General features: G+C 70.1%; 74 protein-coding genes and 7 pseudogenes (1 of these 81 running past the window's edge). 39 read left to right on the top strand and 42 right to left on the bottom strand.

Features of this window, described 5'->3' with window-relative positions:
• From IEJ02_RS14985 to IEJ02_RS14970, 4 genes are all read right to left on the bottom strand, one after another.
• A protein-coding gene (locus IEJ02_RS14985; RefSeq protein ID WP_191065324.1) for an Ldh family oxidoreductase crosses the window boundary here: on the bottom strand, positions 1–945 show its 5' portion. 141 nt of this gene lie to the left of the window's left edge; 945 of the gene's 1,086 nt are visible here — the first part of the coding sequence; it begins with the start codon at positions 943–945; its stop codon lies beyond the left edge, outside the window.
• Positions 946–1,058: 113 nt separating this feature from the next.
• Entirely contained in the window at positions 1,059–1,784 is a 726-nt protein-coding gene (locus tag IEJ02_RS14980) for a GntR family transcriptional regulator (protein ID WP_191065323.1), read from the bottom strand.
• A gap of 174 nt (positions 1,785–1,958) precedes the next feature.
• Complete coding sequence (locus IEJ02_RS14975) at positions 1,959–2,135, bottom strand: hypothetical protein (protein WP_191065322.1); 177 nt, start codon at positions 2,133–2,135, stop codon at positions 1,959–1,961.
• A 99-nt stretch (positions 2,136–2,234) separates the two neighbouring features.
• Positions 2,235–3,248 carry a LacI family DNA-binding transcriptional regulator gene (locus IEJ02_RS14970; RefSeq protein ID WP_191065321.1) on the bottom strand — a complete coding sequence of 338 codons (1,014 nt, stop codon included), beginning with the start codon at positions 3,246–3,248 and terminating at the stop codon, positions 2,235–2,237.
• 425 nt (positions 3,249–3,673) lie between these two features.
• On the opposite strand from IEJ02_RS14970, the gene IEJ02_RS14965 reads away from it, so the two are divergent.
• The 6 genes and pseudogenes from IEJ02_RS14965 to IEJ02_RS14940 all read left to right on the top strand — a co-directional run bounded on the left by IEJ02_RS14965 (position 3,674) and on the right by IEJ02_RS14940 (position 14,924).
• The gene (locus IEJ02_RS14965; RefSeq protein WP_191065320.1) at positions 3,674–4,639 is read left to right on the top strand and encodes a glycoside hydrolase family 6 protein; all 966 of its coding nucleotides are present in this window, start codon (positions 3,674–3,676) and stop codon (positions 4,637–4,639) included.
• 609 nt (positions 4,640–5,248) lie between these two features.
• Positions 5,249–6,151 (top strand): annotated as a pseudogene (locus IEJ02_RS14960) (non-reducing end alpha-L-arabinofuranosidase family hydrolase); the annotation flags it as partial.
• 1,171 nt (positions 6,152–7,322) lie between these two features.
• Positions 7,323–8,756, top strand: coding sequence for an arabinofuranosidase catalytic domain-containing protein (locus IEJ02_RS14955; protein ID WP_191065319.1), 1,434 nt, complete (start codon positions 7,323–7,325; stop codon positions 8,754–8,756).
• Positions 8,757–8,835: 79 nt separating this feature from the next.
• On the top strand, positions 8,836–10,326 hold the full coding sequence (locus IEJ02_RS14950; protein WP_223863839.1) for a hypothetical protein: 1,491 nt from the start codon (positions 8,836–8,838) through the stop codon (positions 10,324–10,326).
• A 145-nt stretch (positions 10,327–10,471) separates the two neighbouring features.
• Positions 10,472–12,877 carry a ricin-type beta-trefoil lectin domain protein gene (locus tag IEJ02_RS14945; RefSeq protein ID WP_191065318.1) on the top strand — a complete coding sequence of 802 codons (2,406 nt, stop codon included), beginning with the start codon at positions 10,472–10,474 and terminating at the stop codon, positions 12,875–12,877.
• Positions 12,878–12,941: 64 nt separating this feature from the next.
• Positions 12,942–14,924 carry an alpha-L-fucosidase gene (locus tag IEJ02_RS14940; RefSeq protein WP_191065317.1) on the top strand — a complete coding sequence of 661 codons (1,983 nt, stop codon included), beginning with the start codon at positions 12,942–12,944 and terminating at the stop codon, positions 14,922–14,924.
• 72 nt (positions 14,925–14,996) lie between these two features.
• Here the strand turns inward: IEJ02_RS14940 and IEJ02_RS14935 are convergent, their stop codons facing one another.
• Entirely contained in the window at positions 14,997–18,611 is a 3,615-nt protein-coding gene (locus IEJ02_RS14935; RefSeq protein ID WP_191065316.1) for a LamG-like jellyroll fold domain-containing protein, read from the bottom strand.
• Between the two features lie 508 nt (positions 18,612–19,119).
• Between IEJ02_RS14935 and IEJ02_RS14930 the strand changes: the two genes are divergently transcribed.
• The 8 genes from IEJ02_RS14930 (at position 19,120) to IEJ02_RS14895 (ending at position 29,089) form a co-directional block, all read left to right on the top strand.
• On the top strand, positions 19,120–20,178 hold the full coding sequence (locus IEJ02_RS14930; protein ID WP_191065315.1) for a LacI family DNA-binding transcriptional regulator: 1,059 nt from the start codon (positions 19,120–19,122) through the stop codon (positions 20,176–20,178).
• A gap of 131 nt (positions 20,179–20,309) precedes the next feature.
• Positions 20,310–21,557 carry a sugar ABC transporter substrate-binding protein gene (locus tag IEJ02_RS14925; protein WP_191065314.1) on the top strand — a complete coding sequence of 416 codons (1,248 nt, stop codon included), beginning with the start codon at positions 20,310–20,312 and terminating at the stop codon, positions 21,555–21,557.
• A gap of 20 nt (positions 21,558–21,577) precedes the next feature.
• Positions 21,578–22,555 (top strand): carbohydrate ABC transporter permease, encoded by a 978-nt coding sequence (locus tag IEJ02_RS14920; RefSeq protein WP_191065313.1) that lies wholly within the window; start codon positions 21,578–21,580, stop codon positions 22,553–22,555.
• Positions 22,552–23,400 (top strand): carbohydrate ABC transporter permease, encoded by an 849-nt coding sequence (locus IEJ02_RS14915; RefSeq protein WP_191065312.1) that lies wholly within the window; start codon positions 22,552–22,554, stop codon positions 23,398–23,400. Before IEJ02_RS14920 ends, IEJ02_RS14915 begins: the two co-directional genes overlap by 4 nt.
• A gap of 49 nt (positions 23,401–23,449) precedes the next feature.
• Positions 23,450–25,207, top strand: a complete 1,758-nt coding sequence (locus IEJ02_RS14910) for an amylo-alpha-1,6-glucosidase (RefSeq protein WP_191065311.1) — start codon at positions 23,450–23,452, stop codon at positions 25,205–25,207.
• Positions 25,208–25,393: 186 nt separating this feature from the next.
• Positions 25,394–26,314 carry a dihydrodipicolinate synthase family protein gene (locus IEJ02_RS14905; protein ID WP_191065310.1) on the top strand — a complete coding sequence of 307 codons (921 nt, stop codon included), beginning with the start codon at positions 25,394–25,396 and terminating at the stop codon, positions 26,312–26,314.
• A 197-nt stretch (positions 26,315–26,511) separates the two neighbouring features.
• Entirely contained in the window at positions 26,512–27,894 is a 1,383-nt protein-coding gene (locus IEJ02_RS14900; RefSeq protein ID WP_191065309.1) for an MFS transporter, read from the top strand.
• Between the two features lie 151 nt (positions 27,895–28,045).
• Complete coding sequence (locus IEJ02_RS14895; RefSeq protein ID WP_191065308.1) at positions 28,046–29,089, top strand: LacI family DNA-binding transcriptional regulator; 1,044 nt, start codon at positions 28,046–28,048, stop codon at positions 29,087–29,089.
• A gap of 208 nt (positions 29,090–29,297) precedes the next feature.
• On the opposite strand, the gene IEJ02_RS14890 is transcribed toward IEJ02_RS14895, so the two are convergent.
• Positions 29,298–30,227 carry an extracellular catalytic domain type 1 short-chain-length polyhydroxyalkanoate depolymerase gene (locus IEJ02_RS14890; RefSeq protein ID WP_191065307.1) on the bottom strand — a complete coding sequence of 310 codons (930 nt, stop codon included), beginning with the start codon at positions 30,225–30,227 and terminating at the stop codon, positions 29,298–29,300.
• Between the two features lie 463 nt (positions 30,228–30,690).
• Here IEJ02_RS14890 and IEJ02_RS14885 point away from each other — a divergent pair, with 463 nt between their 5' ends.
• Positions 30,691–33,411 carry a family 78 glycoside hydrolase catalytic domain gene (locus IEJ02_RS14885; RefSeq protein ID WP_498067034.1) on the top strand — a complete coding sequence of 907 codons (2,721 nt, stop codon included), beginning with the start codon at positions 30,691–30,693 and terminating at the stop codon, positions 33,409–33,411.
• A 113-nt stretch (positions 33,412–33,524) separates the two neighbouring features.
• Here the strand turns inward: IEJ02_RS14885 and IEJ02_RS14880 are convergent, their stop codons facing one another.
• Positions 33,525–34,445: an alpha/beta hydrolase family protein gene (locus tag IEJ02_RS14880; RefSeq protein ID WP_137975940.1), complete on the bottom strand. Its 921-nt coding sequence runs from the start codon at positions 34,443–34,445 to the stop codon at positions 33,525–33,527.
• 611 nt (positions 34,446–35,056) lie between these two features.
• On the opposite strand from IEJ02_RS14880, the gene IEJ02_RS14875 reads away from it, so the two are divergent.
• From IEJ02_RS14875 to IEJ02_RS14865, 3 genes are all read left to right on the top strand, one after another.
• Positions 35,057–36,172, top strand: coding sequence for an arabinofuranosidase catalytic domain-containing protein (locus IEJ02_RS14875; RefSeq protein WP_223863838.1), 1,116 nt, complete (start codon positions 35,057–35,059; stop codon positions 36,170–36,172).
• A gap of 71 nt (positions 36,173–36,243) precedes the next feature.
• On the top strand, positions 36,244–37,890 hold the full coding sequence (locus IEJ02_RS14870; protein ID WP_191065306.1) for a glycoside hydrolase family 27 protein: 1,647 nt from the start codon (positions 36,244–36,246) through the stop codon (positions 37,888–37,890).
• A 133-nt stretch (positions 37,891–38,023) separates the two neighbouring features.
• Positions 38,024–39,463 (top strand): glycoside hydrolase family 43 protein, encoded by a 1,440-nt coding sequence (locus IEJ02_RS14865; protein ID WP_191065305.1) that lies wholly within the window; start codon positions 38,024–38,026, stop codon positions 39,461–39,463.
• A 104-nt stretch (positions 39,464–39,567) separates the two neighbouring features.
• Here IEJ02_RS14865 and IEJ02_RS14860 read toward each other — a convergent pair whose 3' ends face one another.
• Positions 39,568–40,254 (bottom strand): FadR/GntR family transcriptional regulator, encoded by a 687-nt coding sequence (locus IEJ02_RS14860; RefSeq protein ID WP_137980476.1) that lies wholly within the window; start codon positions 40,252–40,254, stop codon positions 39,568–39,570.
• Between the two features lie 538 nt (positions 40,255–40,792).
• Here IEJ02_RS14860 and IEJ02_RS14855 point away from each other — a divergent pair.
• The 5 genes from IEJ02_RS14855 to IEJ02_RS14835 all read left to right on the top strand — a co-directional run bounded on the left by IEJ02_RS14855 (position 40,793) and on the right by IEJ02_RS14835 (position 48,053).
• Positions 40,793–42,088, top strand: a complete 1,296-nt coding sequence (locus IEJ02_RS14855; RefSeq protein WP_370467049.1) for an ABC transporter substrate-binding protein — start codon at positions 40,793–40,795, stop codon at positions 42,086–42,088.
• Positions 42,085–43,002, top strand: a complete 918-nt coding sequence (locus IEJ02_RS14850; RefSeq protein WP_191065303.1) for a carbohydrate ABC transporter permease — start codon at positions 42,085–42,087, stop codon at positions 43,000–43,002. Before IEJ02_RS14855 ends, IEJ02_RS14850 begins: the two co-directional genes overlap by 4 nt.
• A complete protein-coding gene (locus IEJ02_RS14845) occupies positions 42,992–43,939 on the top strand; it encodes a carbohydrate ABC transporter permease (protein WP_191065302.1) in 948 nt (315 codons plus the stop codon). Before IEJ02_RS14850 ends, IEJ02_RS14845 begins: the two co-directional genes overlap by 11 nt.
• Before the next feature lie 50 nt (positions 43,940–43,989).
• Entirely contained in the window at positions 43,990–45,921 is a 1,932-nt protein-coding gene (locus IEJ02_RS14840) for a DUF8034 domain-containing protein (RefSeq protein WP_191065301.1), read from the top strand.
• A gap of 83 nt (positions 45,922–46,004) precedes the next feature.
• Positions 46,005–48,053, top strand: a complete 2,049-nt coding sequence (locus IEJ02_RS14835; RefSeq protein WP_223863837.1) for a right-handed parallel beta-helix repeat-containing protein — start codon at positions 46,005–46,007, stop codon at positions 48,051–48,053.
• Positions 48,054–48,073: 20 nt separating this feature from the next.
• Here IEJ02_RS14835 and IEJ02_RS48540 read toward each other — a convergent pair.
• Positions 48,074–48,154, bottom strand: a pseudogene (locus IEJ02_RS48540) (GntR family transcriptional regulator); the annotation flags it as partial.
• 59 nt (positions 48,155–48,213) lie between these two features.
• Positions 48,214–49,491 (bottom strand): phytase, encoded by a 1,278-nt coding sequence (locus tag IEJ02_RS14830; RefSeq protein ID WP_223863836.1) that lies wholly within the window; start codon positions 49,489–49,491, stop codon positions 48,214–48,216.
• 442 nt (positions 49,492–49,933) lie between these two features.
• Between IEJ02_RS14830 and IEJ02_RS14825 the strand changes: the two genes are divergently transcribed.
• The gene (locus IEJ02_RS14825; protein ID WP_191065298.1) at positions 49,934–50,350 is read left to right on the top strand and encodes a hypothetical protein; all 417 of its coding nucleotides are present in this window, start codon (positions 49,934–49,936) and stop codon (positions 50,348–50,350) included.
• A 606-nt stretch (positions 50,351–50,956) separates the two neighbouring features.
• Here IEJ02_RS14825 and IEJ02_RS14820 read toward each other — a convergent pair.
• From IEJ02_RS14820 to IEJ02_RS48530, 6 genes are all read right to left on the bottom strand, one after another.
• Positions 50,957–51,697, bottom strand: a complete 741-nt coding sequence (locus tag IEJ02_RS14820) for a class I SAM-dependent methyltransferase (RefSeq protein WP_191065297.1) — start codon at positions 51,695–51,697, stop codon at positions 50,957–50,959.
• A 467-nt stretch (positions 51,698–52,164) separates the two neighbouring features.
• The gene (locus IEJ02_RS14815) at positions 52,165–52,326 is read right to left on the bottom strand and encodes a hypothetical protein (protein WP_191065296.1); all 162 of its coding nucleotides are present in this window, start codon (positions 52,324–52,326) and stop codon (positions 52,165–52,167) included.
• Between the two features lie 93 nt (positions 52,327–52,419).
• Positions 52,420–52,770: an antibiotic biosynthesis monooxygenase family protein gene (locus tag IEJ02_RS14810; protein WP_191065295.1), complete on the bottom strand. Its 351-nt coding sequence runs from the start codon at positions 52,768–52,770 to the stop codon at positions 52,420–52,422.
• 343 nt (positions 52,771–53,113) lie between these two features.
• Positions 53,114–54,091: a zinc-dependent alcohol dehydrogenase gene (locus tag IEJ02_RS14805; RefSeq protein ID WP_223863834.1), complete on the bottom strand. Its 978-nt coding sequence runs from the start codon at positions 54,089–54,091 to the stop codon at positions 53,114–53,116.
• A gap of 126 nt (positions 54,092–54,217) precedes the next feature.
• Positions 54,218–54,739, bottom strand: coding sequence for a hypothetical protein (locus IEJ02_RS48535; RefSeq protein WP_223863833.1), 522 nt, complete (start codon positions 54,737–54,739; stop codon positions 54,218–54,220).
• A gap of 81 nt (positions 54,740–54,820) precedes the next feature.
• Complete coding sequence (locus IEJ02_RS48530) at positions 54,821–55,213, bottom strand: hypothetical protein (protein ID WP_223863832.1); 393 nt, start codon at positions 55,211–55,213, stop codon at positions 54,821–54,823.
• Positions 55,214–55,317: 104 nt separating this feature from the next.
• Between IEJ02_RS48530 and IEJ02_RS14795 the strand changes: the two genes are divergently transcribed.
• Positions 55,318–55,557 carry an aldo/keto reductase gene (locus tag IEJ02_RS14795; protein WP_370467043.1) on the top strand — a complete coding sequence of 80 codons (240 nt, stop codon included), beginning with the start codon at positions 55,318–55,320 and terminating at the stop codon, positions 55,555–55,557.
• A gap of 464 nt (positions 55,558–56,021) precedes the next feature.
• Here the strand turns inward: IEJ02_RS14795 and IEJ02_RS14790 are convergent, their stop codons facing one another.
• Together IEJ02_RS14790 and IEJ02_RS14785 are read right to left on the bottom strand one after the other, a co-directional pair.
• Complete coding sequence (locus IEJ02_RS14790) at positions 56,022–56,477, bottom strand: MarR family winged helix-turn-helix transcriptional regulator (protein WP_191065294.1); 456 nt, start codon at positions 56,475–56,477, stop codon at positions 56,022–56,024.
• Positions 56,478–56,598: 121 nt separating this feature from the next.
• A pseudogene (locus tag IEJ02_RS14785) lies at positions 56,599–57,514 on the bottom strand (LysR family transcriptional regulator).
• A 187-nt stretch (positions 57,515–57,701) separates the two neighbouring features.
• Here IEJ02_RS14785 and IEJ02_RS14780 point away from each other — a divergent pair.
• From IEJ02_RS14780 to IEJ02_RS14770, 3 genes and pseudogenes are all read left to right on the top strand, one after another.
• Complete coding sequence (locus tag IEJ02_RS14780; RefSeq protein WP_191065293.1) at positions 57,702–58,598, top strand: SDR family oxidoreductase; 897 nt, start codon at positions 57,702–57,704, stop codon at positions 58,596–58,598.
• Between the two features lie 37 nt (positions 58,599–58,635).
• Entirely contained in the window at positions 58,636–59,553 is a 918-nt protein-coding gene (locus IEJ02_RS14775; RefSeq protein ID WP_191065292.1) for a TIGR03620 family F420-dependent LLM class oxidoreductase, read from the top strand.
• A gap of 390 nt (positions 59,554–59,943) precedes the next feature.
• Positions 59,944–60,513 (top strand): annotated as a pseudogene (locus IEJ02_RS14770) (amidohydrolase family protein); the annotation flags it as partial.
• Positions 60,514–61,351: 838 nt separating this feature from the next.
• Here the strand turns inward: IEJ02_RS14770 and IEJ02_RS14765 are convergent.
• Entirely contained in the window at positions 61,352–61,576 is a 225-nt protein-coding gene (locus IEJ02_RS14765) for a hypothetical protein (RefSeq protein ID WP_191065291.1), read from the bottom strand.
• A gap of 255 nt (positions 61,577–61,831) precedes the next feature.
• Here IEJ02_RS14765 and IEJ02_RS14760 point away from each other — a divergent pair, with 255 nt between their 5' ends.
• The 3 genes and pseudogenes from IEJ02_RS14760 to IEJ02_RS14750 form a co-directional block, all read left to right on the top strand.
• Positions 61,832–62,683, top strand: a complete 852-nt coding sequence (locus IEJ02_RS14760; protein ID WP_191065290.1) for an isocitrate lyase/PEP mutase family protein — start codon at positions 61,832–61,834, stop codon at positions 62,681–62,683.
• A gap of 124 nt (positions 62,684–62,807) precedes the next feature.
• A complete protein-coding gene (locus tag IEJ02_RS14755) occupies positions 62,808–63,872 on the top strand; it encodes a bile acid:sodium symporter family protein (protein ID WP_191065289.1) in 1,065 nt (354 codons plus the stop codon).
• A gap of 80 nt (positions 63,873–63,952) precedes the next feature.
• Positions 63,953–64,057, top strand: a pseudogene (locus IEJ02_RS14750) (transposase family protein); the annotation flags it as partial.
• Between the two features lie 519 nt (positions 64,058–64,576).
• On the opposite strand, the gene IEJ02_RS14745 reads toward IEJ02_RS14750, so the two are convergent.
• The 3 genes and pseudogenes from IEJ02_RS14745 to IEJ02_RS14735 all read right to left on the bottom strand — a co-directional run.
• A complete protein-coding gene (locus IEJ02_RS14745; RefSeq protein ID WP_191065288.1) occupies positions 64,577–65,680 on the bottom strand; it encodes a glycoside hydrolase family 53 protein in 1,104 nt (367 codons plus the stop codon).
• A 38-nt stretch (positions 65,681–65,718) separates the two neighbouring features.
• Positions 65,719–68,124, bottom strand: coding sequence for a glycoside hydrolase family 44 protein (locus tag IEJ02_RS14740; RefSeq protein ID WP_191065287.1), 2,406 nt, complete (start codon positions 68,122–68,124; stop codon positions 65,719–65,721).
• A gap of 220 nt (positions 68,125–68,344) precedes the next feature.
• A pseudogene (locus IEJ02_RS14735) lies at positions 68,345–68,508 on the bottom strand (IS5 family transposase); the annotation flags it as partial.
• Positions 68,509–68,715: 207 nt separating this feature from the next.
• Between IEJ02_RS14735 and IEJ02_RS14725 the strand changes: the two are divergent.
• Positions 68,716–69,054, top strand: a pseudogene (locus IEJ02_RS14725) (hypothetical protein); the annotation flags it as partial.
• A gap of 29 nt (positions 69,055–69,083) precedes the next feature.
• Here the strand turns inward: IEJ02_RS14725 and IEJ02_RS14720 are convergent.
• Positions 69,084–69,713, bottom strand: a complete 630-nt coding sequence (locus IEJ02_RS14720; protein ID WP_191065286.1) for a TetR/AcrR family transcriptional regulator — start codon at positions 69,711–69,713, stop codon at positions 69,084–69,086.
• A 70-nt stretch (positions 69,714–69,783) separates the two neighbouring features.
• Between IEJ02_RS14720 and IEJ02_RS14715 the strand changes: the two genes are divergently transcribed.
• Positions 69,784–70,656: a ketopantoate reductase family protein gene (locus IEJ02_RS14715; RefSeq protein WP_191065285.1), complete on the top strand. Its 873-nt coding sequence runs from the start codon at positions 69,784–69,786 to the stop codon at positions 70,654–70,656.
• An 809-nt stretch (positions 70,657–71,465) separates the two neighbouring features.
• On the opposite strand, the gene IEJ02_RS14710 is transcribed toward IEJ02_RS14715, so the two are convergent.
• The 6 genes from IEJ02_RS14710 to IEJ02_RS49875 all read right to left on the bottom strand — a co-directional run bounded on the left by IEJ02_RS14710 (position 71,466) and on the right by IEJ02_RS49875 (position 75,000).
• The gene (locus IEJ02_RS14710) at positions 71,466–72,725 is read right to left on the bottom strand and encodes a 4-hydroxybenzoate 3-monooxygenase (protein ID WP_317985799.1); all 1,260 of its coding nucleotides are present in this window, start codon (positions 72,723–72,725) and stop codon (positions 71,466–71,468) included.
• A gap of 10 nt (positions 72,726–72,735) precedes the next feature.
• The gene (locus tag IEJ02_RS50765; RefSeq protein WP_223863859.1) at positions 72,736–73,104 is read right to left on the bottom strand and encodes an NAD(P)-binding domain-containing protein; all 369 of its coding nucleotides are present in this window, start codon (positions 73,102–73,104) and stop codon (positions 72,736–72,738) included.
• A 258-nt stretch (positions 73,105–73,362) separates the two neighbouring features.
• On the bottom strand, positions 73,363–74,196 hold the full coding sequence (locus IEJ02_RS14700) for a PIG-L family deacetylase (RefSeq protein WP_191065284.1): 834 nt from the start codon (positions 74,194–74,196) through the stop codon (positions 73,363–73,365).
• Positions 74,197–74,325: 129 nt separating this feature from the next.
• Positions 74,326–74,745 (bottom strand): NADPH-dependent F420 reductase, encoded by a 420-nt coding sequence (locus tag IEJ02_RS14695; RefSeq protein WP_317985798.1) that lies wholly within the window; start codon positions 74,743–74,745, stop codon positions 74,326–74,328.
• The gene (locus IEJ02_RS50385) at positions 74,711–74,881 is read right to left on the bottom strand and encodes an NAD(P)-binding domain-containing protein (RefSeq protein ID WP_317985797.1); all 171 of its coding nucleotides are present in this window, start codon (positions 74,879–74,881) and stop codon (positions 74,711–74,713) included. Before IEJ02_RS50385 ends, IEJ02_RS14695 begins: the two co-directional genes overlap by 35 nt.
• Complete coding sequence (locus tag IEJ02_RS49875) at positions 74,878–75,000, bottom strand: hypothetical protein (RefSeq protein WP_263407944.1); 123 nt, start codon at positions 74,998–75,000, stop codon at positions 74,878–74,880. Before IEJ02_RS49875 ends, IEJ02_RS50385 begins: the two co-directional genes overlap by 4 nt.
• A 12-nt stretch (positions 75,001–75,012) precedes the next feature.
• Here IEJ02_RS49875 and IEJ02_RS14690 point away from each other — a divergent pair, with 12 nt between their 5' ends.
• The gene (locus IEJ02_RS14690) at positions 75,013–75,702 is read left to right on the top strand and encodes a TetR/AcrR family transcriptional regulator (RefSeq protein ID WP_223863829.1); all 690 of its coding nucleotides are present in this window, start codon (positions 75,013–75,015) and stop codon (positions 75,700–75,702) included.
• A 248-nt stretch (positions 75,703–75,950) separates the two neighbouring features.
• Here the strand turns inward: IEJ02_RS14690 and IEJ02_RS14685 are convergent, their stop codons facing one another.
• The 10 genes from IEJ02_RS14685 to IEJ02_RS14640 form a co-directional block, all read right to left on the bottom strand.
• Positions 75,951–78,041 (bottom strand): beta-galactosidase, encoded by a 2,091-nt coding sequence (locus IEJ02_RS14685; protein ID WP_191065283.1) that lies wholly within the window; start codon positions 78,039–78,041, stop codon positions 75,951–75,953.
• A 57-nt stretch (positions 78,042–78,098) separates the two neighbouring features.
• Entirely contained in the window at positions 78,099–78,956 is an 858-nt protein-coding gene (locus IEJ02_RS14680) for a carbohydrate ABC transporter permease (RefSeq protein WP_191065282.1), read from the bottom strand.
• Positions 78,953–79,909 carry a carbohydrate ABC transporter permease gene (locus IEJ02_RS14675; protein ID WP_191065281.1) on the bottom strand — a complete coding sequence of 319 codons (957 nt, stop codon included), beginning with the start codon at positions 79,907–79,909 and terminating at the stop codon, positions 78,953–78,955. Before IEJ02_RS14675 ends, IEJ02_RS14680 begins: the two co-directional genes overlap by 4 nt.
• Before the next feature lie 10 nt (positions 79,910–79,919).
• Complete coding sequence (locus tag IEJ02_RS14670) at positions 79,920–81,227, bottom strand: ABC transporter substrate-binding protein (protein ID WP_275559467.1); 1,308 nt, start codon at positions 81,225–81,227, stop codon at positions 79,920–79,922.
• A gap of 293 nt (positions 81,228–81,520) precedes the next feature.
• A complete protein-coding gene (locus tag IEJ02_RS14665) occupies positions 81,521–82,519 on the bottom strand; it encodes a LacI family DNA-binding transcriptional regulator (protein WP_191065422.1) in 999 nt (332 codons plus the stop codon).
• Between the two features lie 197 nt (positions 82,520–82,716).
• Positions 82,717–83,139, bottom strand: coding sequence for a hypothetical protein (locus IEJ02_RS51065; protein ID WP_370467041.1), 423 nt, complete (start codon positions 83,137–83,139; stop codon positions 82,717–82,719).
• 291 nt (positions 83,140–83,430) lie between these two features.
• On the bottom strand, positions 83,431–84,198 hold the full coding sequence (locus tag IEJ02_RS14655; RefSeq protein WP_223863828.1) for a hypothetical protein: 768 nt from the start codon (positions 84,196–84,198) through the stop codon (positions 83,431–83,433).
• On the bottom strand, positions 84,195–86,072 hold the full coding sequence (locus tag IEJ02_RS14650) for a class I adenylate-forming enzyme family protein (protein WP_191065279.1): 1,878 nt from the start codon (positions 86,070–86,072) through the stop codon (positions 84,195–84,197). Before IEJ02_RS14650 ends, IEJ02_RS14655 begins: the two co-directional genes overlap by 4 nt.
• Positions 86,069–97,510, bottom strand: a complete 11,442-nt coding sequence (locus IEJ02_RS14645) for a non-ribosomal peptide synthetase (RefSeq protein ID WP_191065278.1) — start codon at positions 97,508–97,510, stop codon at positions 86,069–86,071. The genes IEJ02_RS14650 and IEJ02_RS14645 overlap by 4 nt, the downstream gene beginning before the upstream one ends.
• A 621-nt stretch (positions 97,511–98,131) precedes the next feature.
• On the bottom strand, positions 98,132–98,959 hold the full coding sequence (locus IEJ02_RS14640; RefSeq protein ID WP_191065277.1) for an alpha/beta fold hydrolase: 828 nt from the start codon (positions 98,957–98,959) through the stop codon (positions 98,132–98,134).
• Between the two features lie 71 nt (positions 98,960–99,030).
• Between IEJ02_RS14640 and IEJ02_RS14635 the strand changes: the two genes are divergently transcribed.
• Both IEJ02_RS14635 and IEJ02_RS14630 read left to right on the top strand, forming a co-directional pair.
• A complete protein-coding gene (locus tag IEJ02_RS14635; RefSeq protein WP_191065276.1) occupies positions 99,031–99,981 on the top strand; it encodes a GlxA family transcriptional regulator in 951 nt (316 codons plus the stop codon).
• 125 nt (positions 99,982–100,106) lie between these two features.
• A complete protein-coding gene (locus tag IEJ02_RS14630) occupies positions 100,107–101,948 on the top strand; it encodes a leucine-rich repeat domain-containing protein (RefSeq protein WP_191065275.1) in 1,842 nt (613 codons plus the stop codon).
• Positions 101,949–102,156: 208 nt separating this feature from the next.
• On the opposite strand, the gene IEJ02_RS14625 is transcribed toward IEJ02_RS14630, so the two are convergent.
• Positions 102,157–105,792 (bottom strand): NACHT domain-containing protein, encoded by a 3,636-nt coding sequence (locus IEJ02_RS14625; protein ID WP_191065274.1) that lies wholly within the window; start codon positions 105,790–105,792, stop codon positions 102,157–102,159.
• Between the two features lie 416 nt (positions 105,793–106,208).
• Here IEJ02_RS14625 and IEJ02_RS14620 point away from each other — a divergent pair, with 416 nt between their 5' ends.
• Both IEJ02_RS14620 and IEJ02_RS14615 read left to right on the top strand, forming a co-directional pair.
• Complete coding sequence (locus tag IEJ02_RS14620) at positions 106,209–106,409, top strand: hypothetical protein (protein WP_191065273.1); 201 nt, start codon at positions 106,209–106,211, stop codon at positions 106,407–106,409.
• A 380-nt stretch (positions 106,410–106,789) separates the two neighbouring features.
• Positions 106,790–109,165, top strand: coding sequence for an AAA family ATPase (locus IEJ02_RS14615; RefSeq protein ID WP_317985796.1), 2,376 nt, complete (start codon positions 106,790–106,792; stop codon positions 109,163–109,165).
• Positions 109,166–109,451: 286 nt separating this feature from the next.
• Here the strand turns inward: IEJ02_RS14615 and IEJ02_RS14610 are convergent, their stop codons facing one another.
• Positions 109,452–111,014 carry an MFS transporter gene (locus IEJ02_RS14610; RefSeq protein WP_191065271.1) on the bottom strand — a complete coding sequence of 521 codons (1,563 nt, stop codon included), beginning with the start codon at positions 111,012–111,014 and terminating at the stop codon, positions 109,452–109,454.
• 177 nt (positions 111,015–111,191) lie between these two features.
• Between IEJ02_RS14610 and IEJ02_RS14605 the strand changes: the two genes are divergently transcribed.
• Positions 111,192–111,917 carry a TetR/AcrR family transcriptional regulator gene (locus IEJ02_RS14605; protein WP_223863827.1) on the top strand — a complete coding sequence of 242 codons (726 nt, stop codon included), beginning with the start codon at positions 111,192–111,194 and terminating at the stop codon, positions 111,915–111,917.
• A 70-nt stretch (positions 111,918–111,987) separates the two neighbouring features.
• On the opposite strand, the gene IEJ02_RS14600 is transcribed toward IEJ02_RS14605, so the two are convergent.
• Positions 111,988–115,332: a type I polyketide synthase gene (locus IEJ02_RS14600; RefSeq protein ID WP_223863855.1), complete on the bottom strand. Its 3,345-nt coding sequence runs from the start codon at positions 115,330–115,332 to the stop codon at positions 111,988–111,990.
• Positions 115,333–115,343: the final 11 nt, after the last annotated feature.

The raw sequence follows: 115,343 nt of genomic DNA, 5'->3' as shown, positions 1-115,343 counted from the left end.
TGTGCGGATCTCCAGCTCGCCGGGGACCAAGATCTCGCTCGTGCCCGGCGCTGTCGGGGTGGACTTCGTCTCTGCGACGAGGGCCTCCATCCGCTGCTCGAACTCGGCCGGATCGGCCATGGAGCGGATGTCGATGCACATCAGCAGGTGTCCCGCGCCGCTGCGCCCGGTGGACCGGTAGGGGCCGACGACCTGGGAACCGAAGCCGCTGCCGGTCAGCACGCCGGCCAGCACGTCGAACATGAAGGAGATGGCGTAGCCCTTGTGGCCGGCCATCGGCAGGATCAGGCCTTCTATGGCGCGGCGCGGGTCGGTGGTCGCCACCCCGTCGGCGTCCGCGGCCCAGCCCTCGGGTATGGAGGTGCCGCGCTCCTTGGCAGCATAGATTTTGCCGCGAGCCACGGCGGTGTTGGCGATGTCCATCACCACGGTGCCGTATCGGCCGCTGGGGGCGGCGATCGACCAGGGATTGGTACCGATCCGCTTCTCCTTGCCGCCCCACGGGGCCATCGCCGGGCTGGCGTTGGTGGCCAGCAGGGCGACGCAGCCGAGTTCGGCGGCCTTGCGGGTGAAGTAGGCGGCGGTTCCGAAGTGGCCCGAGTTGCGGACCGCTACGGCGCTGATCCCGTGCTCGCGGGCCCGCTCCACACCCTCGTGGACGGCATGGCTGGTGAGGACCTGCCCCAAGCCGTCGCACCCGTCGATGACCACCACAGCGCCGGTGTCGCTGACCACTTCCGGGGAGGCGACGGCCGCCGTGGCGCCACTGCTGATCCGGTCGAGATACCAGGGCAGGCGCAGCATCCCATGGGACGGGTGGCCCCACAGCTCGGCCGTCACCAGTGTGTCGGCGAGCAGCCGGGCATCGGCCGCGGGCACTCCGTGAAACTCGGTGGCGGCGGTAGCGAACCGGAGCAAGTCCGCTGCTGAGACGGTACGCGGCATCTGGCAGCCTCACTTCGCGTGGCATGTATTCACTACTGTATACATCACGGGGCGAAACACAGCACCCCTGCGGGTACTGTCAGCTTTTCGCGCGGCTGGGTGCCGAGGGCGGCCTAGCCAAGCGCGTCGAGGTGCACCTCGGCTCCGAACTCGGCGTACCGGCCGGTCAGGCTGTCGATCAGTGCCTGCAGCGTCTGCGCGAGGTGGTGGCGGCATGCGGCCGACGCCGCGGGTCCGTCCCCGTTGACGATCGCCTCGACCATGGCTCGGTGCTCGTCCAGCGAGATCAGCATCCGCTGTGGCCCGCTGTGCGACAGGTGCCGCAGGCGCACGGTCTGACTGCGCAGGTCACGGATGGTGCGGGCCAGGTAGGCGTTGCGGCAGGCAGCGATGAGTTCCTGATCGAAGATCTCGGTCAGGGCATAGAAGTCCTGGAAGGACTGGGCCTGTTGCGCCTCATCCCTGGCACGGAAGGACCGCTCGAAGTCGTCCAACCGCGTCAACAGCCGGACAAAGGGCTCTCGTACGGACTCACGGGCCTGCCCCAGGGCCGCCACCTGCGAAGCCGCTTCCGGCTCGAGCAGCATGCGGAACTCGAACAGGGAATGGACACCGCCGAGAGAGATAGCCGCCACGCGGGCCACCTCGCCCGGCACAAAGTCGACGAGACCCTCGCGAGCCAGACTCCGGATGGCCTCCCGCACCGGAGTGCGCGAGGCACCCAGCTCCTCCCCCAGCTGGATCTCACTCAGCTTGGCTCCCGGCCTGAGCCGCAGAGACTCGATGTCCTGCTTGAGCCGCTCGTAGACAGCTTCGCTCTTGCCAGTTGCCCGAGCCATTTCGCTCCTCGTCGCCAGGGCCGTACCTCGAACTGTATACAGCCTATCGTCGGGGACCAGGCATCTGCAGACGCCGAACGGACAGGCCAATCTCCGCCCGGACACCGGCCACGTCCCCACCGTGTGCGGGCCGGGGCAGGGCTCGGCTCGCACACGGTGCTTTCGGCTCACCGCTCAGGTGACGGAGAAGTCCTGGAAGCCGGCGATCCCGCGGGTGCCGGTCCAGCCGTTGGCGGCCGTCATGAACACCCCACGGTGGTCACAGCCGCGCTCACGGTGGCTCCGGGGGTCCCGGTCTTCGTTTCCCTGGGCGTACGCCTGGATCGGCGGCCGAGCGCTCGAAACATCCACCTCAAGGCAGCCCTGTCGGTGGCCTTTGCCGTGGGACCGGCCGGAGGCGCCGGTGTGGGCGCCGACTGTGGCAATCCGTGCGGGTATCGCACAGGCCCGTCAGGCGCTGGCGCGGGTGACCAGGTGGGCGGGCAGGATCAGCGGGGTGGGGTCCTGTCCGCTGATGAGTGCGACGAGCATGCGCGCCATCTCCCGGCCGAGAGCCGCTATGGGCTGATGGACGGTGGTGAGGGGCGGATCGGCGATCTGGGCGACGGCCAGGTCGTCGAAGCCGACCACTGCGACGTCGGCGGGGATCAGTCGGCCGGCCTCGCGCAGCGCACGCAGCGCTCCCGCGCCCATGTTGTCATTGGCGGCGAACACCCCGTCCACGTCGGGGTGGTTCGCCAGCAGTGCGGCCATGGCGGCGGCTCCGCTGGGCTCGGTGAAGTCCCCCTCCTGCGGCGGGAACGGACCGAGGCCGGCCGCCAGCATGGCGTCCCGGTAGCCGCGGTACCGGGCGCGTCCCACCTCGGTGTCCAGACGCCCGCAGATCGCGGCTACGCGAGTCCGGCCGCGCGAGATCAGGTACTCGGTCGCCTCGCGCGCTCCACCGACGTTGTCGACGTCCACGTACCACCGGGGAGTTGTACCGACGGGGCGTCCGCCGAACACGACGGGCATCTCCGCCTCCTCGACCATGCGCACCAGCGGATCGTCCTCGCGCAGCGCCATCAGCATGGCGCCGTCGGCACCCTTGGACCGAAGGAGCTCCCCCACCCGCTTGCGGCTCCGGTCGGAAGCGGCCAGGCACAGCATCAGATGGAGGTCGGCCTCCTCCAGAGCGGCCGACGCTCCCACGATCACCTGGGCGAAGAACGGATCCGCGAAGATCGACGGGTCCTCTCCCGAGACGACCAGGGCGGCCGCTCCGGTCTGACGGGTGGCCAGAGCGCGGGCGGTCGGATTGGGTACGTAACCGAGTTGCCGGACGGCCCGCTCGACCGCCTCGCGTTTGGCTCGGCTGACGTGCGGTGCGTTGTTGATCGCACGGGAGGCCACGGAGCGGGAGACGCCGGCGAGTTCGGTGACCTCGTCGAGCGTCGGCTGCCGACGCGGCGCGTCTTCCGCCATGAGCCATGAGCCCTTCCCTCTCGATCGGACGGGATGCGTCTCCCTCCGGCTCATGCCGCTGCCACCCGCCCGGTGGCGACGGAGGACGAGTACGGAGCCCTCAGGGACCGGAAGTTTGGGAGCGCTTCCAATTGAGGGACTGTAGAGCCTTGTCCTCGCCCTGTGAAGGGCGAGTTGTACGTCGACCCTTGACAGCTTGACCAGCCAGCAACACGATACCGACCACACCCCAAGTGCTCTCAGCACCTCTGGGAGCGCTTCCATTGGGAGCGCTCCCAATCCTCGCTGCCGACCTTCGGCCCTGTCGTCCCTGCCGGAGAGTCGCCGGCACAAGGGGGCGTCGTACCACCGCACTTCCTCAGCGCGTCGCTCGCTCGTGATCGAGAGCGTGCGACACATCCCTGCCAGGAAACCGAGGTACAGTCATGCGCCACAGACTCCGCGGCCTGATGGCAGCGCTCTTCGCTCTGCCGCTGGCGCTCGCCATCGCACCGTCCGCCCACGCGGCCGACCCGACCACCATGACCAACGGGTTCTATGTGGACCCCGACTCCAGCGCGAAGAGGTGGGTCGCCGCCAACCCCGGCGACGGCCGGGCGCCCGCGATCAACGCCTCCATCGCCAATACCCCGATGGCCCGCTGGTTCGGCTCCTGGAGCGGCACCATCGGCACCGCCACCGGCGCGTACGTGGGCGCCGCGGACCAGGGGGACAAACTGCCCATCCTTGTCGCCTACAACATATACAACCGCGACTACTGCGGCGGGCACTCCGCGGGCGGGGCCGCTTCGCCGTCCGCCTACGCGACCTGGATCGCCCAGTTCGCCGGCGGGATCGCCAACCGCCCGGCTGTCGTCATCCTCGAACCGGACTCTCTCGGGGACTACGGCTGCATGACCCAGGCTCAGATCGACGAACGCGAGGGCATGCTCACCGGCGCCCTCGCCCAGTTCAGCCGCCAGGCCCCCAACACCTGGGTCTACCTCGACGCCGGCAACCCGGGCTGGGCGGACCCGGCGACCATGGCCCGGCGCCTCCACGAAGCCGGCCTCCGACAGGCCCACGGCTTCTCCCTCAACGTCTCCAACTACTTCACCACGACCGAGAACACCGCCTACGGCAACGCCGTCAACAGTGAACTCAACGCCCGCTACGGCTACACCAAGCCGTTCGTCGTGGACACCAGCCGCAACGGCAACGGCTCCAACGGCCAGTGGTGCAACCCCTCAGGCCGCCGTATCGGCACGCCCACCCAGCTGGGCGGAGGCGCCGAGATGCTCTTGTGGATCAAGACCCCGGGCGAGTCCGACGGCAACTGCGGCGTCGGAGCCGGCTCCTCGGCCGGACAGTTCCTCCCCGAGGCCGCCTACAAGATGGTCTACGGCTACTGATCCAGGACTGCCGTGGCCTGGTTCATCCCTGCCCCGCGACCGGGCCACGGGCACCGTCCGCAACACCCCGGCCACGAAGTCCCACGCGGACCCTGTCCCGCGCGCCGCCATCCATAAAGCCCTGCGCGATATTCCGGCGTTGCCCGCGAATCTTACGAGAGGTATTGACGCCGCTCACCGGTCCCCTACCATCCAGGTTGCTCGATACTTCGACCCTTGTTCGAAATCCCGAACAAGGTAGCTGCTCCACTCGCACAGCAGGACACTTCGGGCCACGCCCGCCGGAACGGCCGAGCCGCAAGGAGTCGCCTCATGCGCATGCCATGGTTGCATCAACCCTCCCGTCGTCGCGCGCCAGCTGCCGCCACCGGCCACGAGCTCATGAGCGCGGCCCGTTCCGGGCAGCCGCATCCGGCTGCGCACGAACCCGTCCGGACAGCCCCTGACGGGGCCGGCCGGAACCGCTTACTCAAGAATCAAGAGGTCCTCATGCGCGGAGGAAGTTTCAACCGCAAACGTCTGTCTGTGATGCTCGGCGCCTCGGCTGCGGCCCTGGCCTCGTTGGCGGCCACGCTCGTCGCCAACCCGGCTCAGGCGGCCACCAGCGCGTGTTCTCTTCCGTCGACATACCGGTGGACGTCGACGGGTGTGTTGGCGCAGCCGGCGAACGGGTGGGTCTCACTGAAGGACTTCACCAGCGTGGTGTACAACGGCAAGCACCTGGTCTACGCGTCGAACGTGTCGGGGTCGTCTTACGGCTCGATGAGGTTCAGTCCCTTCACGAACTGGTCGGACATGGCGTCGGCCGGCCAGACCGGGATGAGCCAGGCCGCGGTGGCGCCCACGCTGTTCTACTTCGCGCCCAAGAACATCTGGGTGCTGGCGTACCAGTGGGGTGCGTGGCCCTTCATCTACCGCACGTCGAGCGACCCCACCAACCCCAACGGCTGGTCCTCGCCGCAGCCGCTGTTCACCGGCAGCATCTCCGGCTCCGGCACCGGCCCGATCGACCAGACCCTGATCGGTGACGGGCAGAACATGTACCTGTTCTTCGCCGGTGACAACGGCAAGATCTACCGAGCGAGCATGCCGATCGGGAACTTCCCCGGCAGCTTCGGCTCGTCGTACACGACCATCATGAGCGACTCGACGAACAACCTGTTCGAGGGGGTGCAGGTCTACAAGGTTCAGGACCAGAACCAGTACCTCATGATCGTGGAGGCGATGGGTGCGAGGGGGCGCTACTTCCGCTCGTTCACGGCCTCCAGCCTGAGCGGTTCGTGGACCCCGCAGGCCAGCAGCGAAAGCAACCCCTTCGCGGGCAAGGCCAACAGCGGTGCCACCTGGACCAACGACATCAGCCACGGTGACCTGGTCCGCAACAACCCCGACCAGACCATGACGATCGACCCCTGCAACCTGCAGTTCCTCTACCAGGGCAAGTCCCCCTCCGCCGGCGGCCCCTACGACCAACTGCCCTGGCGCCCGGGTGTCCTTACCCTGCAGCGCTGACCTCGCGCTTTCATCGGGTGGGCTGTCCGAGGCTTGATCACAAACGTGAGAAGTGCTTCTGACCTGCAACGATAGGGCTTGTCGAGAGTCCTGTTGGTTGCGGGGAAAGAAGCACTTCTCCGGTGACCGAGCATGTCGGGTCATACCCGCGTGTCCGTGTCGAGGGCGACGGCCGTGGAGTGGCGCACGCCCTCGACGTGCTCGCCTGGATGCCCCTGCTCGACCTGACGGGCACCACCCGCCGGTGGACACCCCGCCGCCTGCGCGGATACCGCCTCGGGCGGTGGTCCGACCCGCGACGGGCCGGACAGCCGAAATGGCCCCCGGAGAATCCGACGGACCGTCACGAAGGCCGTGGCCAGGTGTTGTTCCGAGGCGCGTCGTAGATGGCCGTGACGCGGGTGCCGCTTCGGTCGGGACCCGCTGGTATGTCAGTCCGGACACGCTCGGTGGGCAGCGCACTCGTGTCGCTGCGCTGCCGCAGCCTCAGCACTCGGTACATGCTCGCGCCTCGTGGGCGCACGAACTGCACATCGCATTCAGAGCGCTCCAGGACCGGGAAGCCTATAGCGGACACGCAGAACGGGTCCGCCAGGCAGCCACACTCTTCGACCCGGAAGTGCTCCAGCGGCTGCTCCGAGCCGGCAGGACAACCGCGGCAGCGCCCGCGCGCGCCAGGACCGAACGTGCTGCAACCCTTGCCCGACTCGACGAGATCTTCGGACCCGGACGACCGAGTTCGACCCGGCCGGGACCGGTCCGCAGGACCGGGGTGGGTGAGGTGGTCGGCGCCAATCGTGCGCACCGGCCCATGCATCGTGCCGGCGACCGGAGCGAACACACACGCTCGACACGGCGGCCGTCGCCGTCCGCGGGTTTCGGCATACCGCCACCGCGGGCTGACCAGCGCAAAGGAAACATGGGATGGATCCGGTTCCGATTGAGGCAGACATGCCTATTGACAGTGTGAAGGACCGGTGGAATCACTATGGGACATGGGATGTCTGAGAGTTCCCTGTGGATGCTCCCGAGTGTTTCCTCCCGGACGGACACGGCACTCTCCGTCCCCTTCCTCACATATTCAAGGAGCAGAATGCAGCTTTCATCTGTTGCGCTCCGGAGCCCCGTGGCTCGTGGACCACGCTTACCGGCGGCCGCCGCCGTATGCGTGATGGCATCGCTGTCCATGTTGCCGGCGACCGCGCCGACATGGTCGGCATCGATGCGGTCGGTTACGGCCCCCCTGGTGAGCTCGGCGTCGGGGCGGTGTCTGGACGTCAAGGGCAACGTCGGCACGCCGGGAACGGCGTTGGACATCTGGGACTGCAACGACCAGGCGAATCAGGCGTTCGAGTTCACGTCGGCGGGTGAGCTGAGGACGATGAACGGCACCCGGTGCGTGGACGCCCACGACAGCCAGGCGGCTCCGGGAACTCCGCTGACCATTTGGTCGTGCGACGGGCGGTCGACCCAGATGTGGCGGCAGAACTCCGACGGGTCCATCACCGGTGCCCAGTCCGGCTTATGCCTGGACGTCAGCGGGGCGGGCACCAGCAACGGCACCGCGGTCATCCTGTGGACCTGCAATGGCCAAAGCAACCAGAAGTGGAGCACACCGACACCTCCGCCCGGGTCCGGCGGGTCCGGCCCGTGCGACATCTACTCCGATGGCGGTACGCCGTGCGTGGCCGCGCACAGCACGGTGCGGGCGCTCTACGGTTCGTACAGCGGCAGCCTCTACCAGGTCAGGCGCTCCTCGGACAACGCGACCAGGGACATCGGCGTGCTGGCGCCCGGCGGCTTCGCCGACGCCGCTGCGCAGGACTCGTTCTGCGCGGGTACCTCGTGCGTGATCACGGCGGTCCACGACCAGTCCGGACACGGCAACGACCTGTGGTACCAGGGATCGGCCCAGGTCCCGGGGTCGAGTCAGAGCAGCCCCGCGAAAGCGACCTCCGAGTCGCTGACCGCCGGGGGCACCAAGGCGTACTCGCTGTACATCAACCCCGGGAACAGCTACTGGCGGGACGGTCACCTGACGGGCGTGCCGACCGGTGCCGCACCCGAAGGGGCGTACATGGTGACCAGCGGCACCCACGTCAACAGCGGTTGCTGCTTCGACTACGGCAACAGTGAGACGGACAGGAAGGCCGACGCCGCCGGGGCGATGGACGCGATCAACTTCGGCACCGAGTGCTGGTTCGGCGGCTGCTCGGGAAGCGGTCCCTGGGTGCAGGCCGATCTCGAATGGGGTCTGTACTCCGGAGGCAGCCAGTCCTGGAACACCAACCAGCGGGCCTTCTCCAACAAGTTCGTCACCGCGATGCTCAAGAACAACGGAACGTCGAGATTCGCCCTCAAGGGCGGCAACGCGCAATCCGGTGGCCTGACCACCTTGTGGAACGGCGGGCTTCCCAGCGGTTACAGCCCCATGAAGAAACAAGGGGCCATCGTCCTGGGAAGCGGCGGCGACTGCTGCAAGCCCGGCGGCGGGGCCAACCTGAGCGCCGGCACCTTCTACGAAGGAGCCATCGTCGCCGGCTACCCCTCCGATGCGACCGACAACGCGGTACAGACCAACGTCACGGCGGCCGGCTACCGCTGAGCTTTTCCTATCCGCGGGAGGCGGCCCCCGTCCAGCACACGCGCCGCAACGCAGCGGCGCCCCACCGCAGGAGGATCGGATGAGGACGAGAGCGAGACCCGGCCGTCTGGCACTGGTGGCCGGCATCGTCCTGGCACTCGTGCTGCCGCTGCTGGCGACGGACACGAGCCAGGCCGCCTCGGCCACGTCGCTGAGCGTGAACCTGGCGTCGGCGCGCGGGCCGTCGACCGGCGTGGGGGAAGGGTTCCTCTACGGCTTCAGCGAAGACGGCAGCCGGCCGGCGGACCAGTTCATCCAGCCGCTGGGGATCAACGCCTTCCGCGGCGGCGGATGGTTCTCCGGCGGCTGGATCAGGGACGGGTACCAGTACGGCTCGGCCACCCGGGCCGACATCGACTCGATCGTCGCGCAGGCGAAACGGCTCACCCGGCCGCCCTACCACGCGCAGTACCAGGTGCTCGTCAGCGACATCTACGGCGCGAACGGCGGCCAGCCGTCGAACACGAGGTACCCGTGCGACAACGGCGACTGCTCGAACTGGGTCGGCTTCATCGATTCCACCGTGGGAGCGCTACAGGCTTCGGGGCTCACCTTCTCCTACGACATCTGGAACGAGCCCGACATCTCCGCGTTCTGGACCCGGGGCGTCAACAGCGCCCAGTACTTCCAGATGTGGGACACCGCTTACCGGGAGATCCGGCGCATCGCCCCCGGGGCGCGGATCGTCGGCCCGTCATTCGCGTTCACCCCGGAGCGCAACCCGGGTCAATGGCGGACCTGGCTCGCGCACGTGAAGGCGGCCGGGACGGTGCCGGACATGATCGCCAACCACAACGAGGGCGATGTCGACGACCCGGTCACCGTCGCGCGGGCCCTGAACGGCGCCCTGACCGCGGCGGGCATCGGCCCGCTGCCGCTGTCCTCCAACGAGTACCAGCCGGCCGACCGGCAGACCGCCGGGGTGACGGCCTGGTACCTGGCGCGGTTCGCGCAGTCCGGGTACACCAACGCGATGCGCGGCAACTGGGTGTGCTGCGTCACCCCGAACCTGACCGGAGTCCTCACCCAGAGCGGGGGCAGCTGGCAGCCGACCGGCAACTGGTGGGCGCTTCGGGACTACGCCGATATGACCGGCACCCTCGTGGACACCTCCGGCCAGGTCGGTTCGACGGCGATCTCGGCCTCCGTGGACTCCTCCGCCAAGCGAGCGGTGGCGGTCATCGGCGACTCGAACGGATACACCGGCGCCGCGTCCGTGACGTTCAACGGGCTGGCGTCCCTGCCCTGGCTCGCGAACGACGGCGGCGTGCACATCACCGTGCACCGCATTCCCGACCGGGCACCGCTCGGTGCCCCGCAGATCGTGTACGACCAGAACGTGAGCGCCTCGGGCGGCTCGATCACCGTGCCGTTCACGTTCCAGGAATCGCACGACGCGTTCGCCGTCTACCTGACACCCGACTCGTCCAGCGGCGGCGGCTTCCCGAACGGCTGCCACCAACTCGTGGTCGCCGGCGACAACGTGTGCACGGACGTGTCCGGCACGAACCAAGACCTCATCCTCCGCTGACCGCGGTTGAACGGACGCCGACCCGCGAGGGACCGCCGGCAACCGCGGAGCCGCCACGGGCAGCACGAGCACAGCACAGTCACCACGTCCCCATGGCCGGACCCGGCGGCCACGGGACGCCTCCGACCTGCGAAAGGAACCCACCGTGTCAGCATTCAGACGGCTGTTCCGGCGTCTGCGCGCCTCGACGGCCGTGCTCACGGGCCTCGTCCTGGCCGCCGGCGGCCTCGTCGGCACGGCTGCCGTGCCGGCCCAGGCAGCCACCTCCATCACGATCAACGGCGCGTCCGGCGGCCGCACCTTCGACGGCGTCGGCGCGATCAGCGGCGGGGGCGGCAACAGCAGACTGCTGATCGACTATCCGGAGCCCGAACGCGGCCAGATCCTCGACTACCTTTTCCGGCCCGGCTACGGTGCCTCCCTGCAGATCCTCAAAGCGGAGGTCGGCGGGGACACCAACTCCACCTCGGGGGCCGAGCCGAGTCACCAGCACACCCGGTCCGACCTGAACTGCGACCGGGGCTATGAATGGTGGCTGATGGAGCAGGCCAAAGCGCGCAACCCGGACATCAAGCTGTACGGGCTCGCCTGGGGCGCGCCGGGCTGGATCGGTGGCGGGAACTTCTGGTCCACCGACATGATCAACTACCTCCTCTCGTGGCTGGGCTGCGCCAAGCAGCACGGGTTGAGCATCGACTACCTCGGCGGGTGGAACGAGCGAGGCTACAACGTCTCCTGGTACGAGCAGTTACGCACCGCGCTCAACAGCAACGGCTACGGCAACACCAAGATCGTCGCGGCGGACTCCGACTGGGCCGTGGCGAACGACGTCAACTCCAACCCCGCGTTCGCCGCCGCGGTGGACATCATCGGCACGCACTACCCCTGCGGCTACCGATCGTCCCAGTCCAACTGCTCGGTGCCGTCGGCCGCCACATCGTCCGGCAAGCCGCTGTGGGCCAGCGAGAACGGCTCGGACGACTACAACGCGGGAGCCGCGGCCGTGGCCCGCGGCATCAACCGCGGATACATCGACGGCCGGATGACCACGTATCTCAACTGGCCGGTAGTCGCCGCGATCACACCCAACCTGCCGTACCCCACCATGGGGCTCGCCCTGGCCGCACAGCCGTGGTCCGGGCACTACAGGATCGGCAAGAACGCCTGGGTGATGGCACAGACCAGCCAGTTCACCAGCCCGGGGTGGAAGTACCTCGACGCCTCCAGCGGCTACATCGGCGGCAGCCGGAACAACGGCAGCTACGTCTCGCTGAAGTCCAAGAACAACTCCGACTACTCCACGGTCATCGAGACGATGGACGCCGGCGGCGCCCAGACGCTGAACTTCACCGTCACCGGAGGGCTGTCCGCCGGAACCGTCCACGTCTGGTCGACCGACGTCAACTCCAACAACCCGGCCGACTACCTCGTGCACGCCACCGACATCACGCCGTCCGGCAGCGGTTTCAGCCTGACCGTGCAGCCCGGTCGCGTCTACACCCTGACCACCACGACCGGTCAGGGCAAGGGCACCGCCACCGGCCCTGCCCAGGGCACGATGAGTCTGCCGTACAGCGACTCCTTCGACGGCTACGCCACCGGCGCCGAGGCGAAGTACCTCATGGACTGGCAGGGCGCCTTCGAGGAGGTGGGCTGCGGCGGCGGCCGCGGCGGCAAGTGCGTGCGCCAGATGAGCCCGCAGAAACCGATCACCTGGGACGCGCTGTCCGATCCGCACGCCTTGCTCGGTGACGTGGGCTGGAGCAACTACACCGTCTCGTCCGACGTGATGCTCGAACAGCCGGGATACACCGAGCTGATCGGCCGCGCAGGCGCACAGGACTACAACAGCACCGGGGGGCTCAACGCCTACCACCTGCGGGTGAGCGACACCGGGGCCTGGTCGATCCTGGACTCCAACACGGGCGGCAATGTCTCCACCCTGGCCCGCGGCACGACCGCGGCGCTGGGCACCAACCGGTGGCACACCCTGGCCCTCACCTTCTCCGGCACCACCATCACCGCCGTCATCGACGGTTCCACGGTCGGTTCCGTGAACGACCGCACCTGGGCCGGCGGGCAGATCGGCTACGCCACCAGCCAGGGCGAGACGGCGCAGTTCGACAACCTGTCCATCACCCCCGGCGGCGGCGGAAACGGCGGCACGACCGGCCCGATCGTCGGGGTCGGCTCCGGGCGCTGCGTGGACGTACCGAACCAGTCGCAGACGGACGGCACCCAGGTGGAGCTGTGGGACTGCAACGGCGGCAGCAACCAGCAGTGGACGAACACCTCGGACGGTGAGCTGCGGGTGTACGGCAGCGACTGCCTGGACGCGGCGGGCCAGGGCACCACCCCCGGTACCAAGGTGGACATCTGGGACTGCGACGGCGGCAGCAACCAGACGTGGACGCTCCACGCCGACGGCACGATCACCGGCGTCCAGTCCGGCCTGTGCCTGGATGCCACCGGCGCGGGAACGGCCAACGGCACCTTGCTGCAGCTGTGGACCTGCAACGGCGGCAGCAACCAGAAGTGGACGCGCGACTGATCCGGTGACCGGCCGACGATCACCGGCCACCGCACCTGCTCCGTCAATTTCCCGAGAGGCCCCCATGTCTTCCTCTTCCCTGCCACTCAGCCGGCGCCGACTGCTGGCGGCGGCCGGCGCGGCCACGGCCTTCGGCCTGCTGCGGTTCGCCCCCGAGGCCGCCGCGACCGACGGCCCCGGAAGCTACACCGCGAGCTGGTCCTCCGTGGACCAGCACCCCCCGGCGCCGGCCTGGTTCCAGGACGCCAAGTTCGGCATCTACTACCACTGGGGCGTCTTCAGCGTTCCCGCGTTCGGGAACGAGTGGTATCCGCGCAACATGTACATCGGCGGCTCGGCCGAGAACAGACACCACATCGCCACCTACGGCGACCCCTCGGCCTGGCCGTACAACAACTTCATCGACGGCGCCCGCGACAAGGCCGGCAACTACGTGCAGTTCGCCCCCAAACCGGTCTCCCAGGGCGGCAAGTGGGATCCGGACGCCTGGGCGCAGCTGTTCAAGGCCGCGGGCGCCAGGTTCGCCGGGCCGGTCGCCGAGCACCACGACGGCTTCTCCATGTGGAACAGCCGCTCCAACCCGTGGAACTCGGTCCAGCACGGTCCCAGACTCGACCTGGTGGGTCTGCAGGCGCAGGCCATCCGGGGGCAGGGGCTGAAGTTCATGGCTTCGCTGCACCACGCCTACCACTTCAACGGCTACTACGACCACGTGCCGTCCCAGTCGGACCCGATACTCCGCGTCCTCTACGCCCAGCAGGGCTCGGCCGCGGAGAACAAGCTCTGGTACGACAAGCTGGTCGAGATCATCGACGGCTACCAGCCGGATCTGGTCTGGCAGGACTTCGACCTCAACCTGGTGCAGGAGTCCTACCGGCTCGAGTTCCTCGCGCACTACTACAACCAGGCGGTCTCGTGGAACAAGGACGTGGTCGCGACCTACAAGGACGGCCTCAACAACAAGGGTGAGGTCTTCGACTTCGAGCGCGGCGGCCCGGCGGGGCTGCTCACCCCCTACTGGCTGACCGACGACAGCATCTCCTCCTCCAGCTGGTGCTACACGGAGGGCATCGGCTACTACTCCACGCAGGCACTGCTGCACTCGCTGATCGACCGGGTCAGCAAGGGCGGCAGCATGCTGCTGAACATCGCCCCGATGTCCGACGGCACCATCCCCTCCGGGCAGCGGTCCATCCTGCTCGCCATGGGCGACTGGCTCGGCCGCTTCGGAGAGGCGGTCTACTCCACCCGCTCCTGGACCAGTTACGGCGAGGGCCCCACCAAGATGGGCGGAGGCTCGTTCAGCGGACCGGTGGCCGGCAAACCGCAGGACGTCCGGTTCACCCGCAGCCGGGACAACAAGGTCCTCTACGCCACCGCGCTGGGCTGGCAGGGCGGCACCATGACCATCACGACACTGAACTCGAACCAGATCAACCTCAGCAGCCTGACCGGCGCCAAACTGCTGAGCAACACCGCTGGCGCCTACATCGACCTGCCCGCTCCGGTCCAGGACGCCTCCGGCCTGCACCTCACCATGCCCTCGTCCAACCCACCGTTCAGTGCCCTGGCGTACACGGTCAAGCTCACCTTCTCCGGTGAGATCCCCGTCCTGGGCGCGCCGGGCGGCTCGACGACCTGGGTGAAGATCGCCAACGTGACAAGCGGACTGGTGCTCGACAGCGGGGGCGACGTCGCCTCCGGATCCAACCTCAAGCAGTGGAACTACGACGGGAGCACCAATCTGCAGTGGCAGCTGATCGACCTCGGCAACGGCTACTACCGCATCATGAATCGCACCAACGGTATGGCCGCCGACAGCTGGGGCAACTCCGCCAACGGCGCTCCCGCCCGCCAGGAGGTCTGGAACGGCGGCAACAACCAGCAGTGGTCGCTGGGCAGCCTCGGCGGCGACCGCTACCAGATCATCAATCGGGGCACCGGCACCGCCCTTGACGGCAGTGGCAGCACCACGGCCGGCTCGACCGCGGTGATGTGGACTCCGAACTCCAGCACCAACAACGAATGGACCATCACCGGCGTCTGAGCCGTCCCACAGGCAGTGCGGCCCGCTCCGCTCGCAGAGCCCGAGCCGCACTGCCGCCTTGTGCTGACTACTTCACCGCACCTCCCGCGCGTACGGCGCGACGGTGATCCGGTCGATCAGCGGGGCGTAGCGGGAGCGGAGCAGCACTCCGGGGAAGGTGTCCGAGGCGTAGGTGGTGCCGTCGAAGTTCGGCAGTTCCTCGGAGCGGAAGGTGATCGGGTTCTGCCCCTTCCTGAGGCGGACGGGGACGGTCAGCTCCCAGAAGTTGTCCTGGTGGAAGGTGTGGGGGAAGCTGACGCGCCGCATCTCGACGCCGCCCACGGTGATGTCGGCGTGGCGTGCGAGCGGGTCCGGGTTGTAGTGGGTGGCTTCGGACTGCTCGGGATTGGAGTAACGGATGCGCAGCGCGTACAGACCGGCCTTGTCCGCGGCGACCGTGAACGTCGCCGTGTTGCCGTTGTCCGGATCGCCGCCTATCCCGGTGATCGCTGTGCCGTCGGTGGCCAGGGGCAGTGAGGTCAGCGTGGCCGAGCCCGCGAGCTTGGCGTCCCGCGCCTCGTACGTACGCGCCTTGAGCCTGCCGGCGCCGGGTGTGACGGTAAGGCGGTCGACGAGGGTGGTGGACGAACCGCCGGTCACCGTCACCTTGTTGACGCCCCCCGAGAGGGAGACGGCCACGCTGTCTGTGCCCTTGCCCAGGCGCAGGACCTCGTACCCGTTGACGGAGAGCCGTGCGTCCGCGCCGCCGAGAGTGTCGACCCTGAGGGTGGCCTCGCGGTCTGCGGGCGAGTAGACCCAGAAGGTGGCGGTCTGGTCCTTGGCGAGCCGGACCGCCCCCGAGCCGGTGGCAGGGATTTTGGCCCTGGGCGGGTTGTACACGGGCTGTGCCCCGCCGGCCGTCCAGGCCAGCTCGCCCTCGTACACCTGGGTGGCGGCCGAAGTCCCGGGGAGGGAGAGGGTGAGGCGGTCGACGATGGCGTCGCCCTTGGTGGCGCGCGTACCGTCGGCGCTCTTCGCGGCAAGTGTGAGGGTGTGCTTGCCCTTGGTGAGGTGGACCTTGGTGTCGGTGTGGTCCCAGACCACCCACTTGTAGCCGAGCGGGAGGTACAGTTCCCGCTCACCGTCGGCCTTTCCGTCCACGCGCAGGAAGACGTTGGTGGGGCCCTGTTCCCTCACCTTGTCGAAGGTGTTGAGGGAGTTGGCGAAGACCGCCAGGTCGTAAGTGCCGTCCTCGGGGACGTCCACGGTGAAATCGAGCGTGACGTCCGAGCCGGTGCGCAGGCCGCCGACGTCGTAGCCGCCGGAGGTGTAGAACTTCGACACGTCGCGCGGCGAACCCTCCGGGCCGTTCGTGGAGTAGCCGGACCCGGTGTGAGCGGCGTCCTCCGCCTCGTACGACGCCTGCCAGCGCACGGGCGGGGACTGCCTGCCCTTCGCCTTCCCGGCCGGGCTGAGGACGATCTCGTACGCCGAGGACTCCTTCAGCTTCGGCAGCTCGCCGCCACCGAAATCGACCAGGACCGTGCCGTCGTCACCGACCTTCAGGTCCCGTTCGCCGAGGAGCCTCGGGCCGGGGGAATCGCCTACCTGACCGCTCCACTCGATCTCCCGCACCCAGGCGTGCACACGGTCCCCGAAGACCTTCTTCGGGACACCCGCGAAGGAGATGTGGCCCTCGCCGGTGGACCCGCCGAAGAGCAGCCGGGCCTGCCGCTTGTTCTCATCCAGCGTGGCGACGCCCTGCATGGTGTAGTTCTCGCCGGGGAAGGGCGGGCTCACCTTCACGGTGTGTCCGCTCATCGAGGCGTACGAGTGCAGCAGCCACCACTGACCGTTTCCCCGGTTGGACTGAACCGCGGAGTCGGAGAGGTTGCCGTCGATGTTCCAGTACGCGATATCGGCGTCCACCTTGGACTCCTCGATCGCGGACACCCACTGGATCATCTGGCCGGGGACGGAGGTGTGGTAGTTGAAGGCGTACTCGTTGATGTTGACCGGGAGCTGAGTGCCCTCCTTGCCGGTGTCCTGGAACAGCTCCTTCTCCCACGTCCGGTACCTGGCGACGCTCTCGCGCACCGCCTCGGGGTGGCTGAGTTCGTGCCAGGTGACCACGTCGGGGAGGGTGCCGGCGGTCAGAGTATGGGTGAGGAAGCCCTTCACCTGGTCGTACAGGACGCTGGTGTTGGGGCCGGCGACGCGGACACCGGGCATCTTGCCCTTGATGAGCTTGTAGACGTCGTCCCAGGCGGCGAAGAAGTCGTCCGGGTCGCTCAGCCAGCTGACCTTGTTGTAGCTCCACTCGCCGGTGCCGAACATGTTTCCCTCCGGCTCGTTGAACGGCACGAAGACGATGTGGTCCTGGTACTCCTTCGGCAGTTTCAGCGCCTGGTCGACCTGGTCGGCGAGCTTCTCCTCGTAGAGCTCGAGCTTCTGCCCGGGGGTGTCGCCCGGCCACTCGTAGGGGAAGCCGCGGTGGATGTCGGTCATGTAGATGTACACGTCGCCGCCGGTGGAGTCGGCCAGCGGTCGGACCACCTCCAGCGCGTCGGCACCGGGGTGCTGCGGGCCGTCCTGCGCCTTCGTGGAGACGGTGCGCAGGCCCATGCCCTCGATGAGGTTGCTGGTGGGGACGTCCGGTCCGTACACGCCGTAGAGGGTGCCGGAGGCTCCGCCGTGGAACGTGCCGGTGTCCGAGCCGAGGTCGACATCGAGCTGTCCCTCACGGACCACCGTGACGGTCGCCTCCACGGCGCGCCCGGCTGCCGTTCCCGCCACCGTGAACGTGCCCGGCCTGGCGTACTTCTCGGGCCGTACGGCGTCCCAGGCGATCGGCGTGCCGCGGTCGTAGCCGTCGGAGAAGGAGGAGCGGACGACCGCGGGGAGGGTCGGGGCCGTCCCGGTCGCCGTACGGACGTCGAAGCCAGTCCGCGAGAGCCGCTGGAACACGGGCACCTTGCCGACCGTACCGGCCACCTGATGCGCGCTGAGCGCCGCGTGCCACACGGTGAAGTCGTCGATGGCGCCCTTGAACAGCGGATACGGGGAGAAGGACCTGCCGATGTAACCGGCGGCCGTGGCGGAATCGTCCAGGAGGTCGCCGGCCCTGACCGTCGTCTCGGCGGAAGAGACCGCCACGCCGTCGAGGTAGGTGGTGACCCGGCCCGCGGAGGCGTCGAGGGTGACGGTCACGGTCCGCCACTCGTCCGCGGGAAGCATCGCGTAACCGCGGACCTGTGTCTCCGCGCCTGTGCCCCCTGTGGTCACGGAGGTCTGCAACCGCCCACTGTCGCTGTGGGGGGTGGTGCAGAGGTGCTTGGTGGTGTTGGTGCCCAGGTCGAAGATCCGCTGCCAGGACACCTTGTCACCGCTCCACTTCACACGAGCGGAGATCGTCAAACCGGTCGCACCGTCCAGCACTTCGCGGGGCAGGCGCACGTACGCACCGTTCGAGGTGGGTGCCCCGCCGGGCAGGGCCAGCGCCCTGCCGCCGTCCGTGCCCCCGACCGACTGCGCGGTGGAGCCGTTCACCAGGGTCGCCGTCAGGCCGTTGCCGGAGCTGTCGGTGATCTTTCCGGACGCGAAGTCGCTGTCATCGAAGGTGTAGTGAGCGGCGGGCCGGGGCGTGCCGACCGCTTGCGCGGGGGCGGCTGGTGCGGCCAGCAGGCCGACGCCGAGGGCCAGCGCCATGGCAGCCGGGGTCCGGCGCCGCGCTGATCTGTCAGCGGATGGCATGGACTGCGTCCTCATTCCTTGAGTAACAGGTTCCGTCGCTCCACCTCGGCCAGCCGCTCGTCCACGTGCCGTCTCCGGTGAGGGATCCGGGACGGCGGGTGTCGAACCGGTTCGTTCATACGCGCCACACGAGGTTCGGGACCTTTCGAGTGGCGGAGATGACGGCCCCGCGCTTCAGGTCGGGTTCACTGTTGCTGGAAGGATCGCTTCATCGAACTGGTTCGGCGAAGCTAGCACCGGGGCACCCCGCCAGCAATCCCTCCAGCACAAGGATTTCCCGGTCCGCTGGCGGCTCGCGGCAGCGTGGCCAAGGGTGTTGACAGGCGTTGAGATGGTTCCTACGTTCACTTCACGCGAACCGGTTCGACGACCGGCCGTCGCGCCTCGTTCCCTGACACAACCTCACGACCGGCGGGCCCGTCCTCCCCGCGGGATGCCGAACCGGTTCGAGCTAGGAGTCGCCGTGAACATCGGTGAGATCGCCCGGCTGGCCGGTGTCTCGCGGAGCACCGTGTCCTACGCGCTGAGCGGCAAGCGCCCGGTCTCGGACGACACACGCCGGAAGATCCAGCAGGTTGTCGATGAGCTGGGCTACCGGCCCAGCGCCAGCGCCCGCGCCCTGGCCAACGGGCGGACCAGGACCCTCGGCCTGGTCTTCCCGCCGGCCGGGAACCACTACACGGGGATGCAGCTGGACTTCATCGGCAGCGTGGTGGAGGCCGCCGCCGCTCACGACTACGACGTCCTGCTGTCGCCCAGTGGCGTGGACAGCGACCGTTCCTTCCAGCGATTGCTGGGGGAACGGCGGGTCGACGGCGCGATCCTGATGGAGATCAGGCTGGCGGACGACCGGGTGGACCATCTGGCCGCCCTTGGCTTCCCCTCCGTCACCATCGGCCGTACCGCTCGTCCCGAAGGCGGGTGGTGGGTGGGCCTGGATCACACCGCGCTGGCGAAGGCGTGCGTCCAGCATCTGGCGGATCTCGGCCACCACCGGGTCGCCCTCGTCAACCGCCCCGAGCAGCTGCTGCGGGCCGGCTACGAGTCCGCGCACCGTGGCCTTGAAGGTTTCACGAAGGCCGCCGCCGAACGCGGGCTGACGGTGCGGACGTACGCTTGCGGGGACGACGCCGCCTCGGGTCAGAGCTGTGTGCAACGGATCCTGCACGACGACCCCGCCACCACGGCCCTGGTCACGCTGAACGAGGCAGCGCTGGGCGGCCTCTACCGGGGACTGGCCCAGGCCGGCCGGCATGTGCCGCGCGATTTCTCCGTCACCGGGGTCGTGGCCGGTCGCTGGGCGGAGACGGTGACCCCCCAGCTCACCGCGGCGGACGTACCGGCGGCCGAGATGGGCCGGCTCGCCGTCGACCTGCTGGTGGAGCGGCTCGACCATCCCGACGCGGCACCCCGGCAGCATCTCCTCGCGCCGCCGATTTCGCTGCGGGCCAGCACCGGGCCCGCGGGAGCCCCGCCAGGGGCCGCGCCCACCGCGGACGCCGTGCCCCGTACGGCGTTCTGATCACACACACGGGACCCCCGTCCTCCTTCCTCGCCCGCCCGAACTCCCGAACCGCGCGTCAGCCCCGTCCGGTGTGCCCCCGGCCACCCGTTGCCCTCGACACCCGCATGCCAGAAACAAAGGAACCCGCGATGAACAGCTTCTCCGGACAGCGCCGTCTGACCGTCGCAGTCCTGACCGCTCTGGCTCTCGCCACCAGTGCCACCGCCTGCGGCTCCGGCCTGGGCGGCACCGGGACAAAGGCGGCGGACAGCGGCACCTACACCGTCTGGGACCCGTACCCCCAATTCGCCGGGGACTCGGCGTGGACGAAGCTGCTGAACGAGTGCGGCGGCAAGGCCGGTGTGAAGATCAAGCGGACCGCTTTCGACACCAGCGACCTGTCGAACAAGGTGCTCCTGGCGGCCCAGCAGGACAACTCTCCGGACGTGCTCATCGTGGACAATCCCGTGGTGCCGACCTTGGCGGAGGCCGGTGTTCTCACCACCACCGACGACAACAAGCTGGACACTTCCGAGGTCGACCCCAATCTGCTCGGGGCCGGCCGGTCGGGCGGAAAGACCTACGGAACACCGATCGGGGTCAACACCCTCGCCCTCTACTACAACAAGGACGTCCTCGAGATCGCAGGCGTGGACATCGCCTCGGTCAGGGACTGGACGTCACTGACGGCGGCACTTGCGAAGGTGAAGAAGGCCGGGAAGAAGGGCATCACCTTCTCCGCGATCGGCACCGAGGAGGGAAGCTTCCAGTTCCTGCCCTGGTTCTGGGGTTCGGGCGCGAAGCTGACCCGACTCGACTCTCCCCAGGGCGTGTCGGCACTGTCCCTGTGGACCGACTGGCTGAAGCAGGGCCACGCCCCCAACTCGGTGATCAACAACACCCAGACCACCAGCTGGCAAGAGTTCGCGAGCGGCGACTACGCGTTCGCCGAGAACGGCACCTGGCAGCTGGCCAACGCGGAGGAGACCGGCTTCGACTACGGCGTCCTGCCCGTCCCCGGCGCCGATGGTGGCACCGCCACGGCGCCGACCGGCGGCGAATTCGTCACCGTCCCCGTCCAGAGCGACACCGGCCGCTACACCACAACGCGGAAGCTGGTCTCCTGCCTGACCGGCGCCGCAAACCTCTACACCACCGACACCACCCTGGCCTACCTGGCACCCACCAGCGAGGTGCGGGACAAGCAGATGGCGGCCGACGCCAAGTTCAAGCCCTGGGCGGAGGCGGTCAAGGCGGCCAAGGGCCGCACCAGTGGTGATCTCGGCACCAAGTACCCCAAGATCTCCGAGCAGATGTGGAAGGCGATCCAGTCCGCCCTCAGCGGATCCAAGTCCCCGAAGGACGCGCTCACCGCCGCGCAGCGCGCGGCCAACTAACCGTATTCCAGGGGTTGTTGATGAGCCATACGACACACCTGCCGGACCGTCGGGCCGTGCCCGACCGGGACGAGGCGGCCGGCGCCGCACCGGACCGTACGACACCACGCCGCCGCGCCCCCTCACGGCACTGGACCGCCTGGGCCTTTCTCGCCCCGGCGACCCTCTACCTCCTCCTCTTCTACGCCTATCCGCTCTACCGCAACCTCGACCTGAGCCTGCGCGACTACACCGTCCGTTCCTTCGTCCGGGGCGACGCGCCCTTCACCGGCCTCGCCAACTACCAGACCGTGTTCGACGACCCGACGTTCGCGCCGGCGCTCGCCCACACCACGGTGTTCGCCGCTGCCTGCCTGCTCTTCCAGTACGCCATCGGCCTGGCCCTCGCGGTCTTCTTCAACGAGCACTTCCGGCTCTCCGCAACCCTGCGCGCCCTGTTCCTCGTGCCGTGGCTACTGCCCCTGATCGTGTCGGCCTCCACCTGGTCGTGGATGCTCAACAGCGACTCGGGCATCGTCAACGCCGCCCTGAACGCGGTCGGCATCGACTCCGTGAACTGGCTGACCTCCCCGTCCTGGTCACTCACCTCGGTGATCATCGCGAACATCTGGATCGGCGTCCCGTTCAACCTCGTCGTGCTCTACAGCGGGCTGCAGTCGATCCCCTCCAGCCTGTACGAGGCCGCCGCCCTCGACGGCGCCGGCGCCTGGCGACGCTTCCGGAGCATCACCCTCCCGCTGCTGCGCCCGGTGTCCGCCATCACCCTCCTGCTGGGCCTGATCTACACGCTCAAGGTTTTCGACATCATCTGGATCATGACCAAGGGTGGCCCGGCGGACTCGTCCACCACCTTCGCCACCTGGTCCTACCGGCTCGGGTTCGGCAACCTGCTGCCCGCCTTCGGTCCCGGTGCGGCCGTCGGTAACCTGCTCGTCGTTGCCGCGCTCGGGTTCGGCCTGATGCATCTGAGGGTCCAGCGAAAGCGGTACGCCTCATGAAAGCCATCACGACCCCATCCCGCCCGCGCCGGACACGCGCCACGTGGTGGAAGACGGCCACGGGCCTCCTGCTCACCGGCGTCATGCTCTTCCCGGTCTACTGGATGCTGAACGTGTCCTTCACCCGGAACCAGGACATGCGCAAAGGGCATCCGGACCTGTTCCCCGCGCACGGCACGCTGAGGGGCTACCGGGCCGTCCTGGAGCAGCAGCTTCCCTACCTCGGCACCAGCCTGGTCATCGGCCTGGGCACCGTCGTCCTCACCGTGGCCCTGGCGGCACCCGCAGGCTACGCGCTCGCCAAACTACGCCCGCGCGGCGGCAGCGTGCTCAGCTTCCTCTTCCTGGTCGCCCAGATGATCCCCGGCATCGTCATGGCGATGGGCTTCTACGCCGTCTACCTCAGCCTCGGCTTGCTCCAGTCGGTGCCCGGCCTGATCGTCGCGGACTCCACCCTGGCCGTCCCGTTCGCGGTCCTGGTCCTCACCGCGTTCATGTCCGGCATTCCCGAGGAACTGCTCCAGGCCGCAAAGGCCGACGGAGCCGGCCCGCTGCGCACCTTCCGGTCGATCGTGCTGCCCATGAGCCGCAACGCCGTTGTCACCGTGTCGCTGTTCGCCTTCCTGTGGTCCTGGTCCGACTTCGTCTTCGCCAGCACCCTCGCAGGCGGCGGCACCCATGAGCCAATCACCCTCGGCATCTACCACTACATCGGGAACAACAACCAGGAGTGGAACGCCATCATGGCCACCGCCGTCGTGGCTTCGCTGCCGACGACGGTCATCCTCGTCCTCGCCCAGCGTTACGTCGCCGCCGGCGTGACCGCCGGCGCGATGAAGGACTGACCCGCGCCGATCGCCGGTGACCCCTGCTGAAGAAACGAGTAACCCCCTCATGACCGCCGCCCGATCCGGCCCGGCCTTCTCCATCCACGACATTCCGTTCAGCACCCGCGGCTCCTGGTTCGGCATCTCTTGTGTACTCGCGGAGAACGAGCGTGCCGAAGACCTCCACCTCGTGTCGCACCAGAACGGCATGCAGGCCGTCCTGCGACTCCTCCCCTTCGACCCGGCAACGGGCAACCGGGCCGTCACCCGTATCGAGACGACGCCCGGCCTGCTCCGCTGGACCGGACGCCAGGGCACGATCGACTGCTCCTACGAAACACCGGACACCATCCGCCTGCGCGGCCAAGGACTCGGCCTGCGCATCACCGCGGCCGCAGCAACCCTGACCCCTTTCACGGGCGCCTACTTCTACCGCGACCCGGTGGACGGAGCGTACGTGTTCACGTCGTACGAGACCGGGCGCCGGTACCGGATCACCGCGCTGTCCGGCGCCGGCACCGAGGTCTCCGGCAGCCAGGCTCTGGGCAGCGGCGACCGCGGCCTCGCGATCAGCGCGCAGGCCGGCGGAGTCTGGGAGGCCGCTGTCGAGGAAATCGACAGCGCACGCCGCCCTTACGCCTCATCGGCGACGTTTCCGCAGGTCGTGGCCACCGCGGAGCACGCCTTCGCCGCCTTCACCGACACGGTTGCCCCCTGGCGCTCGTCCCGCACCCCGGCCGCCGAGCTCGCCGCATACGTCCTGTGGTCGGCGACCGTCGCCCCGGCGGGCCTCGTCACCCGGCCCGCCGTGCTGATGTCCAAGCACTGGATGGACAAGGTCTGGAGCTGGGACCACTGCTTCAACGCCCTCGCCCTGGCGCCCGGGGCGCCCGAACTGGCCTGGGACCAGTTCTTGCTGCCGTTCGACCACCAGGACGAGAGCGGGGCGCTGCCCGACTCGGTGACCCACTCGGAGGTCCTCTACAACTTCGTCAAACCACCCGTGCACGGCTGGGCCCTGGCCCGGCTGCGCCGACGGCTGCCCGAACCGCCGGGCCGCACGGAACTCACCGAGGCCTACCGTCGGCTGGAACGCTGGACGAACTTCTGGCTCACCGCGCGCCGCGCACCGCACGCCGCTCTACCCCACTACCAGCACGGCAACGACAGCGGTTGGGACAACGCCACGACCTTCGATCCCGAGCGCGTGGTGGTCACCGCGGACCTGGCCGCGTTCCTCACTCTCCAGCTCCGCGAACTCGCCGCGATGGCGGGCGAGTTGGGCCTTCCCGACGAGGCCCGGCGCTGGAGCCGAACCGCCGACGCGACCCAGGCCGCGATGCTCGACGAGCTGTGGACAGAGGAACGGTTCGTGACCCGCGGTGTCCACAGCTCGAAGACCTGGAACACCTCCAGCCTGCTCGACCTGATGCCCATAGCGCTGGGCGAGCACCTCCCCGGACACGTCGGCAAGGCCCTGACCGCCCGGATCGAGGCCCACCTGACTCCGTACGGACTCGCCACCGAACTGCCCAACTCGCCGCACTACCGCCCGGACGGCTACTGGCGCGGTCCGATCTGGGCGCCCACCACCGTCCTCATCGAGGACGGACTGCGCCGCGCCGGACACAGCCGCCTCGCCGACGAGATCAGCGCCCGTTTCCGGCGACTGTGCGAGACCCACGGCTTCGCCGAGAACTTCGACGCCCTCACCGGAACGGGCCTGCGCGACCGCGCCTACACCTGGACCGCCAGCAGCTACCTCCTTCTCGCCGAGGCCCACGAACTCCGCCACCTCGCCACCACGTCACGGACCGGCGCGTAAGCTCCTCCGCGCCACGCGCTTCCCCTCGTCGCGGCGGTGCTCGACTCGTTCCTCGTCGCCGAGGCCGGCGGCGCCCCCGTCGGCGTGCGCCTACAACCGCGCCATGTTGCGGCGCCCTACCCCTTGACGTACGGCCGACGACAGTTGTGCAATCGATTCCGTCATCGATTGCACAAGGAGTGTGTCATGAGTCCAATGGATCTGCGGGGCCTCGTCCCCGCCCCCGTCACCGCATTCACAGCCGACGGCGAGGTGGACCACGCGGCCAACGCCGATCTCGCGCGCTGGCTGGTCTCCGTGCAGGGCGTGAAGGGGCTGGTGTGTCTGGGGCACGCCGGCGAGGGGACGTACCTGACGCCGGAGGAGCAGGTCACGCTCATCCGCACGCTCGTCGACGCGGTCGAGGGCCGAGTGCCGATCATCGCGGGAATCACCACCGAGGGCACGAAGACCGCGGCCCTGGAGGCGAAGCGAGCGGCGGACGCCGGGGCGATCGGCGCGCTGGTATACCCCTCGCACGGCTGGCTGCGTTTCGGGTTCCAGAAGGGTGCACCACAGGAGCGCTACCGAGCCATCCACGAGGAGTCCGGCCTGCAGAACATCCTCTTCCAGTACCCGGACGCCACCAAGGCCAGTTACGACCTGGAAACCCAACTGGAGATCGCCGCCCAGCCCGGCACCGTCGCCACCAAGAACGGCGTGCGCAACATGCGCCGCTGGGACACCGAGATCCCGGTCCTGCGCGAGCAGTTCCCCGACCTGCAGATCCTCACCTGCCACGACGAATACCTGCTGCACACCATGTTCGACGTCGACGGCGCCTTGGTCGGCTACGGCGGCCTCGCCCCCGAGCCGCTGGTCGAGCTCATCGCCGCGGGCAAGGCCAAGGACTATGCCAAGGCCCGGGAGGTCCACGACCGGCTGCTGCCGGTGACCAAGGCCGTGTACCACCGCGGATCCCACATGGAGGGCACCGTCGCGCTCAAGATCGGCCTCAAGGCCCGCGGGGTCCTGAGGGACGCCACCGTGCGCCAGCCGCTCCAGCCGCTCGGCGAGCGGGCCGCCGCCGAGATCGAGTTCGCCCTGAAGCAGGCCCAGCTCATCTGACCGGCGCTCCGCCCCCCTGCCTGGCCGAGTCCGCTCCCCATCGCTCGGTCGCAGGCGCCCATGGTCCCCGCCCGGCCGGAGTCTCTCCGTCGGGCCTGGCAGGATCGGCGGCGGGAGCTGCCGATCCTGTGTCCCCATCCGCCGGCCCGCACCGCTCTCCGCGGCCGGCATCCCCTCACCGGCGAGGAACGACAGACATGACAACCTTTGTCGCCGACGGAGGAGCAGCGAAGGCCGCGAACGCCGCGCTGATAGCCCGCCTCGAACGACTTCCCGTCACACGCCGCCTAACCCTGATCCGCGTCATCGTCGGCAGCGCCACCTTCTTCGATGCCTACACCGTCCTCGCCATCGCGTTCGCCATGCCGCAACTGGTGGACGAGTGGAACCTCAGCTCCTCCCAGGTCGGCCTCATCCTCTCGGCCGGATACCTGGGCCAGCTCGTCGGCGCACTCGTCTTCGGGGCACTGGCGGAGAGGATCGGCCGCCTGCACACCCTGCTCATCACCATCGTGCTGTTCGTCTCGATGGACATCGCGTGCCTCTTCGCCTGGAGCGGCACCGCCATGATGATCTTCCGATTCGTACAGGGCGTCGGCACCGGAGGCGAGGTACCGGTGGCCAGCGCCTATATCAACGAGTTCATCGGGGCCCGCAAGCGCGGCCGCTTCTTCCTCATGTACGAGGTCATCTTCCCCGCCGGCCTGATGTTCGCCGGGATCGCCGCCTACTTCCTGGCCCCGGTGTTCGGCTGGCGGGCGCTGTTCGTCGTCGGTCTCATCCCCTCCGTCCTGGCCATCCCGCTGCGCTGGCTGATGCCCGAGTCCCCCCGCTGGCTCGCCGCCAAGGGCCGCCACGAGGAGGCCGAGGCCGTCGTACGGAAACTGGAGGCCGACGCCACCAAACAGCGTCTGCCGCTGCCCGAGCCGGTCGTCCGCCCGGTGGACACATTGTCCGCGGCCCGGTCGGACTGGCGCGAGCTCTTCCAAGGCATCTACCTCAAGCGGACCCTCATGATCTGGGTCCTGTGGGTGTGTGTCTACATGATCAACAACGGGCTGGTGACCTGGCTGCCCACCCTCTACAAGCAGGTCTTTCATCTCCCCCTGGAGACCAGCCTCGCCTATGGCTGGATCACCTCGGGCGTGGGCGTCATCGCCTCCGTCATCTGCGCGCTGCTGATCGACAAGGTCGGCCGCAAGCGGTGGTATGCCGTCGCCTTCTTCGTCACCACCGTGCCGCTCCTCGTCCTCACGGCGCTGGGCGCCACCACCGCGACCGAGGTCGTCGTACTCGCCCCCATCGCCTACGCGATCTTGCAGACCATCGCCTTCTCCCTGTACCTCTACTCCGCCGAGCTGTACCCCACCCGGCTGCGCGCGATCGGCACCGGCTTCGGCAGTGCGTGGCTGCGGGCGGGGTCGTCCATCGGTCCGCTGATGGTGGGCTGGATCGTCGCGGACCTCGGCATCCGCTATGTGTTCACCGCCTTCGCCGCCGTGGCACTCATCGGCGGCCTGGTCACAACGGTCTTCGCCATCGAAACCAAGGGCAGAGTCCTGGAGGAATTGTCACCCTGAGCAATCGCCACTGCGCCCTGTGCCGCCCACGGGCGGCACAGGAGCATCCGCCGGAAGTCGCGCACACCCTTTTGTGCAATCGTTTCCTCTCCGGGTTGCGCAGTAGATAGGCTGGTCGTGTCGAGGAGCCGACGGAGGGGACACCAGGACGATGGACAGGCCCGAGACCGGGGACTTCGCGCCCGCGGCCAACGGGGGCAAACCGCCGACCATCGCCGACGTGGCACGGACCGCAGGCGTCAGCCCCTCCACGGTGTCGCGCGCCCTCAACCGCGAGCACCGCTTCTACCGCAGCCCGTCCGCCGCGCGGATCCGTGAGGTCGCCGACACCATCGGCTACGCGCCCAACCCGGTGGCGTCCAACCTCCGCCGCCAGCAGACCAGTACCATCGGCGTGCTGGTACCCCGGCTCACCGACACCGTGATGGCCATGCTCTACGAGGAGATCGCCACCGCCGGCCTCAAACGCGGCTATCACACCCTCGTCGCCACCACACACGATGACCCTACCCGCGAGCAGGAGAGCGGCGACGTCCTGCTCCAGCGCCGCGTCGACGGCCTGATCCTCACCACCGCCCGTACCGACGGCGGCTTCTGCCAGGAACTGGCGGACAAGGGCGTGGCGCACGTCCTGGCGCTGCGAGCCTACGGCGGCAGCCCGGCCGCGGTGGGCGACGACCGCCTGGGCGGCTATCTCGCCACCCGCCACCTCATCGACCTCGGCCACCGGCGCATCGCCCTGGTCGCGGGCCCTGCCCATGCGTCGAGCGCACTGGGCCGCCGCGCCGGCTACGAGGACGCGCTGCGGGAAGCCGGCTTCCCTGCCGACGAACAGTTGATCCTGCCCTCCAGTTTCAGCATGGAAAGTGGCGAGAACGCGGGCCGCCACCTGCTCGACCTCGCACCGAGGCCGACAGCGGTCTTCGCGGTCAACGACAACACGGCCATCGGTGTCCTCTCGGCCGTCCAGCGCGCGGGCCTGCGCGTCCCCGACGACCTCTCGGTGGTGGGTTACAACGACATTCCCTTGGCAGCCCGTCTGCCCGTACCGCTGACGACGGTCCGCGTCCCTTTCGATGCCATCGCCACGGCAGCCGTCGACCAACTCATCGGCATCATCACCGGAGCACCCGCCGAAACCCGAACCTTCGCCCCCACTCTCATCCCCCGCCGTACCACCGGGCGTGCGGCCTGACCGCCGGCAACGGCCGAATGGGCATCTCCCCCGCCGTCAGCGACGCCAGACGCGGAGCCCTTGGATGGGCGAACCGTTGCGGTCGGGTTCGACGCAAAGCTCGTCGGCGCGTGCGTGGACACGCGCCGGCAAAGACACCGTGCAGCAGACCGATCGCCAGTCCCGGAAATCATCAGGTCAGGCCAACTGCCGAGCTCGCGCAACAGGCTCAGAGGCCGAAGAACTGCACGGCCGCCGCGGCCATGCCACCCATGGGCAGTTGGTGCCCGGCCCCGGAGACGCTGATGGCTTCCAGCCGCACCGCGCCGTCAGTCCCGGCGAAGCGCTGCCGCGTCCAGCTCGGCTGCGGCTGGTCCGTCGAGGTCGGCGTCTGGCTCAGCCCGAAGACGTCCGTCCACTGCTTGGTCTCTTCCTGCATGAGCTGGAAAGGCACGAGCGTGTCGTTGGTGCCGTGCCAAAGCTGCACGCGAGGACGGGTGCCGGAGTAGCCCGGGTAGGCCTGCCGGACCAGATTGCCCCATTCCTGTGGCGTCTTGTGCATGTTCCCACCCACGCACTTGCTCGTCCACGGCGGGAAGTCGGCCTCGTTCGCGAAGCAACCGAAGGGGACGCCCATGAACGCCGAGCCGGCCTTGAAGACGTCCGGGTAGTCGGCCAGCAGCGCGCTGGTCTCCATGCCGCCGGACGAGCTACCGGTGACGAAGACCCGCTGCGGGTCGCCGTTGTAGTGCTGTTCCACATAAGACACCATCGAGACGACCGAGACCGGGTCGCTGCCGCCGTTGTGGCGTTTGGAGGCATCGGACCACACGTCGAAGCAGTTGCTCATCGCCGTCTGCTTCGTGGCGGTCGGGTAGATGACGACGAAGCCGCGCTGGTCGGCCAGCGACGCGAACTCGCTGCTCTGGTAGAAGCCCGGCCCCGAGCCGCCGCAGCCGTGCATGGCGACCACGATCGCCGGCTTGGCCGGGTGGGAGTCCGGCACGTACACGTGCATGCGCAGGTTGCCCGGGTTGCTGCCGAAGCTGGTCACCTCCACGAGCGAAGCCGCCGTTGCCTGCGGCGCGAAGACGAGACCGGAGACGAGGAGTGCCAAGGCGCCGGCGACAGCCGCCAGCACGGTTCTGATGGGGGTCATGGTGCAACCACCTCCTGGTGATCACGAGATTCACTCATGAGATTAGGCATGGCCATGACACCCCACAACACGGCGTTCAATGTTGGCTCAAGGCACTCCAAGGCACTCCCGGGCACCGAACGCATTATGAAAACTTTCGGAGCTTTTCTAGAGCTTTTTCACTGGCCGCGACTCTCTCAGCAAACCTACACCGCACTTCCACCACGATCCAACAGCCTTCAGGTCAGCTATGTGACGGGGAATCAGCCATCCACACAGGAACGAACGGCAGCCGAAAACTTCCGGAAGCTTCCGAGGGCGTCGATCATTGGCGCGCTCGATGGTCCGCGGCCACAGAAACGCACCAGCCCTCGTGCCCTTCACGCGTCCAGCTGGCACTGCTATAACCAACACACACTGATTGAATCGTTTTATCCGCCTGCCCGGCGACACTTGGCCGAGACCCCTGCGAAAGGTCCTCGACGTGCGCGGACGCAGCAGACTCGCATCTGTCCGAGGTGTGCTCGCACCGCTCGGTGCCGCCGCGCTCCTCCTGGCCACGGCGCTGGTCACCGGCAGCCCGACTGCCGTCGCCGACAGCGGGCTCCATGTCAGTGGCGCCACCGTCGACGGCCGGGCCGAACCGCTCGGAGTCGACGCCGCCCGCCCTCTGCTGGGCTGGAAGCTCGACGCCCCGTCGCGCAATGCCATGCAGTCGGCTTACCAGGTCCTGGTCGCCACGTCCGCCGAGCGGTTGGCGCACGACCAGGGCAACGTCTGGGACAGCGGCAAACGACGCTCCGACGAGTCCGTCGGGGTGCCCTACGGCGGTCAGCGGCTCAGCCCACGCACGCGCTACCACTGGAAGGTTCGCGTCTGGGACGAGCACGGCAGGGCGTCGGCGTGGAGCGCCCCGTCCTCCTGGGAGACGGCGCTGTGCGCGCCCGAGGACTGGGAGGGTGCGCGGTGGATCGGCCCCTCTGATCCACAGGCCGGGGCTCCCCTGCTGCGCAAGGAGTTCTCCCTGGACAAGGAGGTGGCCGGCGCGCGGGCGTATGTGGCCGGTCTCGGCTTCCACGAGCTGCGCCTGAACGGCGCGAAGGTCGGCGACCGCGTCCTCGCGCCCGCGAACACACCCTACGACCGGCGGGTGCTGTACGACACGTACGACGTGACGAAGGCGCTGCGCAAAGGTGGCAACACCGTGGGACTGTGGCTGGGCCATGGCTACGGGGAGAACTTCAGCCGGTACGGCTTCCGTTGGAATGGCCGGCGGCAGGCGATCGCGCTGCTGGACGTCACCTTCACCGACGGTACCCGGCGCCGCCTCACCACCGACCCGTCCTGGAAGTGGTCCATCGGGCCGATCACCGCGGATGATCTGTACGACGGTGAGTCCTACGATGCCCGGAAGGAACAGGATGGCTGGGACGAGTCCGGCTTCGACGACCGTTCCTGGGAGGGTGTGTCGATGGTCGACGCGCCGCAGGGTGCTCTGCGGTCGAATACCATGCCGCCGGTCCGGGTGACGGACACCCTGAGAGCGAGGAAGGTGACCGAGCTCCGGCCGGGCACCTACGTCTACGACTTCGGCCAGAACATCGCCGGCTGGGCCCGCCTGAGTGCCAAGGGCGAGGCCGGCACGCGCATCACCCTGCGTACGGCCGAGGAGCTCAACGCCGACGGCACGCTGGACGCCGCCACCAATCGGGATGCCGCGGCGACCGACACCTTCACCCTGGCGGGGACGGGCCGTCGCGAGACCTATGAACCGCGCTTCACCTACCACGGCTTCCGCTACCTGGAGGTCATCGGCTTCCCCGGGACGGCGGGCCTCGGGGACGTGCGCGCACGCGTCGTCCACGCGGACGTGCCGTCGACCGGCACCTTCAGCTCCTCCAGCGAGGTTCTCAACCGCATCTGGCACAACAACCGCTGGAGCGTCCTCAACAACTCCATGAGCACGCCCACCGACACCCCGGTGCGTGACGAGCGTACCCCTCCGGCCATGGACGTCCAGGCCTACCGGGACGCCGCGACACGCGAGTTCGGCATGGGGAGCTTCTACGCGAAGTATCTGCGGGACCTGCCCCCGGGCACGGAGCTGCCCTCCGACGACGTCAAGGCACAGTACCCCGACATGGCCGGCGGTCAGGTCACCTTGGCCTGGACCCTGTACGAGCAGTACCGCGATCGGAGCGCCCTGGAGATGGCCTATCCGGACATGAAGCGCTTCGTGGACCGCAACGCCGAAGAGGTGCCCGGGCTCGTCTGGCCCGCGGACAAGGGCTTCGGCGACTGGTGCCCGCCCGATCACAGGCCGGAGGCCAACGACGGCATGGGCAGCCCCACCGCCGGGGACTGCTTCAGTGAGGTCTCCCTGGTCAACACCGCCCTCTCCTACCAGCAGGCCGAGGCCGCGGCGAAGGCCGCGGGCGTCCTCGGGCACCGGCAGGACGCCCGCCACTTCGAGTCCCTGGCAGGCCGCATCAAGGACGCGTTCAACGCGCGCTTCCTCAACGAGGCCGGCGATAGGTACGGCAGCGGACGCCAGGTGACCAGCATCCTCCCGCTGGCGTTCGGGCTGGTGCCCGCCGACAGGGTCGACGACGTCGGCGACCAACTCGCCCGAACCATCGTCGAGCACGACGGCGGCCACCTGGACACCGGCATCTTCGGCACCCGCTACCTGGTTGACGCGCTGGCCTGCACCGGGAGGATCGACCTGGCGATGACCATGCTCCACCAACACACCTATCCCGGCTTCGGCTTCCAGCTCGCCAACGGGGCCACCACCACCTGGGAGCAGTGGCTCTACCGCTCCTCGATGGAAACCCACGACCACGCGATGTTCGCCGGTATCAACGCCTCGTTCTACACCGTTCTCGCGGGGATCAGGCCCACCGAGCCCGGCTACCGCGATATCGCGGTCGAGCCGCGGATCCCCGACTCCCTCGACCAGGTGTCCGCCGCGCAGGAGACGGTGCGTGGCCGCGTCGCCAGCAGCTGGAAGAAGACACGGGGCACCTTGCGGCTGACCGTCACCATCCCGGCCAACAGCCGTGCGGTGGTACGGGTGCCTCTGACCGATGAGGACATCCGCGTCCAAGCCCCCACCGAAGCGAGGAAGACGCAGGTCACCGACCAAGCGGTCTCATACCGAGTCGGCTCCGGGACCTGGACGTTCACTGTCCAAGCCCATTGACGGTGAACGGGACGGCCCTCAGTGGCCGGCCATGCTGAGGTTTTCCCGGGCCTGCTGGAGCGGCCGGGCAAGGTGCCCCTCACGCGGCGACGAGCAAACTCAAGACCGACTCACTAGGTGAGGGCCGCTTGCCAGGAGGTGCCGTTGCTGGTGGCGTCGCCTTGCAGGCGGTCGCGGGCGGCGGTGTCGCCGTACAGGCCCCAGCGGAACCAGTCCAGGAAGGTGTTCTTGGTCTGGGCGTAGTACCGGTAGTCCGGGGTCAGGTACTGGCCGTGGTCCGCCCCGACGTGAGTGAGGAACGCCTTGGGTGAGGGGAGCTCCGCGTATGCGGCGCGCGCCGAGTTGTAGTCGCAGGTCGGGTCGTGGTCACCGTGGATGAACAGCACCTTGGCGTGGAGGCCGGCGGGGTTGCCCATGTCCACGCAGGCGACCGGTACGGCGGCGACGATGCGGTTGTCCGGCCAGGCGGTGAGCAGGCCGTGGGTGGTCATCCCGCCCATCGAGTGGCCGGACACACCGACACCGGCACGGGTGTCGATGTGCCCGGCGAACGGGTCGCCCGCGGTGGTGTTGAGCGCCAGTGTCCGGGTGAGGACCTCGGAGACGTCCTTCGACCAGTTGCCGTTGTAGACGCTGCCGATGTTGGTGTTGTCGGAGAACGAAGGGGCGGGGCAGATGAAGCCCGCGGCGGCCAGATCGTGGGTCTGCGAGGAGTAGCAGTCGGAGTTGCACCCCATGCCATGGCTCCATTCGGCGATGGGGAAGACGCCGTTGGCGATGGGCGCGTTCGGGATGGGATTGCCGCCCGCGGCGCCGGAGGCCGGGTAGAAGATCTTCGTGGTCAGTTGGCGGTTGCCGCGCGACCAGTTGAACTGGCGCACGCCGATGGCGAACTGCGCGGTGGGGGCCTGCCGCGGTGAGGCCATCCGTGGTGACAGGGTGCCGGCGGCCGCGCTGCCGCCGAGCAGGGACGTGCCGACGCCCGTGGCCGCGGCCACGCCGAGACCCAGTAAGGAACGCCGTCGCATCGACATGGGTGACTCCTTGTTGTGTGTAGGGGTGAGCGGGCCACACCGGCGCGGTGCACCAGCGTGAGAGGGGGATCCCGCGGAGGTTGCTCAGGGGGTTGGGCCGTCATGTTTGGCCCCTGGCCCATGAGCCAGGGGCCGGGCGCTCAGGAGTTGTTGTTGGTCTGGGTGATCACGGGGTCGGCATGACATGACCTTCCGGCAGCATGTGCGGAGGCGGGAGCGCGGGCACGGGACGGGCAGCAGGGCGCGCCGATACATCCCATGTCCCTCTAGGGGTCCCATGGGATCTTTGGGACTGTCAAGAGACTTGACGTCGAACGATACGGGGGCCTGCTACGGAAGTCGGGACGACAGCCCTGCGACATGGGTGGCGGGAGAGGTCAAACATCACATGTCGCCGACGATGCCGCCCCGCCGGACCACCGCCCGGCTGAGGTTTCATCGCGATCTCCACGCCGGTCCGGTGTGCGGTATTGACAGCCTTCGGGGCTCCCCTATCATCCATCTCTGTCCGGTGTTTCGACGGAAGTTCGAAATTTCGAATCACTGCCTCTTGTGTCCCACGCCATCCAGTTGACCTGCGGCACGAGCCGATATGTCATGTCCCTGATCAGATGCCCTTCCAGGAGGAGACGGTGCAGTCCTCATTGGTTTCCGTGCCGGGCGGGGTGTCCCGCGGACGGCGTTCGCCCACCGCCTTGGCCACGGGCTCGGCGCTGATGTTGATCGCGGTACTGGTGGCGGTGTTCGGCCGACCGGTGCCGGCGTCCGCCGCCGGCACCGGCCCCTGTGACATCTACGCCTCGGGTGGCACGCCGTGTGTGGCCGCGCACAGCACGGTGCGGGCGCTCTATGGCTCGTACGCCGGCAAGCTGTACCAAGTCAGGCGCTCGTCCGACAACGCGACCCGGGACATCGGCGCCCTGACGGCAGGAGGCGTCGCCAACGCCGCCGCCCAGGACGCGTTCTGCGCGGGTACCTCATGCGTCATCACCTGGGTCTACGACCAGTCCGGGCACGGCAACGACCTGGGCTACCAGGGGCCGGGCGGAGTCGGCGGCTCCGACACCGCCGCGAACGCGACGAGTGAATCGCTGACGGTCGGGGGCAACAGGGCCTACTCGCTGTACATCAACCCGAAGAACAGCTACTGGCGTGACGGCCACACGACAGGCGTCCCCACCGGCAGCGCGCCCGAGGCCATGTACATGGTAACCAGCGGCACGCACGTCAACAGCGGCTGCTGCTTCGACTACGGCAACAGCGAGACCACCCGCAAGGCCGACGGCCCCGGAGCCATGGACGCGATCAACTTCAGCACCCAGTGCTGGTTCGGCGGATGTTCAGGGAACGGCCCATGGGTCCAGGCAGACCTCGAATGGGGCCTGTACTCCGGGGGCAGCCAGTCCTGGAACCCGAACCAGAGAGCCTTCACCAGCAAGTTCGTCACCGCCACACTGAAGAACAACGGGACCAGTCGGTTCGCGATCAAGGGCAGCAACGCGCAGTCAGGGAACCTGACCACCCTGTACGCCGGCTCGCTCCCCAGTGGCTACAACCCCATGAAGAAGCAGGGGGCCATCATCCTGGGCAGCGGCGGTGACTGCTGCAACGGCAACACCAACCTCAGCGCCGGCACGTTCTACGAGGGAGCCATGGTCTCCGGCTACCCCTCCGACCAGACGGAGAACGCCGTGCAGGTCAATATCACCACGACCGGCTACCGCTGAACCCGGGTGCTTCCCGGCCCCGATGAGCGCCGCGAGCGATCGCCTCGATCCTTCCAGGAAGGAACCCTCTCGTGTCGAAACCACGCGGACGATTACTCCGCTTCCTCACGGCTGCCGCGCTGATCGGCACCGTTTTCACCACGACGGCCTCGGGCCACTCGGCCGCCCAGGCGGCCCCGGGCAGTCCGGCGCTCACCCCACCGCTGGGCTGGAACAGCTGGAACAGCTTCGGGTGCGGGGTCACCGAGGCACAGGTCCGTCAGGCCGCCGACGCGATGGTCTCCTCGGGCATGCGGGACGCCGGTTACCGATACGTGGTGGTCGACGACTGCTGGTTCGACCCGCAACGCGACACCGCGGGCAACTTGCGGGCCAACCCGACAAAATTCCCGAGCGGAATGAAGGCGCTCGGGGACTACATCCACGGGAAAGGCTTGAAGTTCGGCATCTACCAGGTGCCCAACGAGCGCACGTGTGCGCAGGGCGGGGGCAGTTACCCGGGGGCCACCGGCAGCAAGGGCCATGAGACCCAGGACGCTCGCACGTTCGCCTCGTGGGGTGTGGACTACCTCAAGTACGACTGGTGCTCCTCCGCCGGCACCCGGGACGAGCAGGTCGCTCGGTTCACACTCATGCGCGACGCGCTGCGCGCGACCGGGCGCCCGATCGTCTACAGCATCAACCCCAACAGCTACCACGCCATCACCGGCGACACATACAACTGGGGCGAGGTCGCCGACCTGTGGCGGACCACCGAGGACCTGCTCGACATCTGGCAGAACGGCAACACCAACAGCTACCCGATGGGCGTGGGCAACGTCGTGGACGTCACCGCGCCACTGGCCGCGCAGTCGGGTCCGGGCCACTGGAACGACCCCGACATGCTCGTCGTCGGCCGCCCCGGGCTGTCGCTGACCGAGTCCCGCTCCCACTTCGCCCTGTGGGCGCTGATGGCCGCGCCGCTCATGGCGGGCAACGACATCCGCACCATGTCAGCCGATGTGAGCGCGGTCCTGCGCAACCCGCGCCTGCTGGCGGTGAACCAGGACCCGTTGGGCGCGGGCGGGCGCAGAGTGCGCGACGACGGGGACACCGAGGTGTTCGCCAAGCCCCTGTCCGACGGCTCGGTCGCCGTGGGCCTGTTCAACCGGGGGAACGGCACGGCGACCGTCACCGCCACGGCGGCCCAGATCGGCCTGTCCGGCGGATCGTTCACCCTCACCGACCTGTGGACCGGCGGCACATCGAGCACGACCGGACAGGTCTCGGCGAGTGTGCCCGCACACGGTGTCGCCGCGTTCCGGGTGACCGGCGGCACTCCGCTGGCCGCCACCACCTCCCGGCTGCGCGGTGACGGGTCCGGCCGTTGCCTGGACGTGGAGAACGCCTCGACCGCGGCCGGGGCGAGGGCAGTGATCCGGGACTGCCACACGGCCGCCAGCCAGCTGTGGACCACCTGGGCCGGCGGGGAGATACGCGTCTTCGGCGACAAGTGCCTGGACGCCTACGACCAGGGCACCACCAACGGCACACGCGTCATCACCTGGCCCTGCAATGGACAGGACAACCAGAAGTGGACACTCGAGGCGAACGGTTCGGTCCGCAACGTCCACGCCGGTCTGTGCCTGGACGTCGACCAAGCCGGCACGGCCAACGGAACCCCACTGATCCTGTGGACCTGCAACGGTCAGGGCAACCAGCGGTGGACCCGCGGGTGAGCGGCGCCGCACACCGGTCGGCCGGCCCCGGGCCGTCCACCCCCCGGCCGCCGGCCCACCCCTTCCCTGCCGTGATGATGCCCGCCGCCGTGCCATCGGCTTGTAGTCCACCCGGCTCCTCCAGGAGGCGCTCATGACCCCGGCACGACCTCGACCCACCCGTACGAGACTCGCCCGAGCGGTCGCCTGGGCGGCGAGTCTCCTGCTGGCCTTCGCCCTCGCGCCCGCCGCGGTGTTTCCCACGGAGGCCAAGGCGGACAACCCGATCGTGCAGCACATCTACACCGCCGACCCCGCACCTTTGGTTTATGACGGCCGCGTCTACCTCTACACCGGGCACGACGAGGACAACTCGACGAACTACACCATGAAAGAGTGGCGGGTGTGGTCCACCGCCGACATGGTCAACTGGACCGACCACGGCTCTCCCCTCAGTGTGGCCTCCTTCAGCTGGGCGTCCGCCAACGCCTGGGCGGGCCAAGTCGTCAACCGCAACGGAAAGTTCTACTGGTACGTGCCGACGACGGAGCGCGCGACCGGCCGCATGGCCATCGGCGTGGCAGTGTCGGACAGCCCGACCGGACCGTTCCGCGACGCCCTCGGCCACCCGCTGGTGGGGAACGGCGAGATCGACCCGACCGTCTTCATCGACGACGACGGCCAGGCGTATCTGTACTGGGGCAACCCGAACCTGTGGTACGTCAGGCTGAACCCCGACATGATTTCCTACTCCGGCAGCCCGGCCAAGATCCCGCTCACCACGGCGGGCTTCGGCACACGCACCGGTGATCCCAACCGGCCCACCCTGTTCGAGGAAGGGCCCTGGGTCTACAAGCGAGGCGGCCTGTACTACATCGTGTACGCCGCCAAGTGCTGCTCGGAGTTCATTGCCTACTCCACCGCCCCCGGTCCGACCGGACCGTGGACCTACCGCGGAACGATCATGCCCACGCAGGGCGCCAGCTTCACCAACCACCCGGGCATCGTGGACTTCAAAGGCACTTCCTATTTCTTCTACCACAACGGCGCGCTTCCGGGCGGGAGCGGCTACACCCGCTCGGTCGCCGTGGAGAAGTTCTCCTACAAGCCCGACGGCACCATCCCGACGATCAACATGACCAGTACCGGGGCGCCGCAGGTCGGCGCGCTCGACCCCTACATCCGTCAGGAGGCCGAAACGATCGCCTGGGAATCCGGGATCGAGACCGAGCCGTCCAGTGAGGGGGGCATGAACGTGGGGTACACCGAGAACGGCGACTACATCAAGGTCAAGGGTGTCGCGTTCGGCTCGGGCCCGTCTTCCTTCACCGCACGCGTGGCCTCGGCGACCGGCGGCGGTTCCATCGAACTGCGTCTGGGCGGCCCCAACGGAACGGTCGTGGGCCGGTGCGGTGTGCCGAACACCGGCGGCTGGCAGACCTGGACGACGGTGTCCTGCCCGGTCAGCGGCCTCACGGGCACGCAGGACCTGTATCTACGGTTTGCGGGCGGCAGCGGCTACCTGGTCAACGCGGACTGGTGGCGGTTCACCGCCGACGCCACCACTGCCCCGCCGGGGCGGCCAGGCGGGTGATGGCCGACGGGCCGGCGCGGGCCGCGCGACCGCCCCGTCGTGGTGGCGGTGAGCGCGCCGGCCCGCCTGGCCGCGTGCCGCAGGGCCGGCACCGGTTCCGCGGATCAGCCGAAGACTCTGCGCTGGATCTCGCGGCGGTAGTCATCGAGCGTGTTGTCCAGGTGGACCGTGGCGGCCTCGGCCGCCGCCTCCGGGTCGCCCTCCCGGATGGCCCGGTACATGGCGGCGTGCTCCTCCACCGCTTCCGCGGCATGACCGCCGACCGCGCCGTGCAGTCCGATCGTGCTGGACTGACGCTGCAGTCGGCGTGCCTCACGCACCGCCGCGACGAGGAACGGGTTGTGCGCGGCGGTGGCGATGCCGATGTGGAAATCGTCGTCGCCGCGGTCGAACAGCGCGCGCCGGCCCGTCAGGTGTCCCTCGCGGCACATCTCGGCGGCGGCCTCGATGGCGCGCAGCTCGGCCGGAGTGGCCCTGGTGGCGGCCAGCCGGCTCGCCGCGGCCTCCTGTACCCGCCGGAACTCGAAGAGCTGGTAGACGTGTTCCAGGTCGGTCGGCAGGAAGAAGCCCGCCCAGCGTGAGGACCCCAGCAAGCCCTCGTCGTCCGTCACATAGAGCCCGCGCCCCTTCTGTGCGCGCACCCGGCCGATGGCCGAGAGGATCTTCACGGCCTCCCGCACCACCGTGCGACTGGTGCCCAGGCGCGACGCCAAGTCCTTCTCCGTGGGCATCCGCTCGCCCGGCTCCAGTCGCAACTCGGCGATGAGCTCGAGGATCTGCTCGGCAACCAGCTCGTATCCGGGACGGTAGGGACCCGTCGGCCCAGCGTCGCGTGGCTCCTGGGGCGGCTTGCCGTCTGCCGCCGCTACAGACTTCTTGTCCAACGGCTTGCCTCCTTCGACGCGGGGCACATCACTCCGTCGGTGGCTGGTCCCCTGCTCCGGGAGCGTACACCTGCGCTTTTCTCTCCAGATGATGAGTCATACTCATTCGAGATGAAGGGTCACCCAATCTGGGGTATTTAGCAGCAAACCACCTTCCCTATAAGGCACTCAAGCCAATAGGTCTCGTAAATAAGCACGCTCATCCTGTTGACTCACTCAAGTCGACCGGCTCTTATGTGTGACCAAGGCCAGCGCTCCATCCGAGTTGTTCACGAGAGGCTGTCATCCCCGCGGCCCAGCCCTCGGGCCGGGCGAGTGAACCGGACCACCGTCTGCCGGCCGGGCATCCGGCCGGTGGCCACGATGAGCGGAGTCGTTCATGTCAGCGAAGGTCCGCGCGGTCGGCGCGAAGAGATCGGGAAAGCGACGCGGACGCCTCGGGGTCATGGCCGCGGGGGGCGTGCTCGCCCTGGTGGCCGTTGCCGCCTGCGGCAGCGGATCTGCCGGGACCCGGGACGGCTTCCATCCGGTGAAGCAGACGGACGGCACGTTGACGGTGTGGGTCGACTCCACACGCCTGGCGGCTGCGAAACTGTACAAGGCCCGGCATCCCTCGGTGAAGATGGACATCGTCACCTACGACGGGGACGCCAATGGCTCCACCTACCTGCGCACCAAGGTGAGCCTGTTCAACCGCACCCGCCACGGCTGGCCGGACGTGGTCTTCAGCTCCCAGAACAACGAGACGTCCTGGGCCGCGGAGGCGGGTTTCACCGCCCCTCTGGACAAGGGGCTGATCCCCAAGTCCACGCTGGCGGGCTGGGCCAAGGGGGCGAACGACCCGTGCACCGTCGACGGAACGCTCTATTGCCTGCGCAACGACCTGGCGCAGACCGTGCTCTGGTACAACGCCGACCTCATGACGGAGTGGGGATACCAGGTCCCCCGCACGTGGGAGGAGTACGAGGCCCTGGGCGAGAAGGTCGCCGCCGAGCATCCCGGCTACCTGATCGGCTCCGCGGGCGACGCGTTCACACCCGAGATCTATCTGTGGGCGGGCAAGTGCGGAGCCAACCACATCACCGGGCCGAAGGCGGTGACGGTCGATACCGGCGGCGCCAACTGCAGGCGCATGGCCGGCCTCCTGGACACCTTGCTCAAGAACAGGACGTTCTCCTCGAGCAGCGTCTTCAGTTCGGACTTCGACAAGTACGCCGCTGACAAAATCCTCATGATGCCCGGCCCGTCGTGGTATGGCGGCTCGCTGTTCCAGGGATCGTTCAGGACCCCGGCTCATCGGATCGCGGTCGCACCGATGCCTCAGTGGTCCGGGGATTCCCGTCCGTCCGTCGGCAACGTCGGGGGAGGCACATGGCTGCTGTCCGCGCACAGTGCGCACCTGAAGGCGGCGACCGCCTTCCTCACCTGGGTGACCACGTCGGACGACTACCAGGGCAAGAAGGCTCCCGGCTATCCCGCGTACGCGCCCGCGGCCAGCACCTGGCTGGCCCAACAGGCGTCCTCCGGGTACTACGCGAACGACATCACCCGTCCTCTGCGGACCGCGGCCAACCAGGTGTGGCCCGGCTGGGGGTACGGCCAGTTCAGCCAGGAGGCCATCTGGGCGGCGACCGTCACACCGGAGCTGACCGCGGGGAAGAGCGTGGTCTCGGCCCTGCCGGCCTGGGAGCGAGCGATCGTGAACTACGCGCGCGCCGACGGGTACGAGGTGAACCGGTGAGCGCGCCGTCCGCGGACGCCGGCCGGGCTCACCGGCCGATCGCCCGCCGGGTCCGGCCGGCCGGCCGTTCCGGCCACGGTTTCGTCGCGGCGTATGCGGTGCTCCTGGTCGCGTTCGGCGTGGTCCCGACCGTCTACGCGGTCCGCTTCGCCTTCACCGACGCGGGTGGCACCTTCGTGGGCCTGTCGAACTTCGCCACGGCCGCGCGGGACTTCCGGTTCGTCGCCGCCGTCGAGCACGTGGGGATCTATCTGGTGTGCTGGCTCGCCAGTCTGGTGGTGTTCTCCGTAGGCCTGGCTCTGCTGCTGCACCGGCTGGCCGCCCAGGGCATGAGCAAGCTGCTGCGCTTCGTCTACTACCTCCCCGGCGCACTGGCGGGCGCGGCGAGCGTGATGGTCTGGCTGTTTGTGCTCGACCCCGCGGTCAGTCCGGTCGGTTTCCTGCTGCGCGGGCTCGGTTTCTCCACGTTCGCCCAGGTCATCGCCCCCTCGCACCTACCCGTCCTGTTCACCCTGATCGCCTTCTGGACCGGGGCAGGTGGATGGATCATCGTGATGTACGGGGCGCTGAACAACATCTCGCCGGACGTCATGGAAGCGGCACGGATCGATGGCGCGGGGCCCTGGCAGACCGCATGGCGGATCCAGATCCCGCTGCTGCGCAAGTGGATCGTCTACATGGTGATCCTCGCCTTCGCGGGCGGCACCCAGCTCTTCGTCGAGCCGCAGCTCCTGTCGCAGGCCAGCGTCGGCGTCGCCGGACGCGACTACTCGCTCAATCAGCTGTCGTACGACTTCGCCTTCCAGAACAACGACGTGAACACCGCGGCGGCCGTCTCGGTCGAGCTGCTGGTGGTCTCCCTCGTCGTCGCCGCGGTCTTCGTCGCCCGATCGGGGTTCTTCGATGCGGACTGACACCCGGACGACCGCTCCCCCGCTTCCGCCTCCCACGGCGGTACCGCGGCCCCGGGGGAGGCCGCGCCGCGCCACCCGCCGCCTTGGGGTCCAGCCGCTGCCCGCTCTGGTACTCGCGCTGTTCCTGGTCTTCTTCGTGCTTCCCGCGCTGTGGCTGGTGCTGGCCGCCACCAAGACCGACAGCCAGCTGGTGCACAGCAATCCGCTGGCCTTCGGATCCTGGCGGGCGCTGCGGGCGAACTGGCACGCGCTGACGGACTACCAGGACAACGCCGTCTTCCTGTGGCTGCGCAACTCGGCGCTGTACGCGTTCCTCGCCCTGGTCATCACCCTGTGCGTGGCGATCCCCGCGGGCTACGGACTGGCGATGACCGAGTTCCGGGGGCGGCGCACGCTGTTGATCGCCACCCTGGTGGTGATGCTCGTGCCGAACGCCACCCTGGTGGTTCCGCTGTTCTTGGAAGTCAACGCGGTGCATTTGATCGGCTCGATGTGGTCGATCATCCTGCCGTACGCCTTCTATCCCTTCGGCGTGTACCTGACCTACATCTACTTCAGTACCGCACTGCCGCCGGAGCTGCTGGACGCGGCCAGGCTCGACGGCTGCTCCGAGATCGGTGTGTTCCGTCGCGTCGCCCTTCCCCTGGCCGCTCCGGTCGTCGCCCTCGTCGGCTTCTTCAGCTTCGTGGCGAACTGGACGAACTACTTCCTTCCCTACGTCATGCTGCCCGACAGTCGCCAGTTCCCGGTGCAGGTGGGCCTGGGGACGCTGCTGAACGACGTCCCCCAGTTCAACCCCACGGTCGGCTCACTGGCCGTCCAGCGTCCCGAACTGGCACTGGCCACACTGCTGGCCATCACTCCGGTACTGGTCGTCTTCCTCTTCTCCCAACGCTTCCTGGTGGCCGGCATGCTCGCCGGCGCCAGGAAGAACTGAGCCCCCGCGCACGCCGTGTCCGGGTGCCGCCTCGCCTGAATGGAGATCCGATGCGCCCCGTCATCACAGCCTCGGTGCCGTTGCTGGAGCCACCGGGCTGGGCCACCGCGCAGCGGGCGCTCTTCGACCTGCTCGACGAGGCCTGGCGCCGGTTCGCGGCGGACTTCACGGAGGGCGACGGGCGGTTGAAGTACCGCGGCCGGCTGAGTACCCGCGACGGCGCGGACGACTTCTACGAGGCCTTCTTCAACTGGCCACAGCTCTACCTGCTCGGCGGGCACAGCGATCTGCTCGCGGCGTCCGAACGACACTGGGAGGGAGTCACCCGGCAGCTGACCGAGCTGGGCATGCTGAGGGACGAGTTCGAACGGGGTTACGACTGGTTCCACCAGGGCGAGAGCATGCTGGTGTTCTACTTCCTGTGCATGGCCGCTCCCGAGCGCTTCTCCCGGCGGGCGCGCCGCTTCGCGGAGCTGTACGTGGACCCGAAGTACGGCAACTACGACCCCGCACACCGCATCATCCGCCGGCCGCACAACGGCAGCGACCCACGGCGCGAGGGGCTGTTCGACGGCGACGCCTATCCCTGGCTCCCAAGGGAAGCCCGGATGTACGGCTTCCCCCTGGAGTGGACGCTGGAGGCGGGGTCCGACACACCGCCGCAGGGCCGTGACCCGCGGCTGGGCAGAGAAATGCGCCGCAGGATGGGCGAGGGAGACACCGCGGTCAGTCTGGCCGCGACCGGACTGGTCCTCAACGCCCTGATCCTCACCAGGGAGGACCGCTACCGCGACTGGATCGCCGAGTACGTGGGCGCCTGGCGGGAGCGTGCGGCTGCCCGCGGCGGCGTCCTGCCGGACAACGTGGCCCCCGACGGCACGGTGGGCGGACTGCTGGAGGGCCGCTGGTACGGCGGTCACTACGGCTGGTCCTGGCCACACGGGTGGTACAGCGTGGGGCATGCCGCGATCACCGCCGCCCTGGCCGGGGCAGCGGCCACGGGCGACGACTCCTGCCTGGACCTCGTGCGTCCCGCTCTGGACGAGATCATCGCGCAGGGCAAGGTCATGGCCTTCATGGACTCGGACTCCAGCCTGCGGTCCAAATGGAACGTCCAACTGGGCGAGGACGTGGTCACACCCACGCTGCATGTGCCGTTCCGGCACGCGGACCGGGGCTGGTTCGACTACAACCCGATGCTGATGGCCGTCCCGATGGCTCTGTGGCACCACTCCGCCTCGGCCGCGGACAGGGAACGCCTCGAACGGCTCCGCTCCGCCTGCGGCTACGACTGGCGCAAGGTACGCCCCTTCCGCAGCAAGGAGGAGGCCGGGCACGAGGAGCCCTGGTTCGCCTTCCTCTGCGGCGACGACCCCTCCTACCCGGAGCGGATCCTGGCCGCCGCGCAGGCCCAGGTCCGGCACCGGCTCACCCGCATGGAACGCTTCCGCGGCACCGACGTGTCCGAAGCCGACATCCACCTGTGGCAGCAGTCGAACCCGGTCGTCACCGAGGCGCTGGTACAGCTCACCTGGGGCGCGCCACAAGTCGTCTACAACGGCGGCCTGCAACAGGCACGGGTGCGGTACTACGACGCCACCGCCGCACGCCCGGGCCTGCCCCCCTCGGTGGCGGCCCTGGTCTCGCGCATCGACCCGGAGGCCACCGTCGTGGACTTGGTCAACCTCGATCCCCAGGCCCCGCGATCGGTGATCGTGCAGGCCGGGGCCTTCGCCGAACACACCATCCGGGCTGTCCACCACACCGTCTGCGAGGACCCCTCCTGGATCGGCGACCTGTACGACTACGGCCACGGCCGGCCCCCCGTCACATCCGCCACCATCCAGGCCGACGCTCCCTGGCTACAGGTGGACCTGCCCCGTTCCACCCGGATCCGCCTGACACTCCAGCTCGACCTGCGCACCCGGCCGCCGTCCTACCGGACGCCGTTCCGCGGACACGACCCCGGGGCGACGTCATGAACGCGCCTGACCCACTCGCCCCACCACACGGAACGGACCGGCCGTCGATGACCGACTCCACCACGTCAACCCCGGGACCAGTCATGCATCGATATCCAGGAATGGCCCTCGCGGCCCTCGCCGCGGCCGCCACCGCCCTCACCGGCCTCGCCGCGGCTCCCGCGAACGCCTCGGCCGCCCGTGTCGCCACGATCGTCGTCGCCCCCGGGGGCAGCGACCGCAACCAGGGCACGGCAGACCACCCCGTGGCCACCCTCGACCGGGCCCAGCGCCTCGCGCGTGACCTGTCGGACACCTCCGACGTGGTCGTGGAGCTGTCCGGCGGCACCTACCACCTGGCGAAACCCTGGAAGCTCAGCAGCGCCGACTCGGGCCGCAACGGCCACACCGTCACCTGGCGGGCGCAGCCCGGCGAGAGGCCCGTCGTGTCCGGCGGCCGACGGGTGACCGGCTGGCGGCTCGAGAACGCGGCGTCGAACATCTACGTCGCACAGGTGCCGAAGGGCAAGGATTCACGGCAGCTCTATGTGGACGGCACCCTCGCACCCCGCGCCTCGATCACCATCTCGCGCAATGACGTGAAGGTGACGCAGACGGGGCTGACCATCGTCAATCCCGCCCTGAACTACCTCGCCTCACTGCCCCGCCAGGACCGCATCGAAGTGGAGAGCCAGAACTCCTTCACCGACCGGTACGCGCCCGTGCGGAGCATCAGCGGCACCACCATCGCCATGCAGCAACCGGCCTGGAACAACAACAACTGGGGCTACGACACCCTCGCCAAACCCTTCGCCGGCGGCACCCTCCTGCTGGAGAACTCCTCTTCCTTCCTCAAGACCGCGGGCCAGTGGTACCTCGACCCGGACGCGGGCCTCCTCTACTACAAGGCACCCGCCGGCCAGGACCCCAACGACAGGGACATCGAACTGCCGCAGCTCACCTCGCTGCTGCAGATCGGCGGCACCTACGACAACCCGGCCCGGAACATCACCATCGAGGGGGTCCGCTTCGAGTACTCCACCTGGCTCCAGCCGGGCACCTCGACCGGCTACGCCAACCAGCAGAACGGCACCTTCATCGCGTCCGCCTACCCCCAGCCCGCCGACGTCCTCACGTCCTGCCAGTCCGGCTGCCCGCTGTTCGAGGGCGCGCGCAACGGCTGGCACCAGATACCGGCGGCCGTGCAGGTCTCGGCGGCAAGCGACATCACCTTCACCGGGGACACCTTCACCCATCTGGGCCAGGTGGCCCTCGGCATCGGCAACGACGCGAACGCCCACGCCTCCGGTGTCGGCCTCGGCACATCCGGCATCACCGTCCACGGCAACACCTTCGTCGAAGACTCCGGCGCGGGCATCGTGGCCGGCGGTGTGCAGCCCGACGCCCACCACCCGTCACATCCCGCGATGGCCAACAAGGACATCACCATCACGGACAACCTGGTGACAAAGGTCGCCCAGGACTACAAGGACATGTCCGGCATCCTGTCCACCTACGTCACCCACGCGGTGATCGAGCACAACGAGGTCTCCGACCTCGCCTACGACGGCATCGACGTCGGCTGGGGCTGGGGCGCCAACGACCCCGGCGGCAGCACGGACTACAAGAACCGCGGCCTGTACAACTACCAACCGGTCTACACCACGCCGACGACGCTCTCGGACAACGTCGTCCGCTACAACCTCATCCACGGCACCAAGAAGGTCTTCCACGACGGCGGCAGCCTGTACAACCTGTCGGCGAGCCCCGGAACCGTCATGGAGGGCAACTACATCTACGACAACCGCAACACCGTCGGCCTCTACCTGGACGAGGGTTCCCGCCACGTCACCCTGCGGCACAACGTGATCCAGGACGCCGGCGTGTGGGCCTTCACCAACGCCAGCGGAACCAACAACACCAACGACAGCACGTTCTCGGAGAACTGGTACAACACCGGTGCGACCCAGGTGGCGACCGGCGCCCCGCACAACAACGTCCTGAGCGGCAACGTCAAGGTGAGCGACGGGAACTGGCCGCCGGCGGCACGCCAGGTCATGGAACAGGCCGGCATCGAGCCGGGGCTGCGCGCCGACGCCGGGCACTCCGCGTTGGCGCCGAACGGCGCCGCCCCGAAGCACCGGACCTCCTGAATCCCGTTCGGCTGGTTGTGCGGCAGCTTGGCGCCCGGCGGCAGTTCGCCGGACTGGAGCAGCTCCCTGATGCGGGCGATCGCCTTGTCGGTCAAGGACACAGCGGCGCCCCTCGGTCCGCGATCGCGGACCGAGGGGCGCCGGTTGGGTTCGCCCGCCGTCAGCGGAAGCTGAGTCCGGTGGCGGTGGAGAGGTCGCCCAGGTCCACGTACTTGTAGTTGGAGCCCTCCCGGGGCTCACCGTCGTCGCCGGTCACCGTGGGGGTGTCCGGGGCGTCCTGGATCACGGCGAGCCCATGCGGGTATGCCGAACCGAACGACCGGTTGACGATGTCCAGGCTGTCGGTGCCGTCGGCACCGTCGACCGCGCCCTTGCCCGCGACGACCCGGAAGCTCTTCACGAACGGGTTGCCCCTGGCCGGGTCACGGTCGTACATCGCGAAGGTGCTGTCGCCCTGGCTGGAGACGACGACATAGCCACCGCCGCCCGGCCGGTCGAGCAGCGTGATGCCCTCGACGTCCGCGGTGAGGTGGTCCCCGCCGAAGCCGGGGTCCTCGCCGGCGGTGCACTCCCCGGTGGCGGGATCCTGGGTGTACGGGACACCGAAGTCCCTGACCTTGTCGATCAAGGTGGGCTCGCCGGTGAGATCGGCGCGCAACCGCCAGACACCCACGTCTTCCTGGCCTGCGTAGAGCATGCCGTTCGCGGGGTCGACCCGCATGCCCTCGAGGTAGGGCTGCTCGCCCGGCTCCTCGCAGGGGGTCCACGTCTTGCCGTTGGGGAGGGCGAAGGTGCTGGGGAAGCCGATGGTGCGGATCTTGCGGTAGCCGTAGCCGCCGTCCGCTTCCTTCGTCAGCTCCAGCAGGGCGACCTGGTTGGTGGTTTCCTGGGTGACCACGGCGTAGATCCGGCCCGTCTTCTGGTCCTTCCAGGAGGCCAGTCCGTAGGCGGTGGCCTGCTTGTTCACCTCGTCCTGGTCGGCCGAGAAGATGTACGGGGCGGACTTCTCGGCGGTGACGTCCTCGACGGGGTCCTGCGCACGGCTGCCGTCGATGCTGTAGATGACCAGTTTGTCGCGGCCGCGGTCGGTGGCGATGGCCAGGTTGGCGCCGTCGATGACGTCCACGTTGTTGATGCGGCCCGGCTTGTCTTCGGCGCTGGGCGCCTTCGGAGCGGGGAGCGACTGGACCTCGTGTGCCGCGAGGTCGTACACCCGCAGGCCGCCGACCTTCGCGGTGCCCAGTACCAGGCTCTTGGTCGGGTCGTCGGAGTCGCGCCAGATCGCCGGGTCGTCCGCGCTGGCCTCGCCGCCTGCCGCGTCATCGAACAGGCTGGGCGTTTCGGCCTTGGCGGTGACCTCGGCGACCGTCGGGGTGGGGCCCGCCTGAGCGGGCGCGGCGACGGCGGCCATGACCACCGCGGATGCCGTGATCGTCAAGTAGCGCTTATGGAATGCCTTGCGCGCGTGAGACATGAATGCCTTTCCGGGGGGTGGGCGAGGAGAATGCTGTTGTTCTCAGGTGACAGGCGCGTGCAGGCAGGTCGCCCGCACCGTGGGGCCAGCGTGAACGGTAGGGGTGAGCGATGTCAGCGCCTCGACCCGGCCACGCCGTGAGTCAACGGACCGGCTGTGGTCAACGGACCGGCTGTGGTCAACGGACCGGCTGTGGTTCGCCGCACGGGCACACACTTCGCCCGGTACGGGCCGCGTGCCCGGGGCGAGGCTGCTGACCAGTCGTCCGGGTTGGGGCAGCCAATACGGACCAGGCACGGCAAAGCTTCAGGTGTTCGCCACTCCCCCGCCCGCTGCGCGCCATCCAGACAGGGGGTTGATCGCATACCGTTCCGCCCCTCGAATCGATCAACATCCTGGAGGGGATATGAGAAACCGCCTACGGATCGCCGGCCGCGTGGCGGCGGTGGCCATCACGCTGGCGGCAGCAGGGGGAGCCACCGCCGTCCCGGCGGTGGCAGCGCCGACCGCTGTCACCCAAACCGCATCGGCACCGGCGCCGACGGGCCTGACGTACACCTATGACGCGGCGACCGAGCAGGTGACCGTCAGCTGGGACCCGAAGGACTCGGCAGACACGGTGACGACCGGCTACCGCGAGGGGTCCTGCAGCGGTCCCTCGACCGCCGACGGGCCGTGCTTCGTCCGGGCGTCGGGACCGCTGCTGACCGGCAACTCGTTCACGTTCCACCTGGCCGCGGGCCGGACGGTCTACTTCCGGCTGTACGCCGAGAACGCGGCGCACCAGCTCACCGGCTCGGCGATCCTCACCGTCACCACCTGATTCCACCCCAGCCTGATGTCCTGCGTGGGCGGCGGTTGGCCAGCACTCCGACGAAGAGCGGCTGCCGGAGCGCCGAGGCTCCCGGTGACGGCCGCCGCTCACGCTCGCCGCCGGGACGGTCGTCGCTGTTGCCCTGCCGCGCCGCGAGGGCTCAGACCTCGCGGACCAGCCGAGTGCCCGCTGTGCCCGCCGGCTCCCCGTCGAGTGGGCGCTACGCCGGGACCACGTTGCGCGAGTCGTCCAGCCACACCCGTTGTCCGGCAGGCGTCACGGCGTTGTCCAGGCAAGAGCCGGTCCGGCCCGTGCTCTGGCGAAGCCCCGACCTGCTCGCCTCAGCACCAACCCCTTCTGCTCAGCGTGGAATTGAGCTGCCGTCATTCACTTCCGCAGTCGCTGTGCGGACACCCTCAAGCACGATGACTGGGATCTGCCCGCCCTGCCCGGCTACGCCCGCCACTGCGCGATCCTGGAGAACTTCGCGATCACCGACAAATTTTCCGGGCATGCCCGGCTCCGGCGGGGTTGCCCCGAAAGCGGCGCCGGGGCAGGCAAGCCTAGGTGTGCTGTCCGGCGAGGGGATGCCTTCACGTCTCGGCGCGGCGGAACTTACGGTTTGTGGGTTACCCAGAGCAGTTCCGCCGGCCAGCGGTGTGCCCAGTCGGGTGGGTCGGTTTCGTTGTAGCCGTTGAGTGTTCCGAGTTCGGGCCGCGGCTCGATGAGGTCGTCGATGATGAGACCCGCGCCGCGCAGGACCTTGACCCAGTCGCCGTAGGTGAGCTGATAGCTGGTCGCGCCGCCGTCTTCGGCGATGGTGTTCAGCCCGAAGTAGTCCTTTTGCAGCGTCGTGGTCACGCGGCTGGCGGTTTCGTCGTAGCAAGCTTCGAACCATGGGCTGGCGACGTTGAACACCAGGCGCCCGCCTCGGCCCAAGACGCGTGCGGCCTGCGGGACGGCCAGGTGCGGGGGCGCCCAGCTGAGCCCACCGAAGTCGCAGAACACCAGGTCGAAGCTGTCGGCGGCGAAGGGGAGTTGTTCGGCGGCGCCTTGCACTAGCGGGTAGCGGGCCGCTCCCATCGCGCGGGCCGCTGCGGCGAGTTGGGCTTCGGACAGGTCGAGCCCGACCACGGTGGCGCCCTCGGCGGCGAGCGCCCTGGACCACTGGCCGGCGCCGCAGCCGACTTCGAGGATGCGCTTGCCGGTGACGTCGCCCAGGGCGTGCAGGTGCGCGTCGGGGATGGAGTACATGCCCCACAGCCGGGGTGTGGCGCCGATTTGCGGGTCGTGCTCGTGCTGGTAGGCGCTGCTGATCTGGTTCCAGAACCGCCGGTTGGCGGGGATGCTGTCCACGTGCCGACTCCAGCACTGCCTACTGGGGGCAGTCAACACGATTAGGGCACTGGCCGGCCCTCGCCTCGGTCCGGCCCTGGCTCGGCCCATGATCCGCCGGACGAGCCCTAGTTCGCCCACCAGGCTCTCCAGCGCGGCCGAGCCCGCCTCGTAGCCGGCCCTGGCCCGCAGTGACGCCACGATGCAGCGCGCGAACTGCGACCACCGTGAACCAGCCCACCGTCACCGGACACCGGCGCCGGAACAACAGCGCTCCGCACACCGCCGTGATGAGTAGCCAGGACATGACCAGGGAGGGCATCGACTCCCCACCGCGGCTCAGTCGCGACCCCTCGGCGAGCGCCACCAATACGAACACCCCGCCGGCCAGCGCGGCGTCAGCACGAGCGCCACGAGGCAGCCGGAAACGAACCCGGTCGAAGGACAGCACGTCGCCCATTCTGCCCGCGATGCCGATCAAAGGCGGATCAAAGAAGGAGGAACCCCGAGTACGACGCCCTGATCACCGATGGCGTGCGGCCGGTGGGCGAAATGGCGGTACACCGCCGGCCGCAGGGCCTCTTCTCGGTGCGCAGCAGCTCGACGACCTCGGTCTCGATCTCCGCCACGGTCGGTTCATGTTTGGACATGGTCACTCCTCGTGCTGAGGTGAAGTTGATGGCTGGGGCGGCCCAACGCCCCTTCTGGCGGAGCCACCATCCGAGATCATCTGAAGGCAGAATTTAGTCGACACAGACGCTGGGTACGGCGGCGCGGCGGAGCACGTGTCGGAAGCAACGCGTTCCGGCAGGGTAGTGGGCGAGCACGGCCTGGAAGTCCGGGTCGGAGAGGGCGTCCCGCAGGGCACCCGCGGTCTCCCAGACAGCCAGGTCGACCAGAACGTTGCTGCTCTCGATGCCCCGGTAGAGCTGGGCCTGAATGAACCCGCTGCGGCCCTTCAGGTACACACCGGTCTTCTGGTACGCGTGGATGGCCTGGCCGACCGCGCCATCCGGAACGACGAAGATGTCCATCAGCGTGAAGGCACCATGGGTGGCCCGGAGCTGCTCGGCGAGCGGAACGTCAGGACACATTCAGCGGTTTTCCTCATCGTATGGCGATCGAAACCGGTCGACCGGCGAACCGTTCGGGTGTGCACAGATGCGCGCAACGTGCTCTTGGGACTGACGACGCGCATCCGACGTGGCGCGATGTCCCAGAGCCCCGCGAGGGATGCCTGCGTGTGAGCGTTGAGCACGAGCTCGGCCGCGGGGTTGTCGGCCAATAGCTTGCCGAGGCGTTCGCCGTCCACGTGGTCCGCGTGCGCGTGTGTGAGGAAGGAAGCGAATGATGTCGTCACCGGTCGAGAGTTCCACCAGCACGCACGCGTGCCCGTAATGCGTCAGCTCCATCGTGGGATTCCTTGCCAGCGGTCCACTACGGGTGGACGATCGTCATCCACATGGGCTTCGTGCGCCGCTGCATCTCCTGGATCGCCGTGATGGTCTCGGCGAGCGTGAAGTGGTGCGTGATCAGGTCGTCGACGTTGACGGCACCGATCTCGAGTAGCTTCAGCACGTCCACGACGTCGTTGCGCGTATTGCCTTTGGTACCGACGAATCGCCAGCAGTTGCCCATGATCGCGACCGGCGGGATCGGCACCGGGACGGTGTTGCCGCCCATGTGCGCCACAACGCCGCCCGTGGCCAAGGACGCCATGGCGTGAGCGGTGATCGGGCCGGCCGGCACGTAGTCGAGGACAGCGTCGACGCCCTGCGGAACCAGACGCCGGATCGCGCGGGTGAGGCCACTGTCGGCCTCCCAGCCCTCGGGCAGGTTCTCGGTCGCGATGGAGTCGACGGGGATGCCGTCGGCCTCCGCCAGCTTCTCGACGTCCCTTAGACGTTCGGCACTGCGGCCCACCAAGATGAGCCGGCCAATGCCGAACCGCTTGGCGAACGTGACGCTCGCGGTGCCCATCGTGCCGGTCGCCGCGGTGATGACCACGGTCGCAGCCTGTGGCAGGTGGCACTCCTTCAGTATGCGGACGGCGTTACCCAGGTCGTGGACCTTCGCGCCGACGTCGAAGCTGACGTTGGCGGGCAAGCTGTCGAGCAGCCAGAACGGGACGCGAACGTACTCGGCCAGCCCTCCGTCGTGGTAGCGCTCGTACAGCGGCAGCGGACCGTCGCTGAACGCCGCGTGGCCGATCACCGCGTACTGAGCGCACATGTTCTCGCGGTCGGAACGGCAGTAGACACAGCGGCCACACGTGAGCTGGGGGTGGACCCGGACGCGCTCGCCTCCAGTGAAGCCCGGTACGTCGGGGCCAACGTCCGAAACGGTGCCTGCCATCTCGTGCCCGAGGATCGTTGGCAGCTGCTTGAAGGCCCCCATCGTGAGCAGCGACATCATCCCGGGGAGCGAGGCCGGCGGACTCGACCTTGACGATCACTTCGCCGGAAGTCGGCTCGGGAACCGGCACTTCCTCGACGACAAGGGCACTCTCGGCGTCGTAGGCCCGCGCTGCGAGCATTGTGCTCATGCCTGGCTCCTTTCCACGGCTGCGGCCAGCCGCTCGGGTGAGTAGGGATCCGCAGTGCGCGTGCTTTCGATGACCTGCGGAAGTTCGAGGTGCGACAAGAGCGAGAGGTGGGTCGACCGCTCGTGCGGGATGCCGGCGTGGGCCAGGCCGAGCGGAATCCGCACGAAGTCGCCCGGATGCAGGTCGACGATGCCCCGCTGGGTCGCGAGGGTGCGGGTTCCGGAGACCTGGTATTGGATCTCGTCGGCGTCGAGCGTCCGCCGGTAGCGCCGGCTCCCGTCACCGGTCGTCGTGTTGACGTATCCGAGTCGAATCGTCGGTGTGGCGTAGATCCACGTGGTGCCGACACCGCCACCGATCGAATGCACCCGCATCCGCTCGGGCTCGGCGTGCACGCGCTCAAGGAGCAACGTCTCGCCCGCGGGGAACACCGCGATGTCGTGGCCGACCGTCCCCATGCACTGGGTGACGGCCTCATTGACCTCGCCCGGCTCCCAACCGGGGAACGGCGGCATCACCGGCTGCGACGTGCGGACCGGCTCAACCAGCTCGTCGACCGGTGCGGGCAGGTAGAACAGGAGGTGGCTCTCCTTGCGGCCTTAGTTGTCGTGGCCGACCCCGCGCGGGATCCGGGAGAACTCGCCCGGCCGGTGTTCGATGACCCCGAGCTCGGTCATCAGCGTCCGTTCACCATCGATCTGGTACGAGATCTCATCGACATCGCAGTTGCGGTGGTAGAACGGCTGACGGCCGTTCATGACCTGCCACTCGACCAGGAGCTGGGCGTTCTCGTATACACCGCGCGGGGGCGCGAACTTCTGCTCGACGTACTTCTGCGGGAAGTGAACGACGGGCAGGAGCTCGTGATCATTCCACAGCTTGATCGGTAGCTTGCTCGGGTAGGGAGACGCCAGCAGCAGATGCTCGTCACGATCGATGCTGCGCAGTGGCTGATCGGATCTGATGACCATCACGTCTTCGATGCCCCTCATGGAGACCTCCTCGTCTCGGAATATGGGCGGTTCCACGGCGGCATCCCCCGTGGCGCCGGACAACGCTCCGATGTGGCAAATCCGCGATTCGGTGCCGGGTGCGCGTGCCACGCCTCCAAGACCCCGCCGGAGCCTTCGGGGATCCCGAAGCGGAGCGGGACGAGGCACGCGACCCGTTGGACCTCTACGTCGAGCACGGCGGCAACTTCATCGACACCGCCAACACCTACACCAATGGCAGTTCCGAGCGCCTGCTGGGCGAGTCCACCCGCGGCAACCGCGAAAGTCTGGTGTCGCGCATGCAGGCGATCACCCGCAAGAGTTACGCCCGCACCCCCGTGTAACTGGAGGATGATCCGGGCGCCCTGAACGTCGACATCCTCCCAACCGTCCTCGGGGTGATCTCGGCATGGCCTAGGAGGACTCCGCCAGGTGTGTACCGCGCACCACGTACTCCCACCCGGCTTTTATGGCCAGCACCACGGCGAGGGTGATGGCATCACTCGACGTCGGCCGCGACGGCTGGGCTGAGATCTGACCCGGGACGGGCGCCGAGCGACTGGGCACCCGTCGGCGCGAACTGACCGTCGTCGACGAAGCGTGACAGCGGGTCCCGGTCGTGGCACGCGCCGGCCTCGCGTCGCGCAGTAGGCACCGCGTGGTCGCCATCGGTGACGCGTCCAACGAAATCAGCCGCCTCCGGGCCTCCCCGATGTCGGACCACTCCGCACCGCATCGTCACTCACGCCGGCACCGGAGGCCGACGCCTCGTTGTGCTCGCGAAGCATGGGCGCTACTGCGCTAGGTTTCAGCGTGACCGAGCCGTCGATACCCCACTCCCGACGTTGCGCGCATCGATCGCATGGAGCAGCTTCTTGAGCTCATGTCGCTCGCCGGGCGCGAGGTGGGTCATCAGACGGTCGTCGGCGACGCGCACCGCTGCTTCGGCCCGCTTGAACAGGGCCCTGCCCTTGGGCGTCAGCCGGGCGGGCAGGCTCCTGCCCGATGACACCGCAGCCGGCCGCTCGATCGCGCCCATCTCCTGGAGATCCCGCACGACCTTGTTCATCGCCTGCGGCGACACGCCGGCATGGCGGGCCAGCTCAGCGTTGGACTGAGACGGAAACATGGACAAGTTGCGCATGCACACGAACTCCGGCAATCCGATGCCGAGCGGCTGGAGCTCCGCGGCCGCGAGCGGACGCAGTGCAGCCATCACCTGGTAGAGCAGGAAGCCCAGCGGTTGATCTTCATACTCACGCATATCAAGCAGTTTGACACACGTGGGCCTACTGATCACACGGTAGGGCATCACCACTCACCTGCTCCGCACCCTGCGGGAGGTGGAGGCGAGCTTGCCCGGTTGCCCGTCTGGAACACGCGTGTCAGGACCGGGTGCGTTCGGCCGAGTCCGGTCTGCCGAGGTGAGTGTGGGCGTACTTGCGGAACGCGGCGACCAGGCGGCTGCGGTCGTCGGCGCGAGTGGCCAGTACGACGTGGGCCGGTTCGACGCCGTCGAGGGGAATCGAGGTGAGGTCGGGACGCAGGGCCTGGGTGTGGTGGCCGACGAAGATGGCCACGGCCTGCCCGGCGGCGACGAGTTCGAGCTTGTCCTCGATGGAGTCGATGAGGGGACCGTCGGGCGCGGGGCGGCCGTTGGGGCGGGGGTCGATGCGCCAGTAGGCGCTCCAGGCCGGATCGGAGTCACGCAGTCGGGGCAGGGGTTCGTCGGCGATGTCGTCGAGGGTGAGGTGTTCCTTGCCTGCCAGTCTGTGGTCCAGTGGCAGGATCACGACGCGTGGTTCGTCGTAGAGAACGGTGACGTGTAGCTGATCGGTGGGGAACGGCAGCCGGCTGACGACCGCGTCCACCCGGTATTCCAGCAGCGCGGCTGGGACGTCGTGGAAGGCCACGTGCTGGGCGCGCACATCGGCGTCGGGGTGGCGGTGGCGCATCTGGCGTACGGCGGGTGTGACGATCAGGCCGGTGGTGTAGCCGACGGTGATGCGGCTGGGCTGGGCCGCGGCCTTCGCGCGCGATGGCCTCAGCCGCGGCGCGCAGCAGCGCTGTGGCCTGTGGCAGGAACGCCTGGCCCGCCTCGGTGAGGCGGCTGCCTCGCGGAGTGCGGTCCAGGAGGCGGGCGCCGAGTTGCTGTTCCAGTCGGTGGATCTGACGGCTCAGCGACGGCTGGGTGATGTGCAGGGCTTCGGCGGCGCGGCCGAAATGGCGGTGTTCGGCGATGACGGCGAAGCTGTGCACCAGCCGCAGGTCGAGGTCTACGGCCGTCGGCAGGTCGGGCATGCCCCCAGGATAGTCCTCGGCCACGTCATGCACGGGGTGGTGAGCTGGGGTGATGCTCATGCCGTATTGCGGGTTACGGAGGTTTCATTGGATCGGGGAGGTCGTGCGGGGGCAGGGTGGACGTACCGCCCGGCACCTACTCCGGGGCCGGCTTGACAACTCATCTGGCCAAAGGAGCCCGAGACCCATGCGCGTATTCGTCACCGGTGCGACCGGCTTCATCGGGGCCGCGGTCGTGCGGGAGCTGCTGGATGCCGGGCATCAGGTGCTTGGCCTGGCCCGGTCGGACGCCTCCGCTGCCGCGCTGACCGCGACCGGCGCCGAGGTGCACCGTGGCACCCTGGAGGACCTGGACGGCCTGCGCGCCGGAGCGGCGTCGGCCGACGGCGTGATCCACACCGCGTTCATCCATGACTTCACCGACTTCCACACCTCCGTCGCGGTGGACCTGCGCGCCGTGGAGACCATCGCGCAGGCGCTGGCCGGCACCGATCGCCCCCTGGTGATCAGCTCCGGCACCCCGGGCGTAGCGGGCGGGATGGCGACCGAGGACACCATCCCCGCGCCCGGGACGCCCGCCGCGGCGCGGGGCGGTGCGGAGGAGGCGGTGCTGGCGTTCGCCGACCGCGGCGTGCGCGGCTCGGTGGTACGGCTGCCACGGTCGGTGCACGGCGAGGGCGACCGCCACGGCTTCGTCCCCCGGCTGATCGATATAGCCCGCGAGCGGGGGGTGTCGGCGTATCCGGGCGATGGGGCAAACGCGTGGCCGGCCGTGCACCGGCTGGACGCCGCGCCGCTGTACCGGCTGGCCCTGGAGCAAGCGCCCGCGGGCAGCCTGCTGCACGCGGTGGGCGATGAGGGCATCCCGGTGCGCCAGATCGCCGAGCGCATCGGCGGCCATCTGAACCTGCCGGTCGCGTCCATCCCGGTGGAACACGCCGCCGAGCACTTCGGCTGGCTCGGTCCGATCTTCGCGATGGACGCACCGGCCTCCAGCGCCCTCACCCAAAAACTGATGGACTGGCACCCGGCTCGTCCCGGACTGCTCGCGGACCTCGACGCCGGCCACTACTTCACCCACTGACGCACACCGAGCGGCGAATTTCACCATGAAGACCACCATGAGAGCCACCGCGGTCGTGGACAGTGCGCGGCGAACGCTGGGACCGGTCGGCGTGTGCCTGCCGGTCTCGTCGACCGCTACAGCCTCGGTCGGCGAAGAGCGGGCCGGGGTCCGGCAGCTGGAACACGCCGGTTACCGGGCCGCCTGGACCAACGAGGTCATCGGCAAGGACGCGCTCACGCAACTGTCCGTACTGCTGACCGCTACCGAACGGATGACGTTCGGCACCTGCGTGGCCACCATCTGGGCACGGCCGCCGCAGACCACGCACGCCGCCGCGGCCTACCTCGCACAAGCCCATCCGCACCGGTTCACCCTCGGCCTCGGAGTCGGCTACCGGCAGCAGGCCGAGAGCGTCGGCCGCGGGTTCGGCAGGCCACTGGCCACCCTGCGCGACTACGTCACGGGCATGGACAACCACACCCGGCCACCCGCGCCGGAGGCCGCCTACCCGCGGATCCTCGGCGCGAACGGGCCGAAGATGCTCCAGCTGGCCGCCGAAATCGCCGACGGCGCGCTGCCCGCCGGGCAGCCACCGGAGCACACCGCACGCGCCCGGCAACTGCTCGGCCCGGACAAACTGCTCGTGGTCGGCCAGCTCGTGGTCGTGGACGACGACCGCGACCGGGCACGGGCCAGGGCCCGGCAGGTGGTGACCACCTGGTCCACCAGCGCCACCTTCCGGGCCGGCCTGGCCGAACTCGGCTATCCGGCGAAAGAGAGCGTCCAGGCCAGCGACCGCGTGGTGGACGCCCTCGTCGCCCACGGCGGACCCGACACGATCGCCGCGAAGGTACACGCGCACCTGGCCGCCGGCGCCGACCACGTCACACTGCTCCTCCCCCTCGGCACCGAGTTCACCCCCGGCATCCACCAGCTCACCCTCATCGCGCCGGCACTGACCGACCTCACCTGAACCACACGGCACACATCGCGTGCCTGACCTCGATCAGACCTCCCCAGGAGGAATGCCCCGTGGAAATCATCGACGCCCACCTGCACCTCCCACGGCCATGGTCGCAGTGGAAACACGGCGACGAAGCCTTCTTGGACCTGCAGACCGAGCTCCTGCTCGGACAGATGGACGCCGCAGGCGTGGACGCCGCCGTCATCATCAGCGACCCGCACGCAGCCCCCGCCCACTGGTGCACGGCCGCCACCACCCGGCACCCCGACCGCCTCGCAACCGTCCTGGTATACGACGAGACCGCACCCGACATCACCGACCAGATAGCCAGCGCGCGAAAGACCCCGGGCGTCCTGGGTCTTCGCATCACCACGGCCTGGCCCCCCCGGCAACGTCGAGCGTCTCCGGGCGGGCGCCTACGACCGCTTGCTCAGCACGGCCGAACAACACGGCCTACCCGTATGCGTCCTGAGCCCGGGCCATCTCCCCGACATAGCGGCGGTGGCGCGCGCGTACCCCACCCTGCCACTGATCATCGACCACCTCGGGCTCAATCAGCCACCCTTCATGCCACCCGACGATCCCCCGTGGCGCGACCTCAGGCAACTCCTGACCCTCGCCGACCTTCCCAATGTCTCCGTCAAACTCTCCGGGGCACCGACCCTGTCGGACACGCCGTACCCATACCCCGACATCTGGCCCTGCCTCCGGCAGGTACTGGACGCCTTCGGAACCGACCGCTGCATGTGGGGAACAGACCAGCACCGGGTCTCCGGACGCCTCCACGGCTTCGACCCAGTGCCGAGGTATCCCGGCCACCACTCCTACGCCCAAGCACTCCACTACCTCCTCGACCGCGACGAGCTCACCGAAACGGAGAAAACCGCACTCTTCGGCGGCACCCTCCGCAACATCATGAGCTGGACACCCACCCCGGCACCGCCACCCACCCCACACCCCACCAACTGACGGCTGACGGAACGGCGCTGAAGCCTCCGGCCCACACGGTGCACACATAAGAAGAGCTGGTCGAGCGGAGGACGCATGCACCGTCGACGGCGCTGGCCGACGCGGTGTGGACCCCGTGCGGCGGCGACCTCGATCCACGTGCCCGACCAGAACGCGACCTGGGAATGCGCGAAGACCAGCCGCAGTCTGGAGGACGAGCCGTAGTCTTGGAGGAAGCAGGCCGACGCTTACATTGCTCGGCACAAGCACAGAGCAGGTGATGGTGATGACGCGGTTGCACTAGCCGCCCGCCCGGAGAGTCCGGGAGCCCGGGTGGCTGGTTCCGGAGGAACGAGATGTCCCGCACGGACAAGACCAAACCCTCGTGGGTACGCCACCGCGAGCATGGTGGCCTGCCGCTGCATGACCACCGGCACGGCCCCTGCGACCTTCCGCCACTCCCGCCCCGGGAGGACACCGGCACCCGCTGCCGATGGGCCACGGTCACCGGAATGGCCTCCCCTTGGGCATGCTGTGCGCGCACCCAGGAGCGCTCAGCGTATAAAGAATGGCAGGGGTGGGTGAAGGCCGCCAACCGCAAGGTGCGCTACGCCGGTCGCCGCGCTGCACGCGACTGGCAGATGGACATGGATTGACGTGCACGGTGCACGCCGAGGCGTAAGTCGTCGTTGTGGGGCGGCCCTAATCCGAAGCGCGTTGCCCGGGGGAAGCCGCTGGAGTTCGTGGGCAGGGTGCCTGTGTTCGGCGGTGGCCGGGCTCCCGCGTATCCACGGACGAAAATCCAGCCGGGCAGGGAGCGGCGCAAGCCCGCAGTGGGGCAGCGTCCGGTCGCGTACATCTACCGCCGCTGGTACGGGGAACGGTTGGCGCTGCGGGATCCGGAGAAGTCGGCGAAGACGCGACCGCTGTCGGCTCTGTAGCGCCGGCAGGGGCAGCAGCGGCGCACCTGCACCAACTGCGGCGAGGTGTTCTCGGTCCCGGTGTGGGCGGCGATGAGAGAGCGCGAGCAGGCGATGGCCGAGATCCTCGTCGTGGCCTGCCATGGGGTGTCGGCCAGTTCCATGCGTGTACGCGTGTCATCGTGCCGAACCAGCGTCGGGCGATGGCCGTATCCGTATCGCGATCCCCAAGGGATGGTTGTGATACGGCAAAAACCTTCTTAGGGTGCCGCCATTGCACTGGACAGCGCGGACCGGGCGCCCCATCCGAAGAGAGGCGCCCGGTCTGTCTGGTGCGGAACGCGCCGCGCGGCCACGGCTTTCGCAGGCAGGCAGCCGCACGGCGGAAAGGCCACGCAACCAGTTCCCCGGAGGGTACCGTGAGCCACCCCAATCGGCTACGCCATGCCATCAACACAAGCGGCACAACGCCCCTGATCGGCGTGTTCGACATGTTCTCCGCATCCGTCGCGGCCCGGCACTACGACGGGATGTTCGTCTCCGGATTCGGCTTCGCCGCGTCCCACTACGGGCTGCCCGACATCGGCTTCATCGCCTGGCCGGACATCATCGCCTTCGTCCAGCGCCTGAGACTGGCCTTCCCACGGCAGCACCTGCTCGTGGACATCGACGACGGCTACGTCGATCCGGAAACCGCGTGCCATGTCGTGCGAAGCCTGGAGGCGATCGGTGCCTCCGGCGTCATCCTGGAGGACCAGAAGCGCCCGCGGCGCTGCGGGCACGTCGACGGCAAGCAGGTGCTGCCACTGGAGGAGTACCTGGAGAAGCTCGACATGGTTCTCACCTCGCGCCATGAGCTCGTCGTGGTGGCCCGCACCGACGCGACCGAGGAGGACGAGATCCTGCGCCGCGCCAAGGCGCTGGCCGCGACTGACGCCGACGTCGTGCTCGTGGACGGAGTGCGCAGCGTCGACTGGATCCACAAGGTACGGCGCGTCATCGGCGACAAGCCCCTGCTGTTCAATCAGATCGCCGGCGGCAAGTCGCCCCGGCTGTCGTTGAGCGAGTTATCGGAACTCGGCGTCGACGTCGCCATCTACAGCACCCCCTGCCTGTTCGCGGCCCAGACCGCCATCGACCGGGCACTGTCCGAGCTGCGGGAGGCCGACGGCCGCCTCCCGCAGACCGGTCCGGACACCGTCGGTGTCGCCGAGTGCCTGGCCCTGCTGGAGAAGAACATCAGCCGCCACCACGCACACGCGCCGGCCTGACGTCCGGTGCCGCCAGGAGGGGACCGCACCCCGCGACATGAGCCGTAAGCGGTCCCCGGCCTCTCCCCGGGTCCGGCCTCGGCCTGACCCGGGTCCCATGCCACCGGATTCAAGGCAGGAGCGCATGTCCCGGACCCTCACCCGCGCCCGCCGTCTGGCAGGCCGCGTCGACTGGTACATCGTCGCGCTGTTCAGTGTCATCGGTTTCGCCACTCTCGCCCCGGCCGAGCGGCAGGCGGCGGAGGTCGTCACCGGGCTGACCCAAGTGGCGATCGGAGTGCTGTTCTTCCTCTACGGAGCCAGGCTCTCCCCGTCGGCCGCGCTGGAGGGCGTACGGCACTGGCGGCTGCATCTGCCCGTCCTGGCCCTGACGTTCATTGCCTTCCCGCTGGTCGGACTGGCCATCGCGCTGTTACCGGACCGGATGCTCGGCGCCGAGCTCACCGCCGGTGTGCTTTTCCTGGCGGTGCTGCCCTCCACCGTCCAGTCCTCCATCGCCTTCACCTCCATGGCCCGTGGCAACGTGGCCGCCGCCGTGTGCTCGGCGTCGTTCTCCACGGTGCTGGGCGTCGTCCTCACCCCCGTGCTGGCGGTCCTGCTGATCCAGCGCTCCGAGGACGGCGGCATTCCGATCGGCTTCGGCCAACTCGGCGATATCGCCGTCCAGTTGTTGCTGCCGTTCCTCGCCGGGCAGATGCTGCGGCGCTGGATCTCCGACTGGCTCGGCCGGCACCGCGCTGTGATCAGCGTCTGCGACCGGGGGTCGATTCTGCTGGTGGTCTACTCGGCGTTCAGCCGGGGCATGACCACCGGCATCTGGCAGCGCGTGTCACCGGCGCGACTGGCGCTCCTCGGCGCGCTGTGCGCCCTGCTGCTGGGTGTCGCCCTGCTCTTGGCCAACCGCAGTGCGCGCGTGTTGCGCCTGCCCCGCGAGGACCGGGTGACCGCGGTCTTCTGCGGCGCCACCAAGAGTCTGGCCAGCGGACTGCCCATGGCCTCCGTACTGTTTCCGGCGGGCCGGGTCGCCATGATCGTACTGCCCCTGATGCTCTACCACACCCTTCAACTCGTGGTCTGTGCCTGGCTGGCCCGCCGCTGGCCAACCACCCTCCACACGGCAACGACCCACCCGGCACCCCACACCCCCGACTCGGCCACCAGCCCTCACTCCGGCTCCCCGGCAGGCTGACTCCACGTTTTCCACACCGTGGGCCCGGCCGACGGGGAGGCGTTGTCCCCTTGGGCCGACGCCTTCGGCTGCCGTCCCCCGTGTGCGGGACGCCGACGGGGCAGGTGCACGGGTTCCGCAGGAGGAGGGTCGCGGACGTGCCGGCGGACGGGCGGCGGGTCGTTTTCTCGGTGCGGTTGCGGCGCTTGGTCTGCCCGGTGCTCGGCTGCCCGCGGCGGACGGTCCGCCGATGGCTGGACGGCACGCGACCCGAGCCCGAGCATCAAGTGGCTGGGGCACGTCACGCGCGCGCCTCCGCGGTCTCCTGGGGTGGCCCGGCTCGGCTGCCGAACGCTGGTCGGCCGGGGCGCGGGTCCGGGCCAGCCGCCCGGTTCACGGTGAGCCAGTACCGGGCTGGAGTTCGGCGCAGGCGAGCCGCTGGGGCCGTAACGCCGCGCCCACGGGACGTCCACGGTGCGGTCGCACATCCGCCGCTGCTCGGCCTTCCAGGAGACGTCGGCGGCGAGCCGTACGCAGGTCATCGGCTCCCCGCAACCACAGGTCAGCAGATCGAGTCCCCCAGCTCGGCCCTGAGCACCCCGCGCAGCGGGCCGAGAACGGCGTCGCCGGCCTGGGCGAAGAGCGAGCCCTGGAGATACACGCCCATATCGGCAGTGCACCCAGGTAATCGAGCGTGTGTGAGATCGCCCGTCGCCCGCCCGGTGTTATGAGGTCCATCTGATGGCGGGGTTCAGTCGCCCGGTCCAGTTGAAGACGGCCATGTTGTCCCAGCCGTCCCCGCTGTTGTTGATGTCGGCCGGATCCCAGCCGTTGCCCGGGACCGCGTACCAGGTGGGCTCCCAGTAGAAGACACCGATCGCACCGGCGTTGCGGGCGGTGTTCTGTACGTCGGTGAAGTTGGCGGCCTGGCCCGTCCAGGTGAGCGGATAGCCCGAGCAGCCGGAGGTGACCGAGTTACCGGTGCTGTCGGCGTTCGCCGTGGTGAAGGGGTACGCGGTCTCGGCGATGACCACGTCCTTGCCGTACCGGGACCTCATGTCGGCGACAACGTCGTACAGGGTGGACAGCGGGCCGTGCCACATGCAGTAGTACGACAGCCCGGTGATGTCCCAGCTGACGCCCTTCGCCTTGATCCCGTCGTAGAACCAGCGCGCATGGGCGTCGCTGTCCGCGTTCGCGGTGTGGATGATCACCTTGGTGCCGCCGTTGCACGCCTTGGTGGCGTCTGTGCCCGCCTTGAGCAGAAGGCTGAGGTTGGTGAAGTCGTTGTTGACCACCTTGCCGTCGTTCCACAGCATGCCGACGTTGATCTCGTTGCCGATCTGCACGCTGTCCGGGGCGGTGCCCTGGGCCTTGAGGCTGTTGCAGACGTCGTACGTGTAGTTGTAGACGTCGGTCTGCAACGCGCCGATGCCATGGCTCGCCCAGGCCGCGGGCTTCCGCTGATTGCCCGGGTCGGCCCAGGCGTCCGAGTAGTGGAAGTCGACCAGCAGCTTGAGGCCCTTGGCCTTGACCGTCTTCGCGTACGCCAGCACCTTGGCCTTGTTGTTGTAGCCGCTGGCGGGGTTGTTCCAGATCCGCAGGCGGACGTAGTTCACCCCGGCGCCCTTGAGGATGTCGAGCGGGTCAGCGGCATTGCCGTTCGCGTCGTAGTACGTGGCGCCGAGGTCGAGGGCCCGCTGCGCGGTCGACACATCGGCGCCGCGCATGCTGAGCGCGTTCGCGGCGGACGCTTTGGCCGGCGCGGTGAGCAGGGCCGCCGCCAGGGCGATCACGGCGGCGAGCAGGGCAACCTCGAGCGTGCGCATGCGCCCGGGTCCGGGTCCGGGTCCGGGGCGGCACACGGTCACCGCCTCCTCATCCGATGCGGCACCGCGGCCGCGCCGGGCGCGTGGCCGACCGGGGCCGCGATATGGGCGGCGGCCACGGTGCCGGGGGCGGTGCAGGGCTTGCCGTTCAGGGTGAAGTCACGTGGCGCGGGGTTGCCGCCGGTGTAGTCGCCGTTGAAGCCGACGGTGGTGGAGCCGCCGGTGGCCAGGACGGCGTTCCAGCCCGCGTCGTCGACGGTGACCGCGGTGGCGTTCTGGCGCCAGGTGCCGTTCCAGCCGACTGCCACCTTCTGGTTACCGGTGAAGGAGAAGCCGAGACGCCAGCCGTTGAGGGTGGGGCCCTTGTTGGTGAGCGTGACGGTGGCCGTGAAGCCGGTGCCCCAGTCGTTGCCCACCGCGTAGCCGACCGTGCAGGTGGCCGCGGGGGCCGCGGTGGTGGTCACCCGGACCGGCGCCGATGGCGGGGAGCTGCGGCCTGCGGTGTCCTTGGCCACGATGCGGAAGGTGTAGGCGGTGGCCGGGGACAGTCCCGTGACGGTGGCGCTCGTGGCGGGGGCGTCGACCGTGGCGACCGGGGCTCCCGCGGTGTCGCCGGAGTACACCTGGTAGCTCGCCACCGGGGACGATCCGGCGGCGGACGCGCCCCAGGTGAGGGTGGCCCGGTCCCAACCGACGGCGGTGGCGGCCGGGGCGCCGGGCGCGGTGGGCGGCTTCGCCTCGGAGGCTCCGGCGGGCAGGACGTACTCGGTGATGGAGTAGGCCGGGAAAGTGGTGGTGAAACCGCCGTCGGTCAGCGGCTGATCTGCCAGGTGCTTGATCGCGGTGACATCGTCCTGGCCGTACCGGTAGGCCTGCGCCGAGCCGCCCGGCGCGGTAGCGCCGGTGACGGACACCGGGGCGGTCAGATCACCGGTGGTCTTGTTGACGACGATCACGGTCAGCGCCTTGTCGCCGCTGCGCTGGGCCGCGTAGACCGCGAGCTTGTCCTGGTCGGCGCTGGCGGCGTGGACCGCGGTGTCGCCGAAGGAGCCGCCGTTTCCGTCGTAGTTGCGGAACATGCGGAAGGCGAAGGCGCCGGGCTCGGTGGACGTCGGCGGATCCCACAGGGTGGCGAGGTCCAACCCCTCCCGTCCGAAGATGCCGAGCACATCGGCCTGGGCCAGGGCCCCGTTGATGTGGTCCAGCGCGCCCCAGTTGTACTCGGTGATGGCGAGCTTGGTGCCCGGATAGTTCTCGTCGACCAGGGAGCGCATGCGCGGGATGAACTGGACGGGCTGGTTGATCCAGCTCTCGTCCACGTAGGTGGGGTCCCACAGCTGCCGTGTGGAGCGCAGCCGCAGGGCCTGGGTCTCCGGGTCGACGTTGCCGCTGAACACCCCCGTCTGCTGGGGGTATATGTGCTCGTCGAAGTAGTCCAGGATGCGGCGGTCGTGCGTCTGCTCGTACGCCTTCATCTGCTGGAGGTACCAGGGGGCGAACAGCTGTCCGCCGTGGGCCGCCCGGTCGGGCGGGTTGGACCAGCAGTCGCCGCCCTTCTCGTTGCAGGTCTTCTGGTCGAGACCGGAGTAGACCAGGGAGTTGAAGCCCCAGCCGACCGGGCCGAGGGTCTTCGCCCCGGGGTCGGCGTCCTTGATGGCGGCGGCGGTGGCGTAGGTGCTTTCGCGCATCTCGTCGTAGCCCGTGCCCTCGGGGTGGACGTCCCGGTGGGTGCTCCACCACAGGTCGGGTTCGTTGTCGAGGTTGTAGAAGCGCACACCGCCGTCGTCCGCGGTGCCGTAGGTGCGGTTCAGATACTGCACCCAGCCCTTGGTGAACTCCGGACCGGCGGGGACGCTGGTCTCGGCCGGGTCGTTGCCGGTGACGTTCGTACTGTCGGTCTTCACACCGTTGCCGCAGTCCGGGCGCCACTGGGCGTCGTTCGCCTTCTGCGGGCCGTATTTGGCGATGCTGAAGCCGCAGGCGGCGTTGCGCGCCGCGGTCGTCCAGCCGCTCATCGGCACGGTCAGCACGGTGTCGGTGCCGGTGCGGCGGTTCTGCTCGACGAACTTGTCGGCCTCCGAGCCGTTCGGCAGGTCCGCGGTGCCGTTCTCGTAGTACAGGTTCTCGAAGTACCAGTCGGCGCCCGCGTTGTACGCGTCGAGCTTGTAGTTGTAACGGGTGGTGGCGTTTCCGCCCCACCGGCGGACCGGCAGGCGCAGTTCCTTGGCCAGTGCCTCGTCGGCGAAGTTGATCCCGTAGATGTGCGGGTCGATCGCCTTGCGGCCGGTGGTGGTGTCGACGCTGAGGGCGGGGCCTTCCGGTGCGGCGGAGGAGGCGGCGGGCCGCGCTCCCCCACCCGGTAAGGCGCTCGCCTGGTGAGGACCGGCCAGACCGGCGGCAGCCACCAGCAGCACCACGGCCGCCGACGCGGCTCTCGGAGTCATGCGCCTCGGTCTCGAAGTCATGCGCGTGGGTCTCCTTCTCAACGGCCGTGCCGACGACGGGGACAGGACGGCGAAACAGGAGTGGGAGCGCTCCCACCCTGCGCATGGTCAGTGAGCCCGGCGAGAGTGTCAACCGTCTCGACCGAACCCGGTCGCACCGGCCGCCGTCCCCGCACGTCGTGCGTCATACGCGCTGAGTCGAACCGGCGGCGAGGTACCAGCCGAGGGCCGCGGCGTGCTCGACGAGGTGCTGGCGGTAGCCGCCGTCGACCCATACCTTCCTGATGCCCGGGTGGTCGGCGGTCACCTGGTCGAGGAGCCGGGTGCCGGCCACAGATCCTGCACGCCGGCCTCGGTGACCAGCACCGCGACCAGGAGGCCGATTCAACCAACGTTCGCCCTGTAGTGCCGCGCTATGTGAAGGACGTGGCCGACCGTGGTCATCCGTCACGCTGTCCTCGTGGCTGAGCGTGTGCGGGTGCGAGAGCTCGATGACGACGACGGGCAGCGACTGCTGCGGATTGTGCGCCGGGCACGGGGTCGGTGGTGACCTGCCGGCGGGCCCAGATGGTGTTGTTGTCCGCGCAGGGCGAATTCTGCCGCTACCCGCGCTCGCCGCACCCGGCGGACGTACGCATCGCGATCGTCTGTGACAACTACTCGCCGCACTTGACGACCAAGCGCTGCCAGCGGGTCGGCACGTGGGCGGCTGCCAATAACGCCGAGATCGTCCACACCCCGACCAACAGCTCCTGGCTGAACAGGATCGAGGCCCAGTTCGCCGCCCTTCGCTACTTCGCCCTCGACGGCACCGACCACCCGACCCACAAGGCCCAGGACAGTATGATCCGCCGATACATCATCTGGCGGAACGAGAACGCCGCCGCCAAGCGCCTCACTGCCCTCGTCCACAGGGCGAATGCCGCCTGACCCGCGCCGCCAGCATCTGTCTTGGGTCGTCAGGTCCGGGTCGGTGGCGCACTCATCGCTGCCGTCAGGAACGTGATCGCCCATCGCCGGGCCGCCTCGCCCGCTACCGGGGACACGCAGCCAGGGGAGGACTGCTGGTGGACCTGGAGGCGGTCGACGGCCGCCACGGCAAAGATCCCCCGCATCCGGAACCACAGCTCCTCCGCGGAAAGGCCGGGCAGTACGCGCGCGAAGGCCGCGAAGTAGCGCTCGCGGACCGAGTCCTCGGCCGGGCCGGTCCAGCTGCGTGCCTCCTCGGCCGGGTCGCTGAGGATCGTCACGATCAGCCGGGACCTCCGGGCGCCGCCCTCGTCGCCGGCCGGCATCTCGTCGAACAGCGGCCCCGCGAATGCCTCCACCAGTTCGCTGACCGGTGGGTCGGGGGTCCGGGCGAGCAATTTGTCGAGCCCGGCGCACTGGGCAGCGGTGATGGGCTCGACCACGCGGCGGGCGACTGCCGCCATCAGCTCCGCCTTCGAGCCGAAGTGGTAGCCGACGGCGGCCAGGTTCGCTCCGGCGAGTTTGGTTATCGCGCGGACCGAGGTGCCGCGGTATCCGTGCTCGGCGAAGAGGTCCTCGGCCGCGTCGAGGATCTGGGCGCGGGTGTCTGGGGTCGCCACACGAGGGACTCTACATATGTTTGAATGAAACGAACGTATGAATAAAACGAACGTGTGAAAGAGGGCTGTCATGAAGCTGCTCGTGTACGGCGCCGGGGTTTGCGGCAGCCTGTTCGCCGCCCGCATGCACGAGGCCGGCCACGACGTCTCGCTCCTCGCCCGGGGCGAGCGCCTGACCGCCCTGCGCCGGCAGGGAGTGCGGCTCGCCGAGGAAGACGGCCCTGTCAGGCGGGTGCCGGTACCGGTGATAGAGCACCCGGACGGCGGGTACGAGCTGATCACCGTCTTCGTCCGCACCCACCAGGTGGATGCAGTGCTGGAATCACTCGCCGGTGTCCAAGGTGACGTGCTGTTCCTGCTCAACTGGGCAGCCGGCCCGGAGACGCTGGGTGCGGTGATCGGCCACGAGCGGGTGCTGCTCGGCTTCCCCGCGACTGGCGGCACGATGGACGACGACGTGGTCCGCTACCGCAAGACCAATTTCATCACCCGCCGGGTCGCGATGCCGATCGGCGAGCCCGACGGCCGTACCACCCCGCGACTGGTACGGATCGTGGAGACGTTCCGTACTGCCGGGATCAACGCCAAGGCCGAGCCGCAGATGGATGCCTGGCTCAGGACGCACGCCGCGTTCGAGGTCCCGCTCGGTCAGGCGGTACACGCGGCGGGCGGCCCGGTAGCGCTGGCCGACGCCCCGGACGCGGTACGCGGCATGCTCCACCTCATGCGGCAGAATCTCGCCGCGATGGAGACGCCGCCGGTACCTCGCGCGTTCGCCGCGTTGCGGGCTCTGCCGCAAGGGCTCCTTGTGGCCGTGCTCCGGCGCTTCCTGAAGAGCCCGACGGCCGTGCACAGCGGACTCAACGACCCCTCGCCTGCCACGGCGGCCGAACTCGAGCGGCTGGCCGAACAGCTCCGTGCCCCTGCGGGAGCCCGCTACTGATGATCTTTGTGTGGTGTCGCGCCATGGCCGACGATCGTCGCAGTTCAAGCGGATGCCGAGGGCGACACCACGCGTGGAATCTCAGTAAGCGACCCAGGACGGCAACCGCTGACCTCATGACCAGGCGTGGCGGTGAACGTGACGGCTGCGACAGCCGATACAGCCGGCGGCAACGCACAACCGCCCATCCGGGAAACGGGTACGGATCTGCTTGAGGAATGCAAGGAACTCCTGCCAGCGCTCACTGTCGCGAAACCGGCAAAACAGCCGGCCAGCGACCAACCACAAAGACCGGGAACACGGACCACCTCCACCGCGAAGCCCGGACCGCGGCCCACCTACCAGGCCCTGACGACCCGCCAGGAAACCCACCAGCCAGGGCACCAGGCGTCGCCGGGTCCGCGTGTGAGCCGTACACGATGACCGGCTGCGGACTCATCCGTGCTCACGGTCCGGTGACGGCTGTCACGGGAGTCTGTTCGCGTAGGCACCAGGCGAGTGCGGTCGGCCATGGACCATCAGAAAGCGTCGCGCCAACACCCGGGACCAACGCCCCACGCACCACCCCGGAAGGGCGGCGCAGATCTGAGAAAGTTCCTCGAAACCGAGTGTGGGGCTGGGTTCGTGCTGGTCAGGCATAGCGAGAGCGGACGGCCCGGTAGGCGAGTGGAGGAGCTGCAGACCGAGCTGGAAACGGCGCAGTCGGAGTGGGACGAGTGGCTGATCGCCAGCAGGGGGTCGGCGAGACCCGGGCCGGTTGTTCCTCCCTGGCGGGAGGAACTGTCCGCCAAGGTGCCGGCGCCGTAGCATCAGCAGGCCCCGGCCCCCGGACCCGGGCCGTCCTGGGCGTCGGCGTTCGGGGCGGGGCTCAGTCCCACCATGAGTTCCGCGAAGGCGCCCGCGGCGCTGCGGGAGGTGAAGAGGCGGTCGAGCCTGGCGCGGGCCAGCCCTCGTTGGAAGGGGCCGGAGTGGGTGTCGTCACCGGCGTCGTGGAGGGTCCGGGTCAGCCAGTGAGAGAACTCCTGGTCGTTCCAGACCCGGCGGAGGCAGCGCCGTGAGTAGGTATGCAGACCGGTGTCGTCGTGGTCGTGGACGGAGTCCCGGACGGCGCGGGCGAAGAGATCTGCCTCGTAGAGGGCGAGGTTCATGCCTTTGCCGCCCAAGGGAGAGACGATGTGGGCGGCGTCGCCGACGAGGAAGAGGCGGCCGTACTGCATGGGGTCGTGGACGAGGCTTCGGAGCCGGAAGATTTCGCGGTCGGTGATCGGGCCGGATACGAGGGCGGGGTCGGCGAGCCGGGTGCGCAGGGCCTCCCAGACGCGGCTATCGGGCCAGGCGTCGGGATGGTCGTCGGGTGGGCACTGAAGGTAGTAGCGGCTGGTGTGCGGGCCGCGGGCGAAGTGGGCGGCGAAGCCGTACGGACTGACGGCGAGGAGGGGGCGGGCCGGGGGCGGGGCGTCGGCGAGTACGGTGAGCCAACCGATGCCGTGGTCGAAGGTGTGGGCGGTGAGAACGCCGTTGGGAACGGCGGCGCGGCTGATGCCATGGTCACCGTCGCAGCCGGCGACGAAGGCACACGTGATGGCGCGGAGAGTGCCGTCGGCGGTGCGGTAGCGGACGGTCGGGCGGTCGCCGACCAGGTCGTCCAGAGAGATGTCGGCGACCTCGAATCGCAGGTCGCCGCCATCGGCAAGGTACGCGGCGGTGAGCCTTTGGACCAGCACCTGCTGGGGACAGAGGCGGGCCCGGAGACCGTCGGAGCCGTCGTCGTCGGACACGAGGTGGCTCTCGCCGTCCATCCGGAACTCCAGGAAGCCGTCGGACGGTGGGCCATCGAGGACTTGGTCGGCCAGCCCCCAGGAGTCGAACATCCGGACGGCACGGGTTTCGACGATACCGGCCCGCTGGCGCTGTGCCACCCGCTCGCGGCTCCGGCGTTCCAGGACCACACAATCGATGCCACTGCGCCGCAGCAGGTTGGCGACGGTCAGACCAGCCGGGCCCGCGCCGATCACGGCAACGGTCGTATACTCCGGCGACTCCGGCAACTCCGTGTGTTCTGCGGCCACTTGACACCTCCTATGTCAGCGTAACCAAGTACCCGACGTTCGAGCTGACGGACCAGCGATGCCACCGCCACCGCGGCCTGGGTGTTCCAGATCTACGACCGAGACCAGGTTGGCCGCTGCCAGGACGTTGTTGAGCAGCTTGACCACATTGCCGGAGCCGGGGCCGGGGCCGCCGAGATGCTGGTACTGGCCGCCGGTCAGGGCCTCGAGGACAGGCCTGGCCGTGTCGAGGGCCTGCTCCGTGGCACCGCCGAAGGCGGTCAGCCGACCTTCCGCGGGCTCCGTCGCGGCCGCCCGAGACGGGCGCGTCGACGAAGGCCGCGCCCTGGTCCGCGGCGAGGGAGGAGAGCGAGGCGCTCGTGGCCGGCTCCGACGTCAATGTCAAGGACTGCCGGCCGAGTGTCGCGGCGCGGGGCCGCGACAACGGCTGGGGTTATCAGCAGACCGTCTTGGCCGGGCGTGCGCTCCCAGGAAGGCGTGGATGGCGTAGACGGCTGTCCAGGAGTACCCGGCGTGCAGCAGCTCGGTGGCGGTGGATGCGGCCTGCTTGTGGCCCTGCCGCGCGAACGGCAGGGCTGTGGTCCGGGTGAGCTGTTCCTCGAGCAGCGTGCCGTGATTACCGATGGATCTGCGCGGGTCAGCGCAGTCCGGCGAAGAGATCGTTCTCGGGTACGGCGGCGCCGGTGGCGTCCTTGACACGTACGTAGGTCTCCATGCCCATCAACTCGCCGAACCTCTCCTTGCCCATCTTGAGGAAGAAGATGTTCTCGCCCTGACTGGCGTGCGCGGCCAGCGCATCGAACTTCTGACCGCTGAACGCGGTGGTGTCCACCCACGTGGTGATCTCATCGTCGGGGAGGCCGATCTCGGCCATCGCAGCGGCCTCGGCAGGATCCGGCTCCGGCATGTCCTCATGGAACTCGCGCATGGTCTCCCCGAACCGCCGCATCATCGAGCGGGGCATCGTCGTCCAATACACCTTCGGTGTCAGCGTGGTCATCTCCAGCGCCGCCATCGTGATGCGGTGGGCCTGGATGTGGTCGGGGTGGCCGTAGAAGCCGTTCTCGTCGTAGGTGACGACCACATCGGGTCGGTAGTGCCGCATGAGTTCCGCGAGTCGGGCGGCGCCTTCCTCCACGGGGGTCTGCCAGAAGGACCCGGGGGCGTCGTTGCTCGGCCAGCCGGTCATCCCGGAGTCGGCATAGTCCAGCATCTCCAGATCGCTGACCTTCAGGACGTCACAGCTCGCCTTGAGCTCTTGACGGCGCATCAGGGCGACGGCCGCCGGATCGTGCCCGGGATCACCCGGCTTGACACCCCCCGGTCCGTCACCGCAACCGCCGTCGGTACACGTCACGAGAACCGTCCGGATGCCCTCCGCCGCGTACCGCGCGAGGACCCCTCCGGTTCCGGTGGCCTCGTCGTCGGGGTGGGCGTGTACGGCCATGAGCGTCAAGGGCCGGTCAGTCATGAAACAGTCCTCCTGCAGAAATACGTCTTGATCCAAGTGCGCGGCGGGCGTACCGCGGTCCTGGCGCCCGGATCCTGGTGGGGCGGACGACCTTGTCGTCCCTCGACCAGCCCACCCGAACGGAAGCGTTCAGTCTTGCTTGAGCAGATGCAGTGCCGACAAGGGCCCACCGAGTTGCATCAGCCGTCCCCCGTTGCGCAGGTCGCCGATCGGGACGGCGGCGAAGCCGAACTGCTCCACCAAGGCCCGGACCGCCTCGACGGCGTCTGCGTCGTCTCCGGCCAGGAACAGTACCTGGCGGCCCGCGTCATGGCGCGGGTCGGCCTCAATGTACCGGCCGTACACCGTGTTGAACACCTTCACCACGCGCGCGCCCGGCAGCAGTGACGCGACGTACTCGCTGCCCGTCAGGTCGCCGAGGTCCGCGATGCGCGGTTTCGGTCCGGTCGCCTCGAACTGGTTTGTGGCGTCCATGACGATGCGGCCGTCGAACGGTCCCAGGCCCCGGACGGCGTCAGGGATCTCCGGCCATGGCACGGCCGGCAGCACCAGGTCCCCCACCGCGGGGTTCGGCCAGCGCCCGCGGCCCGCGGCTGTTGCTGAGCACGACCTCGTGGCCGTGCCTGAGCGCATGGCGGGCGACCGCGGTCGCGATCTGCCCGGCGCCCAGCGTGCCGATCCTCATGACTGTCCTTCGTGGTGCGCGGCAGTGACGCGGACCACGACATGGCCGGGCGGGGGCTCGGGCGGGCGCAGCGCATCCCGTAGCTCAAGGCCGGCCGGGGTGGCGGTGAGGGCTCGCACGGGACTCCTTTGATGTTGATCGACCTTAATCCATCCGAGGTTTATGATGAGAGGTGTCATCAAAACTTGTCAAGTGTCGCTCAGGAGTCGCCCGTGCCCCGGATCACCCAGGAGGAGAAGGCCCACAACCGCCGCAACATCGTCGCCGCCGCCGCACGCCTGTTCCGCCTGCACGGCATCGACGGTGTGGGCATCGCGGATCTGATGAAGGAAGCCGGCCTCACGCACGGCGGTTTCTACAACCACTTCCCGTCGAAGGACGCGCTCGCGGTGGAAGTGTGCCGCGCCGCCTTCGAGCAGTCCCTCGGCACGCTCGACGCAATGATCGAGGCGGGCGCGACGCCCGAGGGGACGCCACTGGAACGGGCCGTGGCGGTCTACCTGTCCACCGACCACCGCGACCACCCCGACGGCGGCTGCCCCTCGTCGTCCCTGATCGCAGACGCGGGCCGCGACGGTGAGAGCGTCCAGGGCGCCTATGCGGAAGGAGTGGACGGCTACCTGGCCGGCTTCACCGCCGAACTCATCCGCATGGGCCTTTCCGAACAGGACGCTCGGGCACGTGCGATCCGTTTGCTGAGCGAGCTGATCGGCTCGATGATGCTCGCCCGTGCGGTGCGCGAGGTCCGCCCCCAACTGTCCGACGAGATTCTCGGCAGCGTACGAGCACAGGCGCTGCAGATCGACCACGCCCCGAGCTGATCACAGAGCCGATCCACTCGGCGAGCCAGGGCTCTGCGGCCGATGGAAGCCGGCCGCATCCGCGCCCAAGGGCGCCACGAGGAACTGCTGGAATCGGACGCGCTCTACCGCGACCCGGTCGAGCCGCTGCGCATCGCCGCGTACGCCGGCCCAAGCGCGCAGGACGACGTCGTGCCGGCGTCGATATGGATGCCGAGACCGCCGAGCCGCTCCGGAAACGGGGGCTCGTCGGGCCGGCGCCATGCGTCTCAGCGTTCCAGCAGCACCCGGACGTCCCAGGACCGCAGCCTCAGCTCCTCCCCCGCCGGGTGCTCCGTACCGTCGAGCACGTCCCGGACCGCGGCGGGGAGCCGGACCGCCGCCTCGTCCCAGGACCAGTTGTGGACGAAGCGCACCCTGCGCCCGTCGGCGGCGGTGGCGCCCGTGCAGGTGACGCTCTCCTGGGCGAACCTCCAGTCGCCCGCCCGCTCCGGGACCGCCCACCGGAACAGCGACGCGGCCAGCACCGGGTCCGGCACGGTGCCCACGTACGTCACCCGGCCGGCACCGTGGGCGTGCGTGGTGACGGCGGGCCAGCGGCCGAAGTGCGGATGGTCGTATCCGGCCAGGACCTGTGCGCCGTCGGTCCGGACGCCGTCCGCCCAGCGGGTGGCCGCCGCTCCGTCCGGCAGCGTGAGGGGGGAGCCGGGCGCGGGGTGCACCGGCAGATCGCCGGAGAGGTTGCTGAACTCGTCGTACCAGGCCCCCGCCGCCTCCGCGAGGCGCGCGGGCATCACATCGGTGCGGGCCCTGGCGCCCGGGTCCCCGTACCCGGTGCGCGGGCCGAGCACGAGGTGGCCGCCCGCGGCGGCGTAGTCGGCCAGCCAGTCGAGCGTCGCGTCGTCCACGGCGTACAGACCCGGCGCGACCAGGACCGGATGTCGCACGGCGGCTTCCCCCGCGGTGGCACCGGTGAGCTGGCCGGTGTGCAGGAGCCGGACCTGGAGCCCGGCGTCGAACGCGCCCCGGTAGAAGGGCTCGAACAGGCCCTGGTACGAGCGCCGGTCCGGACCGCCGTCCGGCGCGGCCAGCGGCGGCTGGAACGCCAGCGCCCATTTGCTCGCCGACGAGTAGACCATCGCCACATCCGCGTCCGGTGTCAGCCCGGCGACCAGGTCCCCCGCACTCGCCAGCTCCTGGCCGAGGCGCGCGATCTCCCGGTAGGCACGCCCGGGACGGCCGCTGTGCGGCAGCACACCGCCCCAATAGGTCTCCGTGCCGAAGTGCAGGGTGTGCCAGTGCCAGTACTCGATCATGCGCGCCCCGCGCGAGATCAGCGCCCAGGCGGCCTGACGCCATTGTCCGTCGTAGGCGGGCCGGTTGTGCCAGGAGTGGCCGATGGACTGGGCATCGGTCTCGGTGACCAGGAACGGCTCCTGGCGCGAGGAGAACATCCGGTCCGCGCTCTGGTACAGCGCCCAGGTCCCGTTGGTGGTCCATCCCTGGCCGCCGGTGGCCGGATCGGGCAGCGCCAGGCCGTCCTGCATGGTGTAGTACGGGTTGCCCGCGGTGATGTCGAGCCGGCCGGCCAGGGCCTGGTCGTCCAGCGCGGGCCGGTCGTAGGCGATGCATGTGGTGACGAAGTGTTCCGGGCGGGCGTACTCGCGCACGATGTCCGCCTGCCAGCCGATGAACTCGGTGGTCTGCTCGGCCTGGAAACGCCGCCACGCCAGGTCGTACTGCGGCTGCGCGTTGCCGTCCGGGGTCCACAGGTCGGCCCAGGTGGACAGCCGGTGCGACCAGTAGACCAGACCCCATTCCCGGTTCAGGGTCTCGACGTCGCCGTAAGTCCTGCGCAGGTGGTCCACGAAGCGCTGGAACACACCGTGGTTGTGGAGCAGTTCGTTGCCCGGTTCGTTGTCGACCTGGAAGCCGAGCACCGCGGGGTGTCCGGCGTAGCGGGCCAGGATGGCGCGGACGACGCGCTCCGCGTGGAAGCGGAAGGCGGGGTGGGTGAAGTCCACCTCCTGCCGGGCGCCCCAGGGGATGCGCTCGCCGGTGCGCCGCTCCCCCGCGATCTCGGGGTACAGCCGGGCGAGCCACGGCGGTACGGCGTACGTCGGCGTCCCGAGTACGACACCGATGCCGCGCTCATGCGCCCCGTCGAGCACCGGTCGCAGCCAGTCGAGGTCGAACCGCCCGTTCTCGGGCTCCCAGGTGGACCACACCGATTCGCCGACCCGGATAACGGAGAATCCCGCCCGCGCCATCAGGTCCAGGTCGGTCTCGAGTCGTTCGTAGGGCTGGTATTCGTGGTAATAGGCGGCGCCGAACAGCACGCGCGGGGGAAGCTCGGACACGAGTCCTCCTCTGTCGAGGGTGAGGGGAGCGGCCGGGGCGGTGGGGTGAGGTGCCGGTCAGCCCTTGACCGCGCCCGCGGACAGCCCTTCGAGCAGTTGCTTGCGCAGCAGAAGGAAGACCAGGACGGTGGGCACTGTGGCGAGCACCGATCCGGCCAGGACGAGGTCGTACTGGCGGTTCTCCGCCTGGAAGAGGGTCTGAAGCCCCAGCGGGAGCGTGAACTGGTCGATGTCGGAGATCAGGACCAGGGGCCACAGGAAGCTGTTGTAGCTCTGCAGGAACGTCCAGACCGCGAGCGCGCCCAGCGATGGGCGCAGCAGTGGCAGGACGACCTGGCAGAAGATGCGGAACTCCCCGCAGCCGTCGATCCGGCTCGCCTCCAGCAGTTCGTCCGGGACGCTCTGGATGATGTACTGCTGCATCATGAAGATCCCGAACGCGGGAGCCACCCACGGCACCACCAGGGCGAACCATGGATTGCCCAGCCCCGTTTTGACCAGGATCACAAACAGTGGCACGAGGATCACGGCGAACGGGATCGACAGCGAACTGAACATCACCGAGAACAGGAACGTCCGCCCGGTGAACCGGTACTTGGCGAAGCCGTACCCGGCCAGCGCGCAGACGAAGACCGACACGGCGGTCGCCACCAGCGCCACCGCGGTGCTGATGAGGAACCAGCTCGGATACGGCTGACTGTCCAGCAGATGCCGGTAGTTGGCCAGGGTCGCGGGGCTGGGCAGCGGCCGCGGCGGGTAGGCGAAGATGTCGCCACGCGGCTTGAACGATCCGCTCAGCGCCCACAGCAGTGGCCCGACGAAGGCCAGCAGCAAGGCGGTCAGTGCGGCGTAGAGCAGTGCGCGCGAGGGGGTCCGGTGCCGACGGCGGGCGCGCGCCGGTGCGGGGGCGCTCATGAGGCCCTCCCGATGCCGAGCAGCCGGTTGAAGATCTGGCTGATGGTGAAGACCAGGACGAACAGGACGACTCCGGCCGCCGCCGCGTAGCCGAACTGCTGGCGTTCGAAGGCCGCCCGGTAGATGAACATCGCCACCGAGAGCGTGGCGTCGCCCGGTCCGCCACGGGTGAGCAGAAAGGGTTCGTCGAAGATCTGTGCCGCGCTGATGAACGAGGTCACCGCGACGAACCCGGTCACCGGCTTCAGCGCGGGCAGTGTGACGGCGGTGAACGTGACGAACCGGCCCGCTCCGTCCAGCTCGGCCGCCTCGTACAGCGAGCGGGGCACGTTCTGCAGCCCGGCCAGGAAGAAGATCGTCAGATAGCCCGCCCAGCGCCAGAGCATGATCAGGCCGATGCACACCTTGGCCAGGGTGGGATCGCCGAGCCAGTCGAATCCGCCGAGCCCGAACACCGCCCTGAGGACCGAGTTGGCGAGCCCGAACTGCCGGTCGAAGACGAGGCTGAAGATGAGGGCGACGACGAGGGGCGACACCACCATGGGGATGAAGAAGGCCACCCGGAACAGATCCCGCGCCCGGAGGCCCCGTGCGTTCAGGCCCTGGGCCATCATCAGCGCGACGGGCACGATGACGAGCACGCTCACCAGAACGTACACACCGGTGTTCCCCAGCGCGCGGTGGAAACTGACGTCGGTGAGCAGATGCGCGTAGTTGCGCGGCCCCACCCAGTGCGGGGGCCCGAGCCCGACCCACTCGCACAGGCTCAGATAGACCGCCACCAGGATCGGCACGACCATGAAGAGGACGTAGAGCACATAGAAGGGTGCGATGAACACGTACGGCGCATGGGCGGGACCGCGCCGTGGGCGCGCGGCGCGGCCACCGATCGCGGTCGCCCTCGGGGGCAGTGAGCGGGGGTCGCGGAGCCGGTCCGCGGGGATGCTGGCCATCTGCGCCTCCTCAGCGGCTCGCCTGGGCACGGAAGTCGGACGTGGCGCGCCGCAGCGCCTCGCGCGGGGAGAGGTCGCCCCGGTACGCACGGATCAGATAGCCGCTGAGGACGTCCATGAGGATGGACTGGTCCGGACTCTGGTAGTACGCGGGCACGTGGTCCACCAGCGGGGCGTACACCTCGAACAGCCGCTGCCCGCCGCAGAACGTGTCCTCCAGGGCCAGGAGTTCGGGGCTGCGGAAGACCGAGCGGCGGGTCGGCAGATAGCCCAGCTCACGGTAGCGGCGGATCTGGGCTTCCTCGGTGAGCCAGGTGGCGGAGAGGAAGTCGGCACCGGCCTCGGTGTTCGCCTTGCCGGTGATCGCGGTGAAGCCCGTGCCCCCGGCCACCGAGGTGCGGCCGCCCCCGGCCGAGAACCTGGGGAGCGCGCGGATGCGCCACCGCCCCGACTGCTCGGGGACGTTGGGCTGGAGCCCGAACGTCTTGTACCAGCTCGCCATCCACAGTCCCGCGACGCTGCCGCGTTTGAGGGCGGTCTGCATGCTGGGGCCGTAGAAATCGGCGACGTCCACGAGGAAACCGGTGCGCAGTCCGTCGCGGATGAAGCGAAGCGTCTCCTCGGCCTCGGGTGAGTCCAGGGTGGGGTGGGCGTGTGCGTCGAAGAGCGCGCCCCCTCGCTGATAGAGGAGGATGGCGAAGAGCTGCACGACCTGGTTCAGATCGCTGCCGGTGGAGACCGCGCCGAGGGAGACCCGGTGTTTGTCGTAGAGCCTCGCGCCGGCTCTCGCCACCTCCTCCCAGGTGCCGAGGTCGGCGGGGACGCCGTACTTCGACAGGAGGTCGTCGCGGTAGTAGTAGACGGTGGCGGGGGTGTCCGAGTCGAGTGCGTAGAGCCTGCCGTCGACCGTGTAGGGGGCGCGTCGCGCCGCGAGCAGGTCGTCGCCGAGCGGGGCGACGTCCTCGGTCCAGTCGCGCAGCAGCCGGGCCGAGAGGTCGCCGCGCAGCATGCGTGCGAAGTTGCCGATCTCGAAGCCCATCAGATCGGGGGTGCCGCGTCCCGCGACGGCCTGGGCCAGGAGTTTGGTCACCAGGTCCTGGGCTCCGGCGCGGGTGACCCGCAGCCGGTAGGAGAACCGGGTGGCACGGTCGGCCCGGGGCACGGACCGGGTGAAGAAGTCCTGGTACCCCTGGTCATGGGTCCACAGCGACAAGGTCACCGGGCCGGAGGTGCGCACACTGGCCGCCCGGCCGCCCGCACAGGCCGTGGCCGTTCCGGCGGTGGCGAGGGCACCGGCCGCGGCGGCCCACCGCAGCACGGTCCGGCGCGGGGCGGTGCCGGGGGCGGGGCCGGGACTCGGTGAAGGTGGTGCGCGATGTGGGCCCGGGGTTCCCCGGGGTGTGGGAGGAGGAGGGAGGTTTTTCATCTGCGGCTCCTCATCGAGAGGTGGTGGGTGCCGAGTGATGCGGGCGGGCATGGCGGCTCGTCCGGCCGCGGTGTCCCGGTGGCGGGGGAACGGCAGGGGCGCGGTGGCCGAGGGGAAGGTGTCGGTGGCGCGGCCGAGGGGCTTTCAGGGGATCGGTGGCGGGGAGCGGCGACCGGCCGCCGGTGCTACGGGCGCGGGGGCGGGCCGCCGGACCGGCGGACCACCAGGCGGGCGGGCGGCTCGCCCCCGACGGGCACGGGGGCGTCGGGGTTCTCCATCTGGTGGACCAGCAGGTCGAGTCCGTGTGCCGCCACGGTGTCGAAGTCCTGGCTCACGGTGGTGAGCGGCGGCGAGAGATAGGCCGCGGCGGGAATGTCGTCGTATCCGACGACGCTGACCTGCTCCGGCACCGCGAGACCGGCCTCGGCCAGACCGCGTATCACGCCGATGGCCATGTCGTCGTTGGCGGCGAACACCGCCGTGACCCCCGGGGTGCGGGCCAGTCGCAGTCCGGCCTCGTAGCCGGACGACGGCGACCAGTCGCCCTCGATGCACTCCGGTTCCGGCGCCCCCGCCTCCTGGAGCGCCTTCCGCCAGCCTTCCATGCGGTCACGCGCCGCCCACCAGCGCCCCGGACCGGCCACATGCCATACGGTGGTGTGCCCCTGGGAGAGGAGATGGCGGGTGGCCGCCAGGCCGCCGCCGACCCCGTCCGCCCCCGTGACCAGGGCCCGCGTCCCCGGGGTCACAGCCGGCATCCGGCCGAAGCCGAGGATCGGCACCCCAGGGTCGAGGGGAGCGGCCTCGCCCTCGTCGATCGGCTCGGACAGCACGATGCCGTCCACGCCCTGGTTCAGCAGGGATTCGACGGCCTCCGCGATACCGGCGGGCCGGCCGTTGAGCGTGGTCACGACGCTGAACGAATATCCGGCGGCGCTCGCCGCCCGCTCCAGGGCGAACAGCAGCGACGCGGGACCGTAGAGCGCGGTCCCCAAGGACACCACGCCGATCCGGCGGAAGCGCCCCCGGAGCAGTGCGCGGGCCGCGGTGTTGGGCCGGAACCCCAGCTCGCGGGCGGCCCGCAGCACACGGTCGCGGGCCTGGTCGCTCACATAGGGCTCCCCGTTGACCACTCGGGACACCGTCTTCTGCGACACCCGCGCCAGCCGGGCCACCTCGCGCATCGAAGGGGGCCGCTGTTGTCCCTGCCCTGCCCCGGGAGGCGGGTTCTGAGCCGCGGTGGTGGACACAGCACTCCCTTCGTGCACGATCCGGGAGGTGCCGGATCAGAGGCTGACTACGTAGTCACACCGGCGAACCGGGTAGTCCGGCCCGCTCTGACTACGTAGTCACGCGAGTATGCGTCCGCCCTCCGGGCGCGTCAACGGTTCGCGCAAGCATGGCTCCCCGGCACCGCCACGCGCCCGGCCCGTGAATCGGGTTGCGAGCGCTGCCCGTGGTCGGGCCGCGGGCGGTGCCCGTGGTCAGGGAGAGCGGGTCGCCCCGCCGTGCTCAGCAGCAGTGCCGTGACGTCGTCCTGCTCGGCACGGAGGTTTCCGAACTCGGCGTAGTCGAGAGGCGCCGCCCGCAGGGGTGTGCCGGTGCGCGCGTCGAGGACCTGGACGGCTTCGTCGAGCGCGACGGTGCTCTCCGGCAGGAAGAGCCGTGCGGTCTCGGTGCGCGGCCAGCTGCAGGTGTTCACGGCGTAGTAGGACGCCACAGCGTCGTCGGGGGCGGCGAGGGCTTCGCCGAGCAGAGCGGAGGCCGCGTCCAGGAGGGTCTCCGCGTCGTCGTGGGCGCGCATGGCCTGGGAGTGCTTCCCGTGCCACTGCTTCTCGCCGGACCCGTGGCCGTGGTCGCCGTGGGTCCAGGGGTCGCCGGCGCATTCATCCGGAGCCGTCGCTGCCAGGGCATTGAGCGCGGCCCGGACAGTCTCCCGGACACGGTTCAGCCCGTGGCGGGATCCGCGGGCCGGGCCGGGCCGCCGGGTGCGGGTCCGTCCAGGTGCGCTCGATGTGGTCCAGGCACACGTCCCGGGGTACGGCCGGGTGCGCCTCGTGCCGTTCCGGCGGCCGTGGGGCTTGGCCGGTACGGCTCAGCGTGGCGGGGTCGTCTCCGGCGGGCCGGTGTCGGCGCAGGTGGCGGCGGGGCTCCTGTCCTTGGCGAGGAAGATGGTCTGCGCCATCATCCGGTAGCCCGACATCCCCTCCCGCAGGGTCTCGATGGACTCCTCCGGGTGCACCGAGTCGATGACCGCGTTCGGACCGACCGCATTGAACTGGTGTGAGACTCCGCGCGGTATCTGCATGTCCACCCAGGAGTTGGGCGGCACGATCACGTTGTGCCGCTCGCGGCGCACCCCGTCTGGGGTGCCGGGCAGGTCGTCGGCGAAGCATGACAGGGGTGCGAAGCGTCCCGTCGGGGGGCGGACGGTGATCGGCGACAGGCTGGACACGCGGATGGTGGTGTCCGGGCCGGTCATCATGCGCACGAACCGCAGCCCGGTGTGCAGGTGCATGCGCGAACAGATGTCGCGTGCCGCGGTGTCGTAGAAGTCCATGAGGTAGCGGTCGGCGAAGAAGCCCGGGAAAGGCGGCTCCAGCATGAAGACGTCGCCCTCCTCGAAGACCTGCGCCCGCTTCGGCTCGCCCGTCGGTGCGGGCCGCTCCCCCTCCTCCCGGTGGGCCGCCCGGACCAGGCCGGACAGGGCGTCGACGACGGCCAGGGCGGTCTCCGGGGGCAGTTGCACCACCGGGGTGAGCCGGTTGCGGTCGGGGTCCCGGTGACCTCGGACGTCGAGGATCTCGTCCTCGTGGTCGGGCGACCGCTTCATCCGGCCGATGGTCTCGGTGGGCTGCGTCATCCTGTCCCTCCCCTGTGCTCGTTCGGTCCGGAACCCGGGTGACGCGCCCAGAGCACGCCGCCCGCGTCGTGTCGCCCGGCGCGGAGCACCGAGCAGCCGGTCAGGGATGTTCCGCCGTCCCGCTGCCGGGACAGCCACTCCCAGCGGTCCGTTCCGCCGCTGCCGGGGACATCGAGGAAGGACAGCAGCGGGCCCAGCGGCCCGGCGGGGCCGCCCGGCGCGGGCCCGTGCGGGAGGAGGACCAGTGCGCCGCCATCGAGGCGGGTCTCGACGCCCCACGGCACCGGCTCCGCCTCGACACCGTGCCGGGCGGCCAGCTCCGCGGCCAGTTCCCCGTACACCGAGAGCGGCCACGCGGCGAGCAGCTTCGCGCGCCACCGGGCCTTGGCGCGGGCGAGTTCCGCGTCGTCGGGGGCGTACCAGTGCTCGCGCAGGAAGTCGTAGGCGGCCAGGACGGTATCGTCCCCGATCGCGGCGTGCCGGGCGGCGGTGTGTTCGGCGAGGGACCGCAGGGCCGGGTCGGGTGTCCCGGAGTCCAGGAGGTGGCGTGCGGTGGCCGCGGCGTGGCGCAGCAGTCGGTCGTACCGCGCGGGCGCCAAGCGGCGGACGGCCAGCGGCCGGCTCATCGCCCGGCGTTGCGGCTTTCCGGTGGCGGTCGCCCGGTATCCGCCGAACTGGACGACCGCAGGCCGCAGCGGCGATCGCTCGTACAGGGTTCGGACCTCGGGCACCGGCTGCTCCGTCGCGATGAGGGCGACATCGTCGCCGAGCGTGGGCTCGTCCACCGCGACCGCCGCGAACCGGCCGGTGAGGCCCGCCCGGCGCCAGCCGTGCTCGATGTCGAGGGAGTGGTGCTTCTCCCCTCCTCGGTTGATGCGCTCGCCCGCGCGGCCCCGCAGGACGAGGAGTCCGTCCCGGAGCTCGCCCAGGTCGCCGGTGCGCAGCCAGCCATCGTCGGTGACGGTGGCGGAGGTGCTGCGCGGGTCCTGCCAGTAGCCGGTCATCAGGTCAGGGGTCCTGATCCAGACCTCGCCGGATTCCAGGTGGAGCTCGGTGCCGGGCAGTGGTACGCCCACCGGGGGCGTCCGCTCCAGGTAGTGGGTGCGGAAGTCGGCGTCGTCGAGCAGCGGCATGGTGAAGCTGAAGTTGACCGCCTCCGTCAGGCCGTAGCCCTGACGCAGCCTCGGGCCGTAGCGGGAGTGGAAGCGGCGGGCCAGGTCGGCCGTGAGCGGGGCCGCGGCGGTGATCAGGTAATCCAGCCCGTCGGGCCACGCGGGAGCGGCCTCGACCAGGTCCGCGAGGAGGGCCGGGACGATGGAGGCCGTCCTGGCGCCGGAGGCGTCCAGCGCGGCGAAGTAGCCGGCCGGGTCGAAGGCGTGGTGCAGCGTGAGCGGTGTGCCGGTGAGGTGGGTGCCGAGCAGTGACATGACCAGTGCGTTGCAGTGGTACAGCGGCAGGCAGGTGCCGTGCGGGCGGTCCGGCGCGATGCCGTGCAGGACCGCTGTGCGGCGTGCGTTGCCGAGAACCGCCCGGCGGCTGAGCACGACCCCTTTCTGCGGGCCGGTGGAGCCGGAGGTGAACATGATGAGCGCCGTGCCCTCGGGCGCCGGGTGCGCGTCGGGCAGTCCGGTGCGCCGGACTCCGTGGATGTCCACGACGGCCGCGGCGGCGACCCGGGCGGCGCCGGCGGCGAGGTCCGCGTCCCCGGTCCGCGGGTGCAGCGGGACGGCGACGAGTTCCCGGTCGAAGCAGCCGAGCAGGATGTCCGCGAGGCGGTGGCCGCCTGGAAGCCTGATCACCACCCGTGCTCCCGCGGGCAGTTGGTCGAGCGCGGCGCTGTCCGCCTCGTACGTCGTGTCCTCGGTGGCGGTCAACGGGCCCTCCCGAGGGCTTCGGTGAGCTGGACGCCGACGGCGTCCACGTGCTGGGGCTGCATCACTTGGTGGTGTCGTGCGTCGACGTGTCCGACGGTCAGCTCGCCGCCGGCGTACGGCCGCCACAGTTCGTGCGTGGGCGCCGCGCGCCGGGGCTCGCCGGCGGCCTCGATGTAGGTGGTGTCGCCCGCGTAGCGTGGGGGGCGGTAGGCGCGCAGCAGAGCGTCGTTGTGCCGGGAGACGGCGATGACGCGGGCGATGTCGTCCTCGGTGAGGCGGGCGAAGAGGCTGCCCTCGCGGCGCAGCAGTGCCGACACGGTGGTGAAGTCGAGGGTCTCCGGGGCGAGGCGGTCGTCGTCGTACCCGGCGGCCGTCAGCAGCACCCGGTACACGCGGTGCTCGTCGATGGGCTCGGCGGGCCCGGCCCCGGTGGCGGCGACGGTGTCGACCAGGAACAGCGTCCCTTCGGGCTCGCCGAGTTCCCGCAGCCGGACGGCCATGGCGTGCGCCACCAGACCACCGAAGGACCAGCCGACCAGGTGGTACGGGCCGGACGGGCGGACCGTGCGCAGCAGTCGCAGGTAGCGCTCGGCCATCTCCTCGACCGTGCCGGGCAGGTCTGCCACTCCCCCGGTGCCCTCGGCCTGGATGCCGTGGACCGGGTGGTGTCGGCCGACGTGCCGCAGCAGGCCGGCGTAACTCCAGCTCATACCGTTCAGCGGGTGGACACAGAACACCGGCGCGGCCGCTCCGCTGGCCCGGAAGGGCACGAGGTGTGCGGGGGCGGACGCGGTCGGCGGCCCGTCGAGCAATCGGATCAGGGCGGCCGGGGTGGGGGCCTCGAAGACGTTCCGGAGGGCGGGCGCGAGGCCGAGGACGTCGCGTACCCGCTCGGTCAGCCGGGCGGCGAGCAGCGAGTGGCCGCCCAGTTCGAAGAAGTTGTCCTCGGGCCCGACCCTCGGTACGTCGAGGACCTCGGCGAACTGGCGGCACATCAGGTCCTCACGGAGGTCGCGCGGCGGTTCGCCGTCGGTGGCGGAAGCCCAGTCGGGCTCGGGCAGCCGGTCGCGCAGCAGCTTTCCGTTGACGCCGAGCGGCAGCCGGTCCAGGGCGAGCAGCCGGGCGGGCACCATGTAGTCCGGCAGGTGCCGGGTCAGGTGTGCCCCGACCGCGCCCAGATCCGCGCCCTTCGGGGTGACGTAGCCGACGAGCCGACGGTCGTCGGCGCCGCGGTCGTGCACGGCGACCGCGGCGGCCGTGACCTCCGGATGCCCGTCCAGCGCGGCTTCGACCTCGCCGAGTTCGACGCGGTGCCCGCGGATCTTCACCTGGTCGTCGGTCCGGCCGTGGAAGCGGAGCACCCCGTCGCGGCTCCACGAGGCGAGGTCACCGGTACGGTACATCCGCCGGCCGGCCGTTCCGAAGGGGTCCGGCAGGAAGCGGGCGGCCGTCAGTCCGGGGCGGCCGAGGTAGCCGGTCGCGAGGCCCGCGCCGGCCAGGTACAGCTCGCCTCTCGTGCCCGGGGGGACGGGGCGCAGCCGGTCGTCGAGGACGTAGGCGCGGGTGTTGCGCAGCGGCCGGCCGAGCGGCACGGTACCGTCGGTCCGCGCGCCGACCGGGTGGGTGGTGGACCAGACGGTGGTCTCGGTCGGGCCGTAGCAGGCGAGCAGCGACGCGGTGGCGGCGGCCAGCTCCCCGGCGAGTTCCCGGGGGACCGCCTCGCCGCCGACGACGGCGCGTATGTGGCGCAGTTGTCGCGGTCGTCGTGCCACGAGCGTCCGCCAGAGCGACGGGGTCGCCTGCATCACGGTGACGCGGTGCCGGTCGAGCAGCGCGCACAGTTGGTCGGGGTCGCGCAGCGCGTCCTGGTCGGCGAGGACCATGGCACCGCCGGTGATCAGCGGCAGGTACAGCTCGGGCTTGCACATGTCGAAGCCGATGGGTGCGCAGGCCAGCATCCGGTCGTCGGGGCCGACCGCGAGGTGCTCGCGCAGGGCGAGCAGCAGGTTCACCAGCGCGGCCCGTGGTACGACGACGCCCTTGGGCCGCCCGGTGGAGCCGGAGGTGTACGTGACGTACGCGGTGTCCGGTGGCACCGGCAGCGGTTCGGCCGCCCCGGTCGTGACAACGGGTTCGGCGGCGGATCCGGTGGCGTCGCGCACCACGAGGAGGGGTCGGGCGTCGGCCAGGAGCGCCGTGACGCGCTCGGTCGGCAGGGTGGGGTCGATGGGCAGGTAGGCGGCGCCGGTCGCCTGGACGGCGAGGAGGGTGGCGGGCAGGTCGGGGCCGCGGCGCAGCACCACGGCGACCAGGGCGCCGGGGCCCGCGCCGTGCGCGCGGAGTTTCCCGGCGAGGTGTTCCGCCCGCTCGGACAGGTCCCGGTGGCTGAGCACGGTGTCGCCGTGCAGGACAGCGGGCGCCTCCGGGGTGCGCTGTGCCTGGGCCGCGGCGAGCGCCGCCACGGTGGTCCCGGGCGTCTCGCGGTCGGTGCCGCTCCCCTGTCCGGTCAGCCGCTCGTGCTCGCCGTCGACGAGCACCGGCAAGTCGGCGACGGGAAGCTGAGGATCGGCCACGGCCGCGCGGAGCAGCCTCTCCAGGCGGGCGAGCATCAGGCGCGCGGACGTGGGGGTGAACAGTTCGGTGTCGTACTCCAGAAGACCCTCGATCCCGGCCTCACCACCGTGGACCGTGTAGTGCTGCCGCATGCTCCACAGCAGGTCCATCCGGGAGGCGCCGCCGTGCACGGCGACCGGTTCCGTCCGCAGGCCCGGCAGGTCGAACTCGGCCGCCGGGGTGTCCTGGAATGCCAGCATCACCTGGAAGAGGGGGTGGGCGGCGAGGGAACGCGGCGGGTTGACGGCCTCGACCACCCGCTCGAAGGGGACCTCCTGGTGGGCGAAGGCGTCGAGGTCGGTGGCGCGTACCCGCTGGAGGAGTTCGGCGAACGTCGGCGCGCCGCTCAGGTCGGTGCGCAGCACCACGGTATTGACGAAGCAGCCCACGGTGTCGTGCAGCGCGGCGTCGTGCCGTCCTGCGACGGGTGTGCCGACGGGGATGTCATCACCCGCCCCGAGTCGGTGCAGCAGTGCGGCGACCGCGGTGTGCATCACCATGAACAGGCTGGTCCGGGTGGTCGCGGCGAGCCGGTTCAGGCGGGCGTGCAGCGCGGCGTCGAGGGTGAAGGGGACGGTCTCCCCGCGGTGTGCGGAGACCGGCGGCCGGGGACGGTCCAGCGGCAGCCGCAGCACCTCCGGGGCGCCGCGCAGGATCCGCGTCCAGTGGTCGACGCCGGTGTCCGGGTCGCGGTCGAGCAGGCGGAGCGTGTAGTCCGCGTAACTCACGGGTGTGCTCGTCCACTGCGGGGCGTCGCCCGCGGCACGGGCCCGGTAGGCGGTGGACAGGTCACGGGCCAGCGGACCGAGCGACCAGCCGTCGGCGGCGATGTGGTGCAGCAGGAGCAGGAGTACGTGGTGCTCGGGTGCGGTCTCGTGGAGCACGGCGCGGACCGGGAGTTCCGTCTCCAGGTCGAAGACGTGCGCGGACGCGGCGGCGAGCAGTCCGGGCAGTTCCGCCTCCGAGGTGACCACCGTCTGAAACGCCAGGCCGTCGGCGTCGCGGATCCGCTGGTACGGCTCGCCCTGGTGTTCCACCACGGTGGTGCGCAGGCTCTCGTGCCGGTCCAGCAGGTCGCCGAGGGCCGCCCGCAGGGCTTCCACACGCAGCGGCCCGGTGAGCCGGACGGCGAAGGACATGTTGTACACGGAATTGGGGCCGGCGAACCGGTCGAAGAACCACAGCCGCCGCTGCGCGGGCGAGAGCGGTACGCGCTCCGGTCGCGGGGTTCGCGGGGTGGCGGCCGCCCGGACGGGAGCCACGGCAGCGCCCTCCGGGATCTGGCGTGCCAGGTCGGCGACGACCGGGGCGTCGAAGAGGGTGCGGATACTCAGCTCCCGGCCGGTCTCCGCGCGCAGCCGGTTGATCAGACGGGTGGCGAGCAGCGAGTGTCCGCCCAGGTCGAAGAAGTTGTCCTCGGCGCCGACCTCGGCCAGTCCCAGGGTCTCGGCGAACAGGTCGCACAGCAGCCGTTCTCGCGGGTTCTCCGGCCCGCGGCTCACCCGCAGCGCGGTCTCCGGAGACGGCAGGGCGGCGCGGTCCAGCTTGCCGTTCCCGGTCAGCGGGATCTCGTCCACAGGGACGACGAAGGCGGGCACCATGTGCGCGGGCAGCACCGTGCGGGCGTGGGCGCGCAGTTCCGCGGCCGACGGCGTCTCGGCCGGGCCGGTCCCGGCCGGTCGTGTGGCCGGGACGGCGTAGCAGATCAGGCGGCCGCCGTCGGCGCCGGTGTCGGCGAGCACCACGGCCCGGTCCACGGCCGGGTGCTGTTCGAGGACGCGCTCGATCTCGCCGGGCTCGATCCGGTAACCGCGGATCTTCACCTGCTGGTCGATCCGTCCGAGGTACTCCAGCGTGCCGTCCGGCCGCTGCCGCGCGAGGTCCCCGGACCGGTACATCCGGGTGCCGGGCGCGCCGAACGGGTCGGGGACGAACCGGCTCGCGGTGAGCGCCGGCCGGTCCAGATAGCCGCGGGTCACGCCGGGGCCGGACACGTGGATCTCGCCGGGGCAGCCCGGCGGCACCGGTCGCAGCGCGTGGTCCAGCAGCCGCAGGCGAAGGTCGGGCAGCGCGGTTCCGATGACGCTCGCGGTCTCTTCGGGGTCGGTCAGCTCGGTGTACGTCGCGTGGACGGTGGTCTCGGTGATCCCGTACATGTTGACCAGGGTGGGACGGCCCGGGCCGTGCCAGGAGCGGACGCGGGACGGTTCCAGCGCCTCCCCCGCGCAGACGATCACCCGCAGGTCGGGCAGGGCGTCCGCGCCGGCCTCCTCCTCGGCCCGGAGGAGCTGGTAGAAGGCCGAGGGAGTCTGGTTCAGGGCGGTGACCCGCTCCCGGCGCAGCAGCGCCAGGAGGTCCCTGGGCGAGCGGGCCACGTCGTCCGGCACCACCACCAGCCGCCCGCCGCGGCCGAGAGCCGTCCACATCTCCCAGACGGAGACGTCGAAGGCGTAGGAGTGGAACAGGGCGTGTACATCAGCGTCGAACCGGAACCACTCGTCGGTCGCGGCCAGCAGCCGTACGACATTGCGGTGGGTGACCAGGACGCCCTTGGGCCGGCCGGTGGAACCGGAGGTGTAGATGACGTAGGCGACCGCCTCGGGGTCCACGGTCACGGCGGGCGGGTGCGCCGGGTGGGTGGCGGCCGTGTCGGGACCGTCGAGGAGGATCTGCGGGTGCGGGACCGGCAGCGGGACGCCCGTCACGACGAGCACGGGGCCGGCTTCCGCGAGCACCCCCCGGATCCGCTCCTCCGGGTACGCCGGGTCCAGGGGCAGATAGCCCGCGCCCGACTTCAGCACCGCCAGGATCGCGACGACGAGGTCCGCCGAACGCTCCAGCACCAGGCCGACCAGGCGCTCCGGTCCCGCGCCGCGCTCGATCAGGAGGTGGGCGAGCCGGTTGGCGCGCGCGTCGATTTCCGCGTAGGACAGGGTGGTGCCGCCGTGGGTGAGGGCCGGGGCCGCCGGCCGGCGGCGCACCTGCGCGGCGAACAGGGCGGTCAGCGTGTCCGGTCCGGTGTCCCGGTCCGCAGCGGGGGCTTCGAGGTCGGCGCGCTCGTCGGGCAGCAGCAGGTCGACGCGTCCCAGCGGTGCCGCCGGGTCGTCGGCCATCCGGCCGAGGACGGCGCACAGGCGGTCGAGCAGACGGCCGGCCGCCTCGCCGTCGAACAGGTCGGTGTCGTGGTCGAGTTGGAGCCGCAGCCGGTCGCCGGGCACGGCGATCAGGGTCAGCGGGTAGTGGGTGCCGTCGCGGCCCTGGACCTCCCGCAGCGCCAGGCCGGGTACCAGGGTGGCCAGTTCCTCCTCGTCGACCGGATAGTTCTCGAAGACGACGACGGTGTCGAAGAGTTCGGCGTGCCCGGTGACCGTCTGCAGGGTCGTCAGGTCGGCGTGCTGGTGGTCGAGCATGGACAGTTGCTGGGCCCGCAGGTCCGCCAGGCAGTCGGCGACCGGCCGGTGGGGGTCGAGGCGGACCCGCACCGGTACGGTGTTGATCAGCAGGCCCACGATCCGCTCCGCGCCGGGCAGTTCGGCCGGCCGGCCGGAGACCGTGGCGCCGAACACCACGTCGTCCCGGCCGGTCAGGGCGCCGAGCAGGACCGCCCAGGCCAGTCGCACGACGACACTGGTCGTCAGGCCGCCTTCCCGCGCCAGGGCCTCGACGCGGGCGGTGCACTCGGGGTCCAGCTCGGCGGTCGTGCGGCGGCGTGCCCCGGTCGCGCCGCGCCGGCCGGGGCCGCCGACCAGGGTCGGGCCGTCCACGGACGCCAGCAGCGCGCGCCAGGCCGCCTCGTCCGCGCGGGCGTCCCTCGTGGCCAGCCAGTCGAGGAAGTCGCGGTACGGCGTGGCGGGCGGCAGCGGGTGACCGGCGTAGAGCGAGAACAGTTCGTGGACGAGGATGGGCATGGACCAGCCGTCGACCAGGAGGTGGTGCGTGGTCAGGACGAAGGTGTGCCGGTCGGCGGACCTGCGCAGCAGCGCGGCGCGCATCAGCGGGGGGTCGGCGAGGTCGAAGCGGCGCCGGCGGTCGGCGGCGAGGAAGTCCTCCAGGTCCTCCGGTGCGGGCCTCTCGCACCACTCCACGGCCGAGCCCGGTACCACCACCTGGACGGGCCGGCCCGACGCACCGGGCCGGACACCGGCGGAGAGCTGCGGGTGGCGGTGCAGCAGGCGGTGCAGCGCGTTCCGCAACGCGTCGGCATCGAGTGTGCCGTCGAGGTCGAAGACGAACTGGACGAGGTAGGGGTCCACCCCGTCGTGGTCGTAGAGCGAGTGGAAGAGCAGTCCCTGGGCCAGCGGCGGCAGCGGCAGTTCACCGGTGGCGCGGGACCGGGCCCGGTCGATCAGCGCGCCCAGGACGTCGAACCACCGCTCGGCCAGGCCGGCGACGCGCGTTACGTCGAGCAGGCCGCCGGGCCAGGACCAGTGGGCGACCAGTTGGGGGCCGTCCGGGCGGTCGGTGATCACCGTGTCCAGCTCGACGGCGTGGCTCATGGCCGGCCCGGCCGCGGTGGTCAGGCCCTCATCCGAGGGGGTCCCGGCGTCGGTCACGTCGGCCAGCACCGACCAGGGGCCTTCACCGCCGACGCCGAAGCGGCCCAGGTAGTTGAAGGCGAACTGCGGCGTGGGGCGGGCGGCGAGGACGGGAGCGCTCTGCGGGTTGAGATAGCGCAGCAGACCGTGGGTCAGTCCCGCGCGGCCGGAGTCACGGGTGCGGGAGCGCACCTGGGCGACCGCGCCGTCCAGGGCGATCGGGTCGGTCCGTGCCTCGGCCCAGGAGCAGCCGGGGTCGAGTACCACGGGGTACAGGGTGGTGAACCAGCCGACCGTACGGGACAGGTCGAGGTTGTCCGCGAACTCCTCACGTCCGTGGCCCTCCAGGTCCACGAGCAGCGCGTCCGGGCCGTCCCGCCAGTCGGCGGCGGCCAGGGCGAACGCGGTGAGCAGCAGGTCCTGCACCGAGCAGTCGAAAGCCGCGGTCGCGTCGCCCAGCAGGCGCGCGGTGAGTGCGCCGGGCAAGGTGGCGGTGTGGCGGCGCCGGGTGTCCTCGGTGTCCGACGCGGGATCCAGGGGGCGCGCGGCGACCGGTGGTTCCACGGGGTCCGGGCACTCGTGGGAGAACGTGCGGAGCACGGCCGGGTGATGGGCGTACCCCACCAGCGCCTTCGCCCACTGCGCGAAGGACGTCCCGGTCGGTTGCAGCGTCGGGGTCCGGCCCCGGCGTACCGCCTCCCAGGCGGTGTCGAGGTCGTCTCGGAGGATGCGCCAGGAGACGCCGTCGATCCCGAGGTGGTGCACGGTGAGGGTCAGCGCGCCCGCCGTCCCGGGTCCGGGGTCCGACCAGCGCGCGTGCACCATCCGGCCGCGCTCCGGGTCGGTCGGCGGGCCCGGCCGGTTCAGCTCGACCGGCACGGTGGGCAGCACCTCCAGCGACCAGATCGGGCCCGTGGTGGTCAGGGAGAGCCGCAGCATGGGGTGGTGGTCGACGAGGGCCTGCACCACCGCGCGGACCTGCTCCTCGGTGATGCCCACCGGGGTGCGTACGGTCAGGGACTGGACGAACCCGTGGAGTGTGCCGCCGCGTTCGCGCAGCCAGTGCATGACGGGCGTCAGCGGCAGTGCGGAGTCGTCCGCGTCGTCCAGCGCGATCCGGTGCGCGGGGAGCCTGTCGTCCGCGAGTGCGGCGGCGAGCCCGGCGACGGTGGGGGTGCGGAAGACGTCCGGGGTGGTGATCGCCAGACCGGCGCGCTGCGCCGCCGCCGCGAGTTGGATCGCCTGGATGCTGTCCCCGCCGAGCCGGAAGAAGTCCTGGTCGAGGGGGACGTCCGGCACGCCGAGCAGCTCGCCCACCAGCCCGGCGAGCAGCTTCTCGGCGGGCGTGCGCGGGGCCGGGCCCCTTCCGCCGCTACGAGCGGCGACCGCGGACTCCGGCGCGGGCAGCGCGGCCCGGTCCAGCTTGCCGTTGCGGGTCAGGGGCAGCCGGTCCACGGCCACCACCGCGGTCGGCAGCATGTAAGCGGGCAGCCGGTCCCGCGCCCGGTCGAGCAGCGCCTCCGTGTCGAGGCTGTCGGCCGCACCGCCGGACGCGGTCACATAGGAGACGAGCCGCCGCCCTCCCGGGCGGTCCTGTGCGACGGTCGCGGCCTGACGGACCCGCGGGTCGGCACGTAGCACGGCGTCGATCTCGCCCGTCTCGATCCGGTGGCCGCGCAGCTTGACCTGTCCGTCGGCACGACCGGCGAACTCCAGCCGACCGTCCGCACTCCACCGGGCCAGGTCGCCCGTGCGGTAGACGCGCGCCCCCGGCGGCCCCGACGGGTCGGGGACGAAGCGCTCCGCGGTGGCGCCCGCGCTCCCGAGGTAACCGCGCGCCACCCCCGCTCCCCCGAGATACAGCTCCCCCACCGACCCCGGCGGCACGGGGCGCAACGCGTCGTCGAGAAGCAGCACCCGCTTGCCGTCCAGGGGGCCGCCGATGGGGACGGACGCGGCGTCCGCGGGGAGTTCCGGGACCGCGTACCGGGTCGCGAAGACCGTGGTCTCGGTGGGCCCGTAGCCGTTGACGACGGTGAGTCCCGGCAGCGCCTGGCGCACCGCGCGGACGGCGTCCGGGGACACCACGTCCCCTCCGGTCCACACCTGGCGGACACCGGCCAGGCAGGCCGGGTCCTCGGCGGCGATGGCGTGGAAGAGTCCCGCGGTCAGCCACAGCCCGGTCACCCCGGTCTCCGCCACGGTCCGGGCCAGTTCGGCCGGGCCGAGCTGTCCCGGCGCGGCGACGACCACCTCACCGCCGGTCAGGAGCGGCACCCATAGCTCCAGGTTGAACGCGTCGAAGGCGTGCGGCGAGTGCAACAGGACCCTGTCCGCGCCACCCTCGGACCACCAGCGGTCGGCGGCGAGCCCGGCCAGTGCGCCCTGGGTGATGCCGACCCCTTTGGGCCGGCCCGTGGAACCGGATGTGAACATCACGCAGGCCAGAGCGTCCGGTGACGTCCCGGCCCCGGCGGGCGCGTCACCAGCGGGCGCGTCATCGGTGGCCGCGCCGGAGTCGGCTCGCACGTCCAGCAGGCGCAGACCGCGGTCGCGGGCGTACGTCACGATGGCGTCGCCCCTGGTGTGCCGGTCGGTGACCAGCAGCCGCGCGTCCGCGTCGGACAGGACGGTCTGCTGCCGGGGCGACGCGTCGTCCCGGTGCAGGGGCACGTACGCCGCGCCCGCCCGCACCACGGCGAGAGCGGCGACGACCAGATCCACCGAACGTTCCAGAAGCAGGGCGACGGTGCGCTCCGGACCCGCACCGGCGGCGACCAGCTCGCCCGCCAACGCGGCGGCACGCCCGTCCAGTTCGCGGTAGGTCAGCCGCTCGCCCGTTCCGGCGCAGCGCACCGCGAAGGCGTCCGGGGTACGGCGTACCCGCTCCGCGAACCGGTCGACGGCGGTGTCGGCGGGTGCGGCCGAGGTGGGCGCGCCCGTGCCCAGGGCGACGAGACGGCGTCGCTCCCCCGTGGTGGTGGTCGCCACCCGCGCCAGGGGCGTGTCGCGCTCGGCCCGCGCCACCTGCCTCAGCACGTGCGGGAAGCGGTCGGCCACGCCTCGCAGGAGGTCCTCACCGTGGTTGGCGGGGTTGGCGTCGAAGACGAGGCGCAGTTCGCCGTCACCGCGGTCGTGCGCGAAGAATGACAGGTCCTCGGACGGCGGCGCCTGGAGGTTGCGGACGGTCGCGGTGACCGAACCGAAGCGCAGCGGCCGGTCGAACCGCTGGATGTTGAGGACCGGCCCGAAGAACCTGCGTCCGTCGTCGGGACAGTCCGCCTCCCGGCGCAGGCGCTCGCCCCGGTAGCGCTGGTGCCGACGTACCGCCCGCAGTTCTTCGGCCACTTCGTCGAGCAGGCGGCCGACGGACGCGGCCGGGTCGACGCGGAGCCGCAGCGGCAGGACGTTGGCCGTCATCGCCGGGACGCGGCGGGCGAATTCGGCGGACCGGCCGGCGACCGGCAGGCTCATGACGACGTCCCGGTCACCGGTCATCGCGTGCAACTGGATCGCGGTGGCCGCGGTGAACAGCCGGGTCCAGCGGTGCCCGAGCCGCCGCGCGCCGTCCTTCAGCTCGACGAACTCCGCCGCCGACACGCCCCTGCTGGTGCGCAGCGATCGGTCCGACGCCGCCGCCGGACCCGCTCCGAGCGTCGGGAAGTGCGACCGGCCCGCCAGCCGCTCCCTCCACCGGTCGCCGTCCGCGTCGTGCTCGGCGGAACCGCGGTATGCCGTCTCGGCGTCGATCAGCGCCCGAAGCCCGCTCCAGCCGCTCCGCGGCACCGGGCTGCCCTCGTGCAGATGGCTGTAGACCTCAGCGACCCGTTCGGCGAACAGGGCCATGCCCGCCCCGTCGAGGGCGATGTGATGGACCCGGTGGAACAGCAGAGTGCGGTCGTCGCCCACGCGCAGCACCGCGCCGAAGAACAACGGCCCCGCGTCGCAGCCTCCCGCCTCGGCCATGGCCGCCCGCATCCACTTCAGCGCCGCGGCATCCGGGTCGGGCGTCTTGCGCAGGTCGACCGTCTCGACGACGTGCTCGACATCGGCGACGAGCCACTGCACGGGGGCCGCCGAACCGGCCGCTTTGATACGGACGTTCACCGCCTCACAGTCGGCGGCCGTCCTGGCGACCGCGGCCGCCAGCAGGTCGACGGCGACCGGGCCGTCCAACTCGAGGTACTCCGCCCACTGGTACGCGCCCGGCGCGCCGAACCCGCCGCGCTCGGCGAGCCATACCCCCATCTGCGCGTCGGTGAGCGGCAGTTCAGCACGGTTGTCAGGCATATGAGCGAGCGTTCCCATCCGTCCCGTCGGTGGTATGCCGACGACTGCCGTCCGATGTGTCCGTGTCGGTCAAGAAACGATGCACACCATCGAAACACGGAAGGCAATGAACGAGTAAAGCGATGGCAATGTGAGAGATCTCACGATTAATCAGCTAACGACAAAGATGCAGGTGGAGAGGGTATTGCGAGATAGAGGGAGGAATTTCGGCCGCGCCCGAGGCCGCTTTACCTCCCTCGCCGATAACTCGACCAAAAAGCCACTCCGGTGGCCGATTAACGCAGCACAGTGACGGCGCCGACCGTCATGTGGCCACGCCATTCGAGTGATGCGGCGGCCGAGTAGCTGGCGAAGTCGACTGCCCAGTCTGGTGCGTCGCGTCCGGCTCGGCCGGCCAGCGGGACGTGGCGCGCCGGGAAACAGGCCGCCGCGTTGCCGGTGGCGGCCGAGACGGCGTGGCACGCCCTCGACGACCTCGGCGTCCAGCCGGGCGAGCTGCTGCTCGTCCACGGCGCGGGCACCACCGTGGGCGAGGCGGCGGTGCCGGCTGCCGGCAGTTCTTGTGCTCGCTGTTCGACAGCGGTCCGAGAGACTCGAACATCGTCCGCCAACGGACGGGGTTCACCTGGTGAAGAAGTCGATGAGCGTGCGGGCGATGGTGCCGGGCGCGTTCTCCGTGGGGATGTGGTCCGCGCCGGGGATGCGTACGAGGGTGGTGTGCGGCATCTCCGCGGCGAACCGCTCGGCGTACGCCACCTTCTCGTAGGCGTCGTCCTCGCCCCAGAGCAGCAGCTTGGGCGTCGCCGAGCGCCGCAGCGCGGGTACCAGGTCGAGGGTGTAGCGGCTGTCGGCCGCGCCCGCCAGGGCCGTCCAGGAGCGGCGTACCCGAGGGTCGGTCCACGGGGCCAGGTAGTCCGCGACGCGCTGCTCGGTGGCGGCGCCGGCCAGCGCCGCCGTCACCGCCCGTCGGCGGGCGCCGAGGATGTCCTCCGCAGTGGCGCCCGGGCCGCGGAAGCGGGCCACGTGGGGTGCCGGCCAGGAGTCGTAGGTGACCGAGTTGACCAGGGCCAGCCGGGACACCTTCAGCCGGTCGTGAACGAGGAGGTGCTGGGCGATGGCGCCGCCGATGTCATGGCCCGCCACCGGGACCGCTCCACGGATGCCCACCGCGGACGCGAATCTCGCCACCCAGTCCGCGAGGGCCGGGACGGTGGCCGTCTCCGGGGTGAGCTCGCCTCCGGAGCGTCCCAGCCCGGGGAGGTCGACCGCGAGCGGCCGCAGCCCCGCGTCGGCGAGACGGGCCACTACCGGCAGCCAGACCCGGCTCCAGTACGTGCCGTGCAGCAGCAGTACGGCCGGGCCGTCCCGCTCCACGGTCAGGTAGCTGGCCGTCTCCCCGTCCACCTGGACCGTGGTCCTCAGCACTCGCGTTTCGGTGGTGTCACTCATGGGACCACTGTGACCTGGGCCGGTCCCCGTGGCCGAGAGTCCACAAAGACGCCTGCGGGTACATTTCTGCCATGAGCCTCCATCGGGTAGTGGCCCTGCTCACGGAGCCGCAGTCGCCCTTCGAGGTCGCCTGCGCCGCCGAGGTCTTCGGCGCGGACGTCCCCGAAGTCCCGGCCCGCTACAGCTTCCGCGTCTGCGCCGAGCGACCCGGCCTCCTGCGGACCACCGTCGGCTACTCGATCCTCGTCGACGCGGGGCTGGATGCCGTGCAGGAGGCGGACACCGTGGTCATCCCCGGCTGGCAGCAGCCGGCCGCACCGGTGTCGCCGGCCGTCACCGAAGCGCTGCGGGCCGCCCACGGGCGCGGGGCGAGGATCGTCGCCATCTGCACGGGCGCGTTCGTCCTCGCCAGGACCGGGCTGCTCGACGGCCGCCGCGCCACCACCCACTGGCGCAGCACGGCCCTGCTCGCCGCCGCCTTCCCCGAGGTGCGGGTGGACACCGACGTGCTCTTCGTGGACCACGGCGACGTGGCGACCAGCGCCGGCACCGGCGCGGGTATCGACCTGTGCCTCCACCTCGTACGGACGGACCATGGGGCGGCCCACGCCGCCCGGATCGCCCGAAGCATGGTCCTGCCACCGCACCGCGAGGGCAGCCAGCTCCAGTACGCCACTCCCCCCGTGCCGGCCAAGGCGGACGAATCCCTGGCCCCGGTGCTGGACTGGGCCACCGCGCACCTCGGCACCCGGCTGACCCTCGACCGCCTCGCCGAACGCGCGGGACTGTCCCACCGCACCCTTGCCCGCCGGTTCACCGAACAGCTCGGCACCAGCCCGGGACGGTGGCTGCTCACCCAGCGCATCAACGCGGCCCGGGTACTGCTGGAGCAGACCGACCTGCCAGTCGAAGCCATCGCCACCCGGGTCGGCCTCGCCTCGGCGGTCAACCTGCGCCGCCGCTTCAGGGCACACCTGGGCACCACACCCGGCGCCTACCGGCGCGCCTTCGGCGAGACGTGACGCTCTCGCCGCACCCTGCTCGCCGGTGTGCGCCCGCGCGATGCTGAGCGCTGCCACACGCACCCGCTCTCGGCAGGGATCGCCGCCCCGTCCGCTGTCAGGCCCGGCCGATAAGGTCCCGTGCCATGACCTCGGACAACCGACTGGGCGAACTGCGCGAGCTGCTGGCGACGGGCAAGCCGGTCAAGATACGCAAGGCCATCGGGGAACTCGTCCTGATCCGGGACGACGGTACGGCGCTCGACCTGGCCGCCCGGTTCGAACGCGCGGCCGAGTACTCCTCGGAGACGCTGCTACGGCTGTGGCCCAAGGCGGCCGACCCGGACGGCTTCTGCGCCGCCCTCCTCGTCCCCGCCTTCGCGCGCGAGAACCGCACCTCGCTGCGCCTGCGCCGGATGACCTCGCTGACCGGCCTGCGCCACCTCACCACGCTCCGCGCCCTGCACATCGACCGCTGCAAGGAGATCACGGACCTCACCGAGGTCGGCGAACTCACCGGCCTCACCGACCTCGATCTCAACGGCTGCGCGGGCATCGAGGACCTGGCCCCGATCGGCCGTCTCACCGGACTGACCCGGCTCAACCTGCACCGCTGCCGGGCCGTGTCGGACATCGCGCCGCTGCTGACGCTCGGGCGGCTGCGCGAGCTGGACCTGAGCATGACCAAGGTGCGGTCCGCCGACGGCTTCGGTACGGCGTTCCCCGCGCTGGAGACCCTGACGCTGCGCGGCTGCCGCTCCTTCAAGGACGCCTCCCCCCTGTCCGGGCTGACCCGGCTCACCCACCTCGACCTCGGCTGGACCGGGATCCGCGACCTGACCGGGCTGCGGGACGTCCCCGCCGTGACCCACCTGGACCTGCGCAGCTGCGGCCACCTGCGGGACCTGACCGGCATCGACGCGCTGCCCGCCCTGACCGACCTGACCCTGGACGACTGCCCCCGTCTGAAGACCCTCCACGGGCTGGGCTCCCACCCCGGCCTGGAGTGGCTTGGTATCAATGGCTGCACCGAACTGACCGACCTGAGCGCGCTGTCCGCGCTGACCGGGCTGCGGAGGCTGTTCATCACGCGGGCCGAGCACCTCACCGACCTGCGCGGACTCGAAACCGTTCGCGACCTGGGGCAGGTCTTGCTCGAAGACTGCCCCGCTCTTGGGGACTTCTCCGCGCTCACCCAACTGCCGTCACTGGGCGTGATCAACCTGCGGGGCATCCGGCAACTCCGCGATCTCTCGCCGTTCGCGGGGGTCTCCGGCCTGGAGTTCCTCAGCGTCGGACGCTGCGACAACCTGGTCACCCTGGAGGGCCTGGAACGCCATGACCGGCTGCACGAGTTGTGGGTCTCCCACTGCCGCACCCTGCGCGCCCCCGGCCGCCTCGGTGAACTGCCCGCCCTGCGCGAGGTGCGGATCCAGGACTGCCCCTCGCTGACCGGCCTCGACGGCCTCGGTGACCTGCCCGCGCTGCGCAAACTCAGCGTCGAGGACTGCGCGGTGCTCGTGGACCCCGGCGGCCTGGCCGGTGCCCCGGTGGACGACCTCACCTTCTCCCAGGTGCCGAACCTGGGCTCGCTGCGCGCCCTGGAGGACTGCCCCGACCTGAGGAAACTGGTGCTTGAGGACTGCCCGCGCGTGGCCGGCATACCGGCCGGGCCAGTCGTCGACCTCAACATCAAGGGCGTGGACTGGCGGGACCTCTCTCCCCTGGCCGGTCACAAGAACCTCCGCGTCCTACGGCTGTGGCTGCCCGAACTGAAGGACATCGGCGCGCTGTCCGGCCTGCCCGGCCTCACCGACGTCCACCTGCTCGAGTGCAGGGCTCTCGAGGACGTGAGCCCGCTGCTCGACCTGCCGTCCCTGACGAAGGCCGCGCTGCCCTTCCGCTTGACGTGGGAGGCGTACGACGGGCGGCCCGGCCCCCTGCACACCGCACTCACCGAGCGGGGAGTGGACCTGGCCCGCTACTGACCGCGCGCGTCGCCCCCAGCCGCCCGGCCTCCCCCACACCAACACGACCCGGCCGCTCTCAGCGTCCTCCGTTTGCCTGGGTCCGGCTGGGCGACCTTGTCGGGGCGCGGGCGCTGTTCGAGCAGATCGGCTACCGGATGCGGCGCCGGATCGGATGGGATTCCGGCAAGCACAGAGTCTTTATGTCCGGATGCTGTGACCGCGCTGGTCAGCCACCGCTGGCGGGCTGTTGTTGGAACACATCGTTCATGATCTTCTCCGCTGTGCCGCCATGGCCGCCCGGAGCCGTGACGCGTAGCCAGAGGAAGTAGTCGCGTGGCGTCCGATCCTTCTGTCCGGGCAGGCGCCACCAAGTCCTCAGGGAGCGGACCAGGTAACCGGTCCTGCCCTCGTCGGTGTCGACGAGACGGTAGCGCGTGTAGGCGTCGTGCCGGGGCAAGGTGCCCGGACTCGGGCCGGGGCGGCGAGAGTAGAACGTGTCACGGTCGCCTCCCGTACAGGCGGAGGGGCATGCGTACACCACCAGCTCCATGCGCAGTGGCCCGTCCGGAGTCCTGAACGTGCACGACAGTCCGTCCTCGTGCTCTTCGCCGTGCGGTGTGTGGGCACAGCGCACGGGACGCGGCAGCCGCACGGCCATCCAGAACGTGCTGTGCAGCTGGATCCCGAGGATCTCGGAGCGCTCGTCACCGCGCCATCGCGCGCCGTGGAGTCGCTTGGCGGGCTCGTCGTGGTACAGGCCGAACCGGGACCTCTTCGGCAACTCCGGGCGCGGCAGATCCCGCGGCAGGCGCTCGCCTGGCCGCGCGGGGCCGGTGAGTCCGGCGTTGCGCAGCACGGTACGCGCGATGGCCTCCGCCATCTCGCGTGTCCGGGCCGTCGTGGCGAACTCCATGCTGACATCCACGATCACCACCGCGTTGTCGACCCGAGCGCGTATGACGCCGATGGGGATCGAAGCGGTGCCGCTCAGCTGCCGGGCGGCCGGATCGGTGGCGGGCAGGAAGGCGTTGCTCGCCACCGCCGAGTCTCCGACGCCGTCGCGCCGTGCGGGCTCGAGCATCGGGAAGCTCCGTACCCACCGCTCGGCGGATGCGCTGCTGTTACGGCCCGGCTCGGCCGCGGTGAAGCCCACGCCCACGGTGACCATGGCGTCGGGGCGGAACGGTGCCTGCTCCGCGTAGACGCAGCTGCTGGCGCTGTGCAGTTTCGGGTAACCGGAATCGATCAACTTGGGCGCGCGCCAGACTCCGCGGTCCTTGTCGTAGCCGGTCACCCTGGCGGGGTCCGCCAGTACCGGACGCAGGTCATGGGGCGTGAGCAGGGTACAGGCCCGGTCGAGCGAGCGGATCGGACCTGCCGCGGGGGGACCGCCCAGGGCGCCGGTGATCAGGGCGAACGCAGCCAGCGACGCGACGAGGCCGCCCGCCATGGCCAGCGCCTTGTCCTCCAACTCAACGCGCCGCGTCAGCAACCGCTCGGACTCTTCGTCGAGCGGGAACTCCTCACTGCCGGACTGCTGGGCTCGGCGGGTGGCCGCGTCCGCGGCGAGCGCGTGCTGTAGTTCCAGGTGCCGGAAGCGGTAGGAGCCGCCGGATTGCCGCAGTACTCCGCGGCGGTGCGCGTCCCGCAGGAAACGCGTCAGGCGCCAGGGCAGATGCCCGCCGAGGCCGAGCCAGAACCGCGCGGCGCAGTAGCGGCCCCAGGCGGAGACGGCGCAGCTCCACACCCCGATGCCGATGGCCAGCGCGACGGCGGCGGTGGTCCAACGGGCCGTGTCCACGAGGTCCTGCCCCTGGCGGAGTCCCCACAGCGGCACGGCGATCGACACACACGCCAGAAGGCCCTTGTGCATGCGCAATGGGGCCGGGCTGCCGGGGAGGGAGACGACGGCGAACCAGAGCGCGGCCCGGCGGTCGGCCCGCAGGAGGGCCTCGGGGCCGTGGGTCTCGGGGTCGGCCGGGGCACGCACGGCGTTGCGCAGGGTGATGAGGCCCAGGACCAGCAAGCCCCCGGTGCAGGTAACGGCGGCGGTCCGGATCGTGTTGCCGCCTGTCGTGGCGGCCAGCACCCACAGGACGCCGAGCAGTACCGCGCCGAGGCCGAGCGAGATACGCCAGCGGGTGTTGCGCAAGGCCGACCGGACGTCGCGGGGCGTGGGGCGCCGTAGCCGCTGGGGCTGCGGGAATTCGTCGTCCGCGGTCTGGTACCAGTCCGCGACCACGGCCCCCGTCCCGCCGATGAGGACGACCAGCCACATGGGCAGCGGCATCGCGGAAGCGCTCTCGGCCCATGGCAAGCCGGTCAGGGAGACGGCGACGGCGAGCAGCGCGGGCAGGGGCAGCGTCAGCAGCATGCGGGCGCGCAGTGGCACCATGCGGTCCACGTGCCACCAGGCGATGTCCGGCTGTTCCGTCTCGGTCTGGCGCAGAGCCAGTTCACCGAGCCAGCGGTGGGCTTCCGCCCCCGTCCACGTCGGTCCGGCGCCAGGTGCGGCGGTGCTGTCGGGCGCGTAGGCGGCGTCCACGAAGGCGCTGAACAGGTGCCGTTCCAGGTCATGCGCGGTGTGAAAGCGCCCGGGCGTGAGGAGTTCGGCGGGGTCGGCGGTGGTGTCGCTGTAGGCGGCGCGCGCGAGCGAGACCATCAGCGGCGTGCGCAACACGGCGCGCAGCAGCCGTACTTCATGTGCGTCGTCACGCTCATCCGCCAGCGGGGCGAGCACCGGGTCCCACTTGGTGCCGGTGCTCGCCTCCCGCGGCCCCTTTGCCGTGCGAGGGCGTGCCGAACGCGGCAGGTAGGCGCGTACGTCCGCCACGTCCAGCGGGCGCAGTTCGACGGCGGCCATGCCCGCCAGCCGTACGTCCCCCTCCTCCACCGCCGTGGTGAAGGCGGCGCTGCGGCTGGTGAGGATCAGCGGCCCGGTGCCGCGCAGACTGTCACGCAGCTGTCTGAGCGCGGTCACGCGTACCCTGGCGGGGAGCTCGTCGAAACCGTCCAGTACGGGCAGCACGAGCCCGGACGTGATCAGCTGATGGGCCACCGCACGGCTTGGTGCGACGGGCGAGGTGAGTACGTCGGGGTGGTCCTCGGCCAGGGCTCCGGCGGCCCACCACCACAGGGACGGTTGTACGCGCGGATTCCAGGAGCCCAGAGGCAGGACGACCGGTACCGGCTCGGTGACACGGCGTCGGCGCAGCAGATCCCTGGCGAGGCGGAGGACGAGGACGGACTTGCCCGCTCCCGGAGCGCCGAGCACCAGCAGCCGGCCGCGTGGGAGCCGAGCGTACTGATCAACGATATGGCTGAACTCGCCTTCCAGAATGGGCACTTCACCGTCATCGGCGAGGCTCTCGTGGTGATCGCCCAGACCAGGCGCCGCGGGCGCCCAGCGAACGGTGAGCGGCATCGGATCGTCTGTGCGGCTGCGCGCCTCCTCTTGTGCGTACCGTACGGCCAAGGTCCGGGCGAGCGCCTCGGCGGTGTCGTGGAGGCTGCTGTGGGGAACCTGGATGAGAAGGCGGCGGACCTCACGGCGGTGACGCGACACCAGCCCCGCGCCCAGGAGGACGGCGAGGCTCACGCACCCCGCCGCCGCCAGCCACCTGGCTCGGACTCCGGACACCAGGCTGCTGCCCCCAGCCCCCAGGAACACCCCCAGCGCGACCAGAACAGCACCGGCGAACGCGGCAAACAGATAGTCCCGGCCCACGGGCCGCACCTGGGCGATGACGCTGCCCACACTCTGCGCCTGGATGACCGGACCGTGGAACGTACCACCCGATATCTCGTTGCGGCCGCCGCGCGCAGGACCGCTCCCGCGGGCCTCTCCCGGCCTCCGCCGCATGGCCGAACCACCTCCCCCCAGGCAGACCGCAGTCCCATACTGCACGCTCCGTCCGCGAGCGGGACCCTCACGCGGCCCGCCGTTGCGCACCCGTGATCCCGGATACCGGGCCTCCTCGAGCGCTCAGTGAGAGCGACCGGCGCGCGGTTCACTGGTGCACCGCGTCGACGCCCACCTGACCGGGGCACCCCATCGACCGCGGCGGTGAATACACCTCCGCCGAATTCCGAGGTGCGAATACGGGAGCTGGAACTGAGGCTTTCGCCTTCACCGAGACCTTCTGGAACTGTCGCCGTCCACACAAGCACAAGACCCGCGGCTAAAACCTCACACCAGCCGAGACCAGATAGCGGCAGCACCATGCACTCGCAGCGCAGAGATCGAGTGTCCAAGATCAGGGCAAAACTTCGGTCAAGATGTCCAGCTGCGTACCGGTCATCGTCGCCACCAGACTGCGCAAAGGCTCGGCATGCTCCGGGAAGGGAGCCGCGTCGCTGCTGCGTAAGGCCCTTGCCACGGTGCGGGCGATGGGCGTCACCGCGCAGATCATCGTCCGCGCCGACTCCGCGCACTTCGCCGGCCCGTGGACCGCCACCGGCCACCGTCTGCGCAGCTGACACGGCAGTGGTAGCTCCGGTGTCCTTGCCGGTCGGAGGCCGGTTGGGGGATGAGTACGGCCACCGCGACGCTCGCAATTCATGCGGTGGATCGAGGCTGCGCGCATTATCACGGTGGGCGAATAGAGATCATGGAGTAACCTGCGCGGACGCGGCCTTTCGATGGAAAGCACTACGGAACGCAACCGAAACACTTCAAGATCATTCCCGCGCCCTCCCATGTTAAATCCGAGTATCGGGAGCCCAGAGCGGTGATCGCAAGCACGGAGATAGCTTCACATGCGCGGACATCAGGGCTAAAGTCTTCTGCGGCTACAGCCATTGACACGGGGTATTTTGACGCCGCTACGAACAGTAGCGGCAGACGGGGGACTTTCAGAATGGCTCCTGTGGAGTACATGGACGCGCTCTCTCAACTCAGAAACATATATCGAGAAACGTCCGACGGGAATGCAGGCATTGTCCTCGTTCGCGGTGGGATGGCGAGCGGTAAAACCAGACTCCTCTACGATTTCCTGCTGAATTCACGGGACGCGGGGGCGCTCACGTTAATCGCGCACGGCTCCCAGGCCGAGCGCACGGTCCGCGGCGGGGTGATCGAGCAGATCCTGCGCGGCGGCGGGCTGGGCATGGACGCCGGCGTGGACGCGTGCGCCGACGACGGCCGCGCCGACCGGCTGGTCCAGCGAGTGTGCGAGCGGCTGCTGGAGGTGTCGAGGAAGCGCCCCGTCGTCATCGGCGTGGACGACGTGCATTTCGCGGACGACGTCTCGCTGCAAGCGCTGCTTCATCTGCACCGCCGCATTCACGGGTCGCGCATTCTCGTGGTGCTGAACATGTGGGAACGATCCCGCCCGACAATGTCCTTGTTCTGCGCCGAGCTGAACCGGCGTCCCGTCCACACGCTGCGGCTCGCGCCGATGTCGCGGGACGCGGTCGTCGAGCTGGCGGCCGGCTCGCTCGGCCGGCAGACGGCGCTGCGCATCGCGCCGGTCTTGATGGAGCAGAGCCGGGGGAACCCGCTGCTGGTGAACGCGCTGGTCGAGGAATGGAGCGTCGACCAGGTCGGCAAGGACGGGCCGCCGGAGCCGGGAACCGAGTTCGGGCTTGCCGTCCTCGGCAGCCTGCACCGCTGGGAACCGCAGCTGCTGGACGTCTGCCACGCGCTGGCCGTGCTCGGTGAGCACGCCACGGAGTCGCTGCTCGTCCAGCTCGCGCAGGCGCCGCCGGAGTACGTCACCGAGGTCATCGACATCCTCGACGCGGCGGGGTTGCTCGCCGACGGGCAGTTCCGGCACTCCACCGTCCGCCTGGCGGTCCTCGGCGACCTGGCCCCCCACGCGCGCTCGGCCATGCACCGGCGCGCGGCCGAGCTGCTGCACCAGCGCGGCGTGTCCGCGACCGACATCGCCGAGCACTGCCTCGCCGCGGGCGGCATCAGCGGCCCCTTCCAGATAAGGACCCTGCGGGAGGCCGCCCGGCAGGCGCTCGCCACCGACCGGCCCGCGCGGGCCCAGCGCTACCTTGAGCTCGGGCTGGCGGCCTGCGACGACGAGCAGGAGCGGCTGGAGCTCACCAGGGCGTGCGCCGAGGTCGCCTGGCGGGTCCACCCCTCCACCGCCGCGTACTCGTCCGCGGCGGTCCTCGACCGGGACCTCGGAGCCCTGACCAGCCGGGATGCGGTCACCGTGGTCCAGCGCTCCCTGTGGCACGGCGAGTTCGACACCGCCGCCCGGGTCCTGGCCCGGCTCGGGGAGTCCGGCGTCCTGCCGGAACCGCAGGTCTCGGCCGAGCTGCGCCTGACCCTGCACTGGTACTACGGCGCCACCGTCGACCGCTCCTGCGGGCCGGTCGACATCACGGCGCTCGGCGAGCACTGGACGCCCGCCGGCGACCCGTGGACCGCCATCGCCGACTCCCTGAGCACGCTGTGGACCGGAGCCGACAGCAAGGAGGCCGTGGACAGCGCCGAGCATGTCCTGAGGAGCTTCCGGCTCGACGAGATCGGGCTGGAGGTCCTGGCCACCGCACTGCTGACCCTGGCGTACGCGGGTGAGGGCGACGAGGCGGCCCGCCAGTGCGACCGGCTCATCGACGAGGCCGTGCGGCGCGGCGGCGTCACCTGGCAGGCGCTGCTGCGCGCGGTCCGCGCGGAGATCGCGCTCTCCCAGGACGATCCGGGGTCGGCGACGACGCAGGCGGTCCAGGCGCTGCAGCTGCTGCGTCCCGGGGAGTGGGGGGTGCTCATCGGGTATCCGCTGACGTGCCTGCTGTTGGCCGACGCGGCGCGCGGGCGCGCCGACGCGATCGCCGAGCCGCAGCGGCTGATCGTTCCAGAGGCGATGTTCGGCACCGTCATCGGCCTTCGGTACCTGCACGCCCGCGGGAAGTACTACCTGGCCACAGGGCATCTGCTCACCGCGATCACCGACCTGCAAGCGTGCAGGCAGATCATGCGCGACCGGGGCCTCGGCGCGCCCATGCTCGTGCCGGTCGACAGCGACCTCGCCGAGGCGCGAATGGCGCTCGGGGCGCCGGAGCCGCCCGTCCTGAGCGACGCCGAGCGCCGGGTCGCGGTGCTGGCCGCCGACGGCCACTCCAATCGGGAGATCAGCCGCAAGCTCTGGATCACCGTCAGCACGGTGGAGCAGCATCTGACGCGCGTCTACCGGAAGCTGGAGGTGAGCGGCCGGCCGCAGCTCCAGGACCGGCTGGCCCGCTGGTCGTCGGTCGGGGCCCAGCCGAGGGGCGCCTGACGTGCCGGCCCGCGGCTGGTACGGCGCCGCGCGCGGACGGGGCCGGTTCCGGCCCCGCAGGAGGGGCCGGAACCGGCGGCACGGCCGCCTGCGGGGGACAGGGGGTCGTGCGCTGGGAAATATGGATTTCTCCGTGGGGCCCCCGCCCCAGCGGATGTCGGACGGAGTGAGGGCGCAGACCTCGCCGATGCGCAGGCCGGGCTCCCACATCAGGCGGCGGGCGATGTAGTCGCGCGCCGCCGCGGGCATGTGCCGACGGCAGGTGGTCAGTTCCTCGCGTCGGCCCTCACCTTCGTGCGACCGCCGCGGCGTCCCCCTCCTTCTGCCGCTTCGCCGCCGAGACGACGGGGACGCGGCGCAGCAGCAGGCCGACGCCGACAGCGCAGGCGGCGACAACGCCCATGCCGGTGATCGCGGCGACGTTCATCCCCTGGACGAACGCGTCTCTGGCCGTGGCCAGCAGGTCGGCCCCGCCGCCGGGCAGGTGGGCGGCGACCGCGTCGGCGCCGGCGAGCGTGCTGCGCGCGGAGTGGACGGCGTCGCGCGGTGCCCCGGCGACGGTGACGTCCGCCATCTTCTGGTGGTAGACGGCGGCGCCGACGCTGCCGAGGATGGCGAGGCCGAGGGCACTGCCGAACTCGTCGCTCGTCTCGGTGATGGCGGACGCGGCGCCCGCCTGCTCCTCGGGAGCGGAGTTCAGCACGAGGTCGGCCACGATCGGCCCGGTAATCATCACTCCGGAGACGACGGTGCCCGCCCCGACCAGCACGAGCCACAGATGCGAGTCGGCGGTGATCCGGGTGACCACGACGAGCCCGACACCGATCACCACGAGCCCGCCGATGAGGATCCGCGCGGGGGGCACCTTGGCCGACAGCGCGACCGACGCCACCATCGCGACCATCAGCGCGGGGAACGCGCTGAGCGACCAGAGCGCGGCCTCCAGCGGCCGCATACCGAGGACGAGTTGCAGGTACTGGTTGGAGAACAGGCTGATGCCGGTCAGCGTGAACGTCGCGATGATCTTCACCAGGACGGACGCGCTGAACATCGGGACGCGGAACAGCCGGACGTCGATCAGCGGGGACGGGTGGCGGAGCTGCCGGAGCACGAACAGGGCGCCGAGCACCAGTCCCACGGCCAGGCTGCCGACCGCGAGGTTGCTGTAGCCGTCGACCGCGAGTTTCTTGGTCCCGTAGATCGCGGCGAGGACGCCGCCGAGCGACAGAGCGGCGCCGAGGAGGTCGAACCTCCCGGCGCGCGGAGGCCGGAACTCCGGCAGCAGGATCGGGCCGAGGACGAGCAGCAGCACCATGATCGGCCCGTTGATGAGGAAGACCGACCCCCACCAGAAGTGGTTCAGCAGCAGGCCGCCGATGACCGGGCCGAGGACCGCGCCCGAGGTGAGGGCGCCGGTCCACATGCCAATCGCGGCCTTGCGCTCCTTCTCGTCGCGGAACATGTTGCGGATCAGCGCGAGCGTGGACGGCATGAGGGTCGCGCCGGCGAGTCCGAGCAGCCCGCGCGCGGCGATGAGCATCTCCGCGTTGGGCGCGTAGGCGGCCGCCACCGAGGCGCCGCCGAACGCCGCGGCGCCGAGCAGGAGCAGGCGGCGGCGCCCGATCCGGTCGCCCAGCGCCCCCATCGTGATCAGCATCCCGGCCAGCGCGAAGCCGTACATGTCCATGATCCATAACTGCTGGGTACCGGACGGCTCGAGCTCGGCACTGATGAACGGCAGCGCGAAGAACAGCACGCCGATGTCCATGGAGATGAGCAGGCAGGGCAGGACGAGGACGGCCAGGCCGATCCATTCTCTTGAACCTGCCTTAAGGCTCGCGTCAGGCATGTGTGTCCCACCTCTCAAGTTGCTGTGCCAGGCCGCGAGAGCGGCACTGATTATGGCGCATACTCTTTAGTATGACCCGCATACAGTTGCCTGGCGTATATAGTGCACACAGAAGAGGGTGGGTCGTCAACCCGGGACAGCGAAGAGGGATCTGTGAGAGAGACCGACGGTGCGAAATTGCCGGCTGCCATCGAGGCGGTCTGGGGGCTGCGCGAGCGTCCCCAGAAGGGCCCGAAACCCGGGCTGAGTCTTGAGCGCATCATCGGCGGCGCCGTCGCGATCGCCGAGGCCGAAGGCATCGGCGCGGTCTCGATGAACCGGGTGGCCATGGACCTCGGCGTCACCACGATGGCGCTCTACCGCTATGTCGGCTCCAAGGACGAGCTGCTCGTCCTGATGACCGACGCGGCGTTCGGCGCTCCACCCGACCTGGCGGCCGAGCCCGGCGGCTGGCGGGTCGGGCTGACCCGCTGGTGCTGGGCGCTGCTGCACGTCCAGTGCAAGCACTCCTGGATGCTGCGGATCCCGGTCAACGGCTACCCCACCACGCCGAACCAGCTCGGCTGGCTGGAGACCGGTCTCGCCTCGCTGGGCGACACTCCGCTGGATGAGCACGAGAAGCTGTCGGTAATGCTGACGCTCTCCGGCTTCGTCCGGATCCAGGCGACGCTGGCCTCCGACATCGACGACTACACCCGGGCGACCGGCACCGCGGCCGACGATGCGCCCGCCTCCTACGCCCGGGTGCTGGAGAAGCTCGCGAGCCCCGAACGCTTCCCCGCCCTCAACGCGGTGATCGCGTCCGGCGTCATGGATAGGCACGACGAGCCCGACACCGAGTTCATCTTCGGGCTGGAACGGTTCCTCGACGGAATCGAGCTTCTCGTGCGGGAGAAATCCTGACGTTTCCGGAAGGAAAATGGAACCCCGGGGACAAAGGTGGCCGTATATCGCGGCCCTGTCCCCGGGGAGGTCAGCCGGAGAGTCCGAGCTCGTTGTCGAGGATGCCGAACAGTTCCTCGGCGGTCGCCTCGTCCAGCTCCGGCCCGGACGCGTCCGGTGCCGCGAAGAACTCCGTGTGCAGGTACTCGGCGACCGCCGCCACCGTCGGGTAGTCGAAAACGAGAGTGGGCGGCAGCCGGTGCCCCGTCACCGCGGTGAGCCGGGTCCGCAGTTCCAGGGCGGTCAGCGAGTCGAACCCGATGTCCAGGAACCCCCGGCCGGTGTCGACCGCGCCGGACCGCTCATGCCCGAGCACCGCGGCGGCCTGCGCCCGCACCTCGTCGAGCAGGACGCGCCGGCGGTCGGCGTCGGACCGCCCGTCGAGCCGATCCAGCAGCCCGGACCGGGCGGCGGCGTCCACGCCGGCGCTCGCCGAGCGGCGTGCGGACGCGGGCGTGAGGCCGCGCAGCAGTGGCGGGATCTCGCCGGTGCGGGCGCGGAGCGCGGCGTGGTCCACCCGGAGCGGCACCAGCAGCGCGTCGTCGCGGCCGAGGGCGGCGTCGAACAGCGCGAGGGCGTCGTCCACCGGGATCGGCGGCAGGCCCTGGCGGCGCATCCGGTGCCGGTCGGCATCGGTGAGCATCCGCTCCATCCCCGCGCCGCTCCACAGCCCCCAGGCCTGCGACTGCGCGGGGAGCCCCGCGGCGCGGCGGTGCGCGGCCAGCGCGTCCAGGAACACGTTCGCCGCCGCGTACGTCGCCTGACCGGCCGCCAGCACCATGCCGCCGGCCGAGGAGAACATCACGAACATCGCCAGGTTCGCGGTGGCGGTCAGATCGTGCAGATGCCACGCCGCGTCGGCCTTCGCGCTCATCACCCGCCCCAGGCCGACGGGCGTCTGCGTCCCGACCAGCGCGTTGTCGATCACCCCGGCGGCGTGCACGATCCCGGTGAGCGGATGCTCGTCCGGAACGGCGTCGAGGGCTTCGGCGAGCCCGTTCCGGTCGCCGACGTCGCAGGCCAGGATGGTCGCCTCGGCGCCCAGCGCGGCCAGCTCCGCCCGGAGTTCCGCCGCCCCGGGCGCCGTCGGCCCGCGCCGACTCAGCAGCAGCAGCCTCCGGACGCCGAACCGGGCGGCCAGGTGCCGCGCGACGACCGCGCCGAGCCCGCCGACACCGCCGGTGACCAGCACGGTCCCGTTCCCGTCCAGACGCGGCGGGGACGCGGCCGCCTCCGCTGCCGCCCGCGCCAGCCGCGGTACCAGCACCCTGCCCTCGCGCAGCGCGCATTCGGGCTCCGCGAGGCCCGCCACGGCGGGAAGCAACCGCGCCGACTCCTCGCTCCCATCGACGTCCACCAGGACGAACCTGCCCGGGTTCTCGGCCTGGGCCGCGCGGACCAGGCCCCACACGGGCGCCGCGCCGAGGTCCACGTCCTCGCCCGGGACGGTCGACATGGCACCGCGTGTCACCACCACCAGCACGGACTCGGCCCGTTGCTCGTCCCCCAGCCATTCCTGGAGGGTTCCGAGCGTACGCTCCGCCGTCTCCCGTGCGCGCGCGGGCACGTCCCCGGAGAGCGTCTCGACCTCCAGGACGGTGACGCCGGCGGTGTCCCCGCCGGGCTCGCCAGTAGGGACGCGGTCGGCGGGCAGCGGCGACCAGGTGACCCGGTACAGGTCGCCGCCGCCCGCGCGTCCGGCGCCCAGCTGATCCGCCGTCACGGGGCGGCCGGCGAGCGACCGCGTGGACAGCACCGGCCGACCGATGCCGTCGGCCACCTCCACCGCGACCGTCCCACGCTCCCCCGGCGCGATCCGCACCCGAAGCACCGAGGCCCCGGTCGCGTGCAGCGCCACGCCCGACCAGGCGAACGGCAGGACCGTCGCCCCGGACGACTCGCCGTCCGCGACGAGCCCCGCGTGCAGCCCCGTGTCCAGCAGCGCGGGATGCAGACCGTACCGCTCCGACTCGGCGTCGACCGGGGCGGGCAGCGACACCTCGGCGAAGACCTCGTCCCCGCGCCGCCAAGCCGCCCGCATCCCCTGGAACGCAGGCCCGTAGCCGTAGCCCTGGTCGGCGAGCCGGTCGTAGAAGCCGTCGAGCACCATCGGGGTCGCGTTGGGCGGCGGCCACTCCGCGAGGTCGAAACCGGGCGGGACGGCGCCGGAGACGAGCGACCCCTCGGCGTGCAGGGTCCACGGCAGATCGTCCGCGGCCTCGTCCTGCCGCGAGTACACCTTGACCGTGCGCCGCGCGGTCTCCCCGGACTCGTCCATGGCACCGACCACGACCTGGACCGACACCCCGCCCCTCTCCGGCAACGCAAGCGGGGCCTGGAGGATCAGGTCCTCAATGAGATCGCAGCCGACATGGTCGGCGGCGCGCACGGCCATCTCCACGAATGCCGTCCCCGGCAGTAGCACCCTCCCCAGGACGGTGTGATCGGCCAGCCACGGCTGCCCTTCCACCGACACCCTCCCCGTCAGGATCGCCCCGTCCGAGTCCGGACGGGCGATCGCGGCCCGCAACAGGGGGTGCTCCACGGCCCGCTGGCCAATCCGCGAGACGTCGTCGGCGACCTGCGGCTTCAACCAGTAGGAACGATGCTGGAAGGCGTAGGTGGGGAGGTCGACGCGGCGGGCGCCGGTTCCGGCGAAGAACTCCTCCCAGGCGATGGGAACACCGTTGGTATGGAGGCGTGCCAATGCGGTGATGAGGGTGGTCGCTTCGTCCCGGTCGCGTCGAGAGGCCGGGACCACCGACGCGTCGTCGACGGTCTGCTCGACCATGGGAGTCAGCGCCGCGTCCGGGCCGACCTCGAGGAACGTACGCACACCCGCTTCCGCCACACACGCCACCGCATCCGCGAACCGCACTGGACGACGCACCTGACCCACCCAGTAACCGGCGTCAACCTCGCTCAGCGGCTCCCCAGTGACCGTGGAAACGACCGGGATCCGCGGCGGCCCGAACCTCATGCCCTCAAGCGCGCGAGCGAACTCCTCCAGCATCGGCTCCATCAACGCCGAGTGGAACGCATGCGACACCCCCAACCGACGCGTCTTCCACCCCCTGCCCGCACACACCCCCACCACCTCGGCAACAGCCCCCTCAACACCAGAAACCACCACCGACACCGGACCGTTGACCGCCGCGACCTCCACCCCACCCGACAACAGCGGCACAACCTCACCCACCGGCGCCTGCACCGCCACCATCGCCCCACCAGAGGGAAGCGCCTGCATCAGACGGCCACGCGCACCAACCAACACACACGCATCCGCCAGCGAAACCATCCCAGCCACATACGCAGCCGCAACCTCCCCAATCGAATGCCCCACCAGATAATCCGGCCGCACACCCCACGACTCCAACAGACGAAACA

The sequence above is a fragment of the Streptomyces sp. 5-10 genome, from assembly GCF_014712245.1.
Classification (GTDB): Bacteria; Actinomycetota; Actinomycetes; order Streptomycetales; family Streptomycetaceae; genus Streptomyces; species Streptomyces violaceusniger.
This window is presented reverse-complemented; position numbering and strand designations above follow the sequence as displayed.

Bases quoted from the DNA above. Each gene is read 5' to 3' on its own strand.
- IEJ02_RS14910 (WP_191065311.1), top strand. From the start codon at position 23,450: ATGACCGCCGCCCGATCCGGCCCGGCCTTCTCCATCCACGACATTCCG.
- IEJ02_RS14880 (WP_137975940.1), bottom strand. From the start codon at position 34,445: ATGTCGATGCGACGGCGTTCCTTACTGGGTCTCGGCGTGGCCGCGGCC.
- IEJ02_RS14815 (WP_191065296.1), bottom strand. From the start codon at position 52,326: ATGTCCAAACATGAACCGACCGTGGCGGAGATCGAGACCGAGGTCGTC.
- IEJ02_RS14805 (WP_223863834.1), bottom strand. From the start codon at position 54,091: ATGATGTCGCTGCTCACGATGGGGGCCTTCAAGCAGCTGCCAACGATC.
- IEJ02_RS14675 (WP_191065281.1), bottom strand. From the start codon at position 79,909: ATGGCCAGCATCCCCGCGGACCGGCTCCGCGACCCCCGCTCACTGCCC.
- IEJ02_RS14865 (WP_191065305.1), top strand. From the start codon at position 38,024: ATGACCCCGGCACGACCTCGACCCACCCGTACGAGACTCGCCCGAGCG.
- IEJ02_RS14905 (WP_191065310.1), top strand. From the start codon at position 25,394: ATGAGTCCAATGGATCTGCGGGGCCTCGTCCCCGCCCCCGTCACCGCA.
- IEJ02_RS51065 (WP_370467041.1), bottom strand. From the start codon at position 83,139: ATGCGCGCCCACGACGACGCGGAGACCCTCCTGGACGCGGCCTCCGCT.
- IEJ02_RS14620 (WP_191065273.1), top strand. From the start codon at position 106,209: ATGTCCAGCTGCGTACCGGTCATCGTCGCCACCAGACTGCGCAAAGGC.
- IEJ02_RS50385 (WP_317985797.1), bottom strand. From the start codon at position 74,881: ATGAGGATCGGCACGCTGGGCGCCGGGCAGATCGCGACCGCGGTCGCC.
- IEJ02_RS14965 (WP_191065320.1), top strand. From the start codon at position 3,674: ATGCGCCACAGACTCCGCGGCCTGATGGCAGCGCTCTTCGCTCTGCCG.
- IEJ02_RS14835 (WP_223863837.1), top strand. From the start codon at position 46,005: ATGCATCGATATCCAGGAATGGCCCTCGCGGCCCTCGCCGCGGCCGCC.
- IEJ02_RS14775 (WP_191065292.1), top strand. From the start codon at position 58,636: ATGAGAGCCACCGCGGTCGTGGACAGTGCGCGGCGAACGCTGGGACCG.
- IEJ02_RS14755 (WP_191065289.1), top strand. From the start codon at position 62,808: ATGTCCCGGACCCTCACCCGCGCCCGCCGTCTGGCAGGCCGCGTCGAC.
- IEJ02_RS14920 (WP_191065313.1), top strand. From the start codon at position 21,578: ATGAGCCATACGACACACCTGCCGGACCGTCGGGCCGTGCCCGACCGG.
- IEJ02_RS14765 (WP_191065291.1), bottom strand. From the start codon at position 61,576: ATGGAACTGGCCGACACCCCATGGCAGGCCACGACGAGGATCTCGGCC.
- IEJ02_RS14855 (WP_370467049.1), top strand. From the start codon at position 40,793: ATGGCCGCGGGGGGCGTGCTCGCCCTGGTGGCCGTTGCCGCCTGCGGC.
- IEJ02_RS14925 (WP_191065314.1), top strand. From the start codon at position 20,310: ATGAACAGCTTCTCCGGACAGCGCCGTCTGACCGTCGCAGTCCTGACC.
- IEJ02_RS14845 (WP_191065302.1), top strand. From the start codon at position 42,992: ATGCGGACTGACACCCGGACGACCGCTCCCCCGCTTCCGCCTCCCACG.
- IEJ02_RS14780 (WP_191065293.1), top strand. From the start codon at position 57,702: ATGCGCGTATTCGTCACCGGTGCGACCGGCTTCATCGGGGCCGCGGTC.
- IEJ02_RS14970 (WP_191065321.1), bottom strand. From the start codon at position 3,248: ATGGCGGAAGACGCGCCGCGTCGGCAGCCGACGCTCGACGAGGTCACC.
- IEJ02_RS14625 (WP_191065274.1), bottom strand. From the start codon at position 105,792: ATGCGGCGGAGGCCGGGAGAGGCCCGCGGGAGCGGTCCTGCGCGCGGC.
- IEJ02_RS14635 (WP_191065276.1), top strand. From the start codon at position 99,031: ATGAGCCTCCATCGGGTAGTGGCCCTGCTCACGGAGCCGCAGTCGCCC.
- IEJ02_RS14940 (WP_191065317.1), top strand. From the start codon at position 12,942: ATGTCTTCCTCTTCCCTGCCACTCAGCCGGCGCCGACTGCTGGCGGCG.
- IEJ02_RS14900 (WP_191065309.1), top strand. From the start codon at position 26,512: ATGACAACCTTTGTCGCCGACGGAGGAGCAGCGAAGGCCGCGAACGCC.
- IEJ02_RS14935 (WP_191065316.1), bottom strand. From the start codon at position 18,611: ATGGCGCTGGCCCTCGGCGTCGGCCTGCTGGCCGCACCAGCCGCCCCC.
- IEJ02_RS14680 (WP_191065282.1), bottom strand. From the start codon at position 78,956: ATGAGCGCCCCCGCACCGGCGCGCGCCCGCCGTCGGCACCGGACCCCC.
- IEJ02_RS14630 (WP_191065275.1), top strand. From the start codon at position 100,107: ATGACCTCGGACAACCGACTGGGCGAACTGCGCGAGCTGCTGGCGACG.
- IEJ02_RS14895 (WP_191065308.1), top strand. From the start codon at position 28,046: ATGGACAGGCCCGAGACCGGGGACTTCGCGCCCGCGGCCAACGGGGGC.
- IEJ02_RS14840 (WP_191065301.1), top strand. From the start codon at position 43,990: ATGCGCCCCGTCATCACAGCCTCGGTGCCGTTGCTGGAGCCACCGGGC.
- IEJ02_RS14955 (WP_191065319.1), top strand. From the start codon at position 7,323: ATGGCATCGCTGTCCATGTTGCCGGCGACCGCGCCGACATGGTCGGCA.
- IEJ02_RS14690 (WP_223863829.1), top strand. From the start codon at position 75,013: ATGTTGATCGACCTTAATCCATCCGAGGTTTATGATGAGAGGTGTCAT.
- IEJ02_RS14665 (WP_191065422.1), bottom strand. From the start codon at position 82,519: ATGCGCGAGGTGGCCCGGCTGGCGCGGGTGTCGCAGAAGACGGTGTCC.
- IEJ02_RS14645 (WP_191065278.1), bottom strand. From the start codon at position 97,510: ATGCCTGACAACCGTGCTGAACTGCCGCTCACCGACGCGCAGATGGGG.
- IEJ02_RS48530 (WP_223863832.1), bottom strand. From the start codon at position 55,213: ATGAGGGGCATCGAAGACGTGATGGTCATCAGATCCGATCAGCCACTG.
- IEJ02_RS14890 (WP_191065307.1), bottom strand. From the start codon at position 30,227: ATGACCCCCATCAGAACCGTGCTGGCGGCTGTCGCCGGCGCCTTGGCA.
- IEJ02_RS14700 (WP_191065284.1), bottom strand. From the start codon at position 74,196: ATGACTGACCGGCCCTTGACGCTCATGGCCGTACACGCCCACCCCGAC.
- IEJ02_RS14655 (WP_223863828.1), bottom strand. From the start codon at position 84,198: ATGACGCAGCCCACCGAGACCATCGGCCGGATGAAGCGGTCGCCCGAC.
- IEJ02_RS14875 (WP_223863838.1), top strand. From the start codon at position 35,057: ATGCCCTTCCAGGAGGAGACGGTGCAGTCCTCATTGGTTTCCGTGCCG.
- IEJ02_RS14810 (WP_191065295.1), bottom strand. From the start codon at position 52,770: ATGTGTCCTGACGTTCCGCTCGCCGAGCAGCTCCGGGCCACCCATGGT.
- IEJ02_RS14640 (WP_191065277.1), bottom strand. From the start codon at position 98,959: ATGAGTGACACCACCGAAACGCGAGTGCTGAGGACCACGGTCCAGGTG.
- IEJ02_RS14715 (WP_191065285.1), top strand. From the start codon at position 69,784: ATGAAGCTGCTCGTGTACGGCGCCGGGGTTTGCGGCAGCCTGTTCGCC.
- IEJ02_RS14740 (WP_191065287.1), bottom strand. From the start codon at position 68,124: ATGACTCCGAGAGCCGCGTCGGCGGCCGTGGTGCTGCTGGTGGCTGCC.
- IEJ02_RS14610 (WP_191065271.1), bottom strand. From the start codon at position 111,014: ATGCCTGACGCGAGCCTTAAGGCAGGTTCAAGAGAATGGATCGGCCTG.
- IEJ02_RS14915 (WP_191065312.1), top strand. From the start codon at position 22,552: ATGAAAGCCATCACGACCCCATCCCGCCCGCGCCGGACACGCGCCACG.
- IEJ02_RS14790 (WP_191065294.1), bottom strand. From the start codon at position 56,477: ATGCGTGAGTATGAAGATCAACCGCTGGGCTTCCTGCTCTACCAGGTG.
- IEJ02_RS14950 (WP_223863839.1), top strand. From the start codon at position 8,836: ATGAGGACGAGAGCGAGACCCGGCCGTCTGGCACTGGTGGCCGGCATC.
- IEJ02_RS14615 (WP_317985796.1), top strand. From the start codon at position 106,790: ATGGCTCCTGTGGAGTACATGGACGCGCTCTCTCAACTCAGAAACATA.
- IEJ02_RS14980 (WP_191065323.1), bottom strand. From the start codon at position 1,784: ATGGCTCGGGCAACTGGCAAGAGCGAAGCTGTCTACGAGCGGCTCAAG.
- IEJ02_RS14745 (WP_191065288.1), bottom strand. From the start codon at position 65,680: ATGCGCACGCTCGAGGTTGCCCTGCTCGCCGCCGTGATCGCCCTGGCG.
- IEJ02_RS14825 (WP_191065298.1), top strand. From the start codon at position 49,934: ATGAGAAACCGCCTACGGATCGCCGGCCGCGTGGCGGCGGTGGCCATC.